Consider the following 112,580-nt stretch of genomic DNA (forward strand, 5'->3'; position numbering starts at 1 on the left):
GGCGCGCCGGCTTCGTCGCCCGCGAGACCAAGGCCATCGAGGAATACTTCATCAACGCCGGCGACCGCTGCCTGAACGTGCTGTCCTGGTCGCCGCCGAAGGTTTCCGCGTCGAACTGAAGACATGAAAAAGCCGCCCGCGGGCGGCTTTTTCATGGCGTCCGGCTACATCAGGAAGATCGTCGCCAGGCCGAGGAAGATGAAGAAGCCGCCGCTGTCGGTCATGGCGGTGATCATCACGCTGGAGCCCATCGCCGGATCGCGGCCGAAGCGATGCAGGGTCATCGGGATGAGTACCCCCATCATCGCCGCCAGCAGCAGGTTGAGGGTCATCGCCGCGGTCATCACCACGCCCAGTTCCCAGTTGCCGTAGAGATAGAAGGCGACCACGCCGATCACCCCTCCCCAGGCCAGGCCGTTGACCAGGGCCACGCCCAGTTCCTTGCGCAGCAGGCGGTTGCGGCTGTTGCTGGTGGGCTGTACCTGGTCGAGAGCGATGGCGCGGACGATCATGGTGATGGTCTGGTTGCCGGAATTGCCACCGATGCCGGCAACGATCGGCATCAGCGCGGCCAGCGCCACCAGTTTCTCGATGGAGCCTTCGAACAGGCCGATCACCCGCGAGGCGACGAAGGCGGTGATCAGGTTGGTGGCCAGCCAGGCCCAGCGGTTGCGCACCGACTTCCAGACCGAGGCGAAGATGTCCTCTTCTTCACGCAGACCGGCCATGTTGAGGACTTCGCTTTCGCTCTCCTCACGGATCAGGTCGACCATCTCGTCGATGGTCAGGCGGCCGATCAACTTGCCGCCCTTGTCCACCACCGGCGCGGAAATCAGGTCGTAGCGCTCGAACGCCTGGGCGGCGTCGTAGCCGTCCTCGTCCGGATGGAAGGTCACCGGGTCGGTGGCCATCACCTCCAGCACCTGCTTGTCCGGGTCGTTGACCAGCAGGCGCTTGATCGGCAGCACGCCCTTGAGCACGCCGTCGTAGTCGACCACGAACAGCTTGTCGGTATGCCCGGGCAGTTCCTTGAGGCGACGCAGGTAGCGCAGCACGACTTCGAGGCTGACATCCTCGCGGATGGTGACCATCTCGAAGTCCATCAGCGCGCCGACCTGGTCCTCCTCGTAGGACAGCGCCGAACGCACCCGCTCGCGCTGCTGCGCGTCGAGGCTTTCCATCAGCTCGTGGACCACGTCACGCGGCAGTTCCGGCGCCAGGTCGGCGAGTTCGTCGGCGTCCAGGTCCTTGGTCGCGGCGATGATCTCGTGGTCGTCCATGTCCGCGATCAGGGTTTCCCGGACCGCGTCGGAAACTTCCAGGAGGATGTCGCCGTCGTCCTCGGACTTGACCAACTGCCAGACCGTCAGGCGGTCGTCCAGCGGCAGCGATTCGAGGATGTGGGCGATGTCGGCGGGATGCAGTTCCTCCAGCTTGCGCTGGAGTTCGACGAGATTCTGCCGGTGGACGAGGTTTTCCACCCGGTCATGGTGCTGGCCTTCCTGACGGTGGGTCAGGTCTTCCACCACCTTGTGGCGATGCAGCAGCTCGACCACCTGCGCTAGGCGGTCCTGCAGGCTTTCCTGCGGCTTCTTGGCTTCTACTTCGGTCATAGCGCGCTCCACCCCCAGTAGCGGAGCACGCCAAAGGGGTCAATCAGAAACGTGATTGGTCAAACGAGAAACTGTTCGAGTGTCTACTGGGTAAGTCCATGGGGGTGTTCCAGGGGCCCTCGCGGGGCGGATACGGATAATGATAACACTCCGCTTGCGTTTTGCGCGTTACAAAATGGCGGCAAGAACAAGCGCTTGCGGCACAAAGTTCATCGTCACTCGACGCCTGACTGCGACGTCGGAAATTTCACTCAGGACACTCGGCCCCGCGGAAAAAGGCAGCGCGTTAGCCTGCACTCACCCTTATCCGACCCGGAGTGCCGGCCATGCGTTCCCTGTACCTCCTTCTCCTCCTCTCGCTGGCGCCCACCTGCGAGGCCGCCGCGGTATTCCGCTGCGAAGACGCCAGCGGCCATGTCAGCTTCACCCAACTCGGTTGCCCCGCCGGGCAGGCCGGCGAAACCGTCGTGGCGGACAATCCGCCGCCGGGAGGCAGGAGCGTCACGCCGATGGCCGAGACGAAGACGAAAAAGGCGTCCATCGGCCGGGAAAGCGTGCCGTTCGCGGTGATCGGAGAAAGAGAAGATCGCTGCGGAAGACGCCTGGACGAGAAGGAACGTCGCAAGGCGATCGTGGAGCAGCGAATAATGGCGGGAATGACCCGCTCCGATGTGGAGCGGGCGCTGGGCAAGCCGGACCGGGTCAGCGGGAACAATGCGGAGGTGCGTTATCAGTACAAGGCCGACAAGCGACGGGGAGCGAGAAGCGTGAGCTTCGATCAGGAGGGATGCGTGAAGGGAAAGGGAGGTACCGGGTGGAGCGAGTCGATCCCGGGAGCTAAGGCCGGGCCGACCTCATACCGATGAAAGCAGGACCGGCATCGCCTTTGGCGTGCCGGGCAGGGTGTCGCCCTGCCTGCATGGAAAAGACGGACGACAGTCTTCAGCAACCTACCGCCTGCCCGCCGCGCACGCCTCTGGCTGGCGGTTATGGTCAGGCTCAATCCTCTTTCTGCGGTTCGCCGGGCAACAACGCGCGTGATGAACAGACCGCGATACAGGTGGAATCCCGTTTGCACGTCCACCGTTTCGGAAGCGCCTTGCAATAAAGTCAAGGCAGCGATGCCCTTGCGCACGCGGCGCTCATTCAACGCGATGCTGTCTCCCTCCATCGGCAGCAAGGAGGGCAACGGCTCGCCAGCGGGTGCATGGTCGACAATGCTGCCGACGATGGTGATGAGTTTGTCGCCGCGCGCGCTGTCGGCAGCCTCTTGCCCCGGCTCGACGACACTTCCGGCAGCCTGCGCGAGGTTTTCGGAAATCACCGCATCCAGGCGAACGATGCCGACGCGATGGCTGATCAACATGACCATGGTTCTCTCCTCTGTGTATGGATGGCGTTGCACGGATGCATCGCAACGCCCCCTAGGAGGCCTGCTGGGGAGCGATGCGCTTGAGATCGACGACCAGCACGTGCTCGTGGCCGATGACCAGGTCGAAACGGGCCTGCTCCAGTGCCTGCCCGTCCTTGACGACGGACAGGTTCTCCAACGGCGTCAGGCGCAGCAGGCTGGCCTTCAATGCCCGCAGGGCGTCGATGGCGGCACTCGACTGCAGCAGGCAACGGGCGTCCTGCAGACGCTGGTGCGCCGCGGGGCCATGCCAGGTCAGGCGAAAGACGCTTTCGCAACTGGCCAGCAGGGACTCCTGCTCGTCGTCGGCGAAAAACTCCCGGCGTACGTTGCCGAGCAGGCTCGAGGTCTCCAGGCGCAGGGCCACATAGGGGACGGCCGGCGGCGCCAGCGGTTGGTCGGCGTCGACGACGCCGCCGGCGGGCAGGTCGAGCAACTGCCGCAGGGTTTCGCGCAGGGCGGCGTGATCCAGGCGCACGGTTGCACTGGACATGGCGAACTCCTTTTTCAGGATGGATGGATGACGGACAGGCACCGACGCGGCGGATACAACCGCCGGCCAGGCCGGAGCGAAGTACGTTCGTTCAATGCAGGCGCAGGACCCGCGCCAGGTTGCCGCGCGCCTGCAGCAGAAGGATCAGCAGCACCAGCAGTACCCCGAGCATCCAGGGCGACAGGTGCTCGGCGCGGTATAGCCCGGCGAGGATGCCCAGCGCCTGGCACCCGGTGCACAGCGCCAGGAGGTAGGCGCACAGGGAAACGCCGGGGCGGAAGCGGGCGCCGGCACGGCGGTAGGTAACCAGGCGCATGCAGATCGCCGAGCAGACCAGCACGGTCAGGGTGGACAATGGATCAACCATCTGACTTCCCCCTACGCCGGCGCAGCAGTGCGCGCATCCAGCTGGGAAGCTCGCCGCCGCGCATCCACTCGAGCATGCCGATGCCGCCGGTCACGCACAGGGTCGCGGCGACGAAGGCGGCCATGCCGCTGGTCTGGGTCAGACCGCGACCGAGCGCCTCGACCCCGGCGTAGTAGCCACCGACCCAGGACACCAGCAGGTAGCCCAGGCGGGTCAGGGTGTTGTAGTCGCGGGCGAACACGACAAAGAAGATGGCGCCGCCGAAACCTCCCAGCAGGGCGTTGCCATCGATACCCGGCAGGTACATGGCCAGGCCGACGCCAGCCATTGCGCTGGCGGCGGAGGCCGCGGAGCTTGGCTCGGACATGGATGACTCCCGGAAATGAAAAGGCCCGCCGAAAAGGGCGGGCCCGGAACGACCGAAGCCCGCACTGGCGGGCTTCGGTCAGAGGAATTTCAATCGTGGAGAATTTATACCTTTATCGTCCCATGTCGTCAATATGGGAAAACCTGTTTTTCAGCAGAAATTTTTTAATGCTCGCAGACGATCCCCACCTGCGCCATCGGCTCCTCGAGGCGCAACAGCGCCTGGCGCAGCAGCGCGGCGACCCGCTCGCGCCATTCCTTGTCCCAGCGATGCAGGGTGCTCTTCGACAGGCCGCTGAGTCGCTCGACCTCGCGGATGCTCGACGGCGGGCGGCGGAACATGCGCATCAGCAAGGCCAGGGCCGCGCGCTGCTCGATGGGGCCGGCAGCGGGCTTCAACCAGTCACGCAAGGCCGCCAGGCCGAGGACGAAATCCCGACCGCAAGCGAACTCGGCACGCACCACCGCCAGTTCCAGTGGATGCGCGGCCAGCTGGCGCTGGGCGAAGCGTACGGTCATCACCGCCTGGGCCTGCCATTCGTGCGGGCTCAGGCCGCTGGGCAGGCGCTCGATGAAACTGCGGTCGAAACGTTCACGCAGGCTGTCGATGACCATCGCCGTCGAGGACCTCGGCCCGGGTTGCTGCTCGAACATCCAGTAAGCCACCGCCAGCGCCTGTTCGGTACTTTGAAACATGGGGTATTCCCTCCTTGGCCGGCCCATCTGGCTGGCCGTTCGCAATCGCCACCCGCAGTGGCCTTTCTTGGGCTGCCGTCCTGCTCGATGGGAACGGGAAAGCGCTGAAAATATGGTAATACCTATATATAGATACTTGCAATGCCACAGGCACACCTTTAGTCTTGCCCCATGGAACTCAAAGATCGCATCAAGGCAGCGCGCAAGCATGCCAATCTCAGCCAGGTCCAGCTTGCCCAGGCGGTAGGCATGACCCAGACCTCCATTTCCGATCTGGAGCGCGGCAAGTCCCGCGCCACCAGCTTCGTCGCGCAGATCGCCGGCGCCTGCGGCGTCAACCCCCTGTGGCTGGCGGAAGGTCGTGGCGAGATGCTCGCCGAGCGCGGCCAGGCGAACGCAGGACCCAATGCCAGTTGGCTTGGCGCAGTAGAATCATGGGACGACGAAACGCCACTGGATGCCGACGAGATCGAACTGCCCTTCTACAAGGAGATCGAGCTGTCCGGCGGCAAGGGCAGCACGGTCATCCTGCAGACCGGCGGGCGCAAGCTGCGCTTCGGCAAATACACCCTGCGCAAGAAGAACATCGATCCGGCCAGCGCCGCCTGCGTCACCGTCAGTGGCAACAGCATGGAACCGGTCCTGCCGGACGGCAGCACGGTGGGCGTCGACACCAGCGCGAGAACGATCAGGGACGGCGACATGTACGCCTTCGACCACGACGGACAACTGCGCGTGAAGCTGCTCTATCGCCTGCCGGGCGGCGGCCTGCGGATCCGCAGTTTCAACAGTGACGAGCACCCGGACGAGCGCTACGAGCCCCAGGAAGCCGCCGAGCACATCAATGTGATCGGCCGGGTGTTCTGGTACTCGGTACTGGTCTGAGCGTCTCTCCGCCCTGCCTGGCGGCGGGGCCCTCCCACGGCGGAAGGAAATCCCGGACAAAGAAAAAGGGCCTGCATTTCTGCAGGCCCTTTCGGTATGGCGCACTCAGGAGGATTCGAACCTCCGACCGCTCGGTTCGTAGCCGAGTACTCTATCCAGCTGAGCTATGAGTGCGTTTCGGTGCTTTTGCCGGCCACCCGCCGGTAACGCTTCTTTTACCGCGAAAGACCGAAACTGTCGATCCTTCATCTCGGAAATCCTGTGTGAGGACTTCTTCGAAAGATGGCGCACTCAGGAGGATTCGAACCTCCGACCGCTCGGTTCGTAGCCGAGTACTCTATCCAGCTGAGCTATGAGTGCGTCGTGGGGGCGCATTATAGATTGTGGATTTTATCCGTCAAGCAATTTTTTCAATCAAATCAGTAACTTAGTTACCAAGATGGCTTTCGCCGCCTGAATCAACCTCTAACACTTGAATGGCGGAGAGGGGGGGATTCGAACCCCCGACACCCTTTTGAGGTGTACTCCCTTAGCAGGGGAGCGCCTTCGGCCACTCGGCCACCTCTCCGCAACACGGGGCGCATGATACCCATCTTTACCCCGTTTGCAAAGGGAAAATTAGAGAAAAATTAATGGTTTGGCTCTTGATCTTTCTCTTTCTGGATGCGCTGGTAGATTTCCTCCCGGTGCACGGCGACTTCCTTCGGCGCGTTGACGCCAATGCGCACCTGGTTCCCTTTGACACCCAGTACCGTCACGGTGACGTCGTCACCCACCATCAGGGTCTCTCCGACCCGACGAGTCAGAATCAGCATTCCTTTCTCCTCACGCGAATATTTCAGGACAACAGTCTGCAAAAAAGAAATGGCGGCGGATCCGCAGAAATCAAGAGCGCGATCCTTCACCCAGTATTGACCAGTCCCGCCGGAATGAAAGTTCCTGCCGAACGGTCAAAAACGACAAAAGGCGCGGGATCGCCGCGCCTTTCGCCTGCCCGCGTCACTCGCCCTGTCGCGCCGGCGCGTCGAGTTCGAACGCCGTGTGCAGGGCACGTACCGCCAGCTCCAGATACTTCTCCTCGATCACCACGGAAACCTTGATTTCCGAGGTGGAGATCATCTGGATGTTGATGCTTTCCTTGGCCAGCGCCTCGAACATGCGGCTGGCCACCCCGGCGTGCGAACGCATGCCGACACCGACGATGGAGACCTTGGCGATATTGGTGTCACCGATGGCTTCGCGCGCGCCGATGTTGGCGGCGGTCTGCTTGAGGATTTCCAGCGCGTTCAGGTAGTCGTTGCGATGCACCGTGAAGGTGAAGTCGGTGGTGTTATCGTGCGCCACGTTCTGCACGATCATGTCGACCTCGACATTGGCGGCGCTGATCGGTCCGAGGATCTTGAAGGCCACGCCGGGGGTATCGGGTACGCCACGGATGGTCAGCTTGGCTTCGTCGCGATTGAAGGCGATGCCGGAGATGATCGGCTGTTCCATGGATTCCTCTTCATCATCGATAGTAATGAGGGTGCCCGGACCCTCCTGGAAGCTGTGCAGCACGCGCAGCGGAACGTTGTACTTGCCGGCGAACTCGACCGCGCGGATCTGCAGCACCTTGGAACCGAGGCTGGCCATTTCCAGCATTTCCTCGAAGGTGATCTTGTCCAGCCGGCGGGCCTGCGGCACCACGCGCGGATCGGTGGTGTAGACACCGTCGACGTCGGTGTAGATCTGGCACTCGTCGGCCTTCAGCGCCGCCGCCAGGGCCACTCCGGTGGTATCGGAACCGCCGCGGCCCAGGGTGGTGATGTTGCCGTTGCCGTCGACGCCCTGGAAACCGGCGACCACCACCACCTTGCCGGCCTTGAGGTCGGCCCGGATGCTGCTGTCGTCGATATGCAGGATGCGCGCCTTGGTATGCGCGCTGTCGGTGAGGATACGAACCTGGTTGCCGGTGTAGGAAACCGCCGGCACGCCGCGCTTGATCAGGGCCATGCTGAGCAGGGCGATGGTCACCTGCTCGCCGGTCGAGACCATGACGTCCAGTTCGCGCGGAACCGGCTGCTCCATGATCTGGTTGGCCAGGCCGATCAGACGGTTGGTCTCGCCGCTCATGGCGGAAACCACCACGACGACGTCGTCTCCCGCTTCGCGGAATTTCTTCACCTTCTCGGCCACCTGCTCGATACGCTCGACGGTGCCGACGGAGGTCCCTCCAAACTTCTGTACGATCAAAGCCATTTCAAACCGCCTGATTCCGTGAAGGGCGCCCTTTTGAACCTGCCACATTCTTTCGCTACCCGGACTGGCGGGGCGCACCGCCGGCCGGGCATCAGGGAGCGCTGGCCACCCTGCCCCGCGTCGCTCCGACGAGGGGCGGGCGCGGCGTCAGAGCCCTTGCTCGACGAAGCGCTGGGCCAGGGCCAGGGCTTCGTCCAATTTCGCTGCATCGGTGCCACCGCCCTGGGCCATATCCGGGCGTCCGCCACCTTTGCCACCAACCGCCGCCGCGGCTTGCTTCATAAGCTCGCCGGCCTTCAGTTGGCCGGTCAGGTCCTGGGTCACACCTGCGACCAGCACGACCTTCCCGTCCAGCTCGCCGCCGAGCAGGATCACTGCGCGGCCGAGCTTGTTCTTCAACTGGTCGACCAGCGCCAGCAGCGCCTTGCCGTCCAGACCATCGAGGCGCGCGGCGAGTACCTTCGCGCCCTTGATATCCACCGCCGCCGCCGAAAGGTCGTCGCCGGCCGCGCTGGCAGCCTTGGCCTTGAGCTGCTCCAGTTCCTTCTCCAGCGAGCGGTTGCGCTCCAGCAGGGCGCCAAGCTTGTCCAGCAGGTTGTCGCGGCTGCCCTTGACCAGGCCGGCCGCTTCCTTGAGCTGTTCCTCGGCACCGTTCAGGTATGCCAGCGCCGCCGCGCCGGTGACCGCTTCGATACGACGAACGCCGGCGGCCACGCCGCCTTCGCTGGTGATCTTGAACAGGCCGATGTCGCCGGTGCGCGACACGTGGGTACCGCCGCACAGCTCGACGGAAAAGTCCCCGCCCATGCTCAGCACGCGCACCTGGTCGCCGTACTTCTCGCCGAACAGCGCCATGGCGCCTTTGGCCTTGGCGGTGTCGATGTCGGTTTCCTCGGTCTCCACCTCGGTGTTGCGGCGAATCTCGGCGTTGACGATATCTTCCAGGGCCTTCAGCTGCTCCGGCTTGATCGCCTCGAAGTGGCTGAAGTCGAAACGCAGCCGCTGGCTGTCCACCAGCGAGCCCTTCTGTTGTACGTGGTCGCCCAGCACCTGGCGCAACGCGGCGTGCAGCAGGTGGGTGGCGGAGTGGTTGAGCGCGGTGGCCTGGCGTACCGAGGCGTCGACCTCGGCCTTGACCGCGGCGCCGACGCTCAGGCCGCCCTCGGCGACCACGCCGTGGTGCAGGTGTGCGCCGCCAGCCTTGGTGGTGTCACGCACGTCGAAGCGCACACCGGCCGCCTCGAGGTAGCCGCTGTCGCCGACCTGGCCGCCGGACTCGGCGTAGAACGGCGTCTGGTCGAGGACCACGACGCCCTCCTCGCCTTCCTCCAGGCGCTCGACGGCCTGACCGTCCCTGAACAGCGCGACGATCTGCCCGGCGCCGGAGACGCCCTGGTAGCCGAGGAAGCGGGTCTCGCCATCGACCTTGACCAGGCTGTTGTAGTCCATGCCGAAGGCGCTGGAAGCGCGGGCGCGCTCGCGCTGGGCCTCCATCTCGCGCTCGAAGCCATCCTCGTCGATGGTCAGCTCGCGCTCGCGGGCGATGTCATTGGTCAGGTCGACCGGGAAGCCATAGGTGTCGTACAGCTTGAATACCACGTTGCCGGGAATCACGCTGCCCTGCAGTTCGGCCAGGTCCTGCTCGAGGATCTTCAGGCCCTGTTCAAGGGTCTTGGCGAACTGCTCTTCCTCGGTCTTCAGCACGCGCTCGATGTGCGCCTGCTGTTGCTTCAGCTCGGGGAAGGCATCGCCCATCTCGGCGACCAGCGCTGCGACGATCTTGTGGAAGAAGGTGCCCCTGGCGCCCAGCTTGTTGCCGTGGCGGCAGGCGCGGCGGATGATCCGCCGCAAGACGTAGCCGCGACCTTCGTTGGACGGCAGCACGCCGTCGGCGATCAGGAAGCTGCAGGAACGGATGTGGTCGGCTACCACCTTCAGCGACGGCGCGTCGTCGTTGGCGCAGCCGATGGCCTCGGCGGAGGCTTTCAGCAGATTCTGGAACAGGTCGATCTCATAGTTCGAGTGCACGTGCTGGAGTACCGCGCTGACCCGCTCCAGGCCCATGCCGGTGTCCACGCTCGGCGCCGGCAACGGGTGCATGACGCCGTCCGCGGTGCGGTTGAATTGCATGAACACGTTGTTCCAGATCTCGATGTAGCGGTCGCCGTCTTCTTCCGGCGAACCGGGCGGGCCGCCCCAGATATCCGGTCCATGGTCGAAGAAGATCTCGGTGCAAGGACCGCAGGGCCCGGTATCGCCCATCGCCCAGAAGTTGTCGGAGGCGTACGGCGCGCCCTTGTTGTCGCCGATCCGCACCATGCGCTCGGCGGGCACGCCGACTTCCTTGGTCCAGATGTCGTAGGCCTCGTCGTCGGTGGCGTAGACGGTGACCCAGAGCTTTTCCTTGGGCAGGTTCAGCCATTTCTCGCCGGTGAGGAACTCCCAGGCGTAGTGGATAGCGTCGCGCTTGAAATAGTCGCCGAAGCTGAAGTTGCCCAGCATCTCGAAGAAGGTGTGGTGGCGAGCCGTGTAGCCGACGTTCTCCAGGTCGTTGTGCTTGCCGCCGGCGCGCACGCATTTCTGGCTGGTGGTGGCACGGGTGTAGGCGCGCTTCTCCAGGCCGAGGAAGCAGTCCTTGAACTGGTTCATCCCCGCGTTGGTGAACAGCAGGGTCGGGTCGTTCGCCGGGATCAGCGAACTGGAGGCGACACGGGTGTGCCCCTTCTCTTCGAAGAAGCGGAGGAAGGCTTCACGGATTTCAGCGCTTTTCATAGGTTCTTCCACGGAAAATTGGCGGCCACGAATCGCCGGCAAAGGGCCGCATTATATCGGCCCTTTGGCAAGGTTGTAGTGTCTTTGCGCGATAGTTATTGCCTATTGGCGACCTTTTCGCTTATGAGCGACGAAAGGCCGCGAAGGCATCCAGTACTTGTCCTATGGACTCGGCGGAAACGTCCAGATGGGTGACCAGGCGCAAACGCGCCGCCGCGCTGATCCGCACCTCGCGCTCGGCGAGGAAATCGCGCAGCGCGACGGCCTGCTCACCGATGTCGAGGTAGACCATGTTGGTCTGCACCGGCTCTACCGCATAGCCCAGCTCGCGCAGCCCGTCGCCCAGGCAGGCGGCGTTGGCATGGTCGTCGGCCAGGCGCGCCACCTGATGGTCCAGGGCGTACAGCCCGGCCGCCGCCAGCAGGCCGGCCTGGCGCATCCCGCCGCCGACCATCTTGCGCCAGCGGCGGGCCTTGCCGATCAGTTCGACGCTGCCGCAAAGCACCGAGCCCACCGGCGCACCGAGGCCCTTGGACAGGCACACCGACACCGAGTCGAAGTGCCGGGTGATCTCGCTGGCGTCTACGCCCAGCTTCACCGCCGCGTTGTACAGGCGCGCGCCATCCAGGTGCAGGGCCAGCCCGCGCGCGCGAGTGAAGGCACGGGCGGCGGCCAGGTAGTCGAGCGGCAGCACCTTGCCCTGCATGGTGTTTTCCAGGGCCAGCAGGCGGGTCCTGGCGAAATGGAAGTCGTCGGCCTTGATCGCCGCCGCAACCTTGTCCAGGTCGAGCGAACCGTCGGCCTCGCCGTCGATCGGTTGCGGCTGGATCGAGCCCAGCACCGCGGCACCACCGCCCTCGTATTTGTAGGTATGCGCCTGCTGGCCGACGATGTATTCGTCGCCGCGCTCGCAGTGGGCCATCAATCCGAGCAGGTTGCTCATGGTCCCGGTCGGTACGAAGAGCGCCGCGGCGAAGCCCAGGCGCGCCGCCAGCTCTGCCTCCAGGCGGTTGACCGTGGGATCCTCGCCATAGACGTCGTCGCCCAGTTCGGCCGCGGCCATGGCTTCGCGCATGCCGGCGGTGGGCTGGGTGACGGTGTCGCTGCGCAGGTCGATGACAGGCACGGAGGGCTCCTCGGTTCGGCGGAAAAGCCCGATCCTACGGCGCTCCACCGGCAGCCACAAGGGAAGACGGGAAATCTTCCCGGTCGCAAAGAAAACGGAGCGCCGCAGCGCTCCGTCATGATCGTGGGGGAAACGGCCGATACCTCTCAGAGCTTGGCCGGAACCACCAGGATTCCGGCGCGCAGTCCGTTCTTCACCCGTGGATTGGGAAAGATGATGCGCGCGCCGACCTCGTCCACCACCCAGCGCGTGCCGCCGATATCCTCGGCCAGCAGGTAGCCCGGCGAGAGTTCGGTGAAGTTGGCCACGTCGTCGTCGAGGTGCAGGCGGAAGTGGTCGCTGTGCTTGATCACCTCGCGGGACACGCTGAACAGCTTGAGGCCGTCGAGGTGGGCGCCATCCGGGCGCTCCTCGCTGCCGTCGATGAGCATCTCCAGGCGCCGTTCCAGGCGCTCCAGGTTGACCTGCTGGTTCTGCCCGAATGGTCGCGCCTTGCCCAGCTCCAGGGTGAAGGCCTCGGCGCCGAGCTGGCCGTAGGTATAGGCGCTGAAGGTGATTCCCGGTTTGTTCTGCAGCAGCACCGCCTCGATGCCGGCGTCGCGCAGGCGGGCCAGTTCGGCGCGGGAGTGCTCGCGGCCCTCGGCCCAGGGATAGAGGGCGAACTGCTCGATCCTCGAGCCACGGATCGCGGTGTGCAGGTCGTAGTGCAGGCGGTCCCGCTCGCCCCGGCTGAAGAACACCTGGGCCAGGCGTTCCAGCTCGGCGGCGCGGAAGGCCTCGTTGCCGCTGCCTTCCTCGTGGCGGCCGTTGAACAGACGGTTCATGTCCTGCTCCACGAAGCGTTCGCCACGGCGAATCGCCTCGGGGTTGCCAAGCAGGAACAGGACCCGCGCGGCGGGCTTCAGCTCGCCGCTGGCGAGCTTGCGGACCAGCCGTTCGAGCAGTTCGATGGGCGCGGTCTCGTTGCCGTGGATACCGGCCGAGAGCAGCAGGTCGACGCCATTGTCGCGGGCGCCGATCGGCGTGACCTCCAGGGCGCCCTCGGCCAGCCAGTGCAGGCGGGTGCCGTCGGCGGTGAGCTGGATCTTCTCGGTCGGCTCGCGGCCGGCCAGGGTCAAGTCGAGCAGTTTGCCGAGGGCGAGCATGGGATGTCCTCAGTCAGTGGGTGTGGTCGCAGCCGCAGTCGGGGCCGTGCTCGTGGTCGTCGCCCTCTTCGATCGGCTCCATCTCCAGTTGCAGGCTGACCAGGTTGGTCGCCATCGGCCGCAGCAGCAGGTTGGTGTACTCGGTGTCGCCGTCCTCGACATCCACGCCGATCAGCAACTGGCCGTTACCGGCCTGCTGGATCCACACTTCCTTGCCCTGCCAGACCACGGCGAAGCGGGTGCAGGAGGTTTCCAGCTGGGTGCCGTCGGTGTCTTCGAGGATCAGTTGCAGGCTATCGGACATGATGGTGAGGCTCTCAATCGAGTTGGAAGGAATAGACCGAACCCAGTTTAAGGATCTGCGTCAGTTCATCCAATGCCGTCCGGCATTCCTGGAGCAATTGCGGATCGGCCAGGTCGGCTTCGCCGAGGCGGTCGCGATAGTGCCTGTCGACCCAGGCCACCAGGGTATCGTACAGGCCGGCAGTCATGATCACCCCTGGGTTCACCGCCGCCAGCTCCTGTTCCTTCAGCGCCACGCGCAGGCGCAGGCAGGCCGGGCCGCCGCCGTTCTGCATGCTCTGCTTGAGGTCGAAGACCTTCACCTCGCGGATCGGGCCATCGTCGCCGGTGAGCCGCTCCAGGTAGTTCCAGACCCGCGGGTTGTTCCGGCACTCCTCCGGTACCACCAGCAGCATCGAGCCATCGGCCTTCGACAGCAGTTGGCTGTTGAACAGGTAGGACTTCACCGCATCCTCCACCGCGACCTGCTCGCGCGGCACGCAGATGGCGCGGAAGCGGCCACCCCGGCGGCCGAGCTTGTCGTGCAGTTCGGCGAGGACCTTCTCGGTATCGAGGAAGGCATCCTCGTGGTGGAACAGCACCTCGCCGTTGCCCACCGAGATCACGTCGTTGTGGAACACGCCCTGGTCGATCACCGCCGGGTTCTGTTGAGCGTAGACCACCCCGGCCTCGCTCAGCCCGTGCAGGCGCGCGACCGCCTGGCAGGCTTCCAGGGTCTGGCGCGCCGGATAGCGTTGCGGCGCCGGGAAGCGACTGTCGAAGGCGCTGCGGCCGAAGACGAAGAACTCCACCCCGGCATCGCCATAGTCCTTGCAGAAGCGCGTGTGGTTGGCCGCGCCTTCGTCGCCGAACTGGCTCACCGCCGGCAGCGCCGCGTGATGGGCGAAATGCCGTTCGTCGTTGAACATCGCCGCCAGCACGCGGCTGGTGGTGGGATGCTCGATGGATCGGTGGAACTTGCAGTTCAGGTTGGCCGCCGTGAAATGCACGCGACCGTCGGCGGTGTCGGCGCTCGGACTGACCGTGGCGGCGTTGGCGGTCCACATGCTCGACGCCGAGCTGCAGGCGGCGAGGAGAGGCATCGCTTCCTTCGCCGCGCGGCGGATCACCTCCTCGTCGCTGCCGGAGAAGCCCAGGCTACGCAGCGCGGCGGTATCCGGGCGGGCTTGCGGGGCGAGCACGCCCTGCTTGAAGCCCAGCTCCATCAACGCCTTCATCTTCGCCAGGCCCTGCTTCGCCGCTTCCTTCGGGTTGGACAACGCCTGGCTGTTGCTTTGCGAAGCGACATTGCCGTAGGACAGGCCGCCGTAGTTGTGGGTCGGGCCGACCAGGCCGTCGAAATTCACTTCATGGGCATTCATAGGCTGATCCCGGGAGTCAGGGTGGCGGGAAGGGACACGCTGGGGCTTTCCAGCGAGGCGACCGGATAGGCACAGTAGTCGGCGGCATAGTAGGCGCTCGGCCGGTGGTTGCCGGACGCGCCGATACCGCCGAACGGCGCGCTGCTGGCGGCGCCGGTGAGCTGCTTGTTCCAGTTGACGATGCCGGCGCGGCTCTCGACGAGGAACTGCTCGAAGCGCTCGCGGGAATCCGACAACAGGCCGGCGGCGAGGCCGTACCGGGTGGCGTTGGCTTCGCGGATCGCCGCGGCGAAGTCGACGTAGCGGATCACCTGCAGCAGCGGGCCGAAGAACTCCTCGTCGGGACGCTCGGCCACCGCGCTGACATCGAGGATGCCCGGCGTCAGCAGGGCCGCGCCGTCGATCGGCTGGGTCATCGCCAGCAGCGGCAGCGCGCCCTTGCCGATCAGCTGCTCCTGGGCCTTGAGCAGGTGCTCGGCGGCAGCGAGGGAAATCACCGAGCCCATGAACGGCGCCGGCTGTTCGTCGAAGCGGCCGACCCGCAGGGTCGCGCTGACCGCCACCAGGCGCGCCAGCAGCGCGTCGCCCCAGGCGCCCTGCGGCACCAGCAGGCGGCGGGCGCAGGTACAGCGCTGGCCGGCGGAAATGAAGGCGGACTGGATGATGGTGTAGACGGCGGCGTCGAGGTCGGCGACCTCCTCCACCACCAGCGGGTTGTTGCCGCCCATCTCCAGCGCCAGGATCTTCTGCGGCTGGCCGGCGAACTGGCTGTGCAACAGGTTGCCGGTGCGACTGGAGCCGGTGAAGAACAGGCCGTCGAGCCCGCTGTGGGCGGCCAGCGCGACGCCGGTCTCGCGGCCACCCTGGACCAGGTTGAGCACGCCGGCCGGCAGGCCGGCCTCGATCCAGGCCTTGAGCGTCAGCTCGGCGACTTTCGGGGTCAGCTCGCTGGGCTTGAACACCACGCAGTTGCCGGCCAGCAGCGCCGGGACGATATGCCCGTTGGGCAGGTGGCCGGGGAAGTTGTAGGGACCGAACACCGCGACCACCCCGTGCGGCTTGTGCCGCAGCACGGCGCTGGCGTCGGCCAGCGGGCCGGACTTCTCGCCGGTGCGCTCGCGGAGCGCCTGCACCGAGATCGCCACCTTGTTGACCATGCTGGTCACTTCGGTCGCCGACTCCCACAACGGCTTGCCGGTCTCCTCGCCTATCGCCCGCGCCAGTTCGTCGGCATGCGCCTTGAGAGTGGCGGCGAAGCGCTCCAGCAGCTCGATACGCTGTTCCAGCGGGCGCCGCGCCCAGGCCGGGAAGGCTTCGCGGGCGGCGCGCACGGCGGCGTCGACCTGGGCGGCGTCGGCGCCTTGCCCGGACCAGACCACGCCCTGGCCGACCGGATCGAGGGACTCCAGGGTCTCGCCCTGGCCCGCCAGCCACTGGCCGGCAATGTAATGGGTACTCATCATCGACTCCTCGGGCGCCCTCGCCGGGGCGCCTGCATCAGGCTTTCAACCGCGCTTCTGCGCCGACAGCGGCACCGCGCGCACCGAGGCCCCGGCTGCCAGGCGCAAGCGCCTGGCGGTCAGCGGATCGACCACCAGGGTGCCGGCGGCGGCCCGCGCCGGCGCGGCGGTGATACGGCAATCCTCGCGCTTGCGGTTGTGGATCAGGTATGGCTCGGCGTCATCGCCGGGGGTGCCCACCGCCAGCACCAGGTTCTGGCTCTCGGCGATGGCGCGGATCTTGTCGGTCTCGGCCTCGATCGCCGGGCCGGCGTCGAAGATGTCGACGTAGCCCTGGTAGCTGAAGCCCTCGGCCTTGAGCATCGCCAGCGCCGGCTCGGTGTTCGGGTGGACGCGGCCGATCACCCCGCGCGCCTCCTCGGAGAGGAAGCAGGTGTAGAGCGGGAACTTCGGCATCAGCTCGGCGATGAAGGCCTTGTTGCCGACCCCGGTGAGGTAGTCGGCCTGGGAGAACTCCATCTTGAAGAAGTGCCGGCCGAGGCTTTCCCAGAACGGTGAACGCCCTGCCTCGTCGGACATGCCGCGCATCTCGGCGATCAGCTTGTCGCCGAACAGGTGGCGGAATTCGGCGATGAACAGGAAGCGCGCGCGCGACAGCAGCTTGCCGTTGAGGCCGCTGCGGTGGTCGGCGTGGAGGAACAGCGAGCACAGCTCGGAATTGCCGGTCAGGTCGTTGGCCAGGAACAGCGTGGGGATCTCGCGGTGGATGTCGAGTTCCTGCGAAGCGCTCACGGTGAGGCCGACCCGGTAGTTGTACCAGGGTTCGCGAAGTCCCACCGCTCCGGCGATGGCGGAGATGCCGACGACCTTGCCGGCGTCGTCCTCGAGGACGAACAGGTAGTCGGCGTCGCCGCGTTCGGCCTCGCCGCGGAAGGCCTTCTCGGCCCAGCTGACGCGATGCTGCAGGCGCTGTTCGTTGGCCGGCAGGGTGGTCAGGCCGGTGCCGGTGCTGCGCGCCAGCTCGATCAGGGCCGGCAGGTCGGCGCTGGTGACGGGACGTACGATCATGTCGGGCTCCTTCAGACCGCAACCAGGCGCACGCTGGCGCCTTCGCCGACGCCCAGGGCCTCGGCGGCTTCAACACTCAGGGCCACCGGCTTGCCGGGCGCCCAATCCAGGTCCAGCACGACCGCGCGGAAGTCCTGGAGCTGGCCGTTGGTGACCAGGTAGGGGCGACCGCTCTTCGGCGCCTCGCCGATCTTCACCGGCACCACCCGGCTCTGGGCGATCGAGCGGATCCCCGAGGTACGCGCGTGCAGGGTCGGGCCGCCATCGAAGATATCGATGTAGTTGTCGGTCTCGAAGCCTTCGCGCATCAGGATGTCGAAGGTGATCTGCGCTCGCGGGTGGACCTGGCCCATGGATTCCTGGGCGGCGTCCGGCAACAGCGGCACGTAGATCGGGTAATGCGGCATCAGCTCGGCGAGGAAGGTCCGGCTCTTCAGCCCGGAGAGCTTTTCCGCCTCGATGTAGTTGAGGTCGAAGAAATTGCGCCCGACCGCGTTCCAGAACGGCGATTCGCCCTGCTCGTCGCTGTAGCCGACGATCTCTACCACCACCGCGTCGGCGAAGCGCTCCGGATGGCTGGCCATGAACAGCAGGCGGCCGCGCGAGTTGAGTTCGGCGTAGACGCTCTGCACCAGGTCGCGCTGCACGTAGAAGCTGGTCAGCAGGCTGTTGCCGGTAAGGTCGTGGCACAGCGAGAGGACATGGATCTTGTTGTGGATCGACAGCGAGCGCGAGGCGTGCACGAAGGTTTCGTTGCGGAAGCTGTAGAACGGCTCGGAGAAGCCGGCCGAGGCGACGATCGCCGAGCAGCCGACCAGCTCGCCGCTGGCGCTGTCCTCGAGGACGAAGAAATAGCTTTCCTCGCCGTTGTAGCTCACTTCCGCGGCGAACGAGGCCTCGGAGGCGAGGATCTTGTCGCGCAGGCGTTCGGCGTCATCCGGCAAGGACGTGACGCCCACCGGGCTGTCCGCCGCCAGACGCTGCACCTGTGGCAGGTCGGCCGCTTGGGCGGGGCGCATCACCAACATGGCGTCACTCCTTTCTCAGACAACGATGATTGCTGCATCCATGCGCGGGATCGCGGCACCATCCTGTGCCACGGGGTCGATCATCCAGCAGGGAAGTAGGCGCACCGCGCACGGCACGCTTCACGGCCCCGGCGCAGGCCGGGACCGGCACGCCCGGGGCCCGTGCGGACCACCCGGGGCGTCACGACCGGGGGTCCCGGCCTCCAGCGGGACGCCAGGGTCCGGCTCAGCCGCGGACCAGCTTGGCCACGGCGCGCTCGAAGCGCTCCAGGCCTTCGTCGATCTCGGCGTCGTCGATCACCAGGCTCGGCGCGAAGCGGACCACGTCGGGGCTGGCCTGGAGCACCATCACCGCCTCCTTCTCGGCGGCGTTGAGCACGTCGCGGGCCTTGCCTTTCCACTCCTCGGTCAGCGCCGCGCCGATCAGCAGGCCCATGCCACGGATCTCGCCGAAGATGCCGTACTCCTGGCCGATCTTCTGCAGGCGGGACTTGAAGCGCTCATGCTTGGCCTTCACGCCGTCCAGCACTTCCGGGGTATTGATCACGTCCAGCGCCGCCTCGGCCACCGCCGAGGCCAGGGGGTTGCCGCCGTAGGTGGTGCCGTGGGTGCCGACCGACAGGTGCTTGGCGATCTCGCTGGTGGTCAGCATCGCACCGATAGGGAAGCCGCCGCCCAGGCTCTTGGCGCTGGAAAGGATGTCCGGGACCACGCCGTAGTGCATGTAGGCGAACAGCTCGCCGATGCGGCCCATGCCGCTCTGCACCTCGTCGAAGACCAGCAGCGCGTTGTGCTCGTCGCACAGTTTGCGCGCACCTTCCAGGTAGGCCTGCTGCGCCGGCAGCACGCCGCCCTCGCCCTGGATCGGTTCCAGGACCACGGCGCAGGTCTTGTCGGAGATCGCCGCCCTCAGCGCCTCGAGGTCGTTGTAGGGGACGTGGGTGATGCCTTCGAACTTCGGCCCGAAGCCATCGGAATACTTCGGCTGGCCACCGACGTTGACGGTGAACAGGGTGCGCCCGTGGAAGCTGTTGCTGGCGGCGATGATCTCGTACTTCTGCGGGCCGTAGACGTCGCTGGCATAGCGACGGGCCAGCTTGAAGGCCGCCTCGTTGGCCTCGGCGCCGGAGTTGGCGAGGAACACCCGCTCGGCGAAGGTGGCATCCACCAGCTTGCGCGCCAGGCGCAGCGCCGGCTCGTTGGTGAAGACGTTGGAAACGTGCCAGATGCGCTGGGCCTGCTCGGTGAGCGCCTTGACCAGCGCCGGATGCGCATGGCCGAGGGAGGTCACGGCGATGCCGCCGGCGAAGTCGATCAGCTCGCGACCGCTCTGGTCCCAGACGCGCGATCCCTCGCCTCGCACCGGGATGAAAGCGGCGGGGGCGTAGTTGGGGACCATATACCGGTCGAAGTCGGCACGTTCTACCTGCGCATGGGGAGCGGACATCGGTGTTTCTCCTGCCTGAAGGCGGCTATCGATGAAAGGATTGTAGGGATTGGAACCGGGCCGGCATTGCCGCCATGCGACAACTTGTTATAGCGCCAACCCGGGAATTTCCGCGGCTTTCGGAAATGCGACAGAAAGCATCGGGAAGGCGCAGTGTAAACGCGCGATGCCTCCGGGTGCATGCTTCTTCTGCGCCGGCCAGCGCGCCGCAAAGCCGCGGGAAAAGCCGGGACAGGAACGCGGATCGAGCGACGCCTGGTCGTGGCTTCGTGCGGCGGCCTCGGGAGGGGAGGCCGTCTGCGCCGGCAGGCGGAACCGGCCTATGCCCTGGCCAGCACCTTCAGCGCCGGCGCAGCGCGACTCAGCCGCGCTCGACCGGGGTGAAGGTCGAGTCGAAGGCGCTGCCGCCGCGCCGCTGGTTGCGGTCCTCGCGCGGCGTGACGCCGAAGAAGTTGCGGTAGGCGCTGGAGAAGTGCGGTCCGGAAGAGAAACCGCAGGACAGGCCGATCTGGATGATCGACTTGCTGGTCTGCATCAGCATCTGCCGCGCGCGGTTCAGGCGCAGCTCCAGGTAGTACTGGCTGGGCACGCGGTTCAGGTACTGCTTGAAGATACGCTCCAACTGGCGCCGCGAGACACAGACGTGCTGGGCGATCTCGTCGGTGGTCAGCGGCTCCTCGATGTTGGCCTCCATCAGCAGCACCGCCTGGGTCAGCTTCGGATGGCTGGAGCCGAGGCGGTTCTTCAGCGGGATGCGCTGGCGCTCGTTGCCTTCGCGGATGCGCTCCACCACCAGTTCCTCCGAGACCGCGCCGGCCAGTTCCGCGCCATGGTCGCGGGACAGCAGCGCCAGCAGCAGGTCGAGCACCGCCATGCCGCCGCAGGCGGTCATGCGGTCGCGATCCCATTCGAACAGGTGGTTGGTGGCGATGACCTTGGGGAAGCGCTCGGTGAAGTCGTCGTGCCAGCGCCAGTGCACCGCGGCGCGATAGCCGTCGAGCAGGCCCAGTTGGGCCAGCGGGTAGATGCCGGCGGACAGCGCGCCGATCGCCGTGCCCGAGCGCGCCAGTTGCTTGAGCGCCATGCCCAGCGCCGGCGATACCGCGGCCGGCGCCTCATCGGCGACCAGGAACAGCCGCGAGCACTGCTCCAGCCTGCCGTTCCAGGCCAGCCCCGGCAGGCGCCAGCCCTCCTCTTCCGGCGGCGCCTCGGCGAGCAGGAACAGCGGCTCGTAGAGAGCTTCGGGATGCAGCCGGCGGGCCGCCCGCAGGGCTTCCTCGGCGAGCGATAGCGTGAGCGCGCGGGTGGCGGGCCAGAGGAGGAAACCGATGCGTTGGGGTTGGGCAGTCATGGGAGCAGCTTAGCCGGCCTCTGCGATGAATGTTACTTGAGGCTGCCGGAGAGGAACTGCTTGAGGCGGTCCGACTGCGGGTTGGCGAGGACTTCCTTCGGGCAGCCGCGCTCTTCGACCAGGCCCTTGTGGAGGAACACCAACTGGTTCGAGACCTCGCGGGCGAAGCCCATCTCGTGGGTTACCACCACCATGGTGCGGCCTTCCTGCGCCAGGTCCTGCATGACCTTCAGCACCTCGCCGACCAGTTCGGGGTCGAGCGCCGAGGTCGGCTCGTCGAACAGCATGACTTCCGGCTCCACCGCCAGCGCCCGGGCGATCGCCACGCGCTGCTGCTCGCCGCCGCTCATGTGCGCCGGATAGGCGTCCTTGCGGTGCGCCACGCCGACCTTGGCCAGGTAGTGCTCGGCCTTCTCGATGGCTTCCTTCTTCGCCACCCCGAGGACGTGGACCGGCGCCTCGATGACGTTCTCCAGGGCGCTCATGTGCGACCACAGGTTGAAATGCTGGAACACCATCGACAGGCGCGAGCGCATGCGCTGCAGCTGGCGGGAGTCGGCAGCCTTCAGCGCGCCATCGCGGCCGGGCACCAGCTTCAGCTCCTCGCCGTTGAGCAGGATCTTGCCGGCGTGCGGCTGCTCCAGCAGGTTGATGCAACGCAGGAAGGTGCTCTTGCCGGAACCGCTCGAGCCGATGATGCTGATCACGTCGCCCGCTTTCGCCGCCAGCGAGACGCCCTTGAGCACCTCGTGGCTACCGTAGCGCTTGTGCAGGTCTTGGACTTCCAGTTTGTACATGTTGTGTGTTCTCGGCTAATCAGTCGCTGAGCAAGCGTCCCTGACGGATCGGTTGACGACCGGCCACCTTGGCCAGCCAGAGTCCCGGCTGCGCATAGCGCATCCGTTCGATGGCGAAAAGCACGCCGGACACCCCGGCGCACACCGTGCTGGCGCGGTCGGCCAGGGGATCGATGACCTGGAACAGCGGCTCGCCCGCCTCCACCCATTCGCCCGGCCGGCGCAGGAAGCTGACCACGCCGGTATGCGGGGCGTGCACGTATTCGGTGCCCTCGAAGGGCAGGCCTTCGCAGCAGTCCTCGGGCGCTGGCGGCCATTCGCCCTCGACGAAGCCCTGTTCGGCGAGGAAGGCCAGGATCGCCTCGGCGCTGGCCTCGGCCTGTTGCGGCGAGGTATCGGCCTGGCCACCCAGTTCGACGGTGGTCGCCAGGCAGGCCAGTGGCAGCGCGGCACGCGGATACAGGCGCGACAGGCGCAGCCAGGGCACCGAGCAGGCCTCGTCGAACGAGCCGCCGCCGGACTCCTCGGCGAGCAGCCCGACGGCGGCGCCCAGGCGCGCGGCCAGGGAGGCGAAGGCCGGCCACTGCTGCGGCAGGGTATAGAGGTGAATCGCGGCCTCGAAGTCGCAGTGCAGATCGAGCACCAGGTCGGCATCGCAGGCATGGCGGTAGAGCAGACGCTGCATGCCGTCCAGCTCCGAGGTCGCCGGCGGCAGCGCGTCCAGCGCCTCGCGCAGGGTCTGGCGGACCAGCGCAACGTTGGCCCGCGGGTCGTCGCCCAGGCGCTCGCCGGCGCTGTCGATCACCGCGTCCAGCAGGTCGGGGAAATCGCGGTTGAAATTGCGCCCGCTGCTCATCTCGAAGCGCCCCTGGTGCAGCGCCTGGATCATCTGCCCGAGACCGACCGGATTGGCCACCGGCACCAGCTCGACGGTGCCGCGCAGGCGGCCTTCCGCCTCCAGCCGGCGCAACCGCTGCTTCAGCTCCCAGGCGGTGCGCATCCCCGGCAGTTCGTCGGCGTGCAGGCTGGACTGGATGTAGACCTTGCGCGCGCCGGAGCCGAAGCGGAACACGCTCAGGCGCTTCTCGCTTCCCAGGGTGCTCCATGGCAGCAGGTGATCGATACGCTCCATGCGGTCCTCCGGGTCAGGATTTGCGCGGCGCCAGGTAGGCCAGCCAGCGTCGTTCGGCAAGCTTGAACAGGCGCACCAGGATGAAGGTCAGGCACAGGTAGAACAGGCCGGCGGTGATGAACGCCTCGAACGGCAGGTAGTACTGCGAGTAGACGTTCCGCGCGGCGCCGGTGATGTCCACCAGGGTGACGATGGACGCCAGGCTGGTGGTCTGCAGCATCATGATCACCTCGTTGCTGTACTGCGGCAGGGCGCGACGCAGCGCCGAGGGCAGGAGGATGCGGCGGTACATCTGCAGGCGCGACATGCCCATCGCCTTGGCCGCCTCGATCTCGCCGTGGGGCGTGGCCTTCAGGCTGCCGGCAAGGATCTCGGCGGTATAGGCGCTGGTGTTGATGGCGAACGCCAGGCAGGCGCAGAACGAGGCGTTCGACAACCAGGGCCACAGCGCGCTTTCGCGCACCGCGTCGAACTGCGCCAGGCCGTAGTAGATCAGGAACAGTTGGACCAGCATCGGCGTGCCGCGGATCACATAGGTGTAGAGCCAGGCCGGGAAATTCACCAGCGGCTGCCTGGAGACCCGCATCAGCGCCAGCGGCACCGCCAGCAGCAGACCGACCAGGAGGGAGATCGAGAGCAGCCTGAGGGTGACCAGCAGGCCGTCGAAATAGAGCGGAAGGCTGTCCCAGATGACAGAGAAATCGAAGATCACGGCAAGGCCCCTTGATTCACAGTTCCGCGGTTTTCACGCCGACCGAATAGCGGCGCTCGAGCAGACGCAGCAACAGCAGCGACACGCTGGTCACCAGCAGGTACAGGCCGGCCACGGCGAGGTAATAGGTGAACGGCTCGCGGGTCGCGTCGGAAGCCTGCTTGGCCTTGAACATCATGTCCTGCAGGCCGACCACGGAAATCAGCGCGGTGGCCTTGACCAGCACCAGCCAGTTGTTGGTGAAGCCGGGGATCGCCAGGCGGATCATCTGCGGCACCTGGACGCGGAAGAACACCTGGCGGTGACTCATGCCGTAGGCATAGCCGGCCTCGCCCTGGCCCTTGGGGATCGCCATGAAGGCGCCGCGGAAGGTCTCCGAAAGATAGGCGCCGAAGATGAAACCGAGGGTGCCGACGCCGGAGACGAAGGGATTCAGGTCGATGTAGTCGTCGTAGCCGAACTGCGGTGCGACCCAGTTCAACAGGGCCTGGCCACCGTAGAAGATCAGCAGGATCAGCACCAGGTCGGGAATGCCGCGTACCACCGTGGCGTACAGGTCGCCGCACCAGGCCAGCCAGCGCACCGGCGACAGGCGGAAGGCCGCGCCGAGCAGGCCGAGCATGATGGCCAGGAGCATGGAAAGCAGGGCCAGCTGGAGAGTCAGCCAGGCGCCATCGACGATGGTCGCACCGTAGCCAGTGATCATCAAAACGGTACCTCTATGCAGCTAATGCAGCGCTAAAGCAGGGGCGTCCACTCAATAAAAAAGTGGCACAAACAGCGCGAGGCGTCGCGGAGGTTTGTGCCACCTGTGACGGACAGCGTCAGTTCGCGCCGTAGACGTCGAAGCTGAAGTACTTGTCCTGGATCTGCTTGTACTTGCCGTTGGCGCGCAGGGCGTCGATGGCCGCGTTGAACTTGCCGGCCAGCTCGCTATCGCCCTTGCGCACGGCAATACCGACGCCTTCGCCGAAATACTTCACATCGTTCAGTTGCGGGCCGACGAAGGCGTAGCCCTTGCCGGCGTCGGTCTTGAGGAAGCCGTCCTCGAGATTCACCGAGTCGGCGACCACCGCGTCGAGACGACCGGCCACCAGGTCCATGTTGGCCTCCTGCTGGGAGTTGTAGCGCACCACTTCGACGCCGGCCGGGGTCAGTTCGCCGGAGGCATAGCGGTCGGCGGTGCTGCCGCGCAGGACGCCGGCCTTCCTGCCCTTCAGGTCGGCCTTGGGATCGTTGAGGCTGGCGCCTTCCTTCATCACGAAGCGCGCCGGGGTGTTGTAGTACTTGTTGGTGAAGTCCACCGAGCGCTTGCGCTCGTCGGTGATGGTCATCGACGACAGGATGGCGTCGATCTTGCGCACCTTCAGCGCCGGGATCAGGCCGTCGAACTCCTGCTCGACCCACTTGCACTGCACCTTCATCTCCTCGCAGAGGGCATTGCCGATATCCACGTCGAAGCCTGCCAGCTGGCCATCCGGGGTCTTCAGCGAGAACGGCGGGTAGGCCGCCTCGATGCCGATGCGCACCGGCTTGTCGGCGGCGAAAGTGGGCAGGGAGAGCACGGACAGCGCCAGGGCGCCGAGAAGTGCGAGCTTCTTCATCTGGAACTCCTTCGAAGGGGATAGCATCGATTGGCAGGAGAAATAGAACCTTGCCCAGGCCGCCGACGGATATGCGTGTTCACCGGCTCTTGCGCAGGGACGCCTTCTCGTGGAAAGGGCGCCAGCTGGGGTGAGCGGCATTCTAGCGACAGGCCGGAAGTGGTTATTTCTTCAATGCGACAACTAATTATAAAAGCACCGAAGAGGGCTTTCGGCGATATTGACAGGCAGCTGCATTTGTGCCCGGAAAGCGCGAAGTGTAATCAATGAGTAAAGCAAATCTCAAGCCATAAATTGGTAATTCCTTCTTCTTCAACGGTTTGGACGAGCCGACTCGCTTCGCCTGCTACCCCGTGTCGCACCCTCACGGTGCGTGGCGTTTCCTCTCGCCCCAATTATGCGCAGGCGCGCATCACCGAAGTGTTACCGCCCACGCATTCCCGCGCGCGCCCATTCGGCACGCCCTCCTCCTCGACCCGCGCCAAATGAAAGACCCCGCGCAGCTCGCACCGCGCGGGGTCGTTTCGGATCAGGCGGGAGTCAGGCGGCCTGCATCGAGCGATGGGTCTCGATCAGGTGCTGGACCACGCCCGGATCGGCAAGGGTGGAGATGTCGCCGAGGGTGTCGTACTCGGCCGCGGCGATCTTGCGCAGGATGCGCCGCATGATCTTGCCCGAACGGGTCTTCGGCAGGCCCGGCGCCCACTGGATCACATCCGGCGTGGCGATCGGCCCGATCTCGCGGCGGACCCACTGCTTCAGCTCCTGGCGCAGCGCCTCGCTCGGCTCGACCCCGGAGTTGAGGGTGACGTAGACATAGATGCCCTGCCCCTTGATGTCGTGCTGCATGCCGACCACCGCCGCCTCGGCGACCTTCGGGTGGGCGACCATCGCGCTTTCCACCTCGGCGGTGCCCATGCGGTGGCCGGAGACGTTGAGCACGTCGTCGACCCGCCCGGTGATCCAGTAGTAGCCGTCCTCGTCGCGGCGCGCGCCGTCGCCGGTGAAGTACATGCCCTTGAAGGTCTTGAAGTAGGTGTCGACGAAGCGATCATGGTCGCCGTAGAGGGTCCGCGCCTGGCCTGGCCAGGAGTCGAGGATCACCAGGTTGCCTTCGGCCGCGCCCTCGATCAGGTTGCCCAGGTTGTCCACCAGCGCCGGCACCACGCCGAAGAACGGCTTGGCCGCGGAGCCCGGCTTCATCGCATGGGCGCCCGGCAGCGGGGTCATCAGGCAGGCGCCGGTCTCGGTCTGCCACCAGGTGTCGACGATCGGGCAGCGCGACTGGCCGACGGTCTCGTAGTACCACTGCCAGGCTTCCGGGTTGATCGGCTCGCCCACCGAGCCGAGCAGGCGCAGGCTGGAGCCATCGGCACCGGCCACCGCCGCCTTGCCCTCGGCCATCATCGCGCGGATCGCGGTCGGCGCGGTGTAGAGGATGTTGACCTTGTGCTTGTCGATGATCTTCGCCACGCGGGTCACGTCGGGGTAGTTCGGCACGCCCTCGAACAGAATGGTGGTGGCGCCGTTGGCCAGCGGGCCATAGACGATGTAGGTGTGGCCGGTGACCCAGCCGATGTCGGCGGTGCACCAGTAGACTTCCCCCGGACGGTAGTCGAAGACCCGCTCGTGGGTCAGCGAGGCGTACACCAGGTAGCCGCCGGTGGTATGCAGCACGCCCTTCGGCTTGCCGGTGGAACCGGAGGTGTAGAGGATGAACAGCGGGTCCTCGGCGCCCATTTCCTTCGGTGCGCAGGTGCTGCCGGCGACCTTCATCAGGTCGTCGTACCAGACGTCGCGGTGCTGGTTCCACTTGATTTCCGCGCCGGTACGCTTGCAGACGATGATCTTCTGCACGCTGGAGGTTTCCGGGTTGGTCAGGGCGTCGTCGACGTTGGCCTTCAGCGGAGTACGCTTGCCGCCGCGCACGCCTTCGTCGGCGGTGATCACCACCTTCGACTTGCAATCGATGATGCGCCCGGCCAGGGCTTCGGGGGAGAAGCCGCCGAAGACCACCGAGTGGATCGCGCCGATGCGGGTGCAGGCGAGCATGGCGACCACGGCCTCGGGGATCATCGGCATGTAGATGGTGACCACGTCGCCGCGGTGCACGTCCTGCCCGCGCAGGGCGTTGGCGAACTTGCAGACCTGCTCGTGGAGCTGGCGGTAGGTGATTTCCTGGTGGTCGGCGGGATCGTCGCCTTCCCAGATGATCGCCACCTGGTCGCCGCGTTCGGCGAGGTGACGGTCGAGGCAGTTGTGCGACACGTTGAGGGTGCCGTCGGCGAACCATTTGATGTCCACGTGATGGTCGTCGAAGGAGGTCTGCTTGACCTTCTCGAACGGCTTGATCCAGTCGATCCGCTGGGCCTGTTCGCGCCAGAAGCCGTCGGGGTTGACGACGGACTGCTGGTACATCGTCTTGTAGGTGGCTTCGTCGGTGAAGGTCCGTGCCACCGCTTCCGGGTGCACGGGGTACAGGGATGCCGCAGACATGGCTTTAACCTCGGTACGTGAGTGTTGTTTTTGTTGTGCCCAGTTGTAGCGAGCGCACACTCCACGAACCATACGACCATGGTCTTACCACTGCGCGACACCACCTATGGTCGCTATAAGCCGCGCCGATCGTAGCCTTGCGTGGGTCGGCGGGGCGCGTCACTCACCCCGCCCCGGCCTCAGCTCATGCCCAGCAGGCCGGGCAGCCACAGCGAGATCAGCGGCACGTAGGTCACCAGGAGCAGGAACAGCAGCAGGATCATCAGCCACGGCAGCGCCGCGCGGATGGTCGCGCCCAGCGGCATACCGGTGACCGCCGAGGTGACGAACAGGTTGAGGCCCACCGGCGGGTGCACCAGGCCGATCTCCATGTTCACCACCATGACGATGCCCAGGTGGATCGGGTCGATGCCCAGCTTCATGGCGATGGGGAAGAAGATCGGCGCCAGGATCAGCACGATCGCCGAGGGCTCCATGAAGCTGCCGGCGACCAGCAGGACCACGTTGACCATCAGCAGGAAGCCGATCGGGGTCAGGCCTTCCTGCACCACCCATTCGGTGATCTGCTGGGGGATCTGCTCGGTGGTCAACACATGGGCGAAGAGCATGGCGTTGGCGATGATGAACATCAGCATGATGCTCAGCCGCCCCGACTCCAGCAGCACCTTGGGACAGTCGCGCAGGCGCATGTCCTTGTACACGAACAGCGCGACGAAGGCCGAATACACCGCCGCCACCGCCGCCGCCTCGGTGGGGGTGAACAGCCCGGAGTAGATGCCGCCGAGGATGATCACCAGCAGCAACAGGCCCCAGCCGGCGCGGCGCGCGGCGGCCAGCCACTCGCGGAAACTGGCGCGCGGCTGCGCCGGCAGCTTCTTGACCCGCGCGACGATGTAGATCACCACCATCAGGATCACCCCGAGCAGCAGCCCCGGAACCACCCCGGCGACGAACAGCTTGCCCACCGAGGTCTCGGTGGCGGCGGCGTAGACCACCATCACGATCGATGGCGGGATGAGGATGCCCAGGGTCCCGGCGTTGCAGATGATCCCTGCGCCGAAGGCGCGCGGATAGCCGGAGCGCACCATGCCGGCCACGGCGATCGAACCGACCGCCGCCACCGTCGCCGGCGACGAGCCGGACAGCGCGGCGAACAGCATGCAGGCGAGCACCGCGGCGATCGCCAGGCCGCCGCGGATGTGCCCGACGCAGGCGTTGGCGAAGTCGATCAGGCGCCGCGCCACGCCACCGGTGGTCATGAACGCGCCGGAGAGCAGGAAGAACGGGATCGCCAGTAGCGTGTAGGCCTCGGAGGTCTCGAACAGCTTGATCGCCAGCGAGCGTACCGAGTCCGGGCTGAACAGCAGGATCGTCAGCGCGCCGGACAGCCCCAGGGAGATGGCGATGGGCACGCCGATGAACATGAACAGGAACAGCAGCAGGAACAGGATCAGCACGGTCATGGACGGTACTCCCCGGTCTCTTCGCCGGCCAGTTTGGAGGCCTCGGCGGCTTCGTCGGCGAGACCCAGCCCGAGCTGGCGACCGCGCAGCAGGTTGACCAGGATTTCCAGGTAGCGCAGCAGCACCAGGCCGAAGCCGAGCGGCACCACCATCGCGATGTAGGCCTGGAGGATGCCGAAGTGATCGAGGTCCTCGGCGCCGATGCCGGCGACGAACAGGGTCTTCACCCAGTCGTAGCTGGCGATCATGAACAGCCCGGCGTAGCCCAGGCAGCACAGGCAGGCGAGCACCCCGACCAGGCGCTGCAGCGGGCGCGGCGCCAGGCGCACCAGGGCGTCCACCCCGAGGTGACCGGCAGTGCGCACGCCGTAGGCGATGCCGAGGAAGATCAGCCAGGCGAACAGCGCCCTGGTCAGCGCATTGCTCCAGGACATGTCCTGGGCCACCCCGAGGATCGCGTCGCCCACCGAGTACAGCGGAGCCCGCAGCGGCGGCAGGCGGTCGCCGAGGTCGTAGAACAGGGTGAAGACGTTGGTCATCACCACATAGAGGAAGGTCACCAGCGTCATCGCCGCCAGCAGGAAGGCGATGGCGCCCTCCTCGAAGCGGTTGCAGACGCGCACGAGTCGATTCATTTCGGTGTTCTCCACAATGCCCCGCCCGGCCGGGCGGGGCCGGACGGGTCAATCGGGACGGTTGGAGGCTTCGGCGGCCTGGAGCAGGTCAGCGCCGACATTGCCACGGAATTTCTGCCATACCGGCTGCATCGCCTGGCGCCAGTCGGCGCGCTGCTGCGGGCTCAGGGTATGGATCTCGCTGGCGCCGCTGGCGAGGATGCGCTGGCGGGCGTCGCGGTTGAGGCGCTCGGCCGCGAGGTTCACCTGCGCGGTGACCTCCTCCATGATCCGCTGCAGCTCCTCGCGGATGTCCGCCGGCAGGCCGTTCCAGAACTTCGCGTTGGTGATCACCATGTAGTCCACCAGGCCGTGGTTGGACTCGGTGAAATACTTCTGCACCTCGTTGACCTTCTGGCTCTCGTAGTTCGACCAGGTGTTCTCGGTGCCATTCACCACGCCGGTCTGCAAGCCCTGGTAGACCTCGGCGAAGGACATCTTCCGGGAGATAGCGCGCAACTGGCGGAACTGCTCGTTGAGCACGTCGGACGCCTGCACGCGGAACTTCAGGCCGCGCGCGTCTTCCGGCTCCAGCAACGGGCGGTTGGCCGAGAGCTGCTTCATGCCGTTGTGCCAGTAGGCCAGGCCGAGGATGCCCTTGTCCTGCATGCTGGTCAGCAGGCCGCGCCCCTGCGGGCTGCGCTGGAAGCGGTCGACCGCCTGGATGTCGTCGAAGAGGAACGGCAGGTCGAATATCTGCACCTTGCGCGTGTACTGCTCGAACTTGGCCAGGGACGGCGCGAGCATCTGCACGTCGCCCAGCAGCAGCGCCTCCATTTCCTTGCCGTCGCCGAATAGCGAGGAGTTGGGGTAGACATCCACCTCGACCCGTCCGGCCAGGCGCTGTTCGACGAGTTTCTTGAACAGCAGCGCACCCTGGCCCTTGGGCGTGTTTTCCGCGACCACGTGGGAAAACTTGATGACGATCGGCTGCGCGGCATTCGCCAGGCAGGAGCCACCGATCGCCAGGGCGCACAGCAGCGCCCGTACCATCGTCTTGAACATGTCGTGACCTCAGATTGTTGTTGTGCTTTCGAGGTATCGACGAGCCTGACGCAGCTGGCGCGTTCGGAGAATTCGCCATTGCACAAGCCCGCATTCGCGTCTGTCGAACGCGCTCAGCCGCCCTCCCCGGCCCGCTCCAGCAAACGCCGTGCGCGTCCCAGCACCGGCGCGTCGACCATCTCGCCATCGACCACGAAGACTCCCGCGCCGCAGGCGCCGGCCTGCGCCACGCGACGCGCCCAGTCCAGTTCCGCGGGACTCGGCATCAATGTCTGGTGGATCGGCTCGACCTGCCCCGGATGGATGCACAGCAGCCCGCCGAAGCCCATGTCGCGAGCGAAGCGCACGGCCTCGATCAGTCCGGCGCGGTTCTGGATCGCCGGATAGACGCCGTCCAGCGGCGGCGCCAGGCCTGCCAGGCGTGACTGCAGGAGCAGCGCGTAGCGGGCGTGGCCGAGGATCTGCTCGGCAGCGTTGCTGCCGGTGTTGAGATCGAGGTCCAGGGCCAGGTCGAGGGCGCCGAAGGACAGCCGCTCGACCCCCTCGGCGGCGGCGATCCCGCCCAGCGCGGCGAGGCCGCGGGCGCTCTCGACGATGGGCCAGACCGGCTTGCCGCTGCCCTGCGCGGCGTGTCGTACCTGGGCGGCACTCTCCACCTTCGGCAGGAGCAAGCCGATCACCCCGGCGTGCTCGCGGCACAGCGCCAGGTCGTCGGCATGCCCGGGATGCTCCGCCGCGTTGATCCGCACCAGCACCCGGGCTTCCGGCGTATCGACGAGGAAACGCCGGAGATTGGCCCGCGCCTCGACCTTCAGTCCCTCCTCCACCGCATCCTCGAGGTCGACGATGACTCGGTCGGCGCCGCTGGCAAGGGCCTTGGGGATCCGTTCCGGGCGGGTCGCCGGGACGAACAGCGCGCTGCGCACGATCTGTCGGTTCATGTCCGCCTCCTCATACCGTTCCGGTCGCGCGCAGGCGCTGGATATCGGCGGCGGTACAGCCCAGTTCGGCAAGCAGCGTGTCGCTGTCGCCGCCCAGCGCCGGCACCGCATCCATGCGCGGAACGAAGGCGCTGCTGCTGGCCGGCGGGAACAATGCCGGCAGGCGCCCGGCCGGGCTGTCGATGGAGGTCCAGCGTTGCCGCGCCTGCAACTGCGGGTGCGCCCAGACCCCGGCCATGTCGTTGACATGGGCATTGGCGATCTGCGCCTGTTCCAGGCGCGCCACCACCTCGGCGGCCGGCAGGCTGGCGAAGGCCTCGACGATCAGCGCGCGCAGGGCGTCACGGTTGGCCGAACGCTTGAAGTTCGCCGAGAAGCGCTCGTCGTCGGCCAGTTCCGGCTGCCGCAGGACCTTGTCGCAGAACGCCCGCCACTCGCGCTCGTTCTGCAGGCCGAGCATCACCGTACCGCCGTCGCCGGCAGGGAACGGCCCGTAGGGATAGATGGTCGCGTGCGAAGCGCCGGCGCGCGGCGGTGGCGGCGCGTCCTGGTAGGCGTAGTACATCGGGTAGCCCATCCACTCCACCAGGCTTTCCAGCATCGACACGTCGATCCGGCTGCCCTCGCCGGTGCGTTCACGCAGTAGCAGCGCCGAAAGAATGCCGCTGTAGGCGTACATGCCGGCGGCGATGTCGGCGATCGAGCAGCCGGCCTTGGCCATCTCGTTTGGCCCGGCGCCGCCGGTCACCGAAAGGAAGCCGCCCTCGCTCTGGATCAGCAGGTCGTAGGCCTTCTTCTTCTCGTAGGGACCGCCTTCGCCGTAGCCGGAGATATCGCAGACGATCAGCCGCGGGAAGCGCTCGCGCAGCGCCTCGTAGGACAGCCCCAGGCGCGTCGCGGCGCCCGGCGCGAGGTTCTGCACCAGCACATCGGCGCCCTCCAGCAGCTTCTCCAGCAATGGCAGCGCCTCGGCCTGCTTGAGGTCGAGGCTGAGGCTCTGCTTGGAACGGTTGGTCCAGACGAAGTGCGACGACAGGCCGTTGACCCGCTCGTCGTAGCCACGGGCGAAGTCGCCGACGCCCGGGCGCTCGATCTTGATCACCCGCGCGCCGAGATCGGCCAGTTGGCGGGTGCAGAACGGCGCGGCGATGGCGTGCTCCAGGCTGACCACGGTGATGCCGTCGAGCGGGCGCGGCTTGGGGGATTGCGTCATGGTTCGGGCTCCCTGCCCTCGCCCGACGGGGGCGAGGTGCGGCTGGTTCGGTTGATCAGATCAGTGCCGTCACGGACGGCGCCTGGCGCAGGCCCCAGGCCCGCTGGATGAGGGTTTCCGCCTCGGCGTCGGTGGCCGCGCCGGAGAACGCCAGCAGGCGGCGGAACTTTTCGGCCAGTTCGTCGCGGCTGAGGGTGTTGCCGGGATCGCCCTTGGGTTCGTCGATGGCGGCGGTGTGGCGACGCCCCTCGCGATCCAGTACTTCGACCCGCCCGAGCCAGCGCCGTGGATAGGCGGCATCGACCTCCGGGTCCAGGCGCATCTCGACCCGCGCGCGGAACGCAGCGACCCGCGGGTCGTTCAGCGCGTGCAGGTGGAACTCGCCGAGCCCGGCCTTGCCGTACACCGCGATCAGGCCCAGCACCGTGCCCATGGAAAACTTCGCCTGGTGCACGGTCTGCGGCTCGAGCACCCGTCCCAGCACGTCGATGGCGCCCTGGTGGACCCGCGCGGTGACCGCGGCGATCTGCGCATGATCGAATCCTTCGCGCTGCATAAGCGCCAGCAGGGCGTCGGCCGCGGGGTGGGTATGGCGGCACGAAGCGTGGAACTTGAACGAGGTTTCCAGCAGCGCCCAGCGGCTGCCGAGGCGATCCACCAGGCGCTCGGGGTCGGCGTCGCTGGACATCCCGGCGGCCATGCCCTGCTCGCCTTCGAGGATGTGCCGTGCGCCGCTCAGGCCGTCGGCGCTGAGGTAGGCGGCGAGCAGGCCGTCGGCGGCCGCCTTGGCGGTATGCAGCTGCTTGGAGTCGGCGGCGTCGCGGAGGAACTCCCAGAGCCCGGCGGCCTGGGTCCCGGCGCTGCCGAGGAGGTTGACGAAGCGCTCGCGGTCGAAATCCATCAGCTTGCCGACCGCCACCGCGGCGGCGAGGGTGCCCACCGTGGCCGTGGTATGGAACACCCGGTAGTGCGAACGACCGAGGAATTCGCCGATGCGGATGCCGGCCTCGTAGCCGGCCACCGCCGCGAGGAGCAGCTCGGCGCCGCTGCGGCCGAGGTCCTGGGCCGCGGCCAGGGCGGCGGGGAACACCACCGCGGCCGGGTGCAGCACCGAGCTGTTGTGCAGGTCGTCCTGCTCCACCACATGGGACGCCGCGCCGTTCACCAGGGCGGCGAAGTACGGCGAACTGCGCCGCCGGCTGGTGAGGATCTGCGCGCTGCCGTCGGCCGGGCCCATGCGTTCGGCGTAGCGCTCGAACAGCGGGATCGGGTGCTGGCCCTTGCCGGCCAGGGCCGAGCCGAGCCAATCGAGGAACAATTCCTCGATACGCGCCAGCACCGCCGGCGGCAGGTCCTGGTAGCGCAGGCCGGCGAGAAAGCCGGCGAGCTGCTGGGTGTAGTCGGTCATGACCAACGCTCTCTTGTAGTTGTCCCGAGGCACGCGGCCTACAGCGGGTTGCTCAGTTCGATCAGGTTCAGGTCGGGATCGCGCAGGTACAGCGAGAGGATCGGCCCGCCGGCGCCGGTGCGTTGCACCGGACCCTCGAGGATTTCCACGGCCTGCTGGCGCAGTTGCTCGGCCACCGCCCCAAGTGGCGTGGCGACGATGAAACAGAGGTCGGCGGACCCCGGCGTGGGTCGCTCGGCCTTGGGTTCGAATTCGCCCCCGGCCTGGTGCAGGTTGATCTTTTGCGCACCGAAGGCGAGGGCCTTGCGGCCGGCGCCGAAGGTGACGGCGCGCATGCCGAGCACGCGGGTGTAGAAATCGATGCTGGCGTCGACGTCGCGAACGGTGAGCACCAGATGGTCGAGGCGGTCGATCTGCATGGGCGGCTCCCGCTTCAGAACGAGCGCGGCAGTTCGAGCAGGTGCTCGGCCACGTAGGACAGGATCAGGTTGGTGGAGATCGGCGCCACCTGGTACAGGCGGGTCTCGCGGAACTTGCGCTCGACGTCGTATTCGCAGGCGAAGCCGAAGCCGCCGTGGGTCTGCAGGCAGGCGTTGGCCGCCTCCCAGGAAGCCTTCGCCGCCAGGTACTTGGCCATGTTCGCGCTGGCCCCGGCGTTGAGTCCGGCGTCGTACTCCCGGCAGGCGCGCCAGCGCATCAGGTCGGCGGCCTCCACCTCGATGTGCGCCTCGGCGATGGGGAACTGCACGCCCTGGTTCTGCCCGATCGGCCGGCCGAAAACCACGCGGTCGCGGGCATAGTGGCTGGCCTTGTCGATGAACCAGCGACCGTCGCCGATGCATTCGGCGGCGATCAGCGTGCGCTCGGCATTGAGGCCGTCGAGGATGTAGCGGAAGCCCTTGCCTTCCTCGCCGATCAGGCTATCGACGGGAATCTCCAGGTTGTCGAAGAACAGCTCGTTGGTCTCATGGTTGACCATGTTGGCGATCGGCTGCACGGTGAGGCCCTTGCCGATGGCCTCGCGCAGGTCGACGAGGAAGATCGACATGCCTTCGGACTTGCGCTTCACCTCGGCCAGCGGCGTGGTGCGCGCCAGCAGGATCATCAGGTCGGAGTGCTGGATCCGCGAGATCCACACCTTCTGCCCGTTGATCACGTAGCGGTCGCCCTTGCGCACGGCGGTGGTCTTGATCTTGGTGGTGTCGGTACCGGTGGTCGGCTCGGTCACCCCCATCGACTGCAGGCGCAGCTCGCCGCTGGCCAGCTTCGGCAGGTAGAAGCGCTTCTGCGCCTCGCTGCCGTTACGCAGCAACGTGAACATGTTGTACATCTGCCCGTGCACGGTGCCGGAGTTGCCGCCGCAGCGGTTGACCTCCTCCAGGATCACCGAGGCCTCGGCCAGGCCCAGGCCGGAACCGCCGTACTCCTCCGGGATCATTGCCGAGAGCCAGCCGGCGTCGGTCAGGGCCTTGACGAAGGCCTCGGGAAAACCGCGCTGCTCATCGATGCGGCGCCAGTAGGCGGCGTCGAATTCGGCGCAGAGGGCACGCACGCCCTCGCGGATCGCGTTCAGCTCTTCGCTGTTCGGATTCATCGGTGACTCCTCGATTCTTGTCGTTGGACGGGCGCTGGGCCCTTTCAGTCGAATTCCACGTCGCCGCGCTGGGCCAGGCCGGCGCCATTGCCGACCCAGACCTCGGCCTTGCCGGCGCCGAGCAGGCGGCCGCCGACCTCGAACGGATCCGGACAGATCAGCGGGCGCAGGCCGCGATAGGCGAAACGTCGCAGGCACGCCTGCGGATTGGCCCGGCAGAACGCGCGCAGGGCCAGGGTGGCGATCAGCGGACCGTGCACCACCAGGCCCGGATAGCCTTCGGCCTCGGTGACATAGGGCCAGTCGTAGTGGATGCGGTGGCCGTTGAAAGTCACCGCCGAGTAGCGGAACAGCAACACCGGATCGGGCTCCAGCGCCTCGCGCCAGTCGCCCGCGGGCAGCGCCTCGGTGCCGCCGAGCTTGGGCGGGGTCGGTTCGCGGTAGACGATGTCGTGTTCTTCGCTCAGCGCCAGTTGGCCGTCCTGGCGGTAGTCGTGGCGCAGGGTGACGAACAGCAGGGCGCCGCTGCGACCGTGCTTCTCCTCGACCCGCAGGATGGTCGAGGTGCGGCTGGCCTCGCCGCCGACCCGCAGCGGCTGGTGGAACTCCAGGCGTCCGCCGGCCCACATGCGGTTGCGATCGTCCGCCGGCGGCAGGAAACCGCCGCGCGCCGGGTGGCCGTCGACGCCGAGGCCGGCGGCCTCCACCGGGTCCTGGAAGAACGCCCAGTGCCAGAGCGGCGGCAGCGCCTCGCCATGGGCCGGGGTCGGCTCGCCGAAGGTGGCGGCGATGCGCTTGACCAGGTTGCGGCTCAGTTGATCGTGGGTTTCTTCCTGGCGACCGATCCAGGGGGCGAAAGCGGACTCACTCATGCGTGGCTTCCCATGACCTAGGGGTGATGGGAGGAGAATGATAGGATGCTAGCGTTTTGAGAATTTGCAATTTCGCAATGGCGCGTTCGGCTTTGCCGAACGCCATGGAGTGCCCATGCATTTCGATCTCGCCGACCTGCGCCTGTTCATCCATATCGCCGAGTCGCCCAGCCTGACCCAGGGCGCGCGCCGCGCCCACCTTTCCCCGGCCGCCGCCAGCGCGCGGATCAAGGCGCTGGAAGGCCAGCTCGGCAGCCGCCTGCTGTACCGCGACAGCCGCGGCGTCGAACTGACCCCGGCGGGCCAGCGTCTGCTACAGCACGCGCGGCTGATCATGCGCCAGGTGGAATACCTGAAGAGCGAGTTCACCGAGTACGGCAGCGACGCCGCCGGGCATATCCGCATCTTTGCCAATACCACCGCGGTCACCGAATTCCTCCCGGAAATCCTCGCCGGCTTCCTCGCCGCCCGCCCCGGGGTCAGCGTCGACCTGCAGGAACGCCTCAGCCGCGACATCGTCCGCGGCGTGCTGGACGGCTCCACCGACCTCGGCATCATCGCCGGGCCGGTGGCGGCCAGTGGCCTGCAGGTCCTGCATTTCAGCACCGACCGCCTGGTGATGGCGGTGCCCCAGGGCCATCCGCTGGCCGGACAGGCCAGGGTACGCCTGCGCGACACCCTGCAGTTCCAGCATATCGGCCTGCCCGAGGGCACCACCTTGCACGCCTTCCTGTACGAACGGGTGGAGCAGATGGGCGAGCAGCTGTCGTTGCGCATCCAGGTCTCCAGCTTCGAGGCGATCTGCCGGATGATCGAAGGCGGCGTCGGCATCGGCGTGATCCCGCAGTCCGCCGCGCGCCGCCACAGCCGGACGATGAAGCTGGCGACCATCGAGCTCGACGAACCCTGGGCGATCCGCGAACGCAGCCTGCTGGTGCGGGACCTGGAGGCATTGCCGAGCTGCGTGCGGGCGTTGATCGAGGAGTTGCAGAGGGTCGGAGACAGCCTGTAGGGCTCCGGAGAATCGGCGGATAACCGCCAGGCGGTTATTCGCCCTGCGACTCCCGACAAGCCAGGGTGCGATCGTCGCGAAGGACGCAGCTCAGTTCGCCAACCCACCGCTCTTCGCCAGGCTGCGTTCGTCCGCGGCGAGCATCGCCGGCATGTGCTCGCGGAGGAACTCGACCCAGGTGCGGATCTTCGCGTCCAGATACTGACGCGACGGGTACAGCGCGTAGACGTTGAGATGGAACAGGCTATAGCGCGGCAACACCCGCACCAGGCTGCCGTCCTTCAGGCCGTTGACCGCCGCGTACACCGGCAGCGCGCCGATACCCATGCCGGAGACCACCGCCTCGGTCATGGCGTCGGCGGTGTTGACCTGGAAATGCGTCTGGTTGATGCAGGCCAGTTCCTGGCCGTCGGGACCGTCGAACAGCCAGCGGTCCAGCGACATCACCGAGTTCACCAGGCGCAGGCAACGGTGCGCGGACAGCTCCGCCGGCAACCTGGGGAAGCCATGCGCGGCAATGTAGCCCGGCGAGGCGCAGAGGATGCTGTAGGTCTGGCCGATGCACTTGGAGACGAAACCGGAGTCCGGCAGTTCGGGGGCTATCACCACGGAAATGTCGTAGCCCTCGTCGAGAATGTCGGTGATCCGGTTGGCCAGGGTCAGGTCGAAGCCGACCTCCGGGTAGGTCTCGCAATATTGCGAGATGGCCTTGATCAGGTAGTGCTGGCCGATGCCGGTCATCGCGTGGACCTTCAGCGTGCCCGACGGCCGCGCATGGGCATCGCCCGCCTCGGCCTCGGCCTCCTCGATGTAGGCGAGTATCTGCTGGGCGCGCATCAGGTAGCGCTGCCCGGCTTCGGTCAGCGCTATGCGCCGGGTGGTGCGGTGCAGCAGGCGGGTCCGCAGGTGAGCCTCCAGCTTGGCCACCGCACGGGAGACATAGGCGGTCGTCAGGTCCAGGCGCTGGGCGGCGGCAGTGAAACTGCCGGTCTCCGCGACGCTGACGAACGCGCGCATATTGAACAGGATATCCATCACGGCCCTCTAGGCTCTGACGCTTATGGCGCGTCTCTTTTCCACGCAACCCGGAGGACACCCCAAGGCGGCGCAGATTCTGTCACGAGTCAACCCACCTATTATTGCCTTTTGTGACAAAAATTTTTCACCTATCCGCGCTCTTATCCGCAAGCGCGGGCGCTCCTAGAATTCCCAACCGTTTCGGCCTCCCCTCGCCGTCGTTCAGGATTCGCAGCAGTGCCCCGCGCCACCCGGAAAGGTCTCCCCCTGGTTCCACCGGCTCCCCTCGCGTTCATTCCCAGCCCCGACGAATTGCGCCGCGCCCTGCTCGAATGGGCGCGCAGCGACGGCGTGGCCTGGGTCTTCGTGTTCAAGGCCCTGCTCACCGCCAGCCTCGCCCTGTGGCTGGCCTACCGCCTGGAGCTGCCGCAGCCGAGCACGGTGCTGGTGACGGTTTTCATCGTCATGCAGACGCAGAGCGGGCAGGTCCTGGCCAAGAGTTTCTACCGCATCGTCGGGACCCTGATCGGCCTCAGCGTGATGGTCACCCTGATCGCCCTGTTCGCCCAGGAGCGCGTGCTGTTCCTCGCCAGCCTGGCGCTCTGGGTCGGCCTGTGCACCGCCGGCGCCGCGCGTTACCGCGATTTCCGCGGCTACGCCTGCGTACTCGCCGGCTATACCGCGACCATGATCGGGATTCCCGCCACCGCGCATCCGGAAGGCGCCTTCATGGCGGCGCTGTGGCGGGTCCTGGAAATCTCCCTAGGGATCCTCTGCACCGGCACCGTCAGCGCCATCTTCCTGCCCCAGACCAGCGGCGCCGCCCTGCGCACTACGCTCTACGGGCGCCTGCGCGACTTCGCCGGGTTCGCCGCCGAAGGCCTGCAGGGCAGCCTCGACGGCGAGCGCTTCGGCGAGCTCAGTGCGCGCTTCGTCGCCCAGTCCGTGGGCCTGGAGAACCTGCGCAGCGCCACTACTTTCGAAGATCCGCACATGCGCCTGCGCAGCGGCCGGCTGATTCGCCTGAACAACGAATTCATGGTCATGACCAGTCGCTTCCACGGCCTCCACCGCCTGCTCGAACGCCTGCGCGGGCGCGGCGCGCAGAATGCCCTGGAGGTCCTGGCGCCATGCCTGGCGGAGCTAGCCGGGCTGCTCGCGCCGATTCGCGAACGGCTGCCCACCGACGCCGATGCCGCCCGGCTCGCCGAGCGCATCGAGGCCTACAAGCCGGAACTGATGCAGAACATCCGCCAGGCCCGCCAGCGCCTGCTGGAACAGCGTCCCGGCGAGAACGACCTGCTGGATTTCAACACCGCCGCCGAACTGGCCTTCCGTTTCACCGACGACCTGCACAACTACGCCCTGACCCACGCCTCCCTGGCCGAGCACCACCATGCCCGCGAGCAGTGGAAGGAAAGCTTCGTCGCCCGCGCCAACCCGGTCGCCGCGCTGGTCGCCGGAGCGCGCAGCGCGCTGATGATCGGCCTGCTCGGGACCTTCTGGATCCAGACCTCCTGGCCCCACGGCGGCACCTTCGCCCTCACCGCGGTACTGATCTCGGCGCTCTCCTCGACCTCGCCGAATCCCGGCCGGTTGTCGCTGCAACTCACCCTCGGGACCCTCGCCGGAGCCTGCACCGGGCTGTTCGTGCTGCTCTACCTGCTACCCCACGTGGACGGTTTCCCGATGCTGCTCTGCTGCCTGCTGCCGGTCTTCGCGGTCGGCGCCCTGCTGCTCTGGCGGCCGCAGTGGAACGGCTACGGCGTCGGCCTGCTGGTGTGGTTCTGCTTCGCCTCGCTGCCGGCCAACATGGCGCGCTACGACGCCCTGGCGTTCTTCAACGAATACCTGGCGCTAGTCTTGTCGATGGTCCTCGCCACGGTCGCCGCCATGGTGATCCTGCCGCCGAACCGGCCGTGGATGTGGAAGCGCCTGGAGCACGACCTGCGCGAGCGGGTGGTGTTCGCCATCAGCGGCAAGAGCAAGGGCCTGGTCTCCGGTTTCGAAAGCGGCACCCGCGACCTGCTGAACCAGGCCTACACCTTCTCCGCCGGCCGCCCGGACGTGCAGCGCCGGTTGCTGGGCTGGATGTTCCTGGTGCTGGAGGTCGGCCAGGCGATCATCGAGCTGCGCCTGGAACAGCAGCGCCTGCCCCAGGAACCCTGCTACGCCGAACGCACGGCCTGGCGCCGGGCGATCCGCCTGATGGGACGCGCGCTGATCCGGCTGTTCCTGCAACCCGGCCCGAGCAACCGCCAGCGCGCCCTGCACGCGGTGGAGCAGGCGATCATGGCGGTCCGCGCGGCGCCGGAACCGCGCGCGCCGCAGTTCGACACCTCGCCGCTGCGCCGGGTACTCAGCTACCTGCATTTCATCCGCAGTTCGCTGCTCGATCCGCAGTCGCCGCTGGCCACGACCGGCAGTGCCGGATAGCGCGCCTGCGGCGCCCCAACAGGTCATTGTTACCAATCCGTACAAGGTTCTTGTCTTGACCGTGTCTATATGTCGCAGCATCACCGAATTTATAATTAACCCAACAGCCAAAGTTCACTTCCGTTGAACTTAGACTTCGCAACTTGATTGCAGACTTCAATTATCCAGCCTTGTTTATCGAGTTGCACCGGAGACCTGTCCGCCTGTCTTCCGACGGCAGATCGCACTCACTCAGAAACCACTCAGGTAACCAGTAATGAAGGCTTTCGCCCTGATCGCCCTGTTCGCCTGCTCGCCGCTGGTGATGGCGGCTGGCACCCAGGAACAACCTGCCAGCCAGCAGGAAGGCACTGTCGAGGAATATGCCTACGGCATGCATCTCGATGTCGCTCGCGTCATATCTTCCACCGATACTTCGGAGGCCTGCGGCATCGTTCCCGCACGCATGACCTACGAAGATTCCAAAGGCCGGAAACATACCGTGGAGTATCAGGTCTGGGGCAACGGCTGCAGCGGCGGCTAGAGCTCGTCCGGCCCTTGGGCCGCTCTCCGAAGGATCGCGCCACGATGGGCAACCCGCCCCTCCGGCGCGATCATTGTGTACCCGACGACGACAATCCGCTTTCCGGCCAGCCAGGCCGCATACCCCTCCCTTCCCTTCCTTACCCTCTGCGCTACCCAGTCGAATCAGGCCTTCACGCCAGTCGCGACACGCCAAACTTTCGTGAATCAGTTCACAGGCGTTTCTTCGTCCAGTCAGCAACCGGTCAATTTCTTTACTCGGATGTAACAAACGGGTGAGGTCTGCGACTAATCTACACAAGACACAAAGTTTACATAACAACACTTTGTGTCAAAGCTGTCGCTGAAACGTCCACGTCCTGCCCGTGGGCGCCTGATACATGAAGGATGCCGCGTGCCGTACCGCTCTACCGAATCATCGCCCCGCCGCCCGTTCTGCCGAGCCCTGCTGCTGGGCCTGCTCGGCGCCTCGCCCGTCTTCGCCGCCGATCCGGGGCAACCCGGGCAGGAAGCCCTGCGCCAACACCAGCAGCAACAACTGGAACTGCAACGCATGCAGCTGGAGGAACGCCAACGCCAATTGCAGCGCGGCAATTTCGGCGGCTCGACGGCCCCGGCGCCGGCATCGCCGCCCATCGCAGACCACGACTGCTGGCCCCTGAGCGGCACGCGGATCGGCGGCGTCACCCTGCTCAGCCGGGAGCGCCTGGACCGCACGCTCGGCCCGCTGATCGGCGAATGCATGGGACCCGGCCAGATCAACCGCCTGCTGGCAGCGATCACCCGGCTCTATGTCGATGCCGGCTACGTCGCCGCCCGCCCCTATCTGGCCAATCCCCCGGAGGCCGGGCAGAGCCTGGATATCCTGGTCGACGAAGGCTACGTCGAGTCCATCGAACTGGACGACCAGAGCCTGCCGGTATCGCTGCGCGGCGCCTTCCCCGGCGTGCTCGGCAAGCCGTTGAACCTGCGCGACCTGGAGCAGGGCCTGGACCAGTTGAACCGCCTGCGCTCGGTCGATCTCGCCGCCGACATCGCCCCGGGCAGCCAGCCCGGCGCCTCGCGGATCCTCCTGCGCAAACGCGGCGGCGCCGCGCGCTGGAGCCTCGGCCTGGGCCTGGACAACCTCGGCAGCCTGGCCACCGGACGCGATCGCGGCAACCTCAGCCTGGGCCTGGACAGCCCGCTGGAACTCAACGACTCGCTGTTGCTGAGCGCCAGCGACACGCTGAATCGCGACCGACGCTACAGCCGCAGCAGCAGCCTGTACTACGCGATTCCCTATGGCTACTGGACCTACAGCCTGTTCGCCAGCCACGCCGAATTCCGCTCGCCGCTGCGCACCGGCCGGCAGACCTTCTACCAGACCGGCGCGACCGATCTCTTCAGCCTGCGCGCCGACCGCGTGCTCTGGCGCGGCCAGCGTCACCAGTTGAGCGCCAACCTGCAACTGGCGCGCAAGGATGTCGACAGCTACCTCGGTGGCATCCGCCTGACCAACCAGAGCCCGCGGCTGAGCGTCGTCGAAGCCGGCCTCAACCTGTTCTGGCTGGACAGCGCGGTCTGGAGTCTCGACCTCGGCTACGCCCGTGGCCTGAGCGCCCTCGGCGCCGACCGCGATCGCGCGGGGCGGGCCGACAACTACCCCCGGGCGCAATTCGACAAGTACCGCCTCGGCCTCAATCAATGGCGCAACGGCCAGCTCGCCGGCCAGGCCTGGCAGTGGCAGAGCCAACTCACGGCGCAGTACAGCGCCGACCCGCTGCCAGCCATCGAGCAGCTGCTGGCCACCGACGACTCCGCGGTGCGCGGCTTCCGCCGCAACAGCGTCTCCGGCGCGATTGGCGCGATATGGCGCAACACCCTGCGCCTGCCGCTGCGCAGCGACCTGCCGGTGCAGGTCACTCCGCGCCTGGGCCTGGACCACGGCTGGGTCAAGCTCTACCACGGCGCCCCCGGCCAGTACCTGAGCGGTGCCAGCGCCGGCCTCAACCTGAGCTGGAAGCAGGTCCAGCTCGACCTCGACTACCAGCGCAGCCTCTCCGCGCCGTCCGCCTTCCGCCACGAGCCGGAGAGCTGGCTGCTGCGCCTGAGCCTGCAGATCTGAAGCCTGATCAGCCGCTGACCTGAGCGCGACAGCAGCGGCGACCACCAACCACGCGCAACGTTACAGCCAACCTGAACGAAGAGGTTCTCATGCATAGAGACAATCCTGTCTTCCACCTCTCCCCCCGGGGAAAACTCCGTTGCCTGATCGCCGGCCTGCTGCTGGCGCCCCACCTGCCCCAGGCTTTCGCCGGCGGGCTGGAGGCGGCCGGCGGGCCGGGCGGCACGCCGCAACTGCTCAACCAGGGCGGCGTGCCCATCGTCAATATCGTCGCGCCGAACGCCGCCGGCCTGTCGCACAACCAGTTCCTCGACTACAACGTCGACCGCCAGGGCCTGGTCCTCAACAATGCGCTGCAAGCCGGCGCCTCGCAGCTCGCCGGACAACTGGCGGCCAACCCGCAGCTGCGCGGCGACGCCGCCAGTGCCATCCTCAACGAAGTGATCAGCCGCAACGCCTCGGCGATCAACGGCCCGCAGGAAATCTTCGGCCAGGCCGCCGACTACATCCTGGCCAACCCCAACGGCATCTCGGTGAACGGCGGCAGCTTCATCAACACGCCCCATGCCAGCCTGCTGGTCGGCCGTCCGGAACTGGCCGACGGCAAGCTGCAGGCGCTGAACACCAACGACGCCGTCGGCGCCCTGCAGATCCAGGGCCAGGGCCTGAGCAACCGGGATGGCAGCATCGCCCTGCTGGCGCCGCGAGTCGACAGCCAAGGCAAGATCGAGGCGTCGGCCGAGCTCGACCTGACCGTCGGTCGCAACCGCATCGACTACCCGAGCGGCAAGGTCGAGCGCGACCCGTCCGGCGACGTCCGTCCGGGCGAGCGGCGCATCGACGCCAGCCTGTTCGGCGCCATGCAGGCCGGACGCATCAACATCCTCAGCACCGCCGAGGGCGCCGGCGTGCGCGTCGGCCCGGTCGGGATCGACGGCAGGGACGGCGTCGACCTGCGCTCCGCCGGCGACCTGTCGATCAGCGGCCAGGCGCTTCCCGACAACAGCCTGAACGCCTTGCGCGCGGCGATCCGCAGCGACAGCGGCAACGTCGGCCTGCATGCCCGCGGCGACCTGAGCCTGGCCGCCGCCGACGTCAGCGGCGGCAGGGTCGACCTCAAGTCCGGGCGCAACCTGACCCTGGGCAGCGTGGAAAGCCGCAACCTGCGGGAAAGCCGCGAGCGCTGGAGCAACAGCACCATCGGCATCACCTGGGAAACCTACGACCGCACGCGTACCGTCACCGATTCGAAGCAGCACGGCAGCCGGATCGATGCCCGCGCCGACGCGAGCCTGGCCGCGCGGGGCGACAGCGAACTGAGGGCGGCGACGGTCAAGGCCGGCGCTACCCTGAAAGTCTCCAGCGGCGGCGATACCCGTCTTCTCGCCGCCACCGAGACCCGCACCGAACGCGACCAGGGCGCGCACCGCAAGCACCTGTGGAAAGCCAACTGGGACAAGGGCAGCAGCGAGCAACGCAGCGTGGCCAGCAGCCTCGAAGGCGCGCGGGTCGAACTCGGCGGCGGCCGGCGCCTGAATCTGGAAGGCGCCGACGTGGCCAGCCGCGGCGACCTCGACCTGCAAGCCAAGAGCGTCGACATCGGCAGCGCCAGCCGCAGCCACAGCAGCCGCGACAACAGCTACTCCGGCGACCTGGTCGGCGGCAGCTTCTTCGGCAGCCACGGCGATGGCGACAGCGGCAAGACCCTGCAACAGGGCAGCCGGGTCAAGGCCGACGGCGCACTGACGGTGACCGCCGATGCGGTCGAGGTGCGCGGCAGCCAGGTACGCGGCGCGCGCAAGGCCGAGGTAGTCAGCGGGAAAGGCTCGCTGCGCATCGACGGCGTGGAGGAAACCGCCCACAGCAACAGCTACAGCAAGGACAGCAAGTTCTTCGGCATCGCCAAGGACGAGAGTCGCCAGCGCAGCAAGGACAGCAGCAACCGCGCCAGCGAAGTACGCTCGGACAGCAACCTGACCCTGCGCAGCGCCGCCGACATCGCCATTCGCGGCTCCCGGGTCGAGGCTGGCGGCGCCCTCGCCGCCGAGGCCAAGGGCAACCTGGAGATAGCCTCGGCGCAGGAGCGCCACGACGGCAACGACAGCCGCCACACCCGCGGCTTCGACGCCTATGCCGGCGAGCAGACCCCAGGCAGCCGCCAATACCGCGCCGGGGTGCGCTACCAGGACCAGCGGACCAGCGTCCGCCGCGAGGAAACCCGCAACAGCGGCTCCAGCCTGGGCGGCGCCTCCCTGGCCGTGAAGGCCGGCGGCGATCTCACCGTGAAGGGGGCCGAGCTGAAGGCCAGCGCGGGCGACGCCAGCCTCTCCGGGAAGAACGTCGCCCTGCTCGCCGAGCAGGACAGCAAGACCCGCAGCAGCGAACAGACCACCACCGGCGGCGGCTTCTACTATACCGGCGGCCTGGACCGTGCCGGCAGCGGTATCGAAGTCGGCCACCAGCGGATCGACGAGAACGACGCCGAAAGCCATGCGCGCACCAGCCAGGTGAACGCGACGGGCAATCTCAGGATCGACGCCGCCCAGGGCAGCCTGACGACGCAGGGCGCGCGCCTGGAGGCCGGCGACAGCCTGGCGGTCGCCGCCGGCACGGTCGACAACCAGGCCGCCCGCGACAGCCAGAGCAGCCAGCGCCACGACAGCGGCTGGAGCGGCGACATCGGCGCCAACCTCGAGTACCGCGGCATCGCCCGGCCGATCGAGAAGGCGGTCGAAGGCGTCGCCCAGCGCAAGGTCCACCAGCCCGGCCTGCTCGACAACCTGGAGCAGCCGAACGTCGGCGTCGACCTCGAGATCAGCCACCGCGACAGCCGCGGCGAGCAACAGGCGAGCCAGGCGCAGGTCAGCAGCTTCGCGGGCGGCCAGGTCGAACTGAAGGTCGGCGACGCCCTGCGGGACGAGGGCACCCGTTACCAGGCTCGCAGCGGAGGCCTCCTCATCGACGCCGCCAGGCATGACGCCAGGGCGGCGGAGAACACCTCCGGCAGCCATGAGCAGAGCCTCGACGCCAAGGTCGGCGGGCGCCTCTACACCACCACCGGCCAGGACCTGAACCTGCGCCTGAGCGGCATTGGCGGCAGCAGCGAGAACAGCGCCAGCCAGACCACCGCGGTGGTCGGCGAATACGCCGCGAAGCAGGGCGTCGAGATCCGCCTCGGCGGAGACGGCCTCTACCAGGGCAGCCGCTTCGACGGCGGCGAAGCCGGGGTCAGGCTCAGCGCCGGCGGCAACCTGGCCCTGGAACAGGCCAACGACCGGCAGAGCGCCAGCAGCGCCAGCCTGCGTGGCGACGCCGCGTTGAGCGGCGGCATGGCCCCCAGCGCCAACGGCAAAGGGCTGAACGCCAGCGCCGGCCTGCAACTCGACCACAAGGCCGGCGACAGCCGGGACAGCCAGGCGCGGGTCGCCGACATCCAGGCCAAGGGCGCGGTGGAGCTGCGCAGCGGCGGCGATCTGGTCCTGCAAGGCAGCAATATCGGCAGCGCGGCAGCGAAGACCGGCGACATAGTCCTGGCCGCCGGCGGCAAGCTCGACCTGCAGGCCGCCCGCGATAGCCACCGGGCCGGGGGAAACAACCTCGGCGGCGGCTTCAGCCTAGGCGGCGGCAGCGTTCGCGACGCCGAAACGAGCAGCAAGAACGGCAGCGTCAGCGGCAACTTCAACATCGGCCGGGTCGACGAGGAACGTCACGCGCTGAACGGCGGCAACCTGCACAGCGCGACCAAGGCCAGCCTTTCCAGCGCCGCAGACGACGCCACCGCGGTACGCCTGCAAGGCACTCGCATCGAAGCCGCCCAGGTCAGCCTCGAAGCCGGCAACGGCGGCATTCTCCAGGAGTCCGCCGAATCCAGCGAGCGGCGCGACAACTGGGGCGTGCTGCTCGGTGCCGGGGCCAACGGCGGCAAGACCACCGGCGCGCCGAGCGACTACCGGAGCGACTATGCCGTCCAGGCCCGCGCCAAGGTCGATGTCGATGTCCTGCGCAGCCAGACCCAGGGCGACAGCGTCATCCAGGCCGACCGGGTAATCCTGGCGAGCCAGGGCGACACCCGCCTGGAGGGCGCGCGCATCGACGCGGCACAGGTGGACGGGCGCATCGGCGGCGACCTGCGGGTGGAGAGCCGCCAGGACCGCGCGGAGGGCGTGAAGGTCAACGTCGACGCGCGCCTGGGCGTGGAGAAGAACCAGCCCGGCCTGGTGAACAAGCTGGCGAGCAAGACCGGACCGTTGAAGGACAAGCTGGAAACCAAGGCCGAGAATGCTTTCGACAAGCACCGCGGCAAGTTGGAGAACGGCATCGACCGTAATGTCGAGCGGCTCGGCAAGGCCGGGGACAACCTCCTCGCCAAAGCCGAAAAGGCCAAGGAGCGCCTGGGCGAGAAGCTGGTCCGCAGCGGCAGCTACGAGGTCAACCCGGAGCCGCGCGGCGCCTTCGCCAGCAAGCTGGACAGGGCCAGGGGCTATCTGGCGGAGAAAGGCGAAGCGCTCGGCGACCGGCTGTCCGGCCTCAAGCAGCGCCTGTCGCCGAACAAGACCGGTAGCTATGTGGTGAACGACAAGCAGACGGCCGGCGCCAAGGTCGGCAATGCCGCCGAGAACGTGCTGTTCGGCGACAAGAGCGGCGAAGCCTCGGTAACCCCGACGCTGTACCTGGACGTCAGCCACGTCAGCCGCAACTACGTCACCGAGGCCTCCGGCATCACCGGCAGGCAGGGCGTGAACCTGCAGGTGGGCGCAGCGACCCAGCTGACCGGCGCACGGATCAGCGCCAGCGACGGCAAGGTCGACCTCGGCGGCTCGCGCGTGGAAACCCGCGCCCTGGCCGGCAAGGACTACCGCGCCGATCTCGGCCTGAACGTCTCCAGGTCGCCGGTGGACCTGGCCTTCGGTATCAAGGACGAGTTCAGCCAGGAGCACGACCAGGCGACCCGCGACGACCAGGCCTTCAACCTCGGCGCCCTGCGCGTCGGCGGACGCAACCGCGACCAGCAGTTGCAGGCCGGCATCGAGCAGAAGGCCGACTGAGCCCGCCCCGCTCCTCGCCTGATCGCCGAAGGAGCGCCCGGCCCCGGTCTTCGCCGGGGCCGGGACTCAACCCTCGCCCTGCCCGACGCCGTACTGGCGCAGCTTGTTCGCCGCCGTGGTGTGCGACACCCCGAGGCGCTTGCCCAGTTGGCGGCTGCTCGGATGCTCGCGGAACAGGCGTTCCAGGACCGCCTTCTCGAAACGGCCGACGATGGCGTCCAGATCACCCTCCAGCGAGAAGTCCCCCAACGGCTGCGGCGCGCCGTAGTCCGGCAGGCGGATGTGCTCGGCCTTCACCGTCCCCCCTTCGCACAGCGAGACCGCCTGGAACAGCACGTTCTCCAGTTGCCGCACGTTGCCCGGCCAGTGGTAGCGCTCGAGGCGCTCCAGCGCCGGCGCGGAGAGCTTCGGCAGGCCGCAGCCGATCTGCCGGCTGGCCTGGTCGAGGAAGTGCTCGGCGAGCGGCGCCAGGCCGTCCAGGCATTCGCGCAGCGGCGGGATGTGCAGCGAGAGGACGTTGAGGCGGTGATAGAGATCCTGGCGGAACTCGCCCTTGGCGCAGAGTTCGGACAGGTCCACCTGGGTCGCGCAGATCACCCGCACGTCCAGGTACACCTCCTCGTCGCTGCCGACCCGGCGGAAACAGCCGTCCTGCAGGAAGCGCAGCAGCTTGGCCTGCAGGCGCGGGCTCATCTCGCCGACGCCGTCGAGGAACAGCGTGCCGCCGGCGGTGAGTTCGAGCAGGCCGAGCTTGCCTTCCGGACGCGCGCCTTCGAAGGCCCCGGGACCATAGCCGAACAGTTCGGTCTCGGCCATCGACTCCGGCAGGCCGGCGCAGTTCAGCGCCATGAACGGCGATTGCCCGCGCGGGCTGGCCAGGTGGCAGGCGCGCGCCAGCAGCTCCTTGCCGGTGCCGGTCTCGCCCTCGATCAGCAACGGCGCGTCGAGCGGCGCCATGCGTCGCGCCTCGCGGACCACCGCGGCCATCACCCGCGAGCTCTGGAAGATGCTGTCGAAGCCGCGCAGCTCCTGCTTGCGCACATGGTAGATGCGCTCGCCGACGCGGTCCGCGCGATGCAGGGTCAGCACCGCGCCGGCCAGCGCCTCGCTCTCGTCGTGCTCGGATTGCAGCGGGGCGATGTCGGCGAGGAACACGTCGCCCTTCACCTTCACCCGCAGCCCGTTGATCCGCGCCTTGTTGGCGCGTACCAGCTCGGGCAGGTCGAGGTCCTCGACATAGCGCGACAGCGGAATCCCCGGCACCTCGTCGACGCGCACACCGAGCAGCTGGGCGGCGGCACGGTTGGCGGCGACGATCTGCCCGCCCATGTCCACCGAGAGCACCGGAAAGTCCAGGGCGGCGAGCAGCGCGTTGAGCTCCAGGTGCCGGCGCTCGCTGGGCATCAGGCCGACGCGCTTGACCCCGAAGACCCCCGGCACCGCCTCCAGCTTGGGCCGCAGCGACTGCAACTGGAGATTGATCAGGTTCGGACAGAGCAGGTAGATGGCGTTGCCCTGGTCGCCGCCGACTTCGCCGCGATTGACGTTGATGCCGTAGTCGACCAGCAGGTCGAGGATGTCGCGAAGAATGCCTACACGGTTCTGGCAGTGCACTTTGATACGCATGGCGTGGCCCGGTGTTGTCGTTCTGATGGGCTCGCGGTCGGATTTTTTAACTCCCGACCGGAAATTTCCGTCAAGAATATGTGACAGTTAGACTCACCAGCAAGAATGCCTGAGCCAATGAACAGGCGACCCCGGCAAATTCGTAAGGAAAACTTTACGAAAACGCCGTTTCATCCTCGTTGCCCGGCCCCTATCCGGGGCTGCACGGAGCGTCCCGACGCGGTATCGATAAGGCAACGACAACAACAAAGACCCCGCGGCCACAAGCCGCTCATGGAGTCCGTATGAAAACGACGCAGTACGTGGCCCGCCAGCCCGACGACAACGGTTTCATCCATTACCCGGAAACCGAGCACCAGGTCTGGAACACCCTGATCACCCGGCAACTGAAGGTGATCGAAGGCCGCGCCTGTCAGGAATACCTCGACGGCATCGAACAGCTCGGCCTGCCCCACGACCGGATCCCCCAGCTCGACGAGATCAACCGGGTTCTCCAGGCCACCACCGGCTGGCGCGTGGCGCGGGTACCGGCGCTGATCCCGTTCCAGACTTTCTTCGAACTGCTGGCCAGCCAGCAATTCCCCGTCGCCACCTTCATCCGCACCCCGGAAGAACTGGACTACCTGCAGGAGCCGGACATCTTCCACGAGATCTTCGGCCACTGCCCCCTGCTGACCAACCCCTGGTTCGCCGAATTCACCCATACCTACGGCAAGCTCGGCCTCAAGGCGAGCAAGGAGGAACGCGTGTTCCTCGCCCGCCTGTACTGGATGACCATCGAGTTCGGCCTGGTCGACACCGACCAGGGCAAGCGCATCTACGGCGGCGGCATCCTCTCCTCGCCGAAGGAGACCGTCTACAGCCTCTCCGACGAGCCGCTGCACCAGGCCTTCAATCCGCTGGAGGCGATGCGCACGCCCTACCGCATCGACATCCTGCAACCGCTCTACTTCGTCCTGCCCGACCTCAAGCGCCTGTTCCAGCTGGCCCAGGAAGACATCATGGCGCTGGTCCACGAGGCCATGCGCCTGGGCCTGCACGCGCCGCTGTTCCCGCCCAGGCAGGCGGCTTGACGAGAATCGTCGCCGCTGCGGCTGACCCCGCGGCGGCCTTGTACTATGGTGGACGGGCCCGGCCCGTCCGCCGCTCCCACATGCGACAACCAAGGACTCCCACCATGACCGCACTCACCCAAGCCCATTGCGAAGCCTGCCGCGCCGACGCCCCGCACGTCAGCGACGAAGAACTGCCCGTGCTGCTGCGGCAGATCCCGGATTGGAACATCGAAGTCCGCGACGGCATCATGCAACTGGAGAAGGTCTACCTGTTCAAGAACTTCAGGCACGCCCTGGCCTTCACCAACGCCATTGGCGAGATCTCCGAGGCCGAAGGCCACCATCCGGGCCTGCTGACCGAGTGGGGCAAGGTCACCGTGACCTGGTGGAGCCACTCGATCAAGGGCCTGCACCGCAACGACTTCATCATGGCGGCGCGCACCGACGAGGTGGCGAAAACCGCCGAGGGGCGCAAATGAGTCATTTCGCCAAGGTCGCCCGCGTACCGGGCGACCCGATCCTGGGCCTGCTCGACGCCTACCGCAACGATCCGCGCGCGGACAAGCTGGATCTCGGCGTCGGCGTCTACAAAGATGCCCAGGGCCTGACCCCGATCCTGCGTTCGGTGAAACTCGCCGAGCAGCGCCTGGTCGAGCAGGAAACCACCAAGAGCTACGTCGGCGGCCACGGCGACGCGCTGTTCGCCGCGCGCCTGGCGGAACTGGTGCTCGGCGCCGCCTCGCCGCTGTTGTTGGAGCAGCGCGCCGACGCCACCCAGACGCCCGGCGGCACCGGCGCCCTGCGCCTGGCCGGCGACTTCATCACCCATTGCCTGCCCGGCCGCGGCATCTGGCTGAGCGACCCGACCTGGCCGATCCACGAGACGCTGTTCGCCGCCGCCGGCCTGAAGGTTTCCCACTACCCCTACGTCAGCGCCGACAACCGCCTGGATGTCGAGGCGATGCTCGCCGGCCTGGAGCGCATTCCCCAGGGCGACGTGGTGCTGCTGCATGCCTGCTGCCACAACCCGACCGGCTTCGACCTGAGCCACGACGACTGGCGCAGGGTGCTCGACGTGGTGCGCCGCCGCGAGCTGCTGCCGCTGATCGACTTCGCCTACCAGGGCTTCGGCGACGGTCTCGACGAAGACGCCTGGGCGGTACGCCTGTTCGCCGGCGAACTGCCGGAAGTGCTGGTCAGCAGTTCCTGCTCGAAGAACTTCGGCCTGTACCGCGACCGCGTCGGCGCACTGATCGTTTGCGCGCAGAACGCCGAGAAGCTCACCGACGTGCGCAGCCAACTGGCCTTCCTCGCCCGCAACCTGTGGTCGACCCCGCCGGCGCATGGCGCCGAGGTGGTCGCGGCGATCCTCGGCGACAGCGAGCTGAAGGGACTCTGGCAGGAAGAGGTCGAAGGCATGCGTTCGCGCATCGCCAGCCTGCGCATCGGCCTGGTCGAGGCCCTGGCGCCGCACGGCCTGGCCGAGCGCTTCGCCCATGTCGGCGCGCAACGCGGGATGTTCTCCTATACCGGCTTGAGCCCGCGGCAGGTCCAACGGCTACGCGACGAGCACGGCGTCTACCTGGTCTCCAGCGGCCGGGCCAACGTCGCCGGTCTCGACGCGCGCCGTCTCGACCGCCTGGCACAGGCCATCGCCCAGGTCTGCGCGGACTGAACCCCAGCGGTTACCCTGAGCCGGCCGTCATGGCCGGCTTTTTTTCGCCTCCGCGAACGCCATGCCCTCCGTCGAAGCGGCGGATAACCGCGTTGCGGTTATTCGCCCCACCGCACCACGACCATGCAGGCGTTATCCGCCGAACCTCTCCGAGCCGGGCCAGCCATAAGTCAGCAGTTTCAAAGCCCTACGTGCTTTTCCTATAAAAGAGCATAAAATGCTCAATTATGGGGACCAGTTCACACTGCCCCCGAGGCCCCCTCTTTCTCGTATTAGTGAGCAACGCACGTGAGAAACCGTCTCCTGTCACTGGTCACCCTGCTTCTCTCCCTCAGCGTTGCCACCGCGATATCCGCCTCGCCACCGCCCAAGGCCAAGCTGCCGCTGCAACAGGAACTGGCCTCGGGCAGCGCGCTGGTCACCGACCAGAACAGCGGCAAGGTGCTCTACTCGCGCAACCCCGACCTGGTGGTGCCGATCGCCTCGATCACCAAGCTGATGACCGCCATGGTCGTGCTCGACTCGAAGCTCCCGCTGGACGAGGTGCTGCCGATCGCGATAAGCGAGACCAGCGAGATGCGCGGGGTGTTTTCCCGGGTCAGGGTCGGCAGCCAGATCAGCCGCCGGGACATGCTCCTGCTCGCCCTGATGTCTTCGGAGAACCGCGCCGCGGCGAGCCTGGCGCAGAACTATCCGGGCGGCAAGAACGCCTTCGTCAAGGCGATGAACGCCAAGGCCCACGCCCTGGGCATGAAGAACACGCGCTACGTCGAGCCGACCGGGCTGTCGCTGCACAACGTCTCCACCGCCCGCGACCTCACCCGCCTGCTGGTGGCCAGCCGGCAGTACCCGCTGCTCAGCCAGTGGAGCACCACCCCGGAGAAAACCGTGGCCTTCCGCCACCCGAACTACACCCTGGGCTTCCGCAACACCAACCACCTGATCAACAACAAGACCTGGAACATCCAGCTGACCAAGACCGGCTTCACCAACGAAGCCGGGCACTGCCTGGCGATGCGCACCACGATCAACCGCAGCCCGGTCAACCTGGTGGTGCTGGATGCCTTCGGCAAGTACACCCATTTCGCCGATGCCACCCGCCTGCGGCGCTGGCTGGAGACCGGCCAGGTCACCGCGATCCCCGCCGCGGCCAAGGCCTATCGCCTGCAGCGCGACCGCGAGCGCGGCCTCGGCCAGCCGATGGCCCAGGCCGTGCGCTGATCCCGCGCGAGGACGGGTCGGCTCAGAAATCCACCTTGCCACGCCCGGCCTTCACCGCGCCGCGCTTGGCCTTGCCATCCAGCCGGCGCTTTTGCGAGCCGCGCGTGGGCTTGGTCGGGCGCCGCGCCTTCTGCACCTTGGCCACGCTGCGGATCAGCTCGGCCAGGCGCGCCAGGGCGTCCTCGCGGTTCTGTTCCTGGGTCCGGTACTGCTGGGCCTTGATCACCACCACGCCGTCACCGCTGATGCGCTGGTCGCTCAGCGCGAGCAGGCGCTCCTTGTAGAACGGCGGCAGCGACGAAGCCTGGATGTCGAAGCGCAGGTGCACCGCGCTGGAGACCTTGTTGACGTTCTGCCCGCCGGCGCCCTGGGCGCGGATGGCGTTCAGCTCGATCTCGTGGTCAGGCAGGTGGACGGCGTTGGAGATGATCAGCATGGGGCGGCACGGGGTACGAACGGGCTGCCAGCATAACCCCTTTGTCGAGCGCGAAGGCAGGCAAGAAGAAACCCGGCCGCGGCCGGGTTCCTGCGTTTCGGCTGGACGCCGGGCCGAACTCAACGTTCCTTGCAGGCGACCCCGTCGGTGGGCTCGCCGCCCTTCCAGTCGCCATAGAGGGTGGCCTCCTCGCCCTTGGTCCACCAGATGTACTGGCCGGCGGCGTACTTGGCGCCGGAGGCGGAAATCACGTTGCTGAAGACCAGCGTCGAGTTGTCGCTGACCGGCACCACGGCCAGGCTGTTGTCGCCCTTGTTCAGGTACTGCACGGTGAACTTGCGACCGTTCTCGCACTTGTAGTCGACGCTGCGGGTATCCAGCTTGGCATCCCCCGGCAGGGCCAGGTAGTCGACCTGGGCGGTCTGCTTGTCGTCGTCGCTGCCACCACAGGCGACCAGGACCACGGGGACGGCAGCGAGAAGCAGCCAGAGCGCTTTTTTCATGGAAATCCCTCTAACGAGAAAAAATGGCGCTGCCACTGTAGGAACTCGGCGGGCGGCCCGTCAACGACGGGCACCCCTAGAAAAAGTCTTGTGGATCACCGGGACACGGAGGGAGTCGCTCCCCACTCCCTCCGCGCCGGTGCCCCCGGTCACTCGGCGACCGGCTTCACCCGCAGGCCCGGCAGTGGCCGCGGGGCTCCCTTGAGTCGATAGCAGGCCCACATCACCAGCAGCCAGACCGGAATCGCGTACACCGAGACCTGGATGCCAGGGATCAGCAGCATGACGCCGAGGATGAACACCACGAACGCCATGCACAGGTAGTTGCCGTACGGGTACCAGAACGCGCGGAAGTGCGTGCGGGTGCCCTGGCGCTCCATCTGCGCGCGGAACTTCAGGTGCGCCATGCTGATCATCGCCCAGTTGATCACCAGCGCCGCGACCACCAGCGACATCAGCAATTCCAGCGCCTGGTGCGGGATCACGTAGTTCACCACCACGGCGAGGAAGGTCACCAGCGCCGAGACCACCAGGGCCCGCACCGGCACGCCGCGCTTGTCGACCCTGGCCAGGGCGCGCGGGGCATCGCCCTGCTCGGCCAGGCCGAGGAGCATGCGGCCGTTGCAATAGGTGCCGCTGTTGTACACCGACAGCGCGGCGGTGAGCACCACGAAGTTCAGCAGGTGCGCGGCGGTGCCGCTGCCGATCATCGAGAAGATCTGCACGAACGGGCTGCCGCTGTAGGCGTCGCCGGAAGCGTTGAGGGTCGCCAGCAGGCTGTCCCAGGGCGTCAGCGAGAGCAGCACGACCAGGGCGCCGATGTAGAAGATCAGGATCCGGTAGATCACCTGGTTGATCGCCTTCGGGATCACCGTCTTCGGCTTGTCCGCCTCGGCCGCGGTGAAACCGAGCATCTCCAGGCCGCCGAAGGAGAACATGATGATCGCCATGGCCATCACCAGCCCACCCACCCCGTTGGGGAAGAAGCCGCCGTGCGCCCACAGGTTGCTAACCGAGGCCTGCGGGCCGCCGCTGCCGCTGAACAGTAGGTAGCAGCCGAGCAGGATCATGCCGATGATCGCCACCACCTTGATGATCGCGAACCAGAACTCGGCTTCGCCGAAGGCCTTGACGTTGGCCAGGTTGATCGCGTTGACGACGACGAAGAACAGCGCCGCCGTGGCCCAGGTCGGTACGTCCGGCCACCAGTAGTGGATGTACTTGCCGACCGCGGTCAGCTCCGACATCCCTACCAGGATGTACAGCACCCAGCAGTTCCAGCCGGAGAGGAAGCCGGCGAAGCCGCCCCAGTACTTGTGCGCGAAGTGGCTGAAGGAGCCGGCGACCGGCTCCTCGACGATCATCTCGCCGAGCTGGCGCATGATCATGAAGGCGATGAAGCCGGCGATGGCGTAGCCGAGGATCATCGACGGGCCCGCCGACTTGAGCACCCCGGCCGAGCCGAGGAACAGGCCGGTACCGATGGCGCCGCCGAGGGCGATCAACTGGATGTGACGATTCTTCAGGCCGCGCTTGAGCTCGCCCGAATGCGGATGTTGGCCGTCCATTGAGTTATCTCACGCAAGTGGAAATTTATTGTTGTCGGAGGCGAAACGGGGCCGTGCGGCTCAGGCGACGGACGCACGGCGGGCGTCATGCGGGGCGCGTGGCGTCGGGCGGACGGCTGGGCGAAGGTGGGTTTCACGGGTCATGCGTCACCTGTTTGTTGTTGTACGTGACGTGGATGGGCCGCCAGGCTCGTGGCGCGGCGGTGCGGGCAAGGGCTTGGCGCGATGGCGCCGCTGGAACGGCAACGCGGGCTGCAACGAAAACCGCCAGCCCCGGAAGAGGCTGGCGGCTGGGAGTCAGATCACGCCACGGCGAATCTGGTCTTCCTCGATGGATTCGAACAGGGCCTTGAAGTTGCCCTCGCCGAAGCCCTGGTTGCCCTTGCGCTGGATGATCTCGAAGAAGATCGGGCCGATCACCGTGTCGGTGAAGATCTGCAGCAGGATGCCGTCGTCGCCCGGGGCGCCGTCGATCAGCAGGTTCAGCTCGCGCAGTTGCTCCAGCGGCTCGCCGTGGCCGGCGACGCGGGTGTCGACCTTCTCGTAGTAGGTGTCCGGGGTCGACATGAACTTCACCCCGTTGTCGCGCAGCTTGCGCACGGTGGCGTAGATGTCCTCGGTGGTCAGGGCGATGTGCTGGATGCCTTCGCCGTGGTATTCGCGGATGAATTCCTCGATCTGCGAGGTATCGTCGGCCGACTCGTTGATCGGGATGCGGATCTTCCCGCAGGGCGCGGTCATGGCGCGGGAGAACAGGCCGGTGAGCTTGCCTTCGATGTCGAAGTAGCGGATCTCGCGGAAGTTGGCGATACGCTCGTAGAAGCCGGACCAGACGTCCATCTGGCCGCGCTTGACGTTGTGCGTCAGGTGGTCGATGTAGGTCAGGCCGACCGAGTTGTCGTTGGCGCTGCGGCCTTCGACGAACTCGAAGTCGACATCGTAGATGGAGCGGTCGCCGTAGCGGTCGACGAGGTACAGCAGCGAACCGCCGATGCCTTCCAGGCAGGGGATGTTCAGCTCGCCGAAGTTGGCATGGCTACCCACCAGGGTCGCGCCCTGGGCTTCGGCATAGGCCGCGGCCTGGGATGCGTTCTTCACCCGGAAGGCCATGGCGCAGGCGCTCGGGCCGTGCTTGAGGGCGAACTCGTGGACGTGACCGGTGGGGCTGCCGTTGAGCACGATGTTGATGTCGTTCTGCTGGAACAGGAAGACTTCCTTGGAACGGTGCTTGGCGGTCTCGGTGAAGCCCATCATGGTGAACAGCTGGCGCAGCTGCTCGATGCCCTGGGCGTCCGGGGCGGTGAATTCGACGAACTCGAATCCGTCGGTACCGATGGGGTTGTGCTGTTCGATCTTGGCCACGGCGTTCATCCGGCCTCCTCGTTGTTCTTGTTGAATGGACCGCCGCCGGTTCAGGCGCCCGGCGACATGGGAGATGCCTTCATCTCACCCCGTGGCGACGCGCCGGACAAGCCGTCGGCAGGGCCCGGCGCAGGGCCTGGCGCAGGATTTCTGGCAACTATTCCTTACGCGCCGACGGCATGCATGGCGAACGCCCGGTCTTCGTAAAATTATCTTTACAGGGCGGTGCGAAAAGCTGCCAGCAGCGCTGTCACGGCTCCTCTGAAAGCTGGCGCTGCATGATCCGCGTCAAGCGGTTAACCTGCGTCTTTCCTCCGCTACGGCATTCCCATGGCACGACCCGCCCCACCCGACCTGAGCGATAGCCGCCGGCCCTTGCGCGGCGTCGCCCGCAGCTATCCTGCCGGGCACCGCGTCGATGCCCACGCGCACGCCTGGGGCCAGGTGCTCTACGCGGTATCCGGGATGATGTGGCTGGAAACGCCCGACGAGGCCCTGCCGGTCCCGCCGCAACGGGCGGTCTGGTTGCCTCCGGGCCTGCGCCATGCGGTGCGGGTCGCCTCCGAGTTGCAGATGCGCAACATCTACCTGAGCCCGGAACTCTCCCGCGGCCTGGAAGACCGCACGCTGGTGCTGGTGGTCGGCCCGCTGCTGCGCGAACTGATCGTCGGCCTGGTGGAGCAGGAGCGGCAGAGCGAGCCCGCCTATTACCAGGCACTGGCCAGCCTCGCCGTGCTCGAACTCGGCCGCGCCCGCCGCTCCAGCCTGCGCGTGCCGCTGCCGGACGCCTCTGACCGACGCCTGCTCGCGCTGTGCCAGGCGGTGATGGCCAACCCGTCGCTGGAGATCGGCCTGGAGCGCCTGGCCGAGGACGCCGGGGCCAGCGTGCGCACGCTCTCGCGGCTGTTCCAGCGCGGCCTGGGCATGGGCTTCGCCGACTGGCGCCGGCAGGTACAACTGGCCACCGCCGCCGCCGCGCTGATCGATGGCCGCGCGGTGAGCCGCATCGCCCACGAACTGGGCTATACGCCCAGCGCCTTCAGCGACATGTTCCGTCGCGAACTGGGCGTCTCGCCCAGCGAATACAAGGCCGAGCACCACCAGCCGAGCCTGCCTTGACCGGTATTCGATAGCGATTGGCCGATGGATCTTCCATCGGCCACCTAGACTGGCGCCATCCATCACCACTCCCGCCAGCCGCCATGAACTACCTGATCTCCCTCGGCATCGGCCTGCTGGTCGGCGTGCTCTACGCCGTCCTCGACTTCCGCTCGCCGGCGCCACCCGCCATCGCCCTGGTCGGCCTGCTTGGCATGCAACTCGGCGAACAGCTTTTCCCCCTTGGCCGCGACCTGTTGCAGCAGTGGCTGCACTGATCGCCCGCGACGACACGGAGCCCCCGATGAAAGCACTGCGATTCGACCGTACCGGTGACCTCGCCGCCCTCAAACTGGTGGAGATGCCCGCCCCGCCCCCCACCGCCGATGAAGTGCGGGTGGAAATCCGCGCCGCCGGGCTGAATCCGAGCGATGTGAAGAACGTCCTCGGCCGCTTCCCCTATACCACCCTGCCCCGGGTGCCAGGCCGCGACTTCGCCGGGGTGGTGGTGGAGGGACCGAAGGCCCTGCTCGGCCAGGCGGTCTGGGGCACCGGGCGGGAGCCGGGATTCTTCCGCGACGGTAGCCATGCGCAGTTCCTGACCCTGCCGGCCACCGGCGTCGCGCTCAAGCCGGAAAGCCTGAGCTTCGCCCAGGCCGCCAGCTGCGGGGTACCCTACAGCACCGCCTGGGACGCCCTGCAACGCAGCCAGGTCAAGGCCGGCACCCGGCTACTGGTTATCGGCGCCAACGGCGCGGTCGGCAAGGCCGCGCTGGCCCTGGCCAGGGCACTGGGCGCCGAAGCGCTCGGCGCGGTGCGGCGCGAGGAACAGCGCCAGGCGCTGGAGGCGCAGGGCATCCCCGCCCTGCTGCTGGGCGAGCCGGCCGAGCTGGCGGCACAGGTGGAAGGCGTCTTCCCCGGCGGCGCCGAGGTGATCTTCGACACCACCGGTTTCTGGCTGGAAGCGGCGGTCCCGGCGCTGGCCAGCTTCGGCCGCCTGGCGATCATCGCCGCGCCGCTCGATGGTCACGTGCGCCTGCCGGCGCTGAGCCTGTACCGCCGCGGCGCTTCGGTGGTGGGCATCAATTCGCTGCTCTACGGCGTGGAAGCCTGCGCCGGCTTCCTCCGCGCGTTCGGCGAGCTGTTCGACCAGGGCCGCCTGCCGCTGCCCGGCAATCTGCGGGAGGTGCCGCTGGAACAGGGCGTCGAGCAGTATCACGCGGTGCATGCGGGGTGCGCCGAGAAGGTTGTCCTGGTGCCCTGAGCAAAGGCGGCAGGGCTCCCGGCGAAATGCCGGAAGCGCCAGGCGAAAACACCGCTATTCCACGCCAACCGCCAGCTTGCGCCCGCTACGCGCCGTCTCCAGCTGCATCAGGCGCTCGAGGAACAGGTACATGTAGTCGTAGCTCTTGCAGACCGCGTCGCGCAGTTGCCGGCGCAGCTCGGCGCTGGGATTGGTGCCGGCCAGGGTGCAGATGATCTCCAGGGCCTCCCAGGGATGGGCATCGTCGTATTGGGCGTGGAGCTTGAGCCACTTCATGGCTCGCTTGCGGCCTTCCCTGGGAAAGGCGTTCTCGTAGACGCCGTTCGAACAGACCAGCGCCGACCACTCGCCGGTGACGCCCTCGATGGCGTAGTTGGTGGCGGCCATGGCCACCGCCAGCGAATCGCTGGAACAGGTGTGCCAGCACCAGTGGCTGAGTGCGTGCAACTCGGCGGGCACGTCCTGCGCCTGGATCTCGGCCAGGCTCACGCCATGGGCCTCGGCCCAGTGCAGCCAGTAGTCGGCGTGGTTGAGCTCGACGCGGATGTTGCGCATCAGCCAGCGGCGCGCCATGTCTTCGCCGGGGTGGCGGGCGAAACGGGTCTTCAGCAGGTTCTGCGACATGTACAAGGGGAACTGCTCGACCACCGGCCAGCCGCCGATCAGGTACAGGCGCATCAGCGCCGGGCTCAGCTCGGCGTCGCGCATGCGCCGGTACAGCTCGTGGCCGGACACCCGGTCCTTGCTCGCCTGGCAGTCGACGATCAGTTGCTGCGCCCACTGCGGATAGCTTCCCGCCTCCTGCAAGGGGCCCGTACGGTCAAAGAACTCGCTCACACCCGTCTCCCTTCTCTTCTTGTCGGCAACGGCCTCATAGCAGCGAAACTACTCTTTCTTCGCCCCGCGGTCACCTACCGGAGGTTCTGTCCGAGGCTCGGCCGCAAACCCTCCGCGCCCACCCCGCCGCCGGGAGGTTGGTGGCTGAACGGCAGGGGCGCGCCGATGGCCAGGCCCTGGGCATAGTCGATGCCGATCTCGCGCAGGGCCTCCATCACTTCCGCGGTCTCGACGAACTCGGCGATGGTGCGCTTGCCCATGACGTGGCCGATGTGGTTGATCACCTGGACCATGGCGCGATCGATGGGATCCTCGAGCATGTCCTTGACGAAGCTGCCATCGATCTTCAGGTAATCCACCGGCAGGTGCTTGAGGTATATGAACGACGACATGCCGGCGCAGAAATCGTCCAGGGAGAAACGGCAACCGGTGTCCTTGAGCTCGTTGATGAAGCGGATCGCGCTGGCCAGGTTGGCCACCGCCACGGTCTCGGTGACCTCGAAGCAGATGCTCTGCGGCGGGATGCGATAGCGGGCGAACTGCTCGTTGAGGAATTGCAGGAACGATTCGTCGCCGATGGTCGCCCCGGAAAGATTGATGGCGCAGGTGCCGATCGGTTCCGCATCGGGGTCTTCGGCGCGCTCGGCGAGGGTCCTGAAGGCGTTCTCCACCACCCAGCGGTCGATCAGGGTCATCAGGCCGTAGCGCTCGGCGGCGGGGATGAAGCTCAGCGGCGGCACCAGCCGCCCGTCCTCGTCGCGCAGGCGCAGCAGCAGTTCGACATGCGGGCCTTCGCCGTCTTCGCCCAGCGGCACGATGGGCTGGGCATAGAGGCTGAAGCGATCCTCCTCCAGCGCCAGGTGGATACGCTGGACCCAGGTCATCTCGCCGAAGCGCATCGACAGCTCGACGTCGTCCTGGTGGAACACCTGGACCCGGTTGCGGCCTTTTTCCTTGGCCATGTAGCAGGCCATGTCGGCCGAGCGCAGCGCTTCCTCGAGGGTCGAGATACCCGGCAGCAGATGCACCAGGCCGACGCTGACGGTGCAATTGAACGGCTGTCCGCTCCAGGTGAAGTGCAGGTCCTGCACCGTCTTGCGCAGGTGGTCGGCGATCTCCACGGCCTTCTCCGCCGGGCAGTTCTCCAGCAGGATGCCGAACTCGTCGCCGCCCAGCCGCGCCAGCGTGTCGCCTTCGCGCAGGCCCTGTTGCAGCAGGGTGCAGACCTGGCGCAGCAGTTCGTCGCCGGCGGCGTGCCCGCAGGTGTCGTTGACCAGCTTGAACTGGTCCAGGTCGAGGAACATCAGCGCGTGCCGCCCATTGCTTCGCTCCAGGCGCTCCAACGCCATCTGCAGGCGGTATTCGAATTCACGACGGTTGGTCAGGCCGGTCAGCGCGTCGTGGGTCGCCTGCCAGGACAGGCGCGCCATGTACTGGCGCTCGCGGGTCATGTCGTGGAGCACCAGCACCACCCCGGTGATCTCGCCGCCGCGGTGGATCGGCGCGCCCACCAGGGTCACCGGCACGCTGCTGCCGTCGTGGCGCAGGACCAGCTTGGAATGCTCGCGGCCGCCGTCGATCTCGCCGCTGAGGATCTGCTCGATCAGCAGCATGCCCTCCTCCCGCGAGCTTTCGTCGACGATCCGGAACAGCGACGCCAGGGGCAGGCCGCGGGCCTTGTCCAGGGTCCAATTGGTCATCTGCTCGGCGGCTGGGTTGAGGTAGGAGATGCCCCCCTCGGTGTCGGCGGTGATGACCCCGTCGCCGATCGATGCCAGGGTGATCTGCGCCCGCTCGCGCTCGGCGTCGAGGGCGTTCTCCACCTCCTGGCGCTGCATCAGCTGCTGGCGAGTGCGCAGGAACGCCAGAAGGATCAGCACGCTGGCGGTCGCCAGGTTGGCCACCAGCAGCAACCTGAGCAGCGCCCGCGAGCCTTCGCCAAGGGCGTCGCTGAAGGCCTTGGCCGCCGGCGTGACCTTCTCGTTGATCGCGTGGATCTCGCTCTTCCACTGGAGTACCTGCTCGGCGCCGGCCTGCCCGGCGCCGATCCCCGCGCGCATCCTGGCGGCGGCGACGTCGATCAGTTCCATGACGTACTTGTCGCCCACCAGCCACAGCTCGATGGCCCGTTCGAAATAGCTGAAGTCGTGGAAGTTGCGGTACAGCCAGATGATCGCGGTAACGTCGTCGGGGTGGTTGCCGCCCTTGAGGATACCCTGCCGCGCTGCCTCGATGTCGGGGTCGGGCTGGTCCAGCGCCAGGCGCATCTCGCGGTCGCCGAGGGGAATCGCGATGGCTTCCTCGTAGCGATGGAAGTCTTCGTCGGCACGCGAGTCGGCGTACAGGGTGAGATAGTAGATGGCGTCCTTCTGGCCCTTCGACCAGAGGCTTTCGCCACCGACGTAGCTGCGCACCGCGGAGAGGACATAGAGACTGCCTCCCGCGAGCATGGCCTGCAGCAACACCACGACGATGAAGGGCCATACCAGGCCGAGCAGGCGGGGCTTGTCGAGAGTCCGGTTCTGCCTCATTCCATCTACCATTCAAACTGGCGCAAAGCGATCGGGCGCGCGTCCGCGACACCCCTGACTGCATCACCTGTCGGCCGCTCAAGATCCCTACGCAGAACTCCCGAGGCCTTGCCCTGCCGGAAGCCGGCCATAAGCCGGCAAACAGTCTGAGTCTAGTGGCTGTTTGCCGAACCTGCCCTGCACCTGGCGGAACGGACAGCGGTTTTTATTGCTACAGCCAATAAAAACCCGACGTCTTATAGGGAATATACGAAAAAAAACGCCAGGCGCCAGCCCGCCGCCTCACATCTGCTGAAGATGGCCGTAGAGCCGGGCGTAGAGACCGCCTTCGGCGATCAGTTGCTGGTGGTCGCCGTCCTCGGCGATGCGCCCACCGTCGAAGACCAGGACCCGGTCGGCCTGCTTCACCGCCGACAGCCGATGGGCCACGATCAATGTGGTGCGGCCCTCGAGAAAGTCGCCGAGGGCCTGGTGCAGGGCATACTCGGTGGCAGCGTCGAGGGCCGAGGTGGCCTCGTCGAGGATCACCACCCTGGGCTCGGCGAGGATCATCCGGGCGATCGCCAGGCGCTGCCGCTGGCCGCCCGACAGGCGTACCCCGGAACGGCCGACGAGAGTGTCCAGGCCCTGCGGCAGGCGCCGCACGGCGTCGCCCAGCTGGGCGATCTCCAGGGCTCGCCAGCAGGCCTCGTCGCTGCGCTCGCGGCCCATGGTCAGGTTGGCGCGCACGCTGTCGTTGAACAGCGCCGGATGCTGCAGGACAACCACCACGTGCTCGCGCACGCAATCCAGGCCGATCTCCTCCAGCGCCACGCCGCCATAGCGGATGCTGCCGCGCTGCGCGCTGTAGAGGCCGAGCAGCAGTTGCACCAGGGTGCTCTTGCCGCCACCGCTGGCGCCGACCAGGGCGACCTTCTCGCCGGCTGCGATGTTCAGGTCGAGCTGTTCCAGGACCTTGTCCTCGCCATAGGCGAAGTCCAGCCCGCGCACCTCGATGCCGACGGTGGCGCGGCCGGCGAAGGGGTCGCGCAGCGGCGGATAGCGCGGCTCGTCGGCCCGCGCCAGCAGCTCGTTGATCCGTTGCAGCGCGCCGCCGGCGGCATAGTAGGCGTACTGCAGACCGAGCAGCTGCTCGACCGGGCCGATCATGAACCACAGGTAGCTGAACACCGCCAGCATCTGCCCGATCGACAGGTCCGAGAGCAGCACGGTGAGCATCGCCGCGGCGCGGAACACGTCGATGCCGAACTGGAACAGCAGGCCGCTGGCGCGGCCGGCGGCGTCGCTCTTCCATTGCGAGGCCACGGCATGATCACGGACCTCCTGGGCGCGCTGGCCGAGGCGGCCGAGGAAAAAGCCCTGGCGATTGCCAGCACGGACCTCCTGGATCGCCTCGAGGGTTTCGGTCAACGCCTGGGTGAAGCGCGCGGTACTGTCGTTCTCGAGCTTCTTGAGGTGCTTGACGCGCTTGCCCAGCTGTACCGTGGACCAGATCACCAGCGGGTTGAACAGCAGGATCAGCAAGGCGAGCTGCCAGTGCATCCAGACCAGGATCGCGGCAGTGCCGAGCAGGGTCAGCAGGGCCACCAGGAAGCGGCTGAGGGTTTCCCCGACGAACTTGTCCAGGGTGTCCAGGTCGGTGACCAGGTGGGCGCTGACCGAACCACCGCCGAGTGTCTCGTACTCGCCCAGGGCGATGTGCCGCAGACGCTCGATCAGGCGCAGGCGGACGCGGTAGACGATGTCCTTGGACAGCCGCGCGAACAACTTCGCCTGGAGCACGTTGAACACGAGAGCCGCCCCCCGCAACAGGAGCGTCGCCGCCAGCATCAGGCCTATGTAGCCGAACGCCACCTGCCAGTCGGCGGGCAACAGGCGGTCCATGAAACGCAGCGCGGCGTCGCCCTTGCCGAGCAGCACTTCGTCCACCAGCAGCGGCAGCAGCAAGGGGATGGGCACGGTACAGAGGGTAGCCAGCAGCGCCACCAGGTTGGCGAGCAGCAGGGCTTTCTTGTGGCGCAGTGCGAGTCGGCGAATCTCCGCCCAGCTCAGGCGGTCTCCGCGCTCACTCATGCCGGCCCCGCTCCAGCCAGCGGCCGAGCAGCGGCGCCAGCTCGGCGAGCGGCTGGTAGCCGTTGGTGAGCAGCGCCAGCTGGCCGTCGCGCTCGGCCAGCAGGGTCGGGAACCCGGCGATGCCGAGGTCCTGGACCCAGGCAAAGTCGGCGGCGGTGGCATCGTGCGCCTCGCCGCTGTCGAAGGCCGCGGCGAACTCGATGCGCGGGATACCCACCGCCTCCGCCAGGTCGGTCAACACCGCCGCCCGGGTGACGTCGAGGCCCTCGGCATAGAACGCCTGCTGGATCGCCTTGACCAGCGGCCAGGCGCACGCCTCGTCGAGGCTGCGCGCGGCCACCAGGGCGCGACAGGCCGGCTCGGTGTCGTAGACGAAGCCGTCGGGCAGTGCGTCGTCGAAGCGGAACGGCTGGCCGGTGGCCTGCCGCACCGTCTGCCAGTGGCCGAGAATATAGCTTCGGGTATTCGGGTCGAGTGCCGCGCCGTGGCCGGCGCGCAGGCCACCGGCCACCAGGTGGAAGGCGACCGCGTCGGCCGCCGCCTGCCGGGCCAGCGCCTCGGCGACCGGGGCGAAGCCCCAGCACCAGGAACACATCGGGTCCATCACATACAGCAGGCGGGCCTTGGCCAAGGTTCAGTTCTCCAGCGTGGACTGGCGCGGGTCGCGGCCGAGCGGGTGCGGCTGGTTGCGCTGCCGCGCCAGTTCGATCTGCTTCTGCCGCTCGCGGGCGCCGGCCCGGGTCTTCTCGCTCAGCGAGTCCCAGCAGTGCGGACAGCTGATGCCGGGCACGTAGTGCTCGGACTGGCGGTCTTCCACCGATACCGGGTTGCGGCAGGCGTGGCACTGATCGTATTCACCCTCGCTAAGATCGTGGCGCACGGTCACCCGGTTGTCGAATACGAAGCAGTCGCCGCGCCACAGGCTCTGCTCCTGCGGCACCTCCTCGAGGTACTTGAGGATCCCACCCCGGAGATGGAAGACCTCCTCGAAGCCGGCGCCGAGCATGTAGCTGGAAGCCTTCTCGCAACGGATGCCGCCGGTGCAGAACATCGCCACCTTCTTGTGCCGCGCGGGATCGTAGTGGGCCTTGATGTACTCGGGGAATTCGCGGAACGAGCGGGTCTTCGGATCGACCGCGCCCTCGAAGGTGCCGATCGCCACCTCGTAGTCGTTGCGGGTGTCGATCAGCAGCACTTCCGGATCGCTGATCAGGGCGTTCCAGTCCTTCGCCTCGACGTATTGCCCGACCCGCTTGTTCGGATCGACGCCGGGCACGCCGAGGGTGACGATTTCCTTCTTCAGCTTGACCTTGGTGCGATAGAACGGCTGTTCGTCGCAATAGGATTCCTTGTGCTCGATGTCGGCCAGCCGCGGATCGCTGCGCAGCCAGGCGAACAGCGCATCGATGCCTTCGCGGCTACCGGAGACGGTGCCGTTGATGCCTTCCTCGGCCAGCAGCAGGGTGCCTTTCACGCCGTTGTCGAGCAGGGTTTGCAGCAGGGGTTCACGCAGCGCCACGTAATCGTCGAGAGTCACGAACTTGTACAGCGCCGCCACGACGATGGATGTCATGGGGATATAGCCTCCAGGTGGTCGCCCGCGTAAAGGGCGGACCGGAACGATAGAAGCGCGCCAGCCGGTGGCGCATGGAAACGACAACGCCGGCGGAAGGCCGGCGCTGGGTGCGTAGTCTAGCGCAGCAGGGGCAGGCTCTGCACCCCGCCGCGACGGACGCCGTCTCAGGGTATGTCGTGCTTGCTGCCGCCGCGGCAGGTCGGCGAGGCCGGCACCGCGGCCTGGCTCCACTCCTCCGGAGTGTAGGTGTGCAGCGCCAGGGCATGGAATTCGCCCATCAGCCCGCCGAGGGTAGCGTACACCTTCTGGTGCCGCTTCACCGAGTTCAGGCCGGCGAACTGCGGGCTGACCAGCACCACCTTGAAGTGGGTCTCCAGCCCGCGGCTGTGCATGTGGCTCTCGTCGTGCACCTCGACGTGTTGCGGGTCGAGGGGCTGCAAGGCGGTCTGGATACGGTCACGCATGCTCATCGCGAATCACGGCTCACTTTTTCTTCTGGGCCGGCGCGGCGACGCCGAGTTCCTTGTCCATGTCGGCCATCAGCTTGTTCACCGGCTCCACGGCGCCCTGCAGCCTGGACTGGGTCAACTGGGCGGATTCGGCGGTCAGGCGCGGCATCTTCTCCAGCACTTTCTTGCCCAGCGGCGACTGGTAGAAGGCGTTCAGGTCCTTCAGCTCGGACTCGCTGAAGTTGCTGGTGTAGAGCTTGATCAGCTCGGGCTTGATCTTGTCCCAGCCGATGGCGCGGTCCAGCTCGGCATTGGCCTTGGCCTGGTAACGCTCGAGAACCGCCTTCTTGCTCTCCGGCGCCTTCGCCTGGGCGAAGCGCTGGGCCAGCATCTGCTGCACCTGGGCGTAGACCGGCACCGTCAGCTTGTCGGCATGGACCAGCTTGAGGAATTGCTCGGCCTGGCTGGCGGAATCGGCCATGGCCATGGAGCTGAGGCTGAGCAGCACGGCGCTGCCGATGAGGCGAAGACGGGTCATGGAAAATCCTTGAGGTTGGGTAGGTGTGTCCGTGGGACCCGACATTCTGCGCCTAAGTTCGAAATCCGCTCAAGCGCGACGCCGAATATCGGCAAAATCCTATTCCGCTCCCGCCGCTACCCATCGTCTACTATCAGTTCTGTAGCGGGTACTTGCCGCCCTCCTTCCGCAGCCGGCATGCTTGCCTCAGCCTGTCACATGGATGTGTTGGATGAACGAAACCGCCGCCGATACCCTCGCCGTATCGCCCCCGCCCCTGCGCAACCTCTGCGATGGCCAAGGCCGGCTCGATCCCCGCGCGATCGGCTGGTCCACCCGGCCGCGGGTGTTCTGCCGCATCCCCGGCCACTTCGGCCGGCGCAAGCGCTGGAACCACTGGTGCATCGTCAGTCCCGGCTGGATGCTCTCGCTGACCGTCGCCGACCTCGACTACCTGAACTACGGTGCCGCCTACTTCCTCGACCTGGCCAGCGGCCAGGCGGTGGCGCACACGCAGATCCGCTTCTTCGGCCACGGCTGCCAGCTGCCCGACGAGCCGCAGGCCAGCCATGCCTTCGAGCACCCGCGCCTGCAACTGCGTTTCGACGAGCAGCCCGGGCGCCTGCGCATCACCGGCCAGGCCCCGGATCTCGGCGGCCTGCCGCTGGAGCTGGCGCTGGAAGTGCGGCGGCCATCGCACCTGGAATCGGTGAACCTGGTGGTGCCGATGGGCGAGCAGACCTTCCACGCCTGCAGCCGCCAGCTCGGCCTGCCGATCAGCGGCAGCCTGCAGCTCGGCAACCGGCACTACGACTGCCAGGCGGGCCAGAGCTTCGCCGCATTGGACTTCGGTCGCGGCGTCTGGCCGCTGCACACCTACTGGACCCGCGCCGCCTTCGCCGCGCCTGGCGGCATCGCCGGCAACTTCGGCAGCGGCTGGACCGAGGCCAGCGGCCTGCGCGAGAACGCCCTGTGGTTCGGCGGCACGCTCAGCCGCGTGCTCGACGACGTGCATATCCGCGAACCTCGCGACCCGCTGGCCGAATGGCGCCTGGACAGCGCCTGTGGCCGCGTCGAACTGCTCTTCCGCCCCGAACAGCTGCACCAGGCGCGCCCCAGCGTCGGCCTGTTCTACGCCAATACCCGGCAGTGGTTCGGCCGCTTCAGCGGCACCCTGCGCCACGACGACGGCGATTGCGTACCGGTGGACGGCGCCCTCGGCTGGATCGGCTCGACCCGTGCACGCTGGTAGCCGCGCGCGGCGGCCAATCTATTTCCGACCCGCGCCGCGACGGAAAATGCCCGCGACGAAGCGACGGCAGCGGAACCCAGAGCCGGACGGAGGGCCTAAACTGCCGGAAACGCACGCCTGGAGAATTCTCATGAGCCGGACCGAAACCGACAGCCTGGGCACCATCGAGGTGCCCGACGACGCCTACTGGGGCGCCCAGACCCAGCGCTCGCTGGAAAACTTCGCCATCGGCGGCCAGCGCATGCCGCTCGCCGTGATCCATGCCCTGGCGCTGATCAAGAAAGCCGCCGCGCGGGTCAACGACCACCTCGGCGAACTGCCGCCGGAAGTCGCCCGGCTGATCGAGCAGGCCGCCGACGAAGTGCTCGAAGGCCGCCATGACGAGCATTTCCCGCTGGTGGTCTGGCAGACCGGCAGCGGTACCCAGACCAACATGAACGTCAACGAGGTGATCGCCGGCCGCGCCAACGAACTGGCCGGCAACCCGCGCGGCGGCAAGTCGCCGGTGCACCCCAACGACCATGTCAACCGCGCGCAGAGCTCCAACGACAGCTTCCCCACCGCCATGCACATCGCCGCCGCCAAGGCCGTGCACGAACAATTGCTGCCGGCCATCGCCGAGCTTTCCGGCGGCCTCGCCGAACAGTCGGCGCGCCACGCCAGTCTGGTCAAGACCGGTCGCACCCACCTGATGGACGCCACGCCGATCACCTTCGGCCAGGAGCTCTCGGCCTTCGTCGCCCAGCTCGACTACGCCGAGCGCGCCATCCGCGCGGCACTGCCGGCGGTCTACCAGTTGGCCCAGGGCGGCACCGCAGTGGGCACCGGGCTCAACGCGCCGAAGGGCTTCGCCGACGCCATCGCCGCGGAAATCGCCGCCGAGTCGGGCCTGCCCTTCGTCGCCGCGCCGAACAAGTTCGCCGCGCTGGCCGGCCACGAGCCGCTGGTGATCCTCTCCGGCGCCCTGAAGAGCCTGGCGGTGGCGCTGATGAAGATCGCCAACGACCTGCGCCTGCTCGGCTCCGGCCCCCGCGCCGGTTTCGCCGAGGTGAAGCTGCCGGCCAACGAGCCGGGCAGCTCGATCATGCCCGGCAAGGTCAACCCGACCCAGTGCGAGGCCCTGTCGATGCTGGCCTGCCAGGTCATGGGCAACGACAGCACGATCTCCTTCGCCGCCAGCCAGGGCCACCTGCAACTCAACGTGTTCAAGCCGGTGATCGTCTACAACCTGCTGGAATCCATCCGCCTGCTCGCCGACGGCTGCCGCAACTTCAACAAGCACTGCGTCGCCGGCCTGGAGCCGGACGCCCAGCGCATGGCCGACCTGCTGGAGCGCGGCCTGATGCTGGTCACCGCGCTGAACCCGCACATCGGCTACGACAAGGCCGCGGAGATCGCCAAGAAGGCCTACGCCGAAGGCACCACCCTGCGCGCCGCGGCGCTGCAACTGGGCTATCTGGACGAGGCGCAGTTCGACGAATGGGTGCGTCCGGAACTGATGCTGGAGGCCGGCCACCATGGTTGAGACCGCCAAGAGCGGCGCCACCCCGCTGGAAGGCGACGGCAAGCGCATCCTGCTGGTCATCGGCTCGCCCAAGCGCAAGAGCTTCTGCCACCTGCTCGCCGAATGCTACGCCCAGGGCGCGCGGAGCAAGGACCACGTGGTGCGCGAACTGAAACTCGGCGAGCTGGCCTTCGACCCGATCCTCCACGAGGGCTACGAGCAGAGCCAGGTGCTCGAGCCCGACCTGCTGGAAGCGCAGCGGCAGATCCACTGGGCCGAGCACCTGGTGTTCGTCTACCCGGTCTGGTGGGGCGGCCTGCCGGCCCTGCTGCAGGGCTTCTTCGACCGCGCCCTGCAGCCGGGCTTCGCCTTCCGCTACCGCGGCACCCAGGACAAGGACTGGGAGCAACTGCTGGGCGGGCGCAGCGCCGACCTGCTGGTCTGCCACGACCAGCCGCTGTCGCGCCTGCGCTTCCTCAAGGGCCCGCCGGCGCACCGGCAGATGGTGCGCAACGTGCTCGGCGCCTGTGGCATCGCCACCCGCCGCCTGGAAGAGTTCGCGCCGATGCGCAGTTCCGGCGAGGAACAGCGCCAGGGCTGGCTGCGCCGCGCCGAGCAGCTCGGCAGCCAGGTCTAGCCACCTTCCCGCCCGGCTGCGGCCGGGCGCGGACACTGATCGTTCTGACAGGTCCGCCCTCCTGCGTCGCCGTCGCTTCCAGCCCCTCGATGGCGGCCCTTTGCCTGCCTCTACCGGCTCACAGTGCGGGTGCCGACTGCTTTGCATTCCGTGACATCCACCCGCAATGGGTAGGAATTCTGACCGCCCCGTCACATTTGGTAGGGACCCTGCAGCGCCAGCCGGGGCTAGGATCAGCCCGCTTCGCAATGAATCCGGTTCTGCAAAAAAGGACTTGTCATGAAACACTACTCAGCCACCCTGGCACTCCTGCCACTCACCCTCGCCCTGTTCCTGCCCCAGGCGGCCAACGCCCACGGCTCGATGGAAACGCCGCCCAGCCGGGTCTACGGCTGCTTCCTCGAAGGTCCGGAGAATCCCAAGTCGGCCGCCTGCAAGGCCGCCGTCGCAGCCGGCGGCACCCAGGCGCTGTACGACTGGAATGGCGTCAACCAGGGCAACGCCAACGGCAACCACCAGGCGGTGGTCCCCGACGGCCAGCTCTGCGGCGCCGGCAAGGCGCTGTTCAAGGGCCTGAACCTGGCCCGCAGCGACTGGCCGAGCACCGCCATCGCCCCGGACGCCAGCGGCAACTTCCAGTTCGTCTACAAGGCCAGCGCGCCACACGCGACCCGCTACTTCGACTTCTACATCACCAAGGACGGCTACAACCCGGAGAAACCGCTGGCCTGGGGCGACCTGGAGCCGGCGCCGTTCTGTTCGATCACCAGCGTCAAGCTGGAGAACGGCACCTACCGGATGAACTGCCCGCTGCCCCAGGGCAAGACCGGCAAGCACGTGATCTACAACGTCTGGCAGCGCTCGGACAGCCCGGAAGCCTTCTACGCCTGCATCGACGTGAGCTTCAGCGGTGCCGTCGCCAACCCCTGGCAAGCGCTGGGCAACCTGCGTGCGCAGCAGGACCTGCCGGCCGGCGCCACCGTCACCCTGCGCCTGTTCGACGCCCAGGGCCGCGACGCCCAGCGCCACAGCCTGACCCTGGCCCAGGGCAGCAACGGCGCCAAGCAATGGCCGCTGGCGCTGGCGCAGAAGGTCAACCAGGACTCGACCCTGGTCAACGTCGGCGTACTGGATGCCTACGGCGCGGTCAGCCCGGTGGCCAGTTCGCAGGACAACCAGGTCTACGTGCGCCAGGCCGGCTATCGCTTCCAGGTCGACATCGAACTGCCCAGCGAAGGCGGCGAGCAACCGGGCGGCGACGGCAAGGTCGACTTCGACTATCCGCAAGGCCTCCAGCAGTACGACGCCGGCACCGTGGTACGCGGCGCCGACGGCAAGCGCTACCAGTGCAAGCCCTACCCGAACTCCGGCTGGTGCAAGGGCTGGGACCTGTACTACGCGCCGGGCAAGGGCATGGCCTGGCAGGACGCCTGGACCCTGCTGTAATCCCCATGACTGCCGCCCGCCCCCGGGCGGCAGTCGCTTTCGCCACACAACCGGCCAGCGGTACAGTCCGCCGGCGAAACCCCGGCTACGTGTGCCTGTTCAATCCCCTGTGCGCTCCCTAGGCTGGTCCGACCACAAGTACAGGGGAATCGCATATGTCATTTTCTCTCGCCGCCCTCGAGCAGGCCGCCGCGATCGTCCGCCAGACCCTGCCGCCGACGCCGCAGATCCGCTGGCCACTGCTGTGCGAGACGCTGGGCTGCGATGTCTGGATGAAGCACGAGAACCACCTGCCGGTGGGCGCTTTCAAGCTGCGCGGCGGGCTGGTCTACTTCCACCACCTGGCGCACCAAGGTGAACGGCCGGCCGGGGTGATCAGCGCCACCCGCGGCAACCATGGCCAGTCGGTGGCCTTCTCGGCGAGCCGCCATGGTATCCGCCCGGTCATCGTCGTGCCGCACGGCAACAGCCGAGAGAAGAACGCGGCGATGCGCAGCCTCGGCGCCGAGCTGGTCGAACACGGTGAGGATTTCCAGGCCTCCCGCGAATACGCCGCCGAGCGCGCCCGGCGCGACGGCCTGCACCTGATTCCGGCGTTCCATCCCTGGCTGGTGGCCGGGGTCGCCAGCTACGCCCTGGAGCTGTTCGCCGCGCAGCCCGATCTCGATGAAGTCTACGTGCCGATCGGCATGGGTTCGGGTATCTGCGGCCTGATCGCCGCACGCGACGCGCTGGGCCTGAAGACCCGCATCGTCGGCGTGGTCTCCGCCCATGCGCCGGCCTATGCGCTGTCGTTCGAGGCCGGCGCGGCGATCAGCCATCCGGTCGCCACCCGGCTGGCCGACGGCATGGCCTGCAGCACCCCGGACCCGAGCGCGCTGGAAATGATCCTGGCCGGCGCCGACCGCGTGGTGCGGGTCAGCGATGCGGAGATCGGCGCGGCCATGCGCCTGTGCTTCACCAGCACCCATAACGTCGGCGAGGGCGCCGGCGTCGCCGCCCTCGCCGCGGCGTGGCAGGAACGCGAGCGCCTCGAGGGACTGAAGGTGGGGCTGATCCTCAGCGGGGCGAACGTCGACCGGGCGCTGTTCGCCGAGCAACTGGCGGCGGTCGACTGAAGCCGCGCCGCTACGCCAGCCCCGCCAGGAGCAGCAGCCACCAGGCCAGCACCAGCAGTTGCACGAGGAAGCCGGCGAAGCGCAGCCAGACGAACAGCGCGGAAATGCTGAGCAGGTGCATCAGCGACTGGAACAGCCGCGCGCCGAGCAGCAGCGGCGCCAGCGGATCGGTCAGGCTGGTCTGTCCGCTGGCGATCGCGTAGAGCAGCACGCCGGCCAGCAGCGGCAGATTCTCCACGCAGTTGGCATGGGCACGGACCAGGCGCTGGCCGAAGCCGCCGGGGGTATTGCTGCCGTCGGCGGCGAAGGCGTTCACCGCCATGCGCCCGCCGAACACCAGCAGGCCACGCTGGCTGACCAGCAGGAAGACCAGCAACAGGGTCCAGGTGATCAGGCCGAGCAGGCAGATTGCGCTAGGGCTGAGAAACATGGATGACGCTCCTTCTTTCTATTGTGGTGGAAACCGCGAAGCGTCTGGATTCTAGGCCGGCTAGAGTAATTGCTCTATTCAACCCTTGCCGACCTTAAGTCGTGTTCTCGCGCGTCGGCCGCGCTCCCCCGCGTCACGGCGTCACCGGATCACCCACCGGCGGCGGCCCCCCTTTCGCGCGGGCAAAGAAAAGCCCCGCCGAAGCGGGGCCTTCCCTGCACGCAGCACTCAGGGCTGTCTTCTCATCAGAGCGAATCGAGATAGCGCTCCACATCCAGCGCGGCCATGCAGCCGGCGCCGGCCGAGGTGATCGCCTGGCGGTAGACGTGGTCTGCCACGTCACCGGCGGCGAACACGCCCGGTACGTTGGTCGCGGTGGCATTGCCTTCACGCCCGCCGTCGACCACCAGGTAGCCGTCCTTCAGGACCAACTGCCCCTCGAACAGCGAGGTATTGGGAGTATGGCCGATGGCGACGAACATGCCATCCACGGCGATCTCCTCGCTGCCGCCGTCACGCCTCTTCAGCCGCACGCCGGTGACGCCCATGGCGTCGCCGAGCACTTCGTCGACCTCGGCGTCGAGCTTGAGCACTATCCTGCCCTCGGCGACCCGCGCGCGCAGCTTGTCCTGGAGGATCTTCTCGGCGCGGAAGGTCCCGCGGCGATGCACCAGGGTAACCCGGCTGGCGATGTTGGCCAGGTACAGGGCCTCTTCCACGGCGGTATTGCCGCCACCGATCACCGCCACTTCGCGGTTGCGATAGAAGAAGCCGTCGCAGGTGGCGCAGGCCGACACGCCCTTGCCCATGAACGCCTGTTCCGACGGCAGCCCCAGGTAGCGCGCGCTGGCGCCGGTGGCGATGATCAGCGCGTCGCAGGTATAGGTGCCGTTGTCGCCCCGCAGGGTGAACGGCTTGCCGGCCAGGTCCACGGCATGGATGTGGTCGAAGACGATCTCGGTCTCGAAGCGCTCGGCGTGTTCCTGCATCCGCTGCATCAGCGCCGGGCCGGTGAGGCCATGGGGATCGCCGGGCCAGTTGTCGACCTCGGTGGTGGTGGTCAGCTGGCCGCCGGCCTGCATGCCGGTGATCAGCAGCGGCCTGAGGTTGGCGCGCGCGGCGTAGACGGCCGCGCTGTAACCGGCGGGGCCGGAACCGAGGATGATCACTCGGGCATGGCGAACGGTATCGGACATCTCGTCGAACTCCTGCCGACGTCAGTGTCGGCGCGAATAAAAACGGGGCCACCAAAGCACATGGGGAAGGCTTGGAAGGAGCGGTCGCCCCGGGAAAAGACTGGCCGGCCGCTCGCCGCGGCCGGCGACTGGGTTCACAGCGCCTCGGCGTTCTCGGCCAGGTACGCGGCCACGCCCGCGGCGCTCGCCTGCATGCCCTTCCGGCCCTTGCGCCAGCCGGCCGGACAGACTTCGCCGTGTTCCTCGGTGAACTGCAGGGCCTCGACCAGGCGCACCATCTCGTCCACCTCGCGCCCCAGCGGCAGGTTGTTCACCACCTGGTGCTGGACCACCCCGGCGCGGTCGATCAGGAACGACGCGCGCAAAGCCACTCCGTCGTCATGCTCGATGCCGTAGGCGCGGGTGATCTCGTGCTTGACGTCGGCGACCATGGTGAACTCGACCGCGCCGATGCCGCCCTTTTCCACCGGCGTGCTGCGCCAGGCGTGGTGGGTGAACTGCGAGTCGATGGACACGCCGACCACTTCCACGCCCAGCTCGCGGAACTTATCCATGCGGTTGTTGTGGGCGATGATTTCCGAAGGGCAGACGAAGGTGAAATCCAGGGGCCAGAAGAACAGCACCACGTACTTGCCGCGCAGGCTGGAAAGCTGGAAGGAATCGACGATGGATCCGTCGCCGAGCACCGCGGCGGCGTTGAAGTCGGGGGCTTGCTTGTTGACCAGTACACTCATCGATGACACTCCTGGAAAAGGGCTGGGTCGCGCCCGATGCCGCCGGGCTGCCGAAAGGATATGCGGCGCAGGTTACCCAGCCGCGACGATACATTGAAATGTCGAATTTCAATTCGCATGATAGAGACCGCCTATGCCGGTCTCCTCCGGCTAGACTCAGGCAGTCCCCCACTATCCCGGTCCCCGCATGCCCCTACGTTCGCGCCTGCTCCGGTTGTTCCTGCCGCTGCTGATCGTCAGCCTCGGCGGGATCTGGCTGCTGTCGGAAAGCATCCTGCTCAGCCGTTTCGACCGCGAGGACGAACGGCGCCTGCAGGAAGAGGCGCTGTTCCTGCAGAACAAGCTGGACTTCGAGCTCAAGCGCCACCTCGACATCGTCCACACCTACGCCTGGTGGAACGCCACCTATCGTTTCATCCAGAAGCCCGACGACGATTTCGAACGGGAGAACCTTGACCACGAGATGCTCGACGACCTCGGCTTCGACTTCGTCCTGTTCCTCGACGAGCGCGGGCGCGTGGCGCTCAGGCAGTGGTCGCCGGCCGCTCCCGGCCAGCGCGTGCTGTTCGGCGCACCCTCGGCGTCCGACCAGGAGCTGGCACAAGCCCTGGTACGGCGCGCCCTGGAGCTGGGCGCCATGGATTTCCGGCACGGCACCGGGCACAGCCTGAGCGAGCTGCTGCTGGTGGACAATCTGCCGACCCTGCTGGTCAGCGTGCCGATCAGCGACAACCAGGGCAGCGCCCCGCCGAAAGGGGTGATCCTCGCCGGCTATTTCCTCGACCAGGAGCGCCTGGGCGGCCTGCGCGAACAGATGAACGCCGACCTGCTGCCGCAGCCCAACGCGCCCACCGACCCGAGCTGGCGAGCCCTCCACAGCCGCACCGGAACCACCCGCAACCAGGCCCTGCTGAGCCCGCGGCGCTTCCTCGGCGAACACCGCCAGCAGGTCTCCCTGCAATACCTCAGCTCGCGCGGCGAGCCGCAGCTGCGCTTCGACATCACCACCCCGCGCCAGCTCTACCTGCAGGGCGAGAAGACCATCAACTTCTTCCTCGGCACCTCCCTGCTGGTCGCGCTGGGCGCCTTCCTGGTCGGCTACCTGGCCCTGGAACTGTGGGTCCTGCGCCGGGTCCAGCGGCTCAACCGGGAGGTCGCCGAGGTCGGCCGCAACAGCCACTCGGCGCGCCTGAGCGACTTCGGCAACGACGAGCTCGGGCAACTGGGCGGCGAGATGAACCAAATGCTCGAACGCCTCGAACACAGCGAGGCGCGCGACCGGGCGATCCTCCAGTCGATGCGCGACGGCTACTTCGAGATGGACACCGGGGGCGTGATCCTCACCGTCAACCCCGCGCTCTGTCAGTTGCTCGGCCACCCCTGCGAAACGCTGGTCGGCCATCCCTACTACGAACTGCTCGGCGAGGACGACCCGGCGCGCACCCGCCAGCCCTTCCAGCGCGCCATGCAGAGCGGCGCCGGGAAAACCTTCGCCGTGCCCCTCGAGCGCGCCGACGGCAGCCTCGGCTACTTCGAGGCCACGGTCTCGCTGGTCCACGACCTGCAGGGCGAACTGCGCGGCTACCGTGGCATCGTCCGCGACGTCAGCGACCAGGTCGCCTACCAGCAGCAATTGCTGGAAATGGCCTACCGCGACCCGCTGACCGGCCTGGGCAACCGCAAGGCCTTCGAGGAACAGCTCGGCCAGGCGTTGTTCCGCGCCGGCAACGGCGGCGCGGAGATCGCCCTGCTGTACCTGGACCTGGACCGCTTCAAGGAAGTCAACGACCGCTTCGGCCACGACATCGGCGACGCCCTGCTGAGGACCGTCGCCGAGCGCCTGCGCAACACCCTGCGGCAACCGGACAAGGCCTATCGCCTGGGCGGCGACGAGTTCGCCGTGCTCCTCGAGGACAGCCAGGCGAACAGCCCCGCGCGCCTCGCCGAACGGCTGCTGGCGGCGCTGGTCCAGCCCATCGCGCTGGGCGGCGAGCACATCGACTTCGTCACCCCGAGCATCGGCATCGCGCTTTATCCACGGCATGCCGGCGACGCCGAGGGCCTGGTGCGCGCCGCCGACAGCGCCATGTACCAGGCCAAGCGACAACGCAACCGCTACTGCCTGTACCAGGCGCCCTCCTGAAATGCCCGGTCAAACACGCCCTGTCCCGGGCTTTCGCGAGTCTGCTAAGGTTTCTGCCCGCCCCCCATTGGAGAGCCCCTACCCATGCCAGCCCTGAGCGGCCCGCAATACCTCGGCGAAGGCCTGAAGCTGATCATGCGCCCCGGCCTGCGCCTGTTCGTGCTGATCCCCCTGAGCATCAACCTGCTGGTGTTCGCCCTGCTGATCGGCTTCGCCATGCAGCAGTTCAGCCACTGGGTCGACCTGCTGATGCCCAGCCTGCCCGACTGGCTGGGCTTCCTGCAGTACATCGTCTGGCCACTGTTCGTCCTGCTGGTGCTGGTGATCGTGTTCTTCACCTTCACCATGGTCGCCAACATCATCTCCGCGCCGTTCAACGGCTTCCTCTCGGAAAAGGTCGAGGTGGTGGTTCGCGGCCGCGACGACTTCCCGCCGTTCAGCTGGGCCGAACTGCTGGCGATGATCCCGCGCACCATGGGCCGGGAGATGCGCAAGCTCGCCTACTTCCTGCCGCGCGCGCTGGTGCTGCTGGTGCTGAGCTTCGTGCCCGGGGTCAACCTGGTCGCCACGCCGCTGTGGATCCTCTTCGGCATCTGGATGATGGCGGTGCAGTACATCGACTACCCGGCGGACAACCACAAGCTCGGCTGGAACGAGATGCTCGCCTGGCTGCGCAGCAAGCGCTGGGCCTGCATGGGCTTCGGCGGGATGACCTACCTGGCGCTGCTGATCCCGCTGGTCAACCTGGTGATGATGCCCGCCGCCGTCGCCGGCGCGACCCTGTTCTGGGTCCGCGAGGAAGGCGAGAAGGCGCTGGTCAGGTAATCGCCCCGCCGGTCTCGCCTGTCGGCATTGTCATCCTGGCGTCACCGGCCTGACAGCGCCGACCGGGCACACTGCAACGGCCCTCGGGAGCGTCGGCGCGGACCGCAGCCGAGACCCGCGCCAGCCCTTGCAGACCGGCGAGACGCTGCCGAACCCGACTGGCCGCCCGTGCCCTCCCCACGCAGGCGGCCTTTTTTATGCCCGCCCGCCGCCCGGGCAGGATGGCCGCCGTCCACCCCCTTGCTGTCCGCAACGCCCCCCTCCGCCCGTACCAGCTGGCACTACAGTGGCAACCAGGCGAAGCGGGCCGCGCCCCGCATTCGTCGACCCCGGTTCCCCACACCGCCTTTCGGCGGACGACAAGAAGAGGGTCGCCATGTCACGTTCCGCGCTCACCAGACTGTTGCTGTCCTGCATCCTGCTGGTCCTTTCCCACCCCTCGCGGGCCGACGACCTGCCCTACCGCTTCGGCCTGGGCAAGGCGGACATCACCGGCGAAGCCGCCGAAGTCGGCATGATGGGTTACTCGTCCCTCGAACAGAAGACCGCCGGCATCCACATGCGCCAGTGGGCACGCGCCTTCGTCATCGAGGAACCGGCCAGCGGACGCCGCCTGGTCTACGTCAACACCGACCTGGGGATGATCTTCCAGGCCGTGCACCTGAAGGTCCTGGCCCGGCTCAAGGCGAAGTACCCCGGGATCTACGACGAGAACAACGTGATGCTGGCCGCCACCCACACCCACTCCGGTCCGGGCGGCTTCTCCCACTACGCGATGTACAACCTTTCGGTGCTCGGCTTCCAGGAAAAGACCTTCGACGCCATCGTCGACGGTATCGTCCGCGCCATCGAGCGGGCCCAGGCCAGGCTGCAGCCCGGCCGCCTGTTCTACGGCAGCGGCGAGCTGCGCAACGCCAGCCGCAACCGCTCGCTGCTGTCGCACCTGAAGAACCCGGACATCGCCGGCTACGAGGACGGCATCGATCCGCAGATGAGCGTGCTCAGCTTCGTCGACGCCAACGGCGAGCTGGCCGGGGCGATCAGCTGGTTCCCGGTGCACAGCACCTCCATGACCAACGCCAACCGCCTGATCTCACCGGACAACAAGGGCTACGCCAGCTACCACTGGGAGCGCGACGTCAGCCGCAAGGCCGGCTTCGTCGCGGCCTTCGCCCAGACCAACGCCGGCAACCTGTCGCCCAACCTGAACCTGAAGCCCGGTTCCGGCCCCTTCGACAACGAGTTCGACAACACCCGCGAGATCGGCCTGCGCCAGTTCGCCAAGGCCTACCAGATCGCCGGCGAGAACCAGGAAGAGGTGCTCGGCGAACTGGATTCGCGCTTCCGCTTCGTCGATTTCACCCGCCTGCCGATCCGCCCCGAGTTCACCGACGGCCAGCCGCACCAGCTATGCAGCGCAGCCATCGGCACCAGCCTGGCCGCCGGCAGCACCGAGGACGGCCCCGGGCCGCTGGGCCTGGAGGAAGGCAACAACCCGTTCCTCTCGGCCCTCGGCGGGCTGCTCACCGGAGTACCGCCGAAGGAGCTGGTGCAGTGCCAGGCGGAAAAGACCATCCTCGCCGACACCGGCAACAAGCAACCCTACCCCTGGACGCCGACCGTGCTGCCGATCCAGATGTTCCGCATCGGCCAGTTGGAACTGCTCGGCGCCCCGGCGGAATTCACCGTCATGGCCGGCGTGCGCATCCGCCGCGCGGTGCAGGCGGCCAGCGAGGCGGCCGGCATCCGCCACGTGATCTTCAACGGCTACGCCAACGCCTATGCCAGCTACGTCACCACCCGCGAGGAATACGCCGCCCAGGAATACGAGGGCGGCTCGACCCTCTACGGGCCCTGGACCCAGGCCGCCTACCAGCAACTCTTCGTCGACATGGCGGTGGCGCTGCGCGAGCGCCTGCCGGTGGAAACCTCGGCTATCGCGCCGGACCTGTCCTGCTGCCAGATGAACTTCCAGACCGGAGTAGTGGCCGACGATCCTTATATCGGCAGGTCCTTCGGCGACGTGTTGCAACAACCCAGGGAAAGTTATCGCATCGGCGACAAAGTGACAGTCACTTTCGTGACCGGACATCCAAAGAATGACTTGCGCACCGAGAAAACCTTCCTGGAAGTGGTGTATATCGGCAAGGATGGAAAACAGACTCCCATGACCATTGCCACCGATAATGACTGGGATACCCAATACCACTGGGAGAGAGTGGGTATATCAGCATCGAAAGCGACTATTAGCTGGACCATTCCACCAGGAACCGAACCGGGCCACTACTACATCAGGCACTATGGCAACAAGAAGAACTTCTGGACCCAGAAAATCAGCGAGATCGGCGGTTCGACCCGTTCCTTCGAGGTGCTCGGCACCGCTCCTTAGTGGACTCCAGCCAAGGCTTGAGATTCGCAAGGCAACTTTATGACGCATGAAAAACGTCAAATAAAATGTGACGAGCAACACGTAAAAAAGTGAAACTTCATTCAACCGAGAAGGGCATGGAAAACCATTTCCATGCCCTTCTTTTTCTACCTTGAAAAAAATTCTTAAGTTGTCGCTCAAAGTCATATCGGAGTCGCTTTCGGACCCAACCGATAAATTATCGCCATGAAATCATCAGTTCGCAGACTCCCCTACCGAAAAACAGCGAAGACGCTTAATCATCTCGAAACAAGAAGTACGCAGATTGATGGAAACCAAAAAACCACCTGGAAAATAAAACGATGACCGAAAACTGGAAATTCCGCCGTCGAACCTTTCTCAAGCACAGCGCCCAGGCCGCTACCCTGGCCGGCCTTTCCGGGCTGTTCCCGGATACCCTCCGGCGCGCCCTGGCCATCGAGCCGGACATTCGCACCGGAACCATCCAGGACGTCCAGCACGTGGTCATCCTGATGCAGGAGAACCGCAGCTTCGATCACTACTTCGGCCACCTCAACGGCGTCCGCGGCTTCAACGATCCTCGCGCGCTCAAGCGCCAGGACGGCAAGCCGGTCTGGTATCAGAACTACAAGTACGAGTTCTCCCCCTATCACTGGGATACCAAGGTCACCAGCGCCCAGTGGGTGAGTTCGCAGAACCACGAATGGTCAGCCTTCCATGCGATCTGGAACCAGGGTCGCAACGACAAGTGGATGGCGGTGCAGTACCCCGAAGCCATGGGCTACTTCAAGCGCGGCGACATTCCCTACTACTATGCCCTGGCCGATGCCTTCACTCTGTGCGAGGCCTACCACCAGTCAATGTTGGGCCCTACCAATCCGAACCGCCTCTATCACATGAGCGGACGCGCCGCTCCCAGCGGCGACGGCAAGGGCGTACACATCGGCAACGACATGGGCGATGGCACCATCGGTGCCAGCGGCACGGTGGACTGGACCACCTATCCCGAGCGGCTCAGCGCCGCCGGCGTGGACTGGCGGATCTATCAGGAAGGCGGCTACCGTTCCTCGTCGCTCTGGTACCTATACGTCGACGCCTACTGGAAATACCGCCTCCAGGAGCAGAACAACTACGACTGCAACGCCCTCGCCTGGTTCAGGAACTTCAAGAACGCCCCGCGCGATTCGGACCTCTGGCAGCGCGCCATGCTCGCCCGCGGCGTCGACCAGTTGCGCAAGGACGTACAGGAAAACACGCTGCCGCAGGTATCCTGGATCGTCGCGCCATACTGTTACTGCGAGCATCCCTGGTGGGGTCCCTCGTTCGGCGAGTACTACGTGACCCGGGTGCTCGACGCACTGACCAGCAACCCCGAGGTCTGGGCCAGGACCGTGTTCATCCTCAACTACGACGAGGGCGACGGCTTCTATGATCATGCCAGCGTCCCGGTGCCGCCGTGGAAGGATGGAGTCGGCCTTTCCACGGTCAGTACCGCCGGCGAGATCGAGGCATCCAGCGGTCTGCCCATCGGGCTCGGCCACCGCGTCCCGCTGATCGCCATCTCGCCCTGGTCGAAGGGCGGCAAGGTCAGCGCCGAAGTATTCGACCATACCTCGGTGCTGCGCTTCCTTGAACGCCGCTTCGGCGTCGTCGAGGAAAACATCTCGCCCTGGCGGCGCGCCGTCTGCGGCGACCTCACATCGCTGTTCGACTTCCAGGGCGCAGGCGATACCCAGGTCGCCCCCGACCTGACCAACGTCCCACAGAGCGACGCGCGCAAGGAGGACGCCTACTGGCAGCAGTTCTACCGGCCCAGCCCCAAGTACTGGTCCTATGAGCCCAAGAGCCTGCCCAGCCAGGAAAAGGGCCAACGCCCTGCCCTCGCGGTGCCCTACCAGTTGCACGCCACTCTGGACATCGACGTCGCCGCCGGCAAGCTGCGCCTGGCCCTGGGCAACGACGGCGTGAGCCTACCGAGCAATCCGCAGGGACATTCCGCCGCGGTATTCCAGGTGCAGCCACGGGAAGTCGGCAATCCGCGCTTCTATACCGTGACCAGCTATCCGGTGGTCCAGGAAAGCGGAGAGGAGCTGGGCCGCACGCTTAGCGACGAACTCGACGACCTGCTCGACGCCAATGGCCGCTACGCCTTCGAGGTGCATGGCCCCAACGGCTTCTTCCGCGAATTCCACGGCAACCTGCATCTCGCCGCGCAGATGGCCCGGCCCGAGGTATCGGTCACCTATCAACGCAACGGCAATCTGCAGTTGAACATCCGCAATCTCGGCCAACTGCCGTGCAGCGTGACGGTGACGCCGAACCCGGTCTATACCCAGGAGGGCAGCCGCCGCTATGAACTCGAACCGAACCAGGCGATCAGTGAGGTGTGGTTGCTGCGCAGCAGCCAGGGTTGGTACGACCTTAGCGTGACCGCCAGCAACACCGAGACCAACTATCTCCGCCGCCTGGCCGGACACGTGGAGACCGGCAAGCCGAGCAAGAGCGATCCGCTGTTCGACATTGCAGCGACCTGAAGCGAGGAGTCCACCGCATGAAATCCACCCTGACCTGGACATTGCTGGCCCTGTTGCTCTGCGGCGCAGCCATCGGCTCTGTCCTGCTGTTCTATCCACCGACGCCAGCGCCCATCGCGCAAACTCCGCAGGCCACATCGACGCCGAACCTCTCCACGCCCTCCCGAGCCCCAGAGATGACTACAGCCACCGCCCCCGACAACCTGGAACGACAACTCGGCGAATTCAGCCGCAGCGCCGCGCAAATGTCCGAGATCGAACGCAAGCAGGCCGCCGAAAGCCTGATCGAGCAACTGAAGCGCGAGGTGGTGGTCGGCGCCGATCCGCGCCAGACCTTCGAGGAAATCCAGCGCCTGACGCCCTATGTGGAGACCGATGCCAGGCGCCGCGAGGCGCTCGACTTCGAGATATGGATGGCGCTCAAGGATAGCGCCGCCATCCAACAGCAACCACCGACGCCCGGCGAGGAAGAACAACTGCGGGAATACGCGCAGGAGTCGGACAAGGCGATCGCCGAGGTGCTCGCCAGCGTCGAAGGCGAGGAGCAACGTCACGCCGCCATCGACGAACGCCTCAAGGCCCTGCGCAAGCAGATCTTCGGCGAAGAGAACCCGCGCCTGCTGCAGCGCTGAAAGCCACCGCGCCCCGACAAGGGCGCCGTCATCAAGTCATCACGAAAACGTCACATCCGCTACACGGCGCCGGTCGACACTGGCGTCATGAGCAGACCCCTGAGCATCGCCCTGATCAGCGAAACCTATCCGCCGGAAGTCAACGGCGTCGCCAACACCCTGGGACGCCTGCACGCCGGCCTCCAGCAGCTCGGCCACCGGGTCCAGGTGGTGCGCCCGCGCCAACCGGGCGACGATGGCCGGCGCAGCGATGCCGAGCTGCTGCTGACCCGCGGCTGGCCGCTGCCCGGCTACCCCGGCCTGCAATGGGGTATGTCGAGCCTGCACAAGCTGCTGCGCTGCTGGAAACGCCAGCGCCCCGACGTGCTTTACATCGCCACCGAAGGCCCGCTCGGCTTCTCCGCCCTGCGCGCCGCGCGGCGCCTGGGCATCCCGGCGGTCAGCGGCTTCCACACCAACTTCCAGCAGTACAGCGAGCACTACGGCTTCGGCCCGCTGACCCGGCTGGTCACCGGCTACCTGCGCTGGTTCCACAACCGCACGCAGATGACCCTGGTGCCCAGCGGCAGCCAGCGCATGGAATTGCAGCGGCGCGGTTTCGAACGCCTCAACCTGCTCTCGCGCGGGGTCGACAGCCAACTTTTCCACCCCTCCCGCCGCGATCCCGAGCTGCGCCGGCGCTGGGGCCTGGGCGAACAGGACATCGCCGTGCTGCACGTCGGCCGGCTGGCCGCGGAGAAGAACCTCGGCCTGCTCGGCGGCAGCTTCCGCGCGCTCTGTGCCGCCCATCCACAGCTGAAGCTGCGCCTGGTGCTGGTGGGTGACGGGCCGGAACGCAAGCACCTCGAACGCGACCTGCCCGAAGCGCTGTTCTGCGGCGTGCAGCGCGGCGAGACCCTGGCCGCCCACTACGCCTCCGGCGACCTGTTCCTCTTCCCGAGCCTGTCGGAAACCTTCGGCAACGTGGTCCTCGAAGCCCAGGCCGCCGGCCTCGCGGTGGTGGCCTTCGACCAGGCGGCCGCCGGCCAGCACATCCGCCACGGGCACAACGGCGTGCTCGCCGCGCCGGGCGACAACGCCGGCTTCGTCGAAGTCGCCAGCTGGCTGCTGGGCGATCAGGAGCGCCTGCGCCGGGTCCGTCTCAACGCCCGCCAGCACGCCAGCCGGCAAGGCTGGGAGAGCATCGTCGAACATTTCCAGAACTACCTGGAAGACGCCTGCGCCAGCCCGCTGCTCCAGCCCGCCCCGGCCAGGCCCGAGCGGCCGCCGGCGGAGGATGGCGGAGCCTTGCCGCGCAGCCGCGAGTGAACCTCAGGCAAAGGGTTTCGGCGCGGCGATGAAGCCCAGGCTCATCGCCCCGGCGCCCAGGTTGATGCCGCCGGTAGGGCTGAGCATGCCCAGGTGCAAGTGGATGTCGCGCTCGCGGCAGGCGTTCTCCAGCGCGGCGAAGCCCGGCAGGTCGCGCAGCGCGGTCGGATCGCCGGCATAGCTGAGACTCAGTTGCGGCGCCAGCAGCTCACCCGCCTGTACCCGCGCCAGGGCATAGCCGAGCAGCTTCTCCGCCGACTTCTCGAAGCTCGGCGAGAGCGCCACCGGTTTGTCCTCGCCTTCGGCCAGGCTGAACACCGGCTTGACGTCGAGCAGCGAGCCCAACCCCAGCGCCGCGCCCTTGACCCGGTCGACGAAACCGCTGCGATCGCCCTTCTGGAAGCCGCGCCGGCGCAAGTGGCCGAGGTCGTCGGCGACCAGGTAGGTGCAGGTCTGCAGGCTGAGCTGCTCGAGGCGCGTGCGCAGCGCGTTGGGGTGGCAGCCCTGCGCCAGCAGGCGCGCAGCCTCGGCGGCCAGGCAGGCGATGCCGGCGAACACCGCGTGGCTGTCGAGCACGCGCAGGGTGAAGGGACCGGCGATGCCGGCCGCCTGGCGGCGCTCGTGGTAATGCTGGAGCAGGCCGAAGGAGGCCTGGGTGGCGTGCTCGAAGATCGGGCTGCGCAGGCTGTCGACGGTGAGGCAGACCACGTAGTCGAAGTCGGTCACCAGTTCGTCGAGGAACCATTGCTGCAACTCGGCAGCGGAGAGCGGCTGGCTGCCGTCCTTGCTGCCGACCCTGGGCAGGTGGTCGCGGTAGAAGCTCAGGGTGGTGTCGGGGTCGCGTCGATCGATGAGCCGCTGCTCGCCCAGGCGGATCCCGATCGGCATCACGCGGATGCCGTGGGCGGCGAGGAATTCGGGCGGCAGGTCGCAGGTCGCGTCGACCACCAGGCCGATACGCATGGATTCGCTCCTCTGGCCGTTTCTCGGCCTATTGTTGTGTTGGCGGTCATACAATGCCCGTTTCGGACTTTGAAGTCAGCCGGCCGCACGGCGGGTTTTCGGAAAAAATCACGGGCATGAAAAATCCCACCCCCAAGGGTGGGATCTCCTTGCCGGCGCGGCGCCGGGCCGGTGCGCCGCGGACGCGGCCTCAGACCAGGCTGGCCAGGGCCTCGCGGCTGAACGGCTTGATGTCGCCGATACGCCCCTCGCGGACCTTCACCGCCCACTCCGGATCCACCAGCAGCGCGCGGCCCACCGCGACCAGGTCGAACTCGCCCTTGTCCAGGCGCTCCACTAGGCCGTCGATGCTCGCCGGCTGCGCCACCTCGTCGGTGTTGCCGAAGAATTGCAGGAACTCGCTGCCGTCCAGGCCGACGTTACCCACGGTAATGGTCGGCTTGCCGGTCAGCTCGCGGGTCCAGCCCGCCAGGTTGAGTTCCGAGCCTTCGAACTCGGCAATCCAGAAGCGACGGGTCGAGCAGTGGAAGATATCGACGCCGGCCTCCACCAGCGGCGCGAGGAACTCGCGCAGGCCCTCCGGGGTTTCCACCAGGCGCGCGGAATAGTCCTGCTGCTTCCATTGGGAGAAGCGGAAGATGATCGGGAAATCCGCGCCGACCGCCGCGCGCACCGCCCGTACCAGCTCGACGGCGAAGCGCGAGCGATTGGCCAGGCTGCCGCCGTACTCGTCGTCGCGCTGGTTGCTGCCTTCCCAGAAGAACTGGTCGATCAGGTAGCCGTGGGCGCCGTGGATCTCCACCCCGTCCATGCCGATCACCTGGGCGTCGCGGGCGGCCTGGGCGAAGGCGGCGATGACCTCCTGGATGTCGGCCTTGCTCATGCCGTGGACCAGCACCTTGCCGTCCTTGGCCTTCTCCATGGGGCCGTAGCCGGGCACGCTGGCGTCCGGCTCCACGCCCAGGCGGCGGACGCTGCCGACGTGCCAGAGTTGCGGAACGATGCGCCCGCCCTCGGCATGCACCGCCTCGACCACCTGCTTCCAGCCGGCCAGGGCGTCCTCGCCATGGAAGCGCGGCACGTTCGGATAGCCGTTGGCGGCCTTGTGGCCGACCGTGGTGCCCTCGGTGACGATCAGGCCGACGCCGGCGGCGGCGCGCCGGCGGTAGTACTCGACGACCTTGGCGTTGGGTACGCCGCCGGGGGAAAAGCTGCGCGTCATCGGCGCCATCACCACGCGGGTGGGCAGCTCCAGGGCGCCGAGGCGGAACGGTTGGAACAGGGCTTCTACGGGGGCACTCATGGACGGACTCCTAAGGGGGAATGGGCGGGTCGGGCAGGTATCAGGCACGGAGCAGCAGCTCCAGGCGCGACATGAAAGCGTTCAGCGGAGCGAGGCCGGCGCCGACCTTGAAGCGCGCCAGGGCGCCCTGCCAGGCGCAGCCGATGAAGCCGGCCAGGCTCGCGCAGTCCTCGTCGGCGGCCAGTTCGCCGGCCGCGCGCGCCTGCTCCAGGCAGTCCTGGAGGATTCGCGCGGAAGCCTGCAGGATCGACTCGACCCTGGCCGCGATCGGCGGCGACAGCTCGGCCATCTCGAAGCTCAGGCTGCCGATGAAGCAGTGGTATTCGGGCTTTTCCTGGCGGGCGAAGTGCTCCAGCAGCTCGCCGTAGTAGCGCAGCACCCGCTCGCGCGGGCTGAAGCGGCTATCGCCGAGGGCCTGGGCGTAGCGCGCCAGGCGCGGCGCGTAGACGTGTTCCAGGGCCTGCTCGGCGAAGGCTTCCTTGCTGTCGAAGTAGTGATAGAAGGAGCCCTTGGGAATGCGCGCGGCCTGGACGATCTCCAGCACCCCGGTACCGTGGTAGCCGCGCCGGGTCATGACCTCGGAGCCCTTGGCCAGGATCAGTTCGCGCTTGTCGAGTCGGTTGCTGTTCATGGAGCGAGAGAATATGACCGGTCGTCTCGCTCGCCCAGCACTATCAACGACAGTGATCAGGCATCACAGGCCGGGGCTTGTCGCGCCGCGTTCGGGAGGGAAAGGCGCCGGCGGGAGGCCTCCCGCCGGGCCAATCAGCCCAGGGCCTTCTCGATGGCCTGCACCAGGGCCGGGTCGTCCGGCGCGGTGCGTGGGCTGAAGCGCGCCAGCACGCGGCCATCGGGGCCGAGGAGGAATTTTTCGAAGTTCCAGGTGATGTCGCCGGGAAACTCCGCGCCCTCGCCCGCCAGCAGGCGATAGAGCGGGTGCCGCGCACTGCCGTTGACCTCGACCTTGGCGCTCATCGGGAAGCTGACGCCATAGTTCAGGCTACAGAAGGACTGGATCTCCGCCTCGCTGCCCGGCTCCTGGCCGGCGAACTGGTTGCAGGGGATGCCGAGCACCGCGAAACCGCGCTCGCGGTAGGTCTGGTAGAGGTTCTCCAGGCCGGCGTACTGCGGCGTCAGGCCGCATTTGGAGGCGACATTGACCACCAGCAGCACCTTGCCCTTGAACGGGGAAAGCGGCAGGTCCTGTCCATCCAACCCCTGCAGGGTGAGATCGTGAAAGGCACTCATGACGTACTCCTTGCGCATTCAGCGACACAACGTGCCAAGCCCCGCAGCGGACGGGATTCCCGGCTGCGGCGCAACCCCGGGGGACGGGGTGGAGAGCCCAGGCATGGCGCATGACGCGAAAGGCGCCCAAAGGCGCCTTTCGCAGTATCAGCTTAGCAGTTCCGCCGCTGGACGGCCCAGGCCATCAATCGGCGAACGACAGCCGATCAGTGGTGATGACCACCCTCGCCATGGATGTGGCCATGGGCGATTTCCTCGGCGTTGGCGTCGCGCACGTCGACCACCTTGACCTTGAAGTTCAGGCGCTGGCCGGCCAGCGGGTGGTTGCCGTCGACGGTCACGTCGTCGCCGTCGATGTCGCGGATGGTGACGATCTGCATGCCGCCGTCCGGCGCCGAGGCATGGAACTGCATGCCCACTTCCAGCTCGTCGACGCCCTCGAACATCTCGCGGGTCAGGGTCGCGACCAGCTCGGCGCTGTACTCGCCATAGGCATCTTCCGGCTCGATGGCGACGCTCAGCTCGTCACCGACGTTCTTGCCTTCCAGGGCCTTCTCCAGACCGACGATGATGTTGCCGGCACCGTGCAGGTAAACCAGCGGCGCGCCACCTGCGGAACTGTCGATGACATCCCCGGCGTCGTTGGTCAGGGTATAGTCGATGGAAACCGCCTTGTTGGCCGCGATCTGCATGGTACGAAACCTTTTCGATAAAGAAGATGAATGCGCAAGTGTACGCATCAATAGCCCCGAAAGCGACCGCGCCCCGGATGAACGGGACGTGCGAACGCCGTCGCGGGTGATTGATTTTCATCAGGACGAGGAAGGCCATTGGGTGGCAGTCTTGTCCTGTGGCCATACTCAGCACCTGCGCCACCAACCGCCCTGGCAGTCGCGCGCCTGGGTCCTGGACGAAAACGCGCGGCACAGACAGCTCGGCCGCCCCTTTCGCTGCGGCTGGTGTGCCCGGGAACAAGAAGAGCAGACCAAGGAGCAGTGATGCCCTCACGCAACATTCTGGTGATCAACTGCGGCAGTTCGTCGATCAAGTTCGCCCTGGTCAACGAAGCCCATTCCCTGTTTCCCCTGCACGGCCTCGCCGAGCGCCTGGGCAGCCGCGACGCGGTGCTGCGCTGGAAGCGCGGCGGCGATAGCGACAGCCTGATGATTCCCAACGCCGACCACCGCGCCGCCCTCGCCCAACTGCTGCCGATGGTGCAGAACGCCGCCGGCGGCAAGCTGCACGGCATCGGCCACCGGGTGGTGCACGGCGGCGAGCTGTTCACCCATGCCACGCGCCTCGACGGGCGGGTGATCGAAGCGATCCGCGCCACCGCGCCGCTGGCGCCGCTGCACAACCCGGCCAACCTGCAGGGCATCGAAGCGGCGATGACGCTGTTCCCCGGGCTGCCGCACGTCGCCGTGTTCGACACCGCCTTCCACCAGAGCCTGCCGGAACATGCCTACCGCTACGCCCTGCCGGAAGCCCTCTATCGCGAGCACGGCGTGCGCCGCTACGGCTTCCACGGTACCAGCCACCGCTACGTCAGCCACCGCGCGGCGGAAATGGCCGGGCTGGCGGTCGGCGACAGCAGCTGGCTCAGCGCCCATCTCGGCAACGGCAGCTCGACCTGCGCCATCGTCAACGGCCAGAGCCTCGACACCAGCATGGGCCTGACCCCGCTGGAGGGTCTGGTGATGGGCACACGCAGCGGCGACGTCGACCCCAACCTGCACAGCCACCTGGCGCGGACCCTGGGCTGGAGCCTGGAGCGCATCGACTCGATGCTGAACAACGAAAGCGGCCTGCTCGGCCTCTCCAACCTGTCCAACGACATGCGTACCCTGGAACAGGAACGCGAGCAGGGCCACCCCGGCGCGGCGCTGGCGATCGAGGTGTTCTGCTACCGCCTGGCCAAGTCCCTGGCGGCGATGAGCTGCGCCCTGCCGCAGCTGGACGGGGTGATCTTCACCGGCGGCATCGGCGAGAACTCGCCGCTGGTGCGCGCCAAGACCGTGGCCCACCTGCGCCTGTTCGACCTGCGCCTGGACCAGGAGGCCAACGCCCGCTGCGTGCGCGGCGTCGCCGGACCGATCCAGGCCACGGGCCACCCGCGGGTGCTGGTCATCCCGACCAACGAAGAGCGGCAGATCGCCCTCGACACCCTGGCCCTGCTCGACTGAACGGGACCGGAGCCCCCGCCCACCCGGCGGCGCGGCCCAACGCACGGCTTAAGGAGCCCAGATGCATACCTTCTTCATCGCCCCGACCGGTTTCGGCGTCGGCCTCACCTCGATCAGCCTCGGCCTGCTCCGCGCCCTCGAGCGCGCCGGGCTGAAGGTCGGCTTCTTCAAACCCATCGCCCAGCTGCATCCCGGCGACCTCGGCCCGGAGCGCTCCAGCGAACTGGTGGCGCGCACCCACGGCCTGGACACGCCGAAACCGCTGCCGCTGGCGCAGGTCGAGCGGATGCTCGGCGACGGCCAGCTGGACGAACTGCTCGAAGAGATCATCAGCCTCTACCAGCGCGCCGCCGCCGACAAGGACGTGGTGATCGTCGAAGGCATGGTGCCGACCCGCCACGCCAGCTATGCCGCGCGGGTCAACTTCCACCTGGCGAAGAGCCTCGACGCCGAGGTGATCCTGGTCTCGGCGCCGGAGAACGAGACCCTCACCGAACTCACCGACCGCATCGAGATCCAGGCCCAGCTGTTCGGCGGCCCGCGCGACCCGAAGGTGCTCGGGGTGATCCTCAACAAGGTCCGCGGCGAGGCCGACGCGGCCAGCGCCGAGGACGGCGTCGCCGACTTCGCCCGGCGCCTGACCGAACACTCGCCGCTGCTGCGCGACGACTTCCGCCTGATCGGTTGCATCCCCTGGCAGGACGAGCTCAACGCCGCGCGCACTCGCGACATCGCCGACCTGCTCAGCGCGCGGGTGATCAACGCCGGCGACTACGAACAGCGCCGGGTGCAGAAGATCGTGCTGTGCGCCCGCGCCGTGCCCAACACCGTGCAGTTGCTCAAGCCCGGCGTGCTGGTGGTGACCCCCGGCGACCGCGACGACATCATCCTCGCCGCCAGCCTGGCCTCGATGAACGGCGTGCCGCTGGCCGGACTGCTGCTGTGCAGCGACTTCCCGCCCGACCCGCGGATCATGGAACTCTGCCGTGGCGCCCTGCAGGGCGGCCTGCCGGTGCTGTCGGTGGCCACCGGCTCCTACGACACGGCGACCAACCTGAACCGGATGAACAAGGAAATCCCGGTGGACGACCGCGAGCGCGCCGAGCGGGTCACCGAGTTCGTCGCCGGGCACATCGACTTCGAATGGCTCAAGCAGCGCTGCGGCACGCCGCGCGAGCTACGCCTGTCGCCGCCGGCGTTCCGCTACCAGGTGGTGCAGCGCGCGCAGAAGGCCGGCAAGCGCATCGTCCTGCCCGAGGGCAGCGAGCCGCGCACCGTGCAGGCCGCGGCGATCTGCCAGGCGCGCGGGATCGCCCGCTGCGTGCTGCTGGCCAAGCCGGAAGAGGTCCGGGCGGTGGCCCAGGCCCAGGGCATCGTGCTGCCGGAAGGGCTGGAGATCATCGATCCGGACCTGGTCCGGCAGCGCTACGTCGAGCCGATGGTCGAGCTGCGCAAGGGCAAGGGGCTGAACGCGCCGATGGCGGAGCAGCAACTGGAGGACAGCGTGGTCCTGGCGACCATGATGCTCGCCCTCGACGAGGTCGACGGCCTGGTCTCCGGCGCCATCCACACCACCGCCAGCACCATCCGCCCGGCGCTGCAACTGATCAAGACCGCGCCCGGCTACAACCTGGTGTCGTCAGTGTTTTTCATGTTGTTACCGGACCAGGTGCTGGTCTACGGCGATTGCGCGGTGAATCCCGATCCTTCGGCCAGTGACCTGGCCGAGATCGCCGTGCAGAGTGCCGCGTCGGCGCAGGCTTTCGGCATCCCGGCACGGGTCGCGATGATCAGCTACTCCACCGGCGACTCCGGTTCCGGCGTCGATGTCGACAAGGTCCGCGAGGCCACCCGCCTGGCGCGCGAGCAGCGACCCGACCTGTTGATCGACGGACCCTTGCAGTATGATGCCGCCGCCATCGCCAGCGTCGGCCGCCAGAAGGCGCCGAACAGCCCGGTGGCCGGGCAGGCCACGGTGTTCATCTTCCCCGACCTGAACACCGGCAACACGACCTACAAGGCAGTGCAGCGCAGCGCCGATTGCGTCAGCGTCGGGCCGATGCTGCAAGGCCTGCGCAAACCGGTGAACGACCTGTCGCGCGGCGCGCTGGTGGAAGACATCGTCTACACCATCGCCCTCACCGCCATCCAGGCGGACGCCCAGGCGCCGGCCTGAGGGAACGCCGCCCAATGGGCGGCACTGGCTTCGGCCAGGCACGAGGATGTGCCATGTGAACGGCGGGATCACGCCCCGCTCCACGCGCCCGGCCCTGGCCGGGCGCCTACGTACAAGGACTCCTCGATGCTTTCGTTTCTCCCCCATTTCCTGCGCGGCTCGCTGGCCGGCCTGCTGCTGGTGGCCAGCACCCTGTGCTGGGCCTGCCTGCTGTTCGGCATGACCCTGGTCAAGCTGCTGCTGCCGTTCGCCGCCGCCCAGCGCCTGTGCAGCAAGATCATGAGCCTGATCGCCGAAGGCTGGATCGCCTGCAACAAGGGCTGGATGAACCTGGTCCAGCGCACCCGCTGGAACGTCCAGGGCCTGCAGGGGCTGGAGTACCAGCATTCCTACCTGGTCACCAGCAACCACCAGAGCTGGGTCGACATCCTCGTCCTGCAATACCAGTTGAACCGGCGCATCCCGCTGCTGCGCTTCTTCCTCAAGCAGGAACTGATCTGGGTGCCGATCATCGGCCTGTGCTGGTGGGCCCTCGATTTCCCCTTCATGAAGCGCTACAGCAAGGCCTACCTGGCCAGGCACCCGGAAAAGAAAGGCCAGGACCTGGCGACCACGCGCAAGGCCTGCGCCAAGTTCAGCCGCATCCCGGTGGCGGTGTTCAACTTCCTCGAAGGCACCCGCTTCACCCGCGCCAAGCACGACGAGCAGCAGTCGCCGTTCCGCCACCTGCTCAAGCCCAAGGCCGGCGGCATCGCCTTCGTCCTCGACGCCATGGGCGAGCAGTTGAAGACCCTGGTCAACGTGACCATCCACTACCCGGACGGCAGCCCGACCTTCTGGTGCCTGCTTTCCGGACGCCTGAAGGAGGTCGTGGTGCGCTTCGAGGAACTGGAAATCCCGCGCCAGTTCGTCGGCAAGAGCTACGACCAGGACGCCGCCTACCGCGCGGAGTTCCAGCAATGGGTCAACCAGCTGTGGGAGCGCAAGGACCAGTTGCTCGACAGCCTGCACCGCGAGTTTCCCGGTAACGCCAAGGCGTAGGACGAAGAGCGCCTACCAGCGCCCATGAAAAAGCCCGCCGAATGGCGGGCTTTTTCGTCCAGGCCGCGATCAGTACTGCGGCTGGGTCTGCGCCGGGCCCTGGGCGCCCGGAACCGGTCGCAGGTTGACCTCGACGCGGCGGTTCTGCGCGCGGCCGTCCGCGGTGGAGTTGCTCGCGATCGGCTGGTCCGGGCCCATGCCGCGGGTGCTCAGGCGGGTGCCGTCGACGCCCTGGGCGGTCAGGTAGCCGGCCACGCTCTGCGCGCGGCGCTGGGACAGGTCCATGTTGTGCTGGCGGCTGCCGGTGCTGTCGGTGTAGCCGACGATCTCGATGGTGTTCTGGTTGTACTGCTTGAACGAGTTCGCCAGGTTGTTCAGCGGCGCGTAGAAGCTCGGGGCGATGTTCGCCGAATCGGTGGCGAAGGTGATGTTGCCCGGCATGATCAGCTTGATGTCGTCGCCCTGGCGCTGCACTTCCACGCCGGTGCCTTCCATCTGCCGGCGCAGTTCGGCTTCCTGCTTGTCGGCGTAGTAACCGTAACCCGCGGCGGCCGCGCCGGCGACGGCGGCGCCGATCAGCGCGCCCTTGCCACGGTTGTTGTGATCGATCGCGGCGCCGGCGACAGCACCGGCCAGCGCACCCAGTCCGCCATACTTGGCCGTCTTGCTCATGCCACCCTGGCTTTGGCTTTGCGTGTCGTAGGGGTTGTTGGAGGCACAACCGGCCAGCAGGGCCAGTGCGGTGACGGCTGCGGCCAGAGGCAGGCAACGGGAGGTGAACATGGGAAAACTACTCCTCGAGGTACTGAAACGCCCCTGCGTGAGGGGCGGCCGATAGCTTAGAGCATAGCCAAGTGGCAAAATTCCCGTCCCTCGGAAAATTCCTATTCAGCCCCTGACGAAGGGGTTCTCGCGCATCTCCTCGCCCAGCGTGGTGTCCGGGCCATGGCCGGCGACCACCGTGGCGTCCTCGTCGAGACGGTACAGGCGCTGTTTGATCGAACGCTGGATCGCCGCCGAGTCGCCGCCCCACAGGTCGGTGCGGCCGATGCCACGGCGGAACAGGGTGTCGCCGGCGACCAGCAGCTTCGCCTGGGGGAACCAGAAGCTCATCGAGCCCGGCGTGTGCCCCGGGGTATGCAGCGCAACGCCGCAGCCGCAGGCCAGTTCCTCGTCGTCGGCCAGCCAGCGGTCCGGCGCCGGCACCGGATTGTAGGGCACGCCGAACAGCTGGCACTGCATCTCCAGGTTGTCCCAGAGGAACTGGTCGTCCTTGTGCAGGTGCAGGCTGGCGCCGGTGCGCTTCTTCAGCTCGCCGGAGGCGAGGAAGTGGTCCAGGTGCGCGTGGGTATGAACGATGCTGACCACCTGCAGGCCGAGCCGCTCGAGGCGCTGCAGGATCAGCTCGTGGTCGCCGCCCGGATCGACGACGATGGCCTTCTTCGTCAGCGGGTCGCCGATGATGGTGCAGTTGCACTGCAAAGGTCCGACGGGAAAGGTTTCGCGGATCAACGCGGGGGATGTCGACATGCAAGACTCCGATCACGGTCGGCGCGGCAAGCGCGCCATGGATTTCCAGTAGACGCCAAGCATGGCACATCCACCCGCCGCCGAGGACCGCCGGCAATGGCTCAGGGCGCTTCGCGGTAGTCGCTGGGCAGCTTGCCGGTCCACTTGCGGAACGCCCGGCGGAAGTTCGACGAATCGTTGAAGCCCAGCAGCAGGGCGATCTCGTACAGCGGTAGCTGGGTGGTGGTCAGGTACTGCAGGGCCAGGCGCTTGCGCACGTCGTCGAGGACCTGCTGGTAGCTGGTCCCCAGCGACGACAGGTGCCGGCGCAGGCTGCGCCCGCTGGTGTGCAGTTCGCGGGCGGCCTGCTCGAGATCGGGGAAGTCGCCGGGACGTGCCAGCAGCAGGCGGCGCACGCGGGTCAGCAGGCCTTCCTGGACGTCCAGGGTGGCCAGCAGCGCCTCGCACTGCTGCTCGCACATCTGCACCGTGGCCGGGTTGGCCAGCGCCATCGGCCGCTCCAGGTATTCGCTGGGCATGCTCAGCCAGTGGCAGGGCTGCTCGAACTCGGCGGCCACGCCGAACACCTCGGCGTAGCGCCGGGCATGGGCCGGCGGCGGATAGGCGAAGCCCACCCGCACCTCCTGCAGCGGCTCGCCGACCAGGAAACAGGCGATGGAATACAGCGTCGCCATCAGGCCCTCGGCGGCGAACACCGAGGCGGCGCCCAGCGGCATCGACTCCACCGCGCGCAACTCGGCGCGGCCGTCGTCGAGCACCAGCTCCAGTTCGTAGGCCAGGCCGAGCACCCGGTAGTACTTGAGGGCGAACTGGATGGCCTTGCCCAGGTTGGCGCTGGACAGCACCGCGTAGCCAAGGATGCCGTGGGCCGAGACGTTCAGCCGTTGGCCGAGCACCAGCCCCAGCGCCGGTTCGTCGCAGAGGATCTGGGCGCTGTAGGTGAGCTGGTTGAAATCGAGGAAGGACAGCCGGCCGTTCGGGCTCTCGAGCACCTCGGGGCGCACCCGCGCGGCGTCGAACAGCGCCTGGCGGGACACGCCGTGTTCCGCGACGAGATCGAGCAGCGCCTCGGCATAGGCCACCGGCACCAGTTCGGCGGTGAAGTTGAGCGGTTGTTTCATGGCTGATTGTTGTTCTGACCGCTGGCCGGATATGACCGGAAATTTGGCAGAAGATAACCTTGTGAGGCTACCCCCCGCAAGCGATAGTCGAGCCCATGGTCCTTCACCATCACAGGGAGCCGCTATGGCCAGCACCACCCCCGAAGGTCTGGAGATCCGCCCGCGTCATCTGGACTTCGACCTGCCCGATCCGATGCCGCGCCACTGGCACAGCGGCGACGCTTTCAAGACCCACATGTTCAACGCCATGTCGGTGCTGTTCCCCGATGGCGAGCGCTTCTTCATCGACTCCGTGCGCCACTACCGCGAGCGGGTCGAGGACCCGGCGCTGAAGCAGCAGATCCGCGGCTTCATCGGCCAGGAAGGCCACCACAGCCGCGAGCACCTGGTCTACAGCGACCGCCTGCGCGCCCTCGGCTACGACATCGATCGCCTCGAAGGTGGCGCCAAGCGGCGCATCCGCTTCGCCCAGCAGAAGCTGCACCCCTCGCGCCAGCTGGCGGCCACCGCGGCCCTGGAACATCTCACCGCGATCATGGCCGACGGCCTGCTGAGCAACCCCAGGTGGCTGGAGGGCGCCGACCCTACCATGGCCCGCCTGTGGCGCTGGCACGCGCTGGAGGAAACCGAGCACAAGGCGGTGGCCTACGACGTGTTCATGCTGGTCAACGGCAAGGCCAGCCTACGCCGCCGGGCGATGGTCCAGGGCACCTTCTTCTTCGCCCTCGACACCACCAAGGGCCTGGTCCACATGCTCAAGCGCGACGGCCTGCTGTGGAACTTCAAGGTCTGGCGCGACGGCATCAAGTGGCTGTGGGGCAAGGACGGCGTGTTCCGTTCGCTGGTAGGCGTGTACCTGGACTTCTACAAGAAGGACTTCCACCCCTGGCAGCACAATAACCTGCACCTCATCGAGCAATACCGCGACCAGTTCGAGCCGGAGCCGAAGGCCGCCTGAGCTTCCCCGCCGCCCCTCTCCACCGCGAGAGGGGCTTGCATCGCTCCCTCGCCCCGGTACTTCACCGACCTGCCGGCTTCTCACCCACGCAATAAAAAAAAGCCCGCGACTGACCAGCGCGGGCTTCTTCATGACGGCCTGGGATCAGGCCATCAGGAAGCGCAGTGCGTCCGCCGCGGTCTGCTCGGGAATCTCCTCCATCGGGATATGCCCGACGCCCGGATAGGTCTTCACCTGGATCCCCGCCAGGTCGCGTTGCCACAGCGGTACGTGCTTCGGCGAGATCCAGCGGTCGCGTTCGCCCCACATCAGCAGGGTCGGCGCGGCGATCCGGGCGATGCGTTCGCCGGAGCTGCCGAGTTCCTCGCGGTTGACCTTCAGCAGCACGCGGAAGATCTCCATCATGCCCTTGCGGTTGCCCGGGCGGCGGCTCAGGTCGTAGTAGCGGTCGACCACGCCCGGCTTGATCCGCCCCGGCTCGCCGTAGACTTCCCTGATGCCCTGGGCGATCAGCGCGCGCGGCATCCACAGCGGCATCGCCAGGGTCGAGCCGGGCAGCGCCGCCGCGGCGATCATCCACGGCACCTTGCGCATCTGGTAGCCGGCCGGGTCGATCAGCACCAGCCGCTCCACCCGCTGCGGCTGGGCCAGGGCGAAATTCCAGGCGATGTAGCCGCCCAGGGAGTTGCCGGCGATCGAAGCCTTGTCGATCCCCAGGTGGTCGAGCAACTGGCCGAGGATCGCCACCATGCGCTCGCCGGAGTAGTCGGTGTCGCGCCCCGGCCCGGTCAGGCCGAAGCCCGGCACGTCGAAACGGACGATGCGGAAGTACGGCGACATCGCCTTCACCCAGTCGTCCCAGGTGTGCAGCGAGGCGACCACGCCGTGGATCATCACCAGCACCGGCTTGTCGCGAGTGCCCTCGTCGCGGTAGTGCAGCGGGAAACCGTCCAGCTCGATGAAGCGCGAGCCACTGGACGGCGCGGCGTAGCGCTCGCGCAGCGACTCCAGCGACAGGGAGCCGAAGCCCAGGCGGGCGAATCCGACCGCCAGCGGCGGTTGCAGCAGATAGGGTGTCGCGGACATGGACGCACGTCTCCCGTCTTGTTGTCATGACAGGTCATCAGAGCATGGCCAAGGCAGGCTGCGAGCCCAACCTAGGTTCTGTCGGCGCGAGCGGCGACTGCCCGGCTGTTACCCTTGCGGTTTCGTCGGAACCTGGGTGCGGGGACAGAGCGTCCCCACCAGCAGGTCGCCGAGCACCCGCTTGACCCGTGGCAGCTCCAGCGGATCGCTGGCGTTGAGCAGGTCCAGCGAGGCCGCCTCCATCGCCCAGATCAGCACCCGGTAGGTCAGCGGATCGTGCGCCGCGCCCTGGGCGCCGAGGCGCTCGGCCCACAGTTCGATGATCCGCAGGTGCGCGCGCTGCCGGTGCGCCGCCAGCGGCGAGCCGGCGTGCAGCGCCTCCTCCTGCATCATGCGGATGATCGGGCCGACCGCCAGGTGATAGTCGAAGAACAGCGAGACCATCGCCCGCAGCCAGTCCTCGTCGCTGCCGGCCTCGCTGCGCAGCCCGCCGAAGCGCGCCAGCAGCAGTTGCACGGCGCTGTGGTAGATGCTTTCCAGCACCTCCAGCTTGCCGGCGAAGTACTTGTAGAAAGTCCGCCGCGAAACGCGCGCCGCCTCCAGCAGGTCGTTGACCGTGGTCTCGGCGATGCCCTTGCGGGTGAACACCGGGATCGCCGCCAGCTGGATGTTGGTCCGTTGCAGATGCCCCACCAGCGGCCCCTCGCCCTGTCCGGCCTGGCGCGCCAGCGCGCCGTAGCCGCCGAGGTCCTCGAACACCGCCTGCAAGCCGTTCCACTGCCTCGTCGCCACGCCGTCCGCTCCAATCGAAGCGCGGGGTGACGGCAGCCCCGGCCATCGCTAACCTAGGCCGATCCACGCGCCCCGCAAGGAAAGTCCGTGCCGACCCTATCACGCCGCCTTCTCTGGCCGCTGGCCATCCTTTTACTGGTTCTCGGCCGCCCGCTCGCCGCCGCCGACCTCTACTACCTCGGCCAGCGCATCCCGGACATCCAGAAGCCCTGGGACAGCCACGACTACCAGGTGCTGATCGACGCCCTGAAGAAGATCGAGGAAACCCAGAAGAACGCCCTGCCGCGACGCAGCGGCGAATTCACAGGGCCGCTCTATCTGCGCATGGTCAGCGAGGAAAACTTCCGCCCGCAGCTGAACATCTATAGCCCGCTGGAGATCCGCCAGAACGAGGCCCGCGAAGTGCTGTTCAAGCTCAAGGAACTGATGCGCCTGTACTTCGACTTCCGCGCCGCCAGGCAGCCCTACGGCGCCGAGGCGCTGGGCCTGATGAGCTACTCGCTGCGCGAGCAGTCGATCCTGTTCACCCTCACCGTCGAATTCTGGATGACCCTGTCCCAGGCCGAACAACGCAACCCTGCGCGCCTGCAAGGCATGCAGGAAACCAAGGCGGCCGCCGCGATGCTCACCGGCAGCGCCCTCGACTACCTCGGCCTCACCGCCCAGTTCGAGCGCCAGGACCTGGTGCTCTACTCCGCCGAACTGGCCAAGGAAATGCCCGAGCTGTTCATCCACCTGCCCTCCCCGGTACGCGCCCAGTTACTGGAACGCATCGCCGGCTTCGCCACGGACCACCCCTACCCCGAGGTCCGCGACAACATGCGTGACCTGCAACCGGTGTTGCAGGCGATCCAGGCCGACGTCGAACGCCAGCTCAAGCCGACCCCAACCGGCAAGGCTCCCGCCCGCCCCCTCGACCTGACCCCGCCGGAAGAGCGGAAATAACCTGTCATCAATGACTTAGCCGCGCCCGGTTGGACTCCCAGGCGCCTTTGCCGTACACTACGCCTCGACCTACCCAGGTTTTGGGGCCGATTAGGATTCGACGCCGGTAACGAAACTTGAGGGGCATGCCGAGTTGGTAGCAGATCTCGTAAATTCGCTGCTGCAATCTTATAGTTGCCAACGACGACAACTACGCTCTGGCTGCTTAATGCACCAGCAGTCGCTAGGGGATGCCTGTAAACCCGAAACGACTGTCAGATAGAACAGGATCGCCGCCAAGTTCGCTGTAGACGTAACGGCTAAAACTCATACAGCTCGCTCCAAGCACCCTGCCACTCGGGCGGCGCGGAGTTAACTCAGTAGAGCTGGCTAAGCATGTAGAACCGATAGCGGAGAGCTGGCGGACGGGGGTTCAAATCCCCCCGGCTCCACCAAATAATCATCTAAAGACGTCCTCGGACGTCTTTTTTTGTGCCTGAAACCCAGTAAATACGGGGCTTCCAGCATCATCACGATCCGATAGCGTCCAGCAGGATCTATGAGATTCGGTATTCCAAGTGGTATTCCAAGCCATCCACTGGTAACTTTTGGAATACCGAAACCTTTCTTGGAATACCCCATGTGCGCCCAAGCCACCCGCCTCTCGGACCTCAAGGTCAAAGCCGCCAAGCCTCAAGAGAAGGACTATGTCCTGAGCGATGGTGACGGCCTACAGATGCGAGTGTAGTGGTCAACCCATCCCGGACAGTGGGTTGAGTTTTTCTTCGGCCACCGCAGGTGGTAACCCGTCGTTGAATTGATGCGGCCTGATCCAGTTGTAGCGGTGCATCAAGTAATGACTGATGTCCCGTTGGGCCTCCTGCGCCGTCAGGTAACCCGTTGACGGGACCCACTCCGACTTCAGACTGCGGAACAGGCGCTCCATCGGCGAGTTATCCCAGCAATTCCCTCGGCGACTCATGCTCTGCTGCATCCGATAGCGCCAGAGCCGTTGCCGAAACAGGCGGCTGGCGTACTGGCTGCCCTGGTCTGAATGGAACAGCACCTGCTGTGGCTTGCCGCGCTGTTCGTAGGCCATGTCCAGGGCCTTGATCACCAGTTCGGCATCCGGCTTGGCCGAGAACGCCCAGCCGATCACCCGCCGGGTATGCAGATCCAGCACCGCGGCCAGGTAGTGCCAACGGCCTTGCGCCCAGACGTAGGTGATGTCGCCACACCACACCTGATTGGGATGCTCGGTCGCGAATTCGCGGTTCAGCCGATTCGGGATATCCGGCCGCTCAACCGTGGCCTGTTTGTAGGCGTGCGAGCCCGGTTGCTTGCTGACCAGGCCTAGCTCACGCATCAACCGACGCACTCGGAAACGGCCGATGGTCACGCCCTCTTCGCGCAGCATGCCCAGAATGCTGCGGCTGCCGGCCGAGCCCCGACTCTGGCTGAACAACTGGTTGACTTGGCTGCGTAGCGCCACGCGGCGAGCATCGACACGCCGCCGTCGAAGACGGTGGACGTAGTAGCAAGACCGCGCCACATCGAAAGCTGAACAGACCACTTCCACCGACTCCTGCTCACTCAACTGGTCTATCAGCGCGTACGATCGAGTTCGTCCGACATCAAGAGAGCGGTAGCCTTTTTTAATATCGCTTTCTCCCGCTCCAGCCGGTTGATCCGGGCTTCCAGCTCCTGGATCTTTTGCTGCTCAGGCGTCAACGCCTTGCTCTTCGGGGTCACACCCTGGCGCTCCGTCTCGAGCTGCTTCACCCAACGGCGCAAGGCCGAGTCCACCACCCCCAGCGAACGGCAGGCGTCGATATGGCTGTAGCCTTGGTCCAGCACCAAGGCGGCAGCCTCTCGTTTGAACTCGGCGGAAAACGTACGTCGTTGCTTGCTCATCAGACACCTCTCTCACGGCGAGGATTCTCGCCTAAATCGGTGTCCGGGATCAGTAGACCACTACACACAGCTAGAACCTTTTCCTTGATATTTTCCCGAACCTAAAACTATAAAAGAGAATAGATTTCTTCAGACTTCTAGTTCTTGGAGCAGAAACCCGACACCCATGAATAATAAAACTTAGCCAGACAGAAAAAATCAGAAAAACAAATCAATCTCCTAACTTCTCTTCACATCCCTTACGACCGAAAAACATCAGCATCAAGTTTTTCCTAAGAAAGCTTACTTGTAAAACACTAACACCAGCGTTTCAATCTGCGCTCTTTCTTCCGCATGGATTCGTGGGAAAACCAATGTCGCTGCAATCTGAAATGCTCGTGGAGCAGAAAGTTTCCAATGCCCAGAAATCGACCGGCACCGCCTATCTGCTGTGGTTCTTCCTGGGCGGCTTCGGCGCGCACCGCTTCTACCTGGGAAAAACCGGCACGGCGGTTACCCAACTGATCATCACGCTGATCGGCTGTTTCACCCTGTTCCCGCTGATCGTTACCGGCATCTGGTGGATCGTCGATGCCTTCCTGATTCCAGGCATCATCCAGGGCCATATGGAACAGGCCCGGCGCAATGCCCGGCTGGAAGTCGCCGCCATACAGGTAGCCGCCGCTCCGGTCTCCCAACCTCAAGGCTGACCGCGACGGCACGGCGTTACGAAGACTCCGGTGGCAGCTCATCCCTGACTGGGCAGGCCACCGCCACGTAGTGCTTTTCCTCATGTAGCAAGGAGCCAGGCCATGGCGCTGTATGAAGATGAAACGAAGGTTCGCAAGACTGGAAAACCAGAGATCTACAAGAAGTCTTTGAACATAGGGATAAAACCTGCAAACCCTGGCATCTACAAATGCGACACCTGCGGATTCGAGGATGTAATAAACCGCGAATGCGACAAGCTCCCGCCCTGTTCGAAATGCCGGGATAACAAGAGATCCAATACTTGGAAGCTTCTTGTCACGGCCACCGACAAATGAACCCGCAAAACCTCGTAACGCCTTAGAACCCAGTCACCTGGCTCACCCACGCTTTCGCCGACAAGGCCGTGGAACGCCCGGGCTCCGCTGTTCCTCGTCGCCTGCGGCGGCTGGAGCACCTCATCGTCAACCGCGCGGTGGAGTCTCTCGTCCATGGCGAACTCCGCGTGATCCTGTCGCAATCGATGAACGTGGCAACCCTGCCGCCGAACCAACGGATCGGCCGGCAGCCGCGCGTACTCGACCCGGCCTGAGCGCTCACCTGGCGAACAGCTGGCCCAGGTCGCGGAAGCTCTTGAACTCCAGCGCGTTGCCGCAGGGGTCGAGGAGGAACAACGTGGCCTGCTCGCCGACCTGGCCCTTGAAGCGGATGTAGGGCTCGATCACGAAACGGGTGCCGCGCTGCTTCAGGCGTTCGGCCAGGGCGTGCCAGTCGTCCCAGGCGAGGACCACGCCGAAGTGCGGCACCGGCACGTCGTGGCCGTCCACCGGGTTGCTGCCGGCGTGGCGCTGGGAGTCGGTCTGCGGGTGCTGGTGGATGACCAACTGGTGGCCGAAGAAGTCGAAGTCGACCCAGTGCTCGGCGGAGCGGCCTTCGCTCAGGCCGAAGACTTCGCCGTAGAAGCGCCGGGCGGCCGGCAGGTCGTGGACGGGGATGGCGAGGTGGAAGGGCATCAGGCTCATGGCGTGGTTCCTCTGTGGGTGTGCCGGGATTATTTGCCGTGCCAATTTCGATGGAAAGCGCATAATATTTCGCCTGAGCAACACTTTTTTCGAGGCTTGGATGATCCGCGAACTCCGCACCCTGGTCGCCGTGGCGCGCCGGGGCTCCTTCGCCGCGGCGGGGGAACAGGTGGGGCTGACGCAGTCGGCGGTGAGCGCGCAGATCCGTGCGCTGGAACGCAGCGTCGGCGTCGAATTGTTCCAGCGCACGCCGCGCGCGGCGCACCTGAACGAGGCCGGACGGCAGGCGGTGCGTACGGCCGAGCAGATCCTCGCGCTGTTCGACGGCATCGGCCAAGGCGACAGCCCGCGCGGGCGCCTGCGCATCGGCGCGGTGAACACGGCGCAGACCGGGCTGCTGCCGGAGGTGCTCAAGCGCCTCGCCGAACAGGCGCCGCACATCGAGCCGCAGGTGGTGCCGGGCGTCTCGCTGCACCTGCTGGACCAGGTGGACGCCGCCGAACTGGACCTGGCGATTCTCATCCGCCCGCCGTTCAACCTGCCGCGCGGGCTCTCCGCGCAACGGGTCGAGCGCCAGCCGTTCGTGCTGATCGCGCCGCCGCAATGCACCACGACGGATGCGCTGGAATTGCTGCGCACGCAACCGTTCATCCGCTACGACCATGTGTCCTTCGGCGGTCGCCTGGTGGGCGATTTCCTCGAGGCGCAACAGCTCAGGCCGCGCCAGGTGATGGAGCTGGATGAGATCGACGCGATCGCGCGGATGGTGGAGAACGGTCTCGGCGTGGCGCTGCTGCCTCGGGCTGGGCTGTGGCTACGCGAGCCGGCGCGGGTGCGAGTGATCGAACTGGGCGCGCTGGAATTCCAGCGCGAGCTGGTGATGGTCAGCCGCAGCGGTTCGGCGCAGGACGACCTGGTCGGTGAATTCCGCCGCGCCCTGCTCGCCGAGACGGCGGCTCAGGAGGCCGCGCCGACCACCGCGTAGCGCGGCGCCGGGCGCGCCAGCTCACCGAGGAAGGTCCACAGGCGTTCGGCCTCGCCGGGTAGCGGCAGGCGGCGGCGGATCAGGGTATAGCGCAACGGCACGTCGAAGCGCTGGCCGCCGGCGCGCACCAGGCGACGGCTGGCGAGGTCCTCGCGGACCAGGGTATGCGGCAGCCAGGCGACGCCCAGGCGCGACTGGGCGAAGAAGCGCAGCCCCTCGGTCTGGCTAGAGCTGTGGTGGCGCAGGAGGAACAGGCCGCTGTCGCGCAGCAGCGGTTCCAGGGCCCAGCCCAGGTGGCATTCCTCGGAGTAGCCGAGGAACGATAGCGCTTCGGTCTGCAGGCGGTCGAGGTTGAACAGCGGCTGGCCGGCGGCGTCAGGCGCGCAGACCGCCACCAGTTGTTCGTGGCCAAGCTCCAGGCGCTGGAACTCGGCTTCGCTATCGATGCCCAGGCGGCGCGACACCGCCTCGCCTTCGTCGAGCAACGCCACCACGTAGTCCACCGAGCCGTCGCGCAGGCGCGACAGGCATTGCGGCAGGTAATCGCAGTCGACGCTGAACTTGGCGCTGCGGAAGTCCGCCTGCAGGCGCGGAATCCAGTGCGGGAAGAACACCGAGGAGAGAATGTGCGGAGCGCAGAAACGGATGCGCCGCTGGGCGTCTTCGTCGCGCTCGCGGATCGACTGGCGCAGGTTGTCCAGGGCACGCACCGCGTCCTGCGCCACGTCTTGCAGCTGGCGGCCGGCCTCGGTCAGTTCGAGGGCGTGCTTGTGGCGCTCGAAGACCGGCGCGCCGAGCCACTGTTCCAGGGTCTGGATACGCCGGCTCAACCCGGACACGGAGACATGGCACTCCTGCGCCGCACGGCTGAAGCTCTTGATCCGACAGAGGACGAGGAAGTCCTTGAGCATCACCAGGTCGATCATCGTTGCGCGTTCCTCAACGGTCGGGCGTTCTCAGTCTACTTCGCGCGGCGGTGCCTGTTGCAAGGCTAAAGTTCGGTTTGTTTTGCCGATTTGGCAAGCAACTCGTCGACTCCCGCAAAACAGACCGGGAAAACCGGCCCACAGTAGTGAGGTCGCGCTTTTCCAGCCATCGACCCGCCCGTGCATCGTGGCCGGGCGGGTCCGCCACGAGGACAGGACCATGCAGACATCCCCCGCTCCGGCCATCGTCGCCGGCGGCGCCTACCAGCCGGTGGTGCTCCACGCCGGCATCGCCTACGTCAGCGGCCAGTTGCCGCGCCAGCACGGCGAGCTGCGCTGGACCGGCAAGGTCGGCGCCGAGCTCGACCTGGAACAGGCCCGCCAGGCCGCCCGGCTCTGCGCAGCGCGCTGCCTGCAGGTGCTGGAGGAGGCGCTGGGCGGCCTGCAACGAGTCGAGCGGCTGCTCAAGGTGACCGGCTACGTCGCCAGCGCGGCGGGTTTCGTCCAGCAGCCGGCGGTGATCGATGCCGCCAGCGAATATTTCGAGGAGGTGCTCGGCGCGCGCGGCGGCCACGCCCGCGCCGCCGTCGGCGTGGCCGAGCTGCCGCGCGGCGCCGCGGTGGAGGTGGAACTGATCGCGGCGGTGCGGCCATGAGCGCGCTCTTCCCCGCCGGCCCCGACGCCTTCGGTGCCGACGAACTGCTGTACCTGCGCCGCGAGACCCCGGCCTGGGGCAGCTACGCGCACTTCGCCCATGGCTCCGCCAGCCTGCCGCCGCAGGCGCTCTACGACGCCCTCGACCGCTGGCTGGAAGCCGAGCGGCGCTGGGGCGTGCAGCGCGCCGCCGAGCATTTCGCCGAGCCTTTGCTGGCGGTCCGCGACAGCGTCGCGCGGGTGCTCGGCACCCAGCCACGGCACATCGCCCTGCTCGACTGCGCCAGCCGCGCCTGGTCGGTGGCCTTCGCCGCGGCCCTGGCCGCCCATCCACGGATACGGGCGATCAGCAGCTTCGACGAATACGGTTCCAACAGCCTGTGCCTGCTCGCCGCGCGCCAGCAGCACGGGCTGGAGCTGCGCCTGATCGACGCGCGCGGCGACGCCGCACAGCTGTTGCAGCGGCTCGACGAGCAGTTGCACGACCTCGCCCCCGGCCAGACGCCGCTGCTGTCGCTCAGCGCGGTGCCCACCGGGCATGGCGCGGCTACCGTGCTGGAGGGCGTGGCCGAGCGCATCCGCGCCCATGACGGGCTGTTCTTCCTCGATGCCAGCCATGCGGTCGGCCAGTTGCCGCTGGCGGTGGAGGCGGTCGGCTGCGACGTGCTGGTATTCCCGCCGCGCAAGTGGCTGCGCGGGCCGAAGGGACTCGGCGTGCTCTATCTCGGCGAACGTGCCCTGGAGCGCCTGGCCCTGCCCGACGGGCTGGACGTCGGCGGCGCGCAATGGAGCGACGCCTTCGCCCTGCAGGCACGGGATGACGCGCGGCGCTTCGAATGCTCGGAGTTCAACCCGGGGCTGCGCCTGGCGCTCAAGGCCAGTTGCGACTACCTGTTGCAGACCGACGTCCGGCGCATCGCCCGGCGCAACCGCCAGTTGCGTGAACGCATCGCCCAGCAGCTTTACCGCCGGCTCGGCTGGACGCCGCTGGAACAAGGGCCGCACGCCAGCGCGCTGATGACCTACGCGGCCCCCGAACTGAGCGGCGAACAATGGCTGAAGCGCCTCCACGCGCGCGGCGTGAACGCCTCCTACATCGGCCCGCAGTATGCCCGCTGGGCGCTGCGCGAGCAGGCGCTGCCGGGGGTACTGCGCCTGACTCCGCACTACCTGACCGACGACAGCGAGATCGAGCGCCTCGGCGAGGCCCTGGAGGATTGCCTGCGACAGCGCGCCGCCAGTTGAGCGACCTTGCGCGAATGGCAACGTTGCGCCGCCGTGCCGGCGGTTGGCGCAACGCCGGGCGGTTTGCGCAAGGTCTTTGTGCCGGCGGCAACGAGCGTTGTCGAATGCGCCGCGCACGGCCGCCGCCATGCGGTTTAAATCCCTCTCGTAGAACAACGCATAACGATCCCGCCAGCGACATCTTTCACCTGCCTGAGACACCGACGACTTTCGACGCCCTGGGCAGCCTTTCGGTCCGCCGCGGACCGCTCCGCCCTCAATGGAATGATGAATGGAGGAAAGACGACCATGACCGGATCCCGGAAAACCCTGATTCTCGGATGCGCCTCCACCGGCGCCAAGTTCACCCCGCGCAACCACGCCACCACCGGCGACCACCTGCTCGACAGCATCTGCACCGGCGCCACCATCCGCACCGCCCCCGGCGAACTGCTGGACGAAGCGCGCCAGCTCTACGAGATGGGGTGCCGCTACTACCACTATCACGCGCGTAACCCGCTGACCCAGGAACAGACCACCGACAACGACATCTACCAGGCGGTCAGCCGCGCCCTGCAGAACCGCTTCCCCGACCTGATGCTGAGCTTCGGCGCCAGTCGCAACGGCAGCGAGGTGCAGGAGAACATCCGCCGCTTCGGCGAGTGGGAGCGGGTCAGCCACTGCGCCATCCCGCTGCACCTGGGCGGTGCGCACTTCGTGACGATCCAGGCGGCCATCGAATTGCAGGTGATCTGCGAGCTGGAGAAGCAAAGGCGCAAGCTCGACCTCGACTATGCCTCGAGCCCGGCCTTCCTCACCGACCTGCGCGACTACCAGCCGTCGACGGCGCTGGAAAAGGCCGAGTTGCAGACCCACTCCACCAGCAAGGGCGCCGACTACGGGGTGACCTCGCCGATGACCCAGTTCCAGGTCTACCGCAACGCCATCCAGGCGCGCCAGAAGCTCGGCCTGTTCCACGAGGTGGAGTGGGTGCAGCATGTGCGCAGCTACGCCATGACCCGTTTCGCCGTGGAGCACCCGCGCCTGCGCCTGGGCGGTTCCGGCCAGTTGAACGTGATCCTGCTGTTCGGCTTCTCGCCACGCCTGCCGTTCCCGGAGACCTACCAGCAGTTCCGCGCGGTGATCGAAAGCGCCAAGAGCCTGGAGTACGACATCGGCGAACCCGGGGTGCGCAAGCGCAAGGTCAGCATCACGGTCGGCGCGGCGGTGATGCCGCAGCATGCCGCGCAGCACTTCCGGCTGCTCGACGTCGGCCCTCGCGCCGGCACCCCGCTCTGCGCGGTGCGCCGGCTGGCCGCCTATGCCGCGCAGGCGGACAGCCAGGTCGACGTGCTGCGGGTCGGCATGGAGGACACGCCCTACGCGGTGGACGATGACGGCCGGGTGACGCTCAGCGACAACTGCCGGTTGCTGCGCCAGGCTCTCGACGAACTGCGCGCCAACGGCGCCGAGGCCGAGCTCGACGGCGAACGGATCTTCCAGCGCATGGGCATGGAACGCACCCTCGGCGAATACCTGTCGCTGCAGCGCCTGCATCCGCTCGGCGAAGCCAACTTCACCCTCGCACGGGAGTTCGTCCAGTGACCGCCGCCCTCGCCGCGAGCCCGACCCAGCGCTACCGCTGGGTCATCCTGCTGATCGCCACCTTCGCCCAGGCCTGCGCCTGCTTCTTCGTCCAGGGCATCGGCGCGATCGCCGTGTTCATCCAGAACGACCTGCAACTCTCGTCGCTGCAGATCGGCCTGCTGGTGTCGGCAGCGCAGCTGGTGCCGATCGTCGGCCTGCTGGTGGCCGGCGAGTTGCTCGACCGCTACTCCGAGCGGCTGGTGGTCGGCCTCGGCACGCTGATCGTCGCGCTGGCCCTCTGCGCCTCGCTGTGGGCCACCGACTACCTGACCATCCTGCTGTTCCTGGTGGTCGTCGGCGCCGGCTACAGCACGGCGCAGCCGGGCGGCAGCAAGTCGGTGTCACGCTGGTTCGCCAAGACCCAGCTGGGCTTCGCCATGGGCATCCGCCAGGCCGGGCTGCCGCTGGGCGGCGCGCTGTCCGCCGCGCTGCTGCCGTACCTGGCGGGAATCTACGGCTGGCGCAGCGCATTCCTCGCCGGCGGCCTGGTAGCGTTCCTCGGCGCGCTGGCCTTCATGCTCTTCTACCGCACCCCGCCGGACGCCCCGGCGCCCGGCGCGAACCCCGCCGAACGCGACCTGGGCGCGGTGGTGAAGTCGCGGCTGGCGATGATCACCGACCCGGCGATGAAGAACATCGTCTGCTCCGGGGTGGCGCTGATCTCGGTGCAGTACGGCATCCTGGTGTTCACCGTGCTCTACCTGCACGAGACCCTGGAGATCGGCATCGGCATGGCCGCGACCCTGCTGTTCGTCGCCCAGGGCAGCGGCGTCGCCGGGCGCATCCTGCTGGCCGCCTGGAGCGACCGCTGCCGCGCCGGGCGCTACTTCCCGGTGATGGTCTGCCTCGGTGCGGTGGTCCTCGGCCTGCTGGCGCTGGTCCTGCTGCCCCTGCAATCGCCGTTGGGGATGGGCCTGGTAGTGGCCTGGCTGGGCTTCTTCGGCTTCGGCTGGTACGGTCCCTGGGTGGCCTATGTGGCGGATACCGCGCCGGTCGGCAAGACCGGCTTCGCCCTCGGCCTGGCGATGGCCATCAACCAGTTGGCGATCGTTCTCGCGCCGCCGGCGCTGGGGCTGC

At 67.0% G+C, this 112,580-nt stretch carries 102 protein-coding genes, 3 tRNA genes and 1 other RNA gene (2 of these 106 cut by a window edge); 41 read left to right on the forward strand and 65 right to left on the reverse strand.

Annotated features, from left to right (window positions below; genetic code table 11):
* Nucleotides 1-119: the end of a hypothetical protein gene (locus PSPA7_RS21865; protein ID WP_012076927.1), read on the forward strand. Its footprint begins 274 nt before the window's first position; the window shows 119 of its 393 coding nt (coding positions 275-393); the start codon falls outside the window, past its left edge; its stop codon occupies nucleotides 117-119.
* A 45-nt stretch (nucleotides 120-164) separates the two neighbouring features.
* Here PSPA7_RS21865 and mgtE read toward each other — a convergent pair whose 3' ends face one another.
* The gene (mgtE, locus tag PSPA7_RS21870) at nucleotides 165-1,613 is read right to left on the reverse strand and encodes a magnesium transporter (protein ID WP_003085996.1); all 1,449 of its coding nucleotides are present in this window, start codon (nucleotides 1,611-1,613) and stop codon (nucleotides 165-167) included.
* A gap of 326 nt (nucleotides 1,614-1,939) precedes the next feature.
* On the opposite strand from mgtE, the gene PSPA7_RS21875 reads away from it, so the two are divergent.
* Nucleotides 1,940-2,479: a DUF4124 domain-containing protein gene (locus tag PSPA7_RS21875; RefSeq protein ID WP_012076928.1), complete on the forward strand. Its 540-nt coding sequence runs from the start codon at nucleotides 1,940-1,942 to the stop codon at nucleotides 2,477-2,479.
* Here PSPA7_RS21875 and PSPA7_RS21880 read toward each other — a convergent pair.
* The 5 genes from PSPA7_RS21880 to PSPA7_RS21900 form a co-directional block, all read right to left on the reverse strand.
* Nucleotides 2,392-2,985, reverse strand: coding sequence for a hypothetical protein (locus PSPA7_RS21880; RefSeq protein WP_171941846.1), 594 nt, complete (start codon nucleotides 2,983-2,985; stop codon nucleotides 2,392-2,394). The genes PSPA7_RS21875 and PSPA7_RS21880 overlap by 88 nt on opposite strands.
* Nucleotides 2,986-3,037: 52 nt before the next feature.
* A complete protein-coding gene (locus tag PSPA7_RS21885) occupies nucleotides 3,038-3,517 on the reverse strand; it encodes a phage neck terminator protein (RefSeq protein WP_012076930.1) in 480 nt (159 codons plus the stop codon).
* A 91-nt stretch (nucleotides 3,518-3,608) separates the two neighbouring features.
* Entirely contained in the window at nucleotides 3,609-3,884 is a 276-nt protein-coding gene (locus PSPA7_RS21890) for a phage holin family protein (protein ID WP_012076931.1), read from the reverse strand.
* Nucleotides 3,877-4,251 carry a phage holin family protein gene (locus PSPA7_RS21895; protein WP_003153528.1) on the reverse strand — a complete coding sequence of 125 codons (375 nt, stop codon included), beginning with the start codon at nucleotides 4,249-4,251 and terminating at the stop codon, nucleotides 3,877-3,879. Before PSPA7_RS21895 ends, PSPA7_RS21890 begins: the two co-directional genes overlap by 8 nt.
* Before the next feature lie 164 nt (nucleotides 4,252-4,415).
* Nucleotides 4,416-4,946 carry a MerR family transcriptional regulator gene (locus PSPA7_RS21900; protein ID WP_012076932.1) on the reverse strand — a complete coding sequence of 177 codons (531 nt, stop codon included), beginning with the start codon at nucleotides 4,944-4,946 and terminating at the stop codon, nucleotides 4,416-4,418.
* 171 nt (nucleotides 4,947-5,117) lie between these two features.
* Between PSPA7_RS21900 and alpR the strand changes: the two genes are divergently transcribed.
* Nucleotides 5,118-5,831, forward strand: a complete 714-nt coding sequence (gene alpR / locus PSPA7_RS21905; RefSeq protein WP_012076933.1) for a transcriptional regulator AlpR — start codon at nucleotides 5,118-5,120, stop codon at nucleotides 5,829-5,831.
* Between the two features lie 97 nt (nucleotides 5,832-5,928).
* On the opposite strand, the gene PSPA7_RS21910 is transcribed toward alpR, so the two are convergent.
* The 30 genes from PSPA7_RS21910 to PSPA7_RS22055 all read right to left on the reverse strand — a co-directional run bounded on the left by PSPA7_RS21910 (nucleotide 5,929) and on the right by PSPA7_RS22055 (nucleotide 37,041).
* Nucleotides 5,929-6,005, reverse strand: a tRNA-Arg gene (locus PSPA7_RS21910).
* 109 nt (nucleotides 6,006-6,114) lie between these two features.
* Nucleotides 6,115-6,191 (reverse strand) — tRNA-Arg (locus tag PSPA7_RS21915).
* 117 nt (nucleotides 6,192-6,308) lie between these two features.
* Nucleotides 6,309-6,399 (reverse strand) — tRNA-Ser (locus PSPA7_RS21920).
* Nucleotides 6,400-6,460: 61 nt separating this feature from the next.
* Nucleotides 6,461-6,646, reverse strand: a complete 186-nt coding sequence (gene csrA / locus PSPA7_RS21925; RefSeq protein ID WP_003085981.1) for a carbon storage regulator CsrA — start codon at nucleotides 6,644-6,646, stop codon at nucleotides 6,461-6,463.
* Between the two features lie 184 nt (nucleotides 6,647-6,830).
* Nucleotides 6,831-8,069, reverse strand: a complete 1,239-nt coding sequence (locus PSPA7_RS21930) for an aspartate kinase (RefSeq protein WP_003153523.1) — start codon at nucleotides 8,067-8,069, stop codon at nucleotides 6,831-6,833.
* 147 nt (nucleotides 8,070-8,216) lie between these two features.
* The gene (alaS, locus tag PSPA7_RS21935; protein WP_012076934.1) at nucleotides 8,217-10,841 is read right to left on the reverse strand and encodes an alanine--tRNA ligase; all 2,625 of its coding nucleotides are present in this window, start codon (nucleotides 10,839-10,841) and stop codon (nucleotides 8,217-8,219) included.
* 121 nt (nucleotides 10,842-10,962) lie between these two features.
* Nucleotides 10,963-11,967: a low-specificity L-threonine aldolase gene (gene ltaE, locus PSPA7_RS21940; protein ID WP_012076935.1), complete on the reverse strand. Its 1,005-nt coding sequence runs from the start codon at nucleotides 11,965-11,967 to the stop codon at nucleotides 10,963-10,965.
* A gap of 146 nt (nucleotides 11,968-12,113) precedes the next feature.
* Nucleotides 12,114-13,112, reverse strand: coding sequence for a succinylglutamate desuccinylase (gene astE, locus PSPA7_RS21945; RefSeq protein ID WP_012076936.1), 999 nt, complete (start codon nucleotides 13,110-13,112; stop codon nucleotides 12,114-12,116).
* Nucleotides 13,113-13,125: 13 nt separating this feature from the next.
* Nucleotides 13,126-13,416, reverse strand: coding sequence for a hypothetical protein (locus PSPA7_RS21950; RefSeq protein WP_003153520.1), 291 nt, complete (start codon nucleotides 13,414-13,416; stop codon nucleotides 13,126-13,128).
* Nucleotides 13,417-13,429: 13 nt separating this feature from the next.
* Nucleotides 13,430-14,776, reverse strand: a complete 1,347-nt coding sequence (astB, locus tag PSPA7_RS21955; protein WP_012076937.1) for an N-succinylarginine dihydrolase — start codon at nucleotides 14,774-14,776, stop codon at nucleotides 13,430-13,432.
* Entirely contained in the window at nucleotides 14,773-16,239 is a 1,467-nt protein-coding gene (gene astD, locus PSPA7_RS21960) for a succinylglutamate-semialdehyde dehydrogenase (protein WP_012076938.1), read from the reverse strand. Before astD ends, astB begins: the two co-directional genes overlap by 4 nt.
* A 42-nt stretch (nucleotides 16,240-16,281) precedes the next feature.
* Nucleotides 16,282-17,304, reverse strand: a complete 1,023-nt coding sequence (aruG, locus tag PSPA7_RS21965; protein WP_003156986.1) for an arginine N-succinyltransferase subunit beta — start codon at nucleotides 17,302-17,304, stop codon at nucleotides 16,282-16,284.
* Nucleotides 17,305-17,315: 11 nt separating this feature from the next.
* Nucleotides 17,316-18,332 carry an arginine/ornithine succinyltransferase subunit alpha gene (gene aruF / locus PSPA7_RS21970; protein WP_003085950.1) on the reverse strand — a complete coding sequence of 339 codons (1,017 nt, stop codon included), beginning with the start codon at nucleotides 18,330-18,332 and terminating at the stop codon, nucleotides 17,316-17,318.
* Nucleotides 18,333-18,558: 226 nt separating this feature from the next.
* Nucleotides 18,559-19,779, reverse strand: coding sequence for a bifunctional succinylornithine transaminase/acetylornithine aminotransferase (aruC, locus tag PSPA7_RS21975; RefSeq protein ID WP_012076939.1), 1,221 nt, complete (start codon nucleotides 19,777-19,779; stop codon nucleotides 18,559-18,561).
* 361 nt (nucleotides 19,780-20,140) lie between these two features.
* Nucleotides 20,141-21,130, reverse strand: coding sequence for a transcriptional regulator ArgR (gene argR / locus PSPA7_RS21980; RefSeq protein ID WP_003155533.1), 990 nt, complete (start codon nucleotides 21,128-21,130; stop codon nucleotides 20,141-20,143).
* Between the two features lie 32 nt (nucleotides 21,131-21,162).
* Complete coding sequence (aotP, locus tag PSPA7_RS21985; protein ID WP_012076940.1) at nucleotides 21,163-21,927, reverse strand: arginine/ornithine transport ATP-binding protein AotP; 765 nt, start codon at nucleotides 21,925-21,927, stop codon at nucleotides 21,163-21,165.
* A gap of 19 nt (nucleotides 21,928-21,946) precedes the next feature.
* Complete coding sequence (locus tag PSPA7_RS21990; RefSeq protein ID WP_012076941.1) at nucleotides 21,947-23,059, reverse strand: M14 family metallopeptidase; 1,113 nt, start codon at nucleotides 23,057-23,059, stop codon at nucleotides 21,947-21,949.
* 13 nt (nucleotides 23,060-23,072) lie between these two features.
* Nucleotides 23,073-23,771: an ABC transporter permease gene (locus PSPA7_RS21995; protein WP_003154026.1), complete on the reverse strand. Its 699-nt coding sequence runs from the start codon at nucleotides 23,769-23,771 to the stop codon at nucleotides 23,073-23,075.
* 16 nt (nucleotides 23,772-23,787) lie between these two features.
* Entirely contained in the window at nucleotides 23,788-24,477 is a 690-nt protein-coding gene (locus PSPA7_RS22000) for an ABC transporter permease (RefSeq protein WP_012076942.1), read from the reverse strand.
* Between the two features lie 118 nt (nucleotides 24,478-24,595).
* Nucleotides 24,596-25,375, reverse strand: a complete 780-nt coding sequence (gene aotJ, locus PSPA7_RS22005; RefSeq protein ID WP_012076943.1) for an L-arginine-binding protein AotJ — start codon at nucleotides 25,373-25,375, stop codon at nucleotides 24,596-24,598.
* A gap of 540 nt (nucleotides 25,376-25,915) precedes the next feature.
* On the reverse strand, nucleotides 25,916-27,871 hold the full coding sequence (gene acs, locus PSPA7_RS22010) for an acetate--CoA ligase (RefSeq protein ID WP_003154030.1): 1,956 nt from the start codon (nucleotides 27,869-27,871) through the stop codon (nucleotides 25,916-25,918).
* A gap of 179 nt (nucleotides 27,872-28,050) precedes the next feature.
* A complete protein-coding gene (gene dctM, locus PSPA7_RS22015) occupies nucleotides 28,051-29,334 on the reverse strand; it encodes a C4-dicarboxylate TRAP transporter large permease protein DctM (RefSeq protein WP_012076944.1) in 1,284 nt (427 codons plus the stop codon).
* Complete coding sequence (locus PSPA7_RS22020; RefSeq protein WP_033997325.1) at nucleotides 29,331-29,969, reverse strand: TRAP transporter small permease; 639 nt, start codon at nucleotides 29,967-29,969, stop codon at nucleotides 29,331-29,333. Before PSPA7_RS22020 ends, dctM begins: the two co-directional genes overlap by 4 nt.
* 48 nt (nucleotides 29,970-30,017) lie before the next feature.
* On the reverse strand, nucleotides 30,018-31,013 hold the full coding sequence (locus PSPA7_RS22025; protein WP_012076946.1) for a TRAP transporter substrate-binding protein: 996 nt from the start codon (nucleotides 31,011-31,013) through the stop codon (nucleotides 30,018-30,020).
* A 113-nt stretch (nucleotides 31,014-31,126) separates the two neighbouring features.
* The gene (locus tag PSPA7_RS22030) at nucleotides 31,127-31,954 is read right to left on the reverse strand and encodes an HpcH/HpaI aldolase/citrate lyase family protein (protein ID WP_012076947.1); all 828 of its coding nucleotides are present in this window, start codon (nucleotides 31,952-31,954) and stop codon (nucleotides 31,127-31,129) included.
* Between the two features lie 10 nt (nucleotides 31,955-31,964).
* Nucleotides 31,965-33,167: a CaiB/BaiF CoA transferase family protein gene (locus PSPA7_RS22035; protein ID WP_012076948.1), complete on the reverse strand. Its 1,203-nt coding sequence runs from the start codon at nucleotides 33,165-33,167 to the stop codon at nucleotides 31,965-31,967.
* A gap of 55 nt (nucleotides 33,168-33,222) precedes the next feature.
* Nucleotides 33,223-34,575, reverse strand: a complete 1,353-nt coding sequence (locus PSPA7_RS22040) for an MmgE/PrpD family protein (protein WP_012076949.1) — start codon at nucleotides 34,573-34,575, stop codon at nucleotides 33,223-33,225.
* Nucleotides 34,576-34,613: 38 nt separating this feature from the next.
* A complete protein-coding gene (locus tag PSPA7_RS22045; RefSeq protein WP_012076950.1) occupies nucleotides 34,614-34,994 on the reverse strand; it encodes a VOC family protein in 381 nt (126 codons plus the stop codon).
* 14 nt (nucleotides 34,995-35,008) lie between these two features.
* Nucleotides 35,009-36,169 (reverse strand): acyl-CoA dehydrogenase family protein, encoded by a 1,161-nt coding sequence (locus PSPA7_RS22050; RefSeq protein WP_012076951.1) that lies wholly within the window; start codon nucleotides 36,167-36,169, stop codon nucleotides 35,009-35,011.
* Between the two features lie 44 nt (nucleotides 36,170-36,213).
* Nucleotides 36,214-37,041, reverse strand: coding sequence for an HTD2 family dehydratase (locus tag PSPA7_RS22055; protein ID WP_012076952.1), 828 nt, complete (start codon nucleotides 37,039-37,041; stop codon nucleotides 36,214-36,216).
* A gap of 115 nt (nucleotides 37,042-37,156) precedes the next feature.
* Between PSPA7_RS22055 and PSPA7_RS22060 the strand changes: the two genes are divergently transcribed.
* Nucleotides 37,157-38,053, forward strand: coding sequence for a LysR family transcriptional regulator (locus PSPA7_RS22060; RefSeq protein WP_012076953.1), 897 nt, complete (start codon nucleotides 37,157-37,159; stop codon nucleotides 38,051-38,053).
* Nucleotides 38,054-38,143: 90 nt separating this feature from the next.
* Here PSPA7_RS22060 and PSPA7_RS22065 read toward each other — a convergent pair whose 3' ends face one another.
* Nucleotides 38,144-39,088, reverse strand: coding sequence for a LysR family transcriptional regulator (locus tag PSPA7_RS22065; protein ID WP_012076954.1), 945 nt, complete (start codon nucleotides 39,086-39,088; stop codon nucleotides 38,144-38,146).
* 219 nt (nucleotides 39,089-39,307) lie between these two features.
* Here PSPA7_RS22065 and PSPA7_RS22070 point away from each other — a divergent pair, with 219 nt between their 5' ends.
* The 4 genes from PSPA7_RS22070 (at nucleotide 39,308) to PSPA7_RS22085 (ending at nucleotide 49,180) form a co-directional block, all read left to right on the forward strand.
* On the forward strand, nucleotides 39,308-41,506 hold the full coding sequence (locus PSPA7_RS22070) for an FUSC family protein (protein ID WP_003155062.1): 2,199 nt from the start codon (nucleotides 39,308-39,310) through the stop codon (nucleotides 41,504-41,506).
* Nucleotides 41,507-41,762: 256 nt separating this feature from the next.
* A complete protein-coding gene (locus PSPA7_RS22075) occupies nucleotides 41,763-42,029 on the forward strand; it encodes a DUF2790 domain-containing protein (RefSeq protein ID WP_012076955.1) in 267 nt (88 codons plus the stop codon).
* Nucleotides 42,030-42,422: 393 nt separating this feature from the next.
* Nucleotides 42,423-44,135: a ShlB/FhaC/HecB family hemolysin secretion/activation protein gene (locus tag PSPA7_RS22080; RefSeq protein WP_003155066.1), complete on the forward strand. Its 1,713-nt coding sequence runs from the start codon at nucleotides 42,423-42,425 to the stop codon at nucleotides 44,133-44,135.
* An 89-nt stretch (nucleotides 44,136-44,224) separates the two neighbouring features.
* The gene (locus PSPA7_RS22085; RefSeq protein WP_012076956.1) at nucleotides 44,225-49,180 is read left to right on the forward strand and encodes a hemagglutinin repeat-containing protein; all 4,956 of its coding nucleotides are present in this window, start codon (nucleotides 44,225-44,227) and stop codon (nucleotides 49,178-49,180) included.
* Nucleotides 49,181-49,246: 66 nt separating this feature from the next.
* Here the strand turns inward: PSPA7_RS22085 and PSPA7_RS22090 are convergent, their stop codons facing one another.
* Nucleotides 49,247-50,806 (reverse strand): sigma-54-dependent phenylalanine hydroxylase transcriptional regulator PhhR, encoded by a 1,560-nt coding sequence (locus PSPA7_RS22090; protein WP_033997319.1) that lies wholly within the window; start codon nucleotides 50,804-50,806, stop codon nucleotides 49,247-49,249.
* A gap of 284 nt (nucleotides 50,807-51,090) precedes the next feature.
* Here PSPA7_RS22090 and phhA point away from each other — a divergent pair, with 284 nt between their 5' ends.
* The 4 genes from phhA to pbpG all read left to right on the forward strand — a co-directional run bounded on the left by phhA (nucleotide 51,091) and on the right by pbpG (nucleotide 54,757).
* Nucleotides 51,091-51,879 carry a phenylalanine 4-monooxygenase gene (phhA, locus tag PSPA7_RS22095; RefSeq protein WP_003149895.1) on the forward strand — a complete coding sequence of 263 codons (789 nt, stop codon included), beginning with the start codon at nucleotides 51,091-51,093 and terminating at the stop codon, nucleotides 51,877-51,879.
* 104 nt (nucleotides 51,880-51,983) lie between these two features.
* Complete coding sequence (locus PSPA7_RS22100) at nucleotides 51,984-52,340, forward strand: 4a-hydroxytetrahydrobiopterin dehydratase (protein ID WP_003149893.1); 357 nt, start codon at nucleotides 51,984-51,986, stop codon at nucleotides 52,338-52,340.
* On the forward strand, nucleotides 52,337-53,536 hold the full coding sequence (locus tag PSPA7_RS22105; protein WP_012076958.1) for an amino acid aminotransferase: 1,200 nt from the start codon (nucleotides 52,337-52,339) through the stop codon (nucleotides 53,534-53,536). Before PSPA7_RS22100 ends, PSPA7_RS22105 begins: the two co-directional genes overlap by 4 nt.
* 288 nt (nucleotides 53,537-53,824) lie before the next feature.
* Complete coding sequence (gene pbpG / locus PSPA7_RS22110) at nucleotides 53,825-54,757, forward strand: D-alanyl-D-alanine endopeptidase (RefSeq protein ID WP_012076960.1); 933 nt, start codon at nucleotides 53,825-53,827, stop codon at nucleotides 54,755-54,757.
* Between the two features lie 22 nt (nucleotides 54,758-54,779).
* On the opposite strand, the gene arfB is transcribed toward pbpG, so the two are convergent.
* From arfB to hppD, 4 genes are all read right to left on the reverse strand, one after another.
* Nucleotides 54,780-55,193, reverse strand: a complete 414-nt coding sequence (gene arfB / locus PSPA7_RS22115; protein ID WP_003149891.1) for an alternative ribosome rescue aminoacyl-tRNA hydrolase ArfB — start codon at nucleotides 55,191-55,193, stop codon at nucleotides 54,780-54,782.
* Nucleotides 55,194-55,312: 119 nt separating this feature from the next.
* Nucleotides 55,313-55,696 carry a lysozyme inhibitor gene (locus tag PSPA7_RS22120; protein WP_003085889.1) on the reverse strand — a complete coding sequence of 128 codons (384 nt, stop codon included), beginning with the start codon at nucleotides 55,694-55,696 and terminating at the stop codon, nucleotides 55,313-55,315.
* A 149-nt stretch (nucleotides 55,697-55,845) separates the two neighbouring features.
* Entirely contained in the window at nucleotides 55,846-57,264 is a 1,419-nt protein-coding gene (locus PSPA7_RS22125) for an amino acid permease (protein ID WP_012076961.1), read from the reverse strand.
* A 297-nt stretch (nucleotides 57,265-57,561) separates the two neighbouring features.
* Entirely contained in the window at nucleotides 57,562-58,635 is a 1,074-nt protein-coding gene (gene hppD / locus PSPA7_RS22130) for a 4-hydroxyphenylpyruvate dioxygenase (protein WP_012076962.1), read from the reverse strand.
* A gap of 321 nt (nucleotides 58,636-58,956) precedes the next feature.
* Between hppD and PSPA7_RS22135 the strand changes: the two genes are divergently transcribed.
* The 3 genes from PSPA7_RS22135 (at nucleotide 58,957) to PSPA7_RS22145 (ending at nucleotide 60,988) form a co-directional block, all read left to right on the forward strand.
* Nucleotides 58,957-59,745 (forward strand): AraC family transcriptional regulator, encoded by a 789-nt coding sequence (locus tag PSPA7_RS22135; protein WP_012076964.1) that lies wholly within the window; start codon nucleotides 58,957-58,959, stop codon nucleotides 59,743-59,745.
* A gap of 83 nt (nucleotides 59,746-59,828) precedes the next feature.
* Nucleotides 59,829-60,002: a DUF1427 family protein gene (locus PSPA7_RS22140; RefSeq protein ID WP_003085873.1), complete on the forward strand. Its 174-nt coding sequence runs from the start codon at nucleotides 59,829-59,831 to the stop codon at nucleotides 60,000-60,002.
* Nucleotides 60,003-60,028: 26 nt separating this feature from the next.
* Nucleotides 60,029-60,988: a quinone oxidoreductase family protein gene (locus tag PSPA7_RS22145; RefSeq protein WP_012076965.1), complete on the forward strand. Its 960-nt coding sequence runs from the start codon at nucleotides 60,029-60,031 to the stop codon at nucleotides 60,986-60,988.
* Nucleotides 60,989-61,042: 54 nt separating this feature from the next.
* Here the strand turns inward: PSPA7_RS22145 and PSPA7_RS22150 are convergent, their stop codons facing one another.
* From PSPA7_RS22150 to PSPA7_RS22180, 7 genes are all read right to left on the reverse strand, one after another.
* On the reverse strand, nucleotides 61,043-61,825 hold the full coding sequence (locus PSPA7_RS22150) for an iron-containing redox enzyme family protein (RefSeq protein ID WP_012076966.1): 783 nt from the start codon (nucleotides 61,823-61,825) through the stop codon (nucleotides 61,043-61,045).
* Between the two features lie 74 nt (nucleotides 61,826-61,899).
* Complete coding sequence (locus tag PSPA7_RS22155; RefSeq protein ID WP_012076967.1) at nucleotides 61,900-64,356, reverse strand: EAL domain-containing protein; 2,457 nt, start codon at nucleotides 64,354-64,356, stop codon at nucleotides 61,900-61,902.
* A 282-nt stretch (nucleotides 64,357-64,638) separates the two neighbouring features.
* On the reverse strand, nucleotides 64,639-66,429 hold the full coding sequence (locus PSPA7_RS22160; protein WP_012076968.1) for an ABC transporter ATP-binding protein: 1,791 nt from the start codon (nucleotides 66,427-66,429) through the stop codon (nucleotides 64,639-64,641).
* Nucleotides 66,422-67,024, reverse strand: a complete 603-nt coding sequence (locus PSPA7_RS22165) for a DsbA family protein (protein ID WP_049792088.1) — start codon at nucleotides 67,022-67,024, stop codon at nucleotides 66,422-66,424. Before PSPA7_RS22165 ends, PSPA7_RS22160 begins: the two co-directional genes overlap by 8 nt.
* A gap of 39 nt (nucleotides 67,025-67,063) precedes the next feature.
* A complete protein-coding gene (trhO, locus tag PSPA7_RS22170; protein ID WP_003151945.1) occupies nucleotides 67,064-68,002 on the reverse strand; it encodes an oxygen-dependent tRNA uridine(34) hydroxylase TrhO in 939 nt (312 codons plus the stop codon).
* Between the two features lie 167 nt (nucleotides 68,003-68,169).
* Nucleotides 68,170-68,475 (reverse strand): BolA family protein, encoded by a 306-nt coding sequence (locus PSPA7_RS22175; RefSeq protein WP_012076970.1) that lies wholly within the window; start codon nucleotides 68,473-68,475, stop codon nucleotides 68,170-68,172.
* 13 nt (nucleotides 68,476-68,488) lie between these two features.
* Nucleotides 68,489-69,037, reverse strand: a complete 549-nt coding sequence (locus tag PSPA7_RS22180) for a DUF2059 domain-containing protein (protein ID WP_023442949.1) — start codon at nucleotides 69,035-69,037, stop codon at nucleotides 68,489-68,491.
* Nucleotides 69,038-69,203: 166 nt separating this feature from the next.
* Here PSPA7_RS22180 and PSPA7_RS22185 point away from each other — a divergent pair, with 166 nt between their 5' ends.
* The 5 genes from PSPA7_RS22185 to PSPA7_RS22205 all read left to right on the forward strand — a co-directional run bounded on the left by PSPA7_RS22185 (nucleotide 69,204) and on the right by PSPA7_RS22205 (nucleotide 74,928).
* Nucleotides 69,204-70,223, forward strand: a complete 1,020-nt coding sequence (locus tag PSPA7_RS22185) for a DUF2804 domain-containing protein (RefSeq protein WP_012076971.1) — start codon at nucleotides 69,204-69,206, stop codon at nucleotides 70,221-70,223.
* 130 nt (nucleotides 70,224-70,353) lie between these two features.
* A complete protein-coding gene (locus PSPA7_RS22190) occupies nucleotides 70,354-71,748 on the forward strand; it encodes a class II fumarate hydratase (RefSeq protein WP_012076972.1) in 1,395 nt (464 codons plus the stop codon).
* Nucleotides 71,741-72,364, forward strand: a complete 624-nt coding sequence (locus tag PSPA7_RS22195) for an NAD(P)H-dependent oxidoreductase (protein WP_012076973.1) — start codon at nucleotides 71,741-71,743, stop codon at nucleotides 72,362-72,364. The genes PSPA7_RS22190 and PSPA7_RS22195 overlap by 8 nt, the downstream gene beginning before the upstream one ends.
* A 279-nt stretch (nucleotides 72,365-72,643) precedes the next feature.
* A complete protein-coding gene (cbpD, locus tag PSPA7_RS22200; RefSeq protein ID WP_003151950.1) occupies nucleotides 72,644-73,810 on the forward strand; it encodes a chitin-binding protein CbpD in 1,167 nt (388 codons plus the stop codon).
* 155 nt (nucleotides 73,811-73,965) lie between these two features.
* On the forward strand, nucleotides 73,966-74,928 hold the full coding sequence (locus tag PSPA7_RS22205; protein WP_012076975.1) for a threonine dehydratase: 963 nt from the start codon (nucleotides 73,966-73,968) through the stop codon (nucleotides 74,926-74,928).
* Between the two features lie 10 nt (nucleotides 74,929-74,938).
* Here PSPA7_RS22205 and PSPA7_RS22210 read toward each other — a convergent pair whose 3' ends face one another.
* From PSPA7_RS22210 to PSPA7_RS22220, 3 genes are all read right to left on the reverse strand, one after another.
* Entirely contained in the window at nucleotides 74,939-75,358 is a 420-nt protein-coding gene (locus tag PSPA7_RS22210) for an MAPEG family protein (protein ID WP_012076976.1), read from the reverse strand.
* Nucleotides 75,359-75,603: 245 nt separating this feature from the next.
* Nucleotides 75,604-76,554: a thioredoxin-disulfide reductase gene (gene trxB / locus PSPA7_RS22215; protein ID WP_012076977.1), complete on the reverse strand. Its 951-nt coding sequence runs from the start codon at nucleotides 76,552-76,554 to the stop codon at nucleotides 75,604-75,606.
* Nucleotides 76,555-76,688: 134 nt separating this feature from the next.
* Nucleotides 76,689-77,288: a peroxiredoxin gene (locus PSPA7_RS22220; RefSeq protein ID WP_003154473.1), complete on the reverse strand. Its 600-nt coding sequence runs from the start codon at nucleotides 77,286-77,288 to the stop codon at nucleotides 76,689-76,691.
* Nucleotides 77,289-77,475: 187 nt separating this feature from the next.
* Here PSPA7_RS22220 and PSPA7_RS22225 point away from each other — a divergent pair, with 187 nt between their 5' ends.
* The 6 genes from PSPA7_RS22225 to PSPA7_RS22250 all read left to right on the forward strand — a co-directional run bounded on the left by PSPA7_RS22225 (nucleotide 77,476) and on the right by PSPA7_RS22250 (nucleotide 87,119).
* Complete coding sequence (locus PSPA7_RS22225) at nucleotides 77,476-79,431, forward strand: sensor domain-containing diguanylate cyclase (protein ID WP_012076978.1); 1,956 nt, start codon at nucleotides 77,476-77,478, stop codon at nucleotides 79,429-79,431.
* An 84-nt stretch (nucleotides 79,432-79,515) separates the two neighbouring features.
* On the forward strand, nucleotides 79,516-80,256 hold the full coding sequence (gene cysZ, locus PSPA7_RS22230) for a sulfate transporter CysZ (protein WP_012076979.1): 741 nt from the start codon (nucleotides 79,516-79,518) through the stop codon (nucleotides 80,254-80,256).
* 376 nt (nucleotides 80,257-80,632) lie between these two features.
* Nucleotides 80,633-82,645, forward strand: a complete 2,013-nt coding sequence (gene cerN, locus PSPA7_RS22235; RefSeq protein WP_004367285.1) for a ceramidase CerN — start codon at nucleotides 80,633-80,635, stop codon at nucleotides 82,643-82,645.
* A gap of 341 nt (nucleotides 82,646-82,986) precedes the next feature.
* Nucleotides 82,987-85,179, forward strand: coding sequence for a phosphocholine-specific phospholipase C (locus tag PSPA7_RS22240; protein ID WP_012076980.1), 2,193 nt, complete (start codon nucleotides 82,987-82,989; stop codon nucleotides 85,177-85,179).
* Between the two features lie 17 nt (nucleotides 85,180-85,196).
* A complete protein-coding gene (plcR, locus tag PSPA7_RS22245; protein ID WP_004367282.1) occupies nucleotides 85,197-85,811 on the forward strand; it encodes a phospholipase C accessory protein PlcR in 615 nt (204 codons plus the stop codon).
* An 87-nt stretch (nucleotides 85,812-85,898) separates the two neighbouring features.
* Nucleotides 85,899-87,119: a glycosyltransferase family 4 protein gene (locus tag PSPA7_RS22250; protein ID WP_012076981.1), complete on the forward strand. Its 1,221-nt coding sequence runs from the start codon at nucleotides 85,899-85,901 to the stop codon at nucleotides 87,117-87,119.
* Nucleotides 87,120-87,122: 3 nt separating this feature from the next.
* Here the strand turns inward: PSPA7_RS22250 and PSPA7_RS22255 are convergent, their stop codons facing one another.
* The 5 genes from PSPA7_RS22255 to PSPA7_RS22275 all read right to left on the reverse strand — a co-directional run bounded on the left by PSPA7_RS22255 (nucleotide 87,123) and on the right by PSPA7_RS22275 (nucleotide 91,325).
* Nucleotides 87,123-88,082 carry a DegV family protein gene (locus PSPA7_RS22255; RefSeq protein WP_012076982.1) on the reverse strand — a complete coding sequence of 320 codons (960 nt, stop codon included), beginning with the start codon at nucleotides 88,080-88,082 and terminating at the stop codon, nucleotides 87,123-87,125.
* A gap of 190 nt (nucleotides 88,083-88,272) precedes the next feature.
* Nucleotides 88,273-89,385 carry an NADH:flavin oxidoreductase gene (locus PSPA7_RS22260; RefSeq protein ID WP_012076983.1) on the reverse strand — a complete coding sequence of 371 codons (1,113 nt, stop codon included), beginning with the start codon at nucleotides 89,383-89,385 and terminating at the stop codon, nucleotides 88,273-88,275.
* 40 nt (nucleotides 89,386-89,425) lie between these two features.
* Entirely contained in the window at nucleotides 89,426-90,016 is a 591-nt protein-coding gene (locus PSPA7_RS22265) for a TetR/AcrR family transcriptional regulator (protein WP_012076984.1), read from the reverse strand.
* A 134-nt stretch (nucleotides 90,017-90,150) separates the two neighbouring features.
* A complete protein-coding gene (locus PSPA7_RS22270) occupies nucleotides 90,151-90,633 on the reverse strand; it encodes a glutathione peroxidase (protein WP_012076985.1) in 483 nt (160 codons plus the stop codon).
* A 206-nt stretch (nucleotides 90,634-90,839) separates the two neighbouring features.
* Complete coding sequence (locus PSPA7_RS22275) at nucleotides 90,840-91,325, reverse strand: FKBP-type peptidyl-prolyl cis-trans isomerase (RefSeq protein ID WP_012076986.1); 486 nt, start codon at nucleotides 91,323-91,325, stop codon at nucleotides 90,840-90,842.
* Here PSPA7_RS22275 and PSPA7_RS31460 point away from each other — a divergent pair.
* From PSPA7_RS31460 to yihG, 4 genes are all read left to right on the forward strand, one after another.
* The gene (locus PSPA7_RS31460) at nucleotides 91,294-91,632 is read left to right on the forward strand and encodes a DUF3565 domain-containing protein (RefSeq protein WP_071535371.1); all 339 of its coding nucleotides are present in this window, start codon (nucleotides 91,294-91,296) and stop codon (nucleotides 91,630-91,632) included. The genes PSPA7_RS22275 and PSPA7_RS31460 overlap by 32 nt on opposite strands.
* Entirely contained in the window at nucleotides 91,632-92,816 is a 1,185-nt protein-coding gene (locus PSPA7_RS22280; RefSeq protein WP_004367272.1) for an acetate kinase, read from the forward strand. The genes PSPA7_RS31460 and PSPA7_RS22280 overlap by 1 nt, the downstream gene beginning before the upstream one ends.
* Nucleotides 92,817-92,877: 61 nt before the next feature.
* On the forward strand, nucleotides 92,878-94,992 hold the full coding sequence (gene pta, locus PSPA7_RS22285; RefSeq protein ID WP_012076987.1) for a phosphate acetyltransferase: 2,115 nt from the start codon (nucleotides 92,878-92,880) through the stop codon (nucleotides 94,990-94,992).
* Between the two features lie 126 nt (nucleotides 94,993-95,118).
* Nucleotides 95,119-96,033, forward strand: coding sequence for a 1-acylglycerol-3-phosphate O-acyltransferase, YihG family (yihG, locus tag PSPA7_RS22290; protein WP_004367266.1), 915 nt, complete (start codon nucleotides 95,119-95,121; stop codon nucleotides 96,031-96,033).
* Nucleotides 96,034-96,102: 69 nt separating this feature from the next.
* Here yihG and PSPA7_RS22295 read toward each other — a convergent pair whose 3' ends face one another.
* The 3 genes from PSPA7_RS22295 to oruR form a co-directional block, all read right to left on the reverse strand.
* The gene (locus PSPA7_RS22295; RefSeq protein WP_004367263.1) at nucleotides 96,103-96,816 is read right to left on the reverse strand and encodes a YiaD family glycine zipper/OmpA-like lipoprotein; all 714 of its coding nucleotides are present in this window, start codon (nucleotides 96,814-96,816) and stop codon (nucleotides 96,103-96,105) included.
* Nucleotides 96,817-96,921: 105 nt separating this feature from the next.
* A complete protein-coding gene (locus tag PSPA7_RS22300) occupies nucleotides 96,922-97,563 on the reverse strand; it encodes an MBL fold metallo-hydrolase (RefSeq protein WP_023443039.1) in 642 nt (213 codons plus the stop codon).
* Between the two features lie 101 nt (nucleotides 97,564-97,664).
* Nucleotides 97,665-98,684: an ornithine utilization transcriptional regulator OruR gene (gene oruR / locus PSPA7_RS22305; RefSeq protein WP_012076989.1), complete on the reverse strand. Its 1,020-nt coding sequence runs from the start codon at nucleotides 98,682-98,684 to the stop codon at nucleotides 97,665-97,667.
* Nucleotides 98,685-98,808: 124 nt separating this feature from the next.
* Here oruR and PSPA7_RS22310 point away from each other — a divergent pair, with 124 nt between their 5' ends.
* Nucleotides 98,809-99,642 carry a metal-dependent hydrolase gene (locus PSPA7_RS22310; RefSeq protein ID WP_004367257.1) on the forward strand — a complete coding sequence of 278 codons (834 nt, stop codon included), beginning with the start codon at nucleotides 98,809-98,811 and terminating at the stop codon, nucleotides 99,640-99,642.
* A 144-nt stretch (nucleotides 99,643-99,786) separates the two neighbouring features.
* Here PSPA7_RS22310 and PSPA7_RS22315 read toward each other — a convergent pair whose 3' ends face one another.
* Both PSPA7_RS22315 and PSPA7_RS22320 read right to left on the reverse strand, forming a co-directional pair.
* Nucleotides 99,787-100,728 (reverse strand): alpha/beta fold hydrolase, encoded by a 942-nt coding sequence (locus tag PSPA7_RS22315; RefSeq protein ID WP_012076990.1) that lies wholly within the window; start codon nucleotides 100,726-100,728, stop codon nucleotides 99,787-99,789.
* Between the two features lie 108 nt (nucleotides 100,729-100,836).
* Nucleotides 100,837-101,520 carry a TetR/AcrR family transcriptional regulator gene (locus PSPA7_RS22320; RefSeq protein ID WP_012076991.1) on the reverse strand — a complete coding sequence of 228 codons (684 nt, stop codon included), beginning with the start codon at nucleotides 101,518-101,520 and terminating at the stop codon, nucleotides 100,837-100,839.
* 87 nt (nucleotides 101,521-101,607) lie between these two features.
* On the opposite strand from PSPA7_RS22320, the gene PSPA7_RS22325 reads away from it, so the two are divergent.
* Both PSPA7_RS22325 and ssrA read left to right on the forward strand, forming a co-directional pair.
* Nucleotides 101,608-102,465 carry a hypothetical protein gene (locus tag PSPA7_RS22325; RefSeq protein ID WP_012076992.1) on the forward strand — a complete coding sequence of 286 codons (858 nt, stop codon included), beginning with the start codon at nucleotides 101,608-101,610 and terminating at the stop codon, nucleotides 102,463-102,465.
* Between the two features lie 82 nt (nucleotides 102,466-102,547).
* Nucleotides 102,548-102,899, forward strand: a transfer-messenger RNA (tmRNA) gene (gene ssrA / locus PSPA7_RS31465).
* Between the two features lie 296 nt (nucleotides 102,900-103,195).
* On the opposite strand, the gene PSPA7_RS22330 is transcribed toward ssrA, so the two are convergent.
* Nucleotides 103,196-104,358 (reverse strand): IS3-like element IS222 family transposase gene (locus PSPA7_RS22330; protein WP_086008393.1). Its coding sequence is split into 2 segments (ribosomal slippage): nucleotides 103,196-104,103 and nucleotides 104,103-104,358, totalling 1,164 coding nucleotides; the frame shifts between segments, so codons are not numbered across the junction.
* Between the two features lie 353 nt (nucleotides 104,359-104,711).
* Here PSPA7_RS22330 and PSPA7_RS22340 point away from each other — a divergent pair.
* The 3 genes from PSPA7_RS22340 (at nucleotide 104,712) to PSPA7_RS31475 (ending at nucleotide 105,637) form a co-directional block, all read left to right on the forward strand.
* Nucleotides 104,712-105,047 (forward strand): TM2 domain-containing protein, encoded by a 336-nt coding sequence (locus PSPA7_RS22340; protein ID WP_012076994.1) that lies wholly within the window; start codon nucleotides 104,712-104,714, stop codon nucleotides 105,045-105,047.
* A 102-nt stretch (nucleotides 105,048-105,149) separates the two neighbouring features.
* Nucleotides 105,150-105,383 carry a hypothetical protein gene (locus PSPA7_RS31470; RefSeq protein WP_071535385.1) on the forward strand — a complete coding sequence of 78 codons (234 nt, stop codon included), beginning with the start codon at nucleotides 105,150-105,152 and terminating at the stop codon, nucleotides 105,381-105,383.
* A gap of 68 nt (nucleotides 105,384-105,451) precedes the next feature.
* Nucleotides 105,452-105,637, forward strand: a complete 186-nt coding sequence (locus PSPA7_RS31475; RefSeq protein ID WP_012076995.1) for a hypothetical protein — start codon at nucleotides 105,452-105,454, stop codon at nucleotides 105,635-105,637.
* Nucleotides 105,638-105,641: 4 nt separating this feature from the next.
* Here the strand turns inward: PSPA7_RS31475 and PSPA7_RS22350 are convergent, their stop codons facing one another.
* Nucleotides 105,642-106,067, reverse strand: a complete 426-nt coding sequence (locus PSPA7_RS22350) for a VOC family protein (protein WP_012076996.1) — start codon at nucleotides 106,065-106,067, stop codon at nucleotides 105,642-105,644.
* A 100-nt stretch (nucleotides 106,068-106,167) separates the two neighbouring features.
* Here PSPA7_RS22350 and PSPA7_RS22355 point away from each other — a divergent pair, with 100 nt between their 5' ends.
* Nucleotides 106,168-107,052: a LysR family transcriptional regulator gene (locus tag PSPA7_RS22355; protein WP_012076997.1), complete on the forward strand. Its 885-nt coding sequence runs from the start codon at nucleotides 106,168-106,170 to the stop codon at nucleotides 107,050-107,052.
* Here PSPA7_RS22355 and PSPA7_RS22360 read toward each other — a convergent pair.
* Nucleotides 107,025-107,978, reverse strand: a complete 954-nt coding sequence (locus PSPA7_RS22360; protein WP_012076998.1) for a LysR family transcriptional regulator — start codon at nucleotides 107,976-107,978, stop codon at nucleotides 107,025-107,027. The genes PSPA7_RS22355 and PSPA7_RS22360 overlap by 28 nt on opposite strands.
* A 220-nt stretch (nucleotides 107,979-108,198) precedes the next feature.
* Between PSPA7_RS22360 and PSPA7_RS22365 the strand changes: the two genes are divergently transcribed.
* The 4 genes from PSPA7_RS22365 to PSPA7_RS22380 form a co-directional block, all read left to right on the forward strand.
* Nucleotides 108,199-108,633: a RidA family protein gene (locus PSPA7_RS22365; protein WP_012076999.1), complete on the forward strand. Its 435-nt coding sequence runs from the start codon at nucleotides 108,199-108,201 to the stop codon at nucleotides 108,631-108,633.
* Nucleotides 108,630-109,877, forward strand: a complete 1,248-nt coding sequence (locus PSPA7_RS22370; RefSeq protein ID WP_012077000.1) for an aminotransferase class V-fold PLP-dependent enzyme — start codon at nucleotides 108,630-108,632, stop codon at nucleotides 109,875-109,877. Before PSPA7_RS22365 ends, PSPA7_RS22370 begins: the two co-directional genes overlap by 4 nt.
* A gap of 288 nt (nucleotides 109,878-110,165) precedes the next feature.
* Nucleotides 110,166-111,461, forward strand: a complete 1,296-nt coding sequence (locus PSPA7_RS22375) for a 3-keto-5-aminohexanoate cleavage protein (protein WP_012077001.1) — start codon at nucleotides 110,166-110,168, stop codon at nucleotides 111,459-111,461.
* Nucleotides 111,458-112,580, forward strand: partial view of an MFS transporter gene (locus PSPA7_RS22380; RefSeq protein WP_012077002.1) — the 5' portion only. 125 nt of this gene lie beyond the right edge of the window; only the first 1,123 of its 1,248 coding nucleotides appear in the window; the start codon lies at nucleotides 111,458-111,460; its stop codon lies beyond the right edge, outside the window. Before PSPA7_RS22375 ends, PSPA7_RS22380 begins: the two co-directional genes overlap by 4 nt.

The organism is Pseudomonas paraeruginosa PA7, from assembly GCF_000017205.1.
Classification (GTDB): domain Bacteria; phylum Pseudomonadota; class Gammaproteobacteria; order Pseudomonadales; family Pseudomonadaceae; genus Pseudomonas; species Pseudomonas paraeruginosa.

Coding starts and splice junctions, on each gene's coding strand:
- mgtE (WP_003085996.1), bottom strand. CDS start 1,613: ATGACCGAAGTAGAAGCCAAGAAGCCGCAGGAAAGCCTGCAGGACCGC.
- PSPA7_RS21875 (WP_012076928.1), top strand. CDS start 1,940: ATGCGTTCCCTGTACCTCCTTCTCCTCCTCTCGCTGGCGCCCACCTGC.
- PSPA7_RS21880 (WP_171941846.1), bottom strand. CDS start 2,985: ATGGTCATGTTGATCAGCCATCGCGTCGGCATCGTTCGCCTGGATGCG.
- PSPA7_RS21885 (WP_012076930.1), bottom strand. CDS start 3,517: ATGTCCAGTGCAACCGTGCGCCTGGATCACGCCGCCCTGCGCGAAACC.
- PSPA7_RS21890 (WP_012076931.1), bottom strand. CDS start 3,884: ATGGTTGATCCATTGTCCACCCTGACCGTGCTGGTCTGCTCGGCGATC.
- PSPA7_RS21895 (WP_003153528.1), bottom strand. CDS start 4,251: ATGTCCGAGCCAAGCTCCGCGGCCTCCGCCGCCAGCGCAATGGCTGGC.
- PSPA7_RS21900 (WP_012076932.1), bottom strand. CDS start 4,946: ATGTTTCAAAGTACCGAACAGGCGCTGGCGGTGGCTTACTGGATGTTC.
- alpR (WP_012076933.1), top strand. CDS start 5,118: ATGGAACTCAAAGATCGCATCAAGGCAGCGCGCAAGCATGCCAATCTC.
- csrA (WP_003085981.1), bottom strand. CDS start 6,646: ATGCTGATTCTGACTCGTCGGGTCGGAGAGACCCTGATGGTGGGTGAC.
- PSPA7_RS21930 (WP_003153523.1), bottom strand. CDS start 8,069: ATGGCTTTGATCGTACAGAAGTTTGGAGGGACCTCCGTCGGCACCGTC.
- alaS (WP_012076934.1), bottom strand. CDS start 10,841: ATGAAAAGCGCTGAAATCCGTGAAGCCTTCCTCCGCTTCTTCGAAGAG.
- astE (WP_012076936.1), bottom strand. CDS start 13,112: ATGCTCGCCCTCGGCAAACTGCTCGACTTGACCCTGGCCGGCCGCGAG.
- PSPA7_RS21950 (WP_003153520.1), bottom strand. CDS start 13,416: ATGTCCGATAGCCTGCAACTGATCCTCGAAGACACCGACGGCACCCAG.
- astB (WP_012076937.1), bottom strand. CDS start 14,776: ATGAATGCCCATGAAGTGAATTTCGACGGCCTGGTCGGCCCGACCCAC.
- astD (WP_012076938.1), bottom strand. CDS start 16,239: ATGATGAGTACCCATTACATTGCCGGCCAGTGGCTGGCGGGCCAGGGC.
- aruG (WP_003156986.1), bottom strand. CDS start 17,304: ATGATCGTACGTCCCGTCACCAGCGCCGACCTGCCGGCCCTGATCGAG.
- aruF (WP_003085950.1), bottom strand. CDS start 18,332: ATGTTGGTGATGCGCCCCGCCCAAGCGGCCGACCTGCCACAGGTGCAG.
- aruC (WP_012076939.1), bottom strand. CDS start 19,779: ATGTCCGCTCCCCATGCGCAGGTAGAACGTGCCGACTTCGACCGGTAT.
- argR (WP_003155533.1), bottom strand. CDS start 21,130: ATGACTGCCCAACCCCAACGCATCGGTTTCCTCCTCTGGCCCGCCACC.
- aotP (WP_012076940.1), bottom strand. CDS start 21,927: ATGTACAAACTGGAAGTCCAAGACCTGCACAAGCGCTACGGTAGCCAC.
- PSPA7_RS21990 (WP_012076941.1), bottom strand. CDS start 23,059: ATGGAGCGTATCGATCACCTGCTGCCATGGAGCACCCTGGGAAGCGAG.
- PSPA7_RS22000 (WP_012076942.1), bottom strand. CDS start 24,477: ATGATCACTGGCTACGGTGCGACCATCGTCGATGGCGCCTGGCTGACT.
- aotJ (WP_012076943.1), bottom strand. CDS start 25,375: ATGAAGAAGCTCGCACTTCTCGGCGCCCTGGCGCTGTCCGTGCTCTCC.
- acs (WP_003154030.1), bottom strand. CDS start 27,871: ATGTCTGCGGCATCCCTGTACCCCGTGCACCCGGAAGCGGTGGCACGG.
- dctM (WP_012076944.1), bottom strand. CDS start 29,334: ATGACCGTGCTGATCCTGTTCCTGCTGCTGTTCCTGTTCATGTTCATC.
- PSPA7_RS22020 (WP_033997325.1), bottom strand. CDS start 29,969: ATGAATCGACTCGTGCGCGTCTGCAACCGCTTCGAGGAGGGCGCCATC.
- PSPA7_RS22025 (WP_012076946.1), bottom strand. CDS start 31,013: ATGTTCAAGACGATGGTACGGGCGCTGCTGTGCGCCCTGGCGATCGGT.
- PSPA7_RS22030 (WP_012076947.1), bottom strand. CDS start 31,954: ATGAACCGACAGATCGTGCGCAGCGCGCTGTTCGTCCCGGCGACCCGC.
- PSPA7_RS22035 (WP_012076948.1), bottom strand. CDS start 33,167: ATGACGCAATCCCCCAAGCCGCGCCCGCTCGACGGCATCACCGTGGTC.
- PSPA7_RS22040 (WP_012076949.1), bottom strand. CDS start 34,575: ATGACCGACTACACCCAGCAGCTCGCCGGCTTTCTCGCCGGCCTGCGC.
- PSPA7_RS22045 (WP_012076950.1), bottom strand. CDS start 34,994: ATGCAGATCGACCGCCTCGACCATCTGGTGCTCACCGTTCGCGACGTC.
- PSPA7_RS22050 (WP_012076951.1), bottom strand. CDS start 36,169: ATGAATCCGAACAGCGAAGAGCTGAACGCGATCCGCGAGGGCGTGCGT.
- PSPA7_RS22055 (WP_012076952.1), bottom strand. CDS start 37,041: ATGAGTGAGTCCGCTTTCGCCCCCTGGATCGGTCGCCAGGAAGAAACC.
- PSPA7_RS22060 (WP_012076953.1), top strand. CDS start 37,157: ATGCATTTCGATCTCGCCGACCTGCGCCTGTTCATCCATATCGCCGAG.
- PSPA7_RS22065 (WP_012076954.1), bottom strand. CDS start 39,088: ATGGATATCCTGTTCAATATGCGCGCGTTCGTCAGCGTCGCGGAGACC.
- PSPA7_RS22075 (WP_012076955.1), top strand. CDS start 41,763: ATGAAGGCTTTCGCCCTGATCGCCCTGTTCGCCTGCTCGCCGCTGGTG.
- PSPA7_RS22085 (WP_012076956.1), top strand. CDS start 44,225: ATGCATAGAGACAATCCTGTCTTCCACCTCTCCCCCCGGGGAAAACTC.
- PSPA7_RS22090 (WP_033997319.1), bottom strand. CDS start 50,806: ATGCGTATCAAAGTGCACTGCCAGAACCGTGTAGGCATTCTTCGCGAC.
- phhA (WP_003149895.1), top strand. CDS start 51,091: ATGAAAACGACGCAGTACGTGGCCCGCCAGCCCGACGACAACGGTTTC.
- PSPA7_RS22100 (WP_003149893.1), top strand. CDS start 51,984: ATGACCGCACTCACCCAAGCCCATTGCGAAGCCTGCCGCGCCGACGCC.
- PSPA7_RS22105 (WP_012076958.1), top strand. CDS start 52,337: ATGAGTCATTTCGCCAAGGTCGCCCGCGTACCGGGCGACCCGATCCTG.
- arfB (WP_003149891.1), bottom strand. CDS start 55,193: ATGCTGATCATCTCCAACGCCGTCCACCTGCCTGACCACGAGATCGAG.
- PSPA7_RS22120 (WP_003085889.1), bottom strand. CDS start 55,696: ATGAAAAAAGCGCTCTGGCTGCTTCTCGCTGCCGTCCCCGTGGTCCTG.
- PSPA7_RS22125 (WP_012076961.1), bottom strand. CDS start 57,264: ATGGACGGCCAACATCCGCATTCGGGCGAGCTCAAGCGCGGCCTGAAG.
- hppD (WP_012076962.1), bottom strand. CDS start 58,635: ATGAACGCCGTGGCCAAGATCGAACAGCACAACCCCATCGGTACCGAC.
- PSPA7_RS22135 (WP_012076964.1), top strand. CDS start 58,957: ATGGCACGACCCGCCCCACCCGACCTGAGCGATAGCCGCCGGCCCTTG.
- PSPA7_RS22140 (WP_003085873.1), top strand. CDS start 59,829: ATGAACTACCTGATCTCCCTCGGCATCGGCCTGCTGGTCGGCGTGCTC.
- PSPA7_RS22145 (WP_012076965.1), top strand. CDS start 60,029: ATGAAAGCACTGCGATTCGACCGTACCGGTGACCTCGCCGCCCTCAAA.
- PSPA7_RS22155 (WP_012076967.1), bottom strand. CDS start 64,356: ATGAGGCAGAACCGGACTCTCGACAAGCCCCGCCTGCTCGGCCTGGTA.
- PSPA7_RS22160 (WP_012076968.1), bottom strand. CDS start 66,429: ATGAGTGAGCGCGGAGACCGCCTGAGCTGGGCGGAGATTCGCCGACTC.
- PSPA7_RS22165 (WP_049792088.1), bottom strand. CDS start 67,024: ATGTGTTCCTGGTGCTGGGGCTTCGCCCCGGTCGCCGAGGCGCTGGCC.
- trhO (WP_003151945.1), bottom strand. CDS start 68,002: ATGACATCCATCGTCGTGGCGGCGCTGTACAAGTTCGTGACTCTCGAC.
- PSPA7_RS22175 (WP_012076970.1), bottom strand. CDS start 68,475: ATGAGCATGCGTGACCGTATCCAGACCGCCTTGCAGCCCCTCGACCCG.
- PSPA7_RS22180 (WP_023442949.1), bottom strand. CDS start 69,037: ATGTCGGGTCCCACGGACACACCTACCCAACCTCAAGGATTTTCCATG.
- PSPA7_RS22185 (WP_012076971.1), top strand. CDS start 69,204: ATGAACGAAACCGCCGCCGATACCCTCGCCGTATCGCCCCCGCCCCTG.
- PSPA7_RS22190 (WP_012076972.1), top strand. CDS start 70,354: ATGAGCCGGACCGAAACCGACAGCCTGGGCACCATCGAGGTGCCCGAC.
- PSPA7_RS22195 (WP_012076973.1), top strand. CDS start 71,741: ATGGTTGAGACCGCCAAGAGCGGCGCCACCCCGCTGGAAGGCGACGGC.
- cbpD (WP_003151950.1), top strand. CDS start 72,644: ATGAAACACTACTCAGCCACCCTGGCACTCCTGCCACTCACCCTCGCC.
- PSPA7_RS22205 (WP_012076975.1), top strand. CDS start 73,966: ATGTCATTTTCTCTCGCCGCCCTCGAGCAGGCCGCCGCGATCGTCCGC.
- PSPA7_RS22210 (WP_012076976.1), bottom strand. CDS start 75,358: ATGTTTCTCAGCCCTAGCGCAATCTGCCTGCTCGGCCTGATCACCTGG.
- trxB (WP_012076977.1), bottom strand. CDS start 76,554: ATGTCCGATACCGTTCGCCATGCCCGAGTGATCATCCTCGGTTCCGGC.
- PSPA7_RS22220 (WP_003154473.1), bottom strand. CDS start 77,288: ATGAGTGTACTGGTCAACAAGCAAGCCCCCGACTTCAACGCCGCCGCG.
- PSPA7_RS22225 (WP_012076978.1), top strand. CDS start 77,476: ATGCCCCTACGTTCGCGCCTGCTCCGGTTGTTCCTGCCGCTGCTGATC.
- cysZ (WP_012076979.1), top strand. CDS start 79,516: ATGCCAGCCCTGAGCGGCCCGCAATACCTCGGCGAAGGCCTGAAGCTG.
- cerN (WP_004367285.1), top strand. CDS start 80,633: ATGTCACGTTCCGCGCTCACCAGACTGTTGCTGTCCTGCATCCTGCTG.
- PSPA7_RS22240 (WP_012076980.1), top strand. CDS start 82,987: ATGACCGAAAACTGGAAATTCCGCCGTCGAACCTTTCTCAAGCACAGC.
- plcR (WP_004367282.1), top strand. CDS start 85,197: ATGAAATCCACCCTGACCTGGACATTGCTGGCCCTGTTGCTCTGCGGC.
- PSPA7_RS22250 (WP_012076981.1), top strand. CDS start 85,899: ATGAGCAGACCCCTGAGCATCGCCCTGATCAGCGAAACCTATCCGCCG.
- PSPA7_RS22255 (WP_012076982.1), bottom strand. CDS start 88,082: ATGCGTATCGGCCTGGTGGTCGACGCGACCTGCGACCTGCCGCCCGAA.
- PSPA7_RS22260 (WP_012076983.1), bottom strand. CDS start 89,385: ATGAGTGCCCCCGTAGAAGCCCTGTTCCAACCGTTCCGCCTCGGCGCC.
- PSPA7_RS22265 (WP_012076984.1), bottom strand. CDS start 90,016: ATGAACAGCAACCGACTCGACAAGCGCGAACTGATCCTGGCCAAGGGC.
- PSPA7_RS22270 (WP_012076985.1), bottom strand. CDS start 90,633: ATGAGTGCCTTTCACGATCTCACCCTGCAGGGGTTGGATGGACAGGAC.
- PSPA7_RS31460 (WP_071535371.1), top strand. CDS start 91,294: ATGGAAACCGCCTTGTTGGCCGCGATCTGCATGGTACGAAACCTTTTC.
- PSPA7_RS22275 (WP_012076986.1), bottom strand. CDS start 91,325: ATGCAGATCGCGGCCAACAAGGCGGTTTCCATCGACTATACCCTGACC.
- PSPA7_RS22280 (WP_004367272.1), top strand. CDS start 91,632: ATGCCCTCACGCAACATTCTGGTGATCAACTGCGGCAGTTCGTCGATC.
- pta (WP_012076987.1), top strand. CDS start 92,878: ATGCATACCTTCTTCATCGCCCCGACCGGTTTCGGCGTCGGCCTCACC.
- yihG (WP_004367266.1), top strand. CDS start 95,119: ATGCTTTCGTTTCTCCCCCATTTCCTGCGCGGCTCGCTGGCCGGCCTG.
- PSPA7_RS22295 (WP_004367263.1), bottom strand. CDS start 96,816: ATGTTCACCTCCCGTTGCCTGCCTCTGGCCGCAGCCGTCACCGCACTG.
- PSPA7_RS22300 (WP_023443039.1), bottom strand. CDS start 97,563: ATGTCGACATCCCCCGCGTTGATCCGCGAAACCTTTCCCGTCGGACCT.
- oruR (WP_012076989.1), bottom strand. CDS start 98,684: ATGAAACAACCGCTCAACTTCACCGCCGAACTGGTGCCGGTGGCCTAT.
- PSPA7_RS22310 (WP_004367257.1), top strand. CDS start 98,809: ATGGCCAGCACCACCCCCGAAGGTCTGGAGATCCGCCCGCGTCATCTG.
- PSPA7_RS22315 (WP_012076990.1), bottom strand. CDS start 100,728: ATGTCCGCGACACCCTATCTGCTGCAACCGCCGCTGGCGGTCGGATTC.
- PSPA7_RS22340 (WP_012076994.1), top strand. CDS start 104,712: ATGTCGCTGCAATCTGAAATGCTCGTGGAGCAGAAAGTTTCCAATGCC.
- PSPA7_RS31470 (WP_071535385.1), top strand. CDS start 105,150: ATGGCGCTGTATGAAGATGAAACGAAGGTTCGCAAGACTGGAAAACCA.
- PSPA7_RS22350 (WP_012076996.1), bottom strand. CDS start 106,067: ATGAGCCTGATGCCCTTCCACCTCGCCATCCCCGTCCACGACCTGCCG.
- PSPA7_RS22355 (WP_012076997.1), top strand. CDS start 106,168: ATGATCCGCGAACTCCGCACCCTGGTCGCCGTGGCGCGCCGGGGCTCC.
- PSPA7_RS22360 (WP_012076998.1), bottom strand. CDS start 107,978: ATGATCGACCTGGTGATGCTCAAGGACTTCCTCGTCCTCTGTCGGATC.
- PSPA7_RS22365 (WP_012076999.1), top strand. CDS start 108,199: ATGCAGACATCCCCCGCTCCGGCCATCGTCGCCGGCGGCGCCTACCAG.
- PSPA7_RS22370 (WP_012077000.1), top strand. CDS start 108,630: ATGAGCGCGCTCTTCCCCGCCGGCCCCGACGCCTTCGGTGCCGACGAA.
- PSPA7_RS22375 (WP_012077001.1), top strand. CDS start 110,166: ATGACCGGATCCCGGAAAACCCTGATTCTCGGATGCGCCTCCACCGGC.